Annotated in this window: 98 protein-coding genes (2 of these 98 cut by a window edge); 29 read left to right on the plus strand and 69 right to left on the minus strand. The window is 67.2% G+C overall.

Features of this window, described 5'->3' with window-relative positions; all coding sequences use genetic code 11:
- The 3 genes in view from JOF46_RS16075 to JOF46_RS16085 are tightly spaced (at most 31 nt apart) and all read right to left on the minus strand, a layout consistent with a single transcriptional unit that may run on beyond the window.
- A protein-coding gene (locus JOF46_RS16075; protein WP_209908756.1) for an alkaline phosphatase family protein crosses the window boundary here: on the minus strand, positions 1-248 show its 5' portion. It extends 934 nt beyond the left edge of the window; only the first 248 of its 1,182 coding nucleotides appear in the window; its start codon is at positions 246-248; its stop codon lies beyond the left edge, outside the window.
- A 23-nt stretch (positions 249-271) separates the two neighbouring features.
- On the minus strand, positions 272-946 hold the full coding sequence (locus JOF46_RS16080; protein ID WP_209908758.1) for a DUF5998 family protein: 675 nt from the start codon (positions 944-946) through the stop codon (positions 272-274).
- A 31-nt stretch (positions 947-977) separates the two neighbouring features.
- On the minus strand, positions 978-3,680 hold the full coding sequence (locus JOF46_RS16085; protein WP_209908761.1) for a bifunctional acetate--CoA ligase family protein/GNAT family N-acetyltransferase: 2,703 nt from the start codon (positions 3,678-3,680) through the stop codon (positions 978-980).
- A gap of 125 nt (positions 3,681-3,805) precedes the next feature.
- Between JOF46_RS16085 and JOF46_RS16090 the strand changes: the two genes are divergently transcribed.
- Together JOF46_RS16090 and JOF46_RS16095 are read left to right on the plus strand one after the other, a co-directional pair.
- Positions 3,806-6,463: a DNA gyrase/topoisomerase IV subunit A gene (locus JOF46_RS16090; RefSeq protein WP_209908764.1), complete on the plus strand. Its 2,658-nt coding sequence runs from the start codon at positions 3,806-3,808 to the stop codon at positions 6,461-6,463.
- Positions 6,464-6,586: 123 nt separating this feature from the next.
- Entirely contained in the window at positions 6,587-7,105 is a 519-nt protein-coding gene (locus JOF46_RS16095; RefSeq protein WP_209908767.1) for a hypothetical protein, read from the plus strand.
- Positions 7,106-7,161: 56 nt separating this feature from the next.
- Here the strand turns inward: JOF46_RS16095 and cydC are convergent, their stop codons facing one another.
- Genes cydC through JOF46_RS16110 form a run of 3 tightly spaced genes read right to left on the minus strand, consistent with a single transcriptional unit; the run spans position 7,162 to position 13,154 of the window.
- The gene (gene cydC / locus JOF46_RS16100) at positions 7,162-10,500 is read right to left on the minus strand and encodes a thiol reductant ABC exporter subunit CydC (protein ID WP_209908770.1); all 3,339 of its coding nucleotides are present in this window, start codon (positions 10,498-10,500) and stop codon (positions 7,162-7,164) included.
- Between the two features lie 25 nt (positions 10,501-10,525).
- A complete protein-coding gene (gene cydB / locus JOF46_RS16105) occupies positions 10,526-11,548 on the minus strand; it encodes a cytochrome d ubiquinol oxidase subunit II (protein ID WP_209908773.1) in 1,023 nt (340 codons plus the stop codon).
- A 31-nt stretch (positions 11,549-11,579) separates the two neighbouring features.
- Positions 11,580-13,154: a cytochrome ubiquinol oxidase subunit I gene (locus tag JOF46_RS16110; protein ID WP_209908775.1), complete on the minus strand. Its 1,575-nt coding sequence runs from the start codon at positions 13,152-13,154 to the stop codon at positions 11,580-11,582.
- Positions 13,155-13,358: 204 nt separating this feature from the next.
- Between JOF46_RS16110 and JOF46_RS16115 the strand changes: the two genes are divergently transcribed.
- Positions 13,359-13,733, plus strand: coding sequence for a BlaI/MecI/CopY family transcriptional regulator (locus tag JOF46_RS16115; RefSeq protein WP_113760959.1), 375 nt, complete (start codon positions 13,359-13,361; stop codon positions 13,731-13,733).
- A 24-nt stretch (positions 13,734-13,757) separates the two neighbouring features.
- Positions 13,758-14,720 carry a M56 family metallopeptidase gene (locus tag JOF46_RS16120; protein ID WP_209908778.1) on the plus strand — a complete coding sequence of 321 codons (963 nt, stop codon included), beginning with the start codon at positions 13,758-13,760 and terminating at the stop codon, positions 14,718-14,720.
- A 90-nt stretch (positions 14,721-14,810) separates the two neighbouring features.
- On the opposite strand, the gene JOF46_RS16125 is transcribed toward JOF46_RS16120, so the two are convergent.
- Positions 14,811-16,916, minus strand: coding sequence for a DNA gyrase/topoisomerase IV subunit B (locus tag JOF46_RS16125; protein WP_209908781.1), 2,106 nt, complete (start codon positions 16,914-16,916; stop codon positions 14,811-14,813).
- A gap of 198 nt (positions 16,917-17,114) precedes the next feature.
- On the opposite strand from JOF46_RS16125, the gene JOF46_RS16130 reads away from it, so the two are divergent.
- Positions 17,115-17,339 (plus strand): DUF7455 domain-containing protein, encoded by a 225-nt coding sequence (locus JOF46_RS16130; RefSeq protein ID WP_113760956.1) that lies wholly within the window; start codon positions 17,115-17,117, stop codon positions 17,337-17,339.
- A gap of 204 nt (positions 17,340-17,543) precedes the next feature.
- Here the strand turns inward: JOF46_RS16130 and JOF46_RS16135 are convergent, their stop codons facing one another.
- From JOF46_RS16135 to JOF46_RS16150, 4 genes are all read right to left on the minus strand, one after another.
- The gene (locus tag JOF46_RS16135) at positions 17,544-18,776 is read right to left on the minus strand and encodes an RNA polymerase sigma factor (protein WP_113760955.1); all 1,233 of its coding nucleotides are present in this window, start codon (positions 18,774-18,776) and stop codon (positions 17,544-17,546) included.
- A 296-nt stretch (positions 18,777-19,072) separates the two neighbouring features.
- Positions 19,073-20,230, minus strand: coding sequence for a DUF4192 domain-containing protein (locus JOF46_RS16140; protein ID WP_209908785.1), 1,158 nt, complete (start codon positions 20,228-20,230; stop codon positions 19,073-19,075).
- Positions 20,231-20,371: 141 nt separating this feature from the next.
- A complete protein-coding gene (locus tag JOF46_RS16145) occupies positions 20,372-21,691 on the minus strand; it encodes an MFS transporter (protein WP_209908788.1) in 1,320 nt (439 codons plus the stop codon).
- Complete coding sequence (locus tag JOF46_RS16150; protein WP_209908791.1) at positions 21,691-22,626, minus strand: proteasome assembly chaperone family protein; 936 nt, start codon at positions 22,624-22,626, stop codon at positions 21,691-21,693. Before JOF46_RS16150 ends, JOF46_RS16145 begins: the two co-directional genes overlap by 1 nt.
- Before the next feature lie 408 nt (positions 22,627-23,034).
- On the opposite strand from JOF46_RS16150, the gene JOF46_RS16155 reads away from it, so the two are divergent.
- From JOF46_RS16155 to JOF46_RS16175, 5 genes are all read left to right on the plus strand, one after another.
- A complete protein-coding gene (locus JOF46_RS16155) occupies positions 23,035-24,549 on the plus strand; it encodes a leucyl aminopeptidase (RefSeq protein ID WP_209908793.1) in 1,515 nt (504 codons plus the stop codon).
- Between the two features lie 303 nt (positions 24,550-24,852).
- Positions 24,853-26,232 (plus strand): dihydrolipoyl dehydrogenase, encoded by a 1,380-nt coding sequence (gene lpdA / locus JOF46_RS16160; RefSeq protein WP_209908795.1) that lies wholly within the window; start codon positions 24,853-24,855, stop codon positions 26,230-26,232.
- 146 nt (positions 26,233-26,378) lie between these two features.
- A complete protein-coding gene (sucB, locus tag JOF46_RS16165) occupies positions 26,379-28,115 on the plus strand; it encodes a 2-oxoglutarate dehydrogenase, E2 component, dihydrolipoamide succinyltransferase (protein WP_209908797.1) in 1,737 nt (578 codons plus the stop codon).
- 117 nt (positions 28,116-28,232) lie between these two features.
- Positions 28,233-28,583, plus strand: coding sequence for a hypothetical protein (locus JOF46_RS16170; protein ID WP_209908799.1), 351 nt, complete (start codon positions 28,233-28,235; stop codon positions 28,581-28,583).
- A 176-nt stretch (positions 28,584-28,759) separates the two neighbouring features.
- Positions 28,760-29,197 carry an OsmC family peroxiredoxin gene (locus tag JOF46_RS16175; protein ID WP_209908801.1) on the plus strand — a complete coding sequence of 146 codons (438 nt, stop codon included), beginning with the start codon at positions 28,760-28,762 and terminating at the stop codon, positions 29,195-29,197.
- 49 nt (positions 29,198-29,246) lie between these two features.
- Here the strand turns inward: JOF46_RS16175 and JOF46_RS16180 are convergent, their stop codons facing one another.
- Complete coding sequence (locus JOF46_RS16180; RefSeq protein ID WP_209908803.1) at positions 29,247-30,878, minus strand: serine/threonine protein kinase; 1,632 nt, start codon at positions 30,876-30,878, stop codon at positions 29,247-29,249.
- Positions 30,879-30,983: 105 nt separating this feature from the next.
- On the opposite strand from JOF46_RS16180, the gene lipB reads away from it, so the two are divergent.
- Genes lipB through JOF46_RS16195 form a run of 3 tightly spaced genes read left to right on the plus strand, consistent with a single transcriptional unit; the run spans position 30,984 to position 33,449 of the window.
- A complete protein-coding gene (gene lipB, locus JOF46_RS16185) occupies positions 30,984-31,664 on the plus strand; it encodes a lipoyl(octanoyl) transferase LipB (RefSeq protein WP_209908806.1) in 681 nt (226 codons plus the stop codon).
- Positions 31,661-32,662: a lipoyl synthase gene (gene lipA / locus JOF46_RS16190; RefSeq protein ID WP_209908809.1), complete on the plus strand. Its 1,002-nt coding sequence runs from the start codon at positions 31,661-31,663 to the stop codon at positions 32,660-32,662. The genes lipB and lipA overlap by 4 nt, the downstream gene beginning before the upstream one ends.
- A gap of 31 nt (positions 32,663-32,693) precedes the next feature.
- The gene (locus tag JOF46_RS16195; protein ID WP_209908811.1) at positions 32,694-33,449 is read left to right on the plus strand and encodes a DUF4191 domain-containing protein; all 756 of its coding nucleotides are present in this window, start codon (positions 32,694-32,696) and stop codon (positions 33,447-33,449) included.
- 142 nt (positions 33,450-33,591) lie between these two features.
- Here the strand turns inward: JOF46_RS16195 and JOF46_RS16200 are convergent, their stop codons facing one another.
- On the minus strand, positions 33,592-34,026 hold the full coding sequence (locus JOF46_RS16200; RefSeq protein WP_209908814.1) for an RDD family protein: 435 nt from the start codon (positions 34,024-34,026) through the stop codon (positions 33,592-33,594).
- A 279-nt stretch (positions 34,027-34,305) separates the two neighbouring features.
- On the opposite strand from JOF46_RS16200, the gene glnA (JOF46_RS16205) reads away from it, so the two are divergent.
- On the plus strand, positions 34,306-35,730 hold the full coding sequence (glnA, locus tag JOF46_RS16205; protein WP_209908817.1) for a type I glutamate--ammonia ligase: 1,425 nt from the start codon (positions 34,306-34,308) through the stop codon (positions 35,728-35,730).
- Positions 35,731-35,826: 96 nt separating this feature from the next.
- Here glnA (JOF46_RS16205) and JOF46_RS16210 read toward each other — a convergent pair whose 3' ends face one another.
- Positions 35,827-36,738 (minus strand): RNA polymerase sigma-70 factor, encoded by a 912-nt coding sequence (locus JOF46_RS16210; protein WP_209908819.1) that lies wholly within the window; start codon positions 36,736-36,738, stop codon positions 35,827-35,829.
- Positions 36,735-37,667: an NAD-dependent epimerase/dehydratase family protein gene (locus JOF46_RS16215; RefSeq protein WP_209908821.1), complete on the minus strand. Its 933-nt coding sequence runs from the start codon at positions 37,665-37,667 to the stop codon at positions 36,735-36,737. Before JOF46_RS16215 ends, JOF46_RS16210 begins: the two co-directional genes overlap by 4 nt.
- Here JOF46_RS16215 and JOF46_RS16220 point away from each other — a divergent pair.
- Positions 37,666-37,857, plus strand: coding sequence for a hypothetical protein (locus JOF46_RS16220; protein WP_209908823.1), 192 nt, complete (start codon positions 37,666-37,668; stop codon positions 37,855-37,857). The genes JOF46_RS16215 and JOF46_RS16220 overlap by 2 nt on opposite strands.
- Positions 37,858-37,909: 52 nt before the next feature.
- Here JOF46_RS16220 and JOF46_RS16225 read toward each other — a convergent pair whose 3' ends face one another.
- From JOF46_RS16225 to JOF46_RS16235, 3 genes are all read right to left on the minus strand, one after another.
- A complete protein-coding gene (locus tag JOF46_RS16225) occupies positions 37,910-38,113 on the minus strand; it encodes an AsnC family protein (protein ID WP_209908825.1) in 204 nt (67 codons plus the stop codon).
- 95 nt (positions 38,114-38,208) lie between these two features.
- Complete coding sequence (locus tag JOF46_RS16230) at positions 38,209-38,538, minus strand: cupin domain-containing protein (protein WP_209908827.1); 330 nt, start codon at positions 38,536-38,538, stop codon at positions 38,209-38,211.
- A gap of 77 nt (positions 38,539-38,615) precedes the next feature.
- Positions 38,616-38,978: a hypothetical protein gene (locus JOF46_RS16235; protein WP_209908829.1), complete on the minus strand. Its 363-nt coding sequence runs from the start codon at positions 38,976-38,978 to the stop codon at positions 38,616-38,618.
- A 96-nt stretch (positions 38,979-39,074) separates the two neighbouring features.
- Between JOF46_RS16235 and JOF46_RS16240 the strand changes: the two genes are divergently transcribed.
- Positions 39,075-39,944: an IS630 family transposase gene (locus JOF46_RS16240; RefSeq protein ID WP_209908831.1), complete on the plus strand. Its 870-nt coding sequence runs from the start codon at positions 39,075-39,077 to the stop codon at positions 39,942-39,944.
- Positions 39,941-40,210: a transposase gene (locus tag JOF46_RS16245; RefSeq protein ID WP_209908835.1), complete on the plus strand. Its 270-nt coding sequence runs from the start codon at positions 39,941-39,943 to the stop codon at positions 40,208-40,210. The genes JOF46_RS16240 and JOF46_RS16245 overlap by 4 nt, the downstream gene beginning before the upstream one ends.
- A 36-nt stretch (positions 40,211-40,246) precedes the next feature.
- On the opposite strand, the gene JOF46_RS16250 is transcribed toward JOF46_RS16245, so the two are convergent.
- Positions 40,247-43,267 carry a bifunctional [glutamine synthetase] adenylyltransferase/[glutamine synthetase]-adenylyl-L-tyrosine phosphorylase gene (locus tag JOF46_RS16250; protein WP_209908838.1) on the minus strand — a complete coding sequence of 1,007 codons (3,021 nt, stop codon included), beginning with the start codon at positions 43,265-43,267 and terminating at the stop codon, positions 40,247-40,249.
- Positions 43,268-43,288: 21 nt separating this feature from the next.
- Complete coding sequence (gene glnA, locus JOF46_RS16255; protein WP_209908841.1) at positions 43,289-44,629, minus strand: type I glutamate--ammonia ligase; 1,341 nt, start codon at positions 44,627-44,629, stop codon at positions 43,289-43,291.
- Positions 44,630-44,753: 124 nt separating this feature from the next.
- On the opposite strand from glnA (JOF46_RS16255), the gene panB reads away from it, so the two are divergent.
- Entirely contained in the window at positions 44,754-45,608 is an 855-nt protein-coding gene (gene panB / locus JOF46_RS16260) for a 3-methyl-2-oxobutanoate hydroxymethyltransferase (protein WP_245348160.1), read from the plus strand.
- 24 nt (positions 45,609-45,632) lie between these two features.
- On the opposite strand, the gene JOF46_RS16265 is transcribed toward panB, so the two are convergent.
- The gene (locus tag JOF46_RS16265; protein WP_209908847.1) at positions 45,633-45,827 is read right to left on the minus strand and encodes an SPOR domain-containing protein; all 195 of its coding nucleotides are present in this window, start codon (positions 45,825-45,827) and stop codon (positions 45,633-45,635) included.
- A 135-nt stretch (positions 45,828-45,962) separates the two neighbouring features.
- Between JOF46_RS16265 and map the strand changes: the two genes are divergently transcribed.
- Together map and ppgK are read left to right on the plus strand one after the other, a co-directional pair.
- Entirely contained in the window at positions 45,963-46,838 is an 876-nt protein-coding gene (gene map / locus JOF46_RS16270; RefSeq protein ID WP_209908851.1) for a type I methionyl aminopeptidase, read from the plus strand.
- A 54-nt stretch (positions 46,839-46,892) separates the two neighbouring features.
- Complete coding sequence (gene ppgK / locus JOF46_RS16275) at positions 46,893-47,675, plus strand: polyphosphate--glucose phosphotransferase (protein WP_209908854.1); 783 nt, start codon at positions 46,893-46,895, stop codon at positions 47,673-47,675.
- A 122-nt stretch (positions 47,676-47,797) separates the two neighbouring features.
- Here ppgK and nrdR read toward each other — a convergent pair whose 3' ends face one another.
- Together nrdR and hisD are read right to left on the minus strand one after the other, a co-directional pair.
- The gene (gene nrdR / locus JOF46_RS16280; protein ID WP_113760932.1) at positions 47,798-48,286 is read right to left on the minus strand and encodes a transcriptional regulator NrdR; all 489 of its coding nucleotides are present in this window, start codon (positions 48,284-48,286) and stop codon (positions 47,798-47,800) included.
- Positions 48,287-48,436: 150 nt separating this feature from the next.
- Positions 48,437-49,795 (minus strand): histidinol dehydrogenase, encoded by a 1,359-nt coding sequence (hisD, locus tag JOF46_RS16285; RefSeq protein ID WP_209908857.1) that lies wholly within the window; start codon positions 49,793-49,795, stop codon positions 48,437-48,439.
- Positions 49,796-49,963: 168 nt separating this feature from the next.
- On the opposite strand from hisD, the gene JOF46_RS16290 reads away from it, so the two are divergent.
- Complete coding sequence (locus JOF46_RS16290) at positions 49,964-50,467, plus strand: SRPBCC domain-containing protein (RefSeq protein ID WP_209908860.1); 504 nt, start codon at positions 49,964-49,966, stop codon at positions 50,465-50,467.
- 42 nt (positions 50,468-50,509) lie between these two features.
- Here JOF46_RS16290 and dnaE read toward each other — a convergent pair whose 3' ends face one another.
- The 22 genes from dnaE to dinB all read right to left on the minus strand — a co-directional run bounded on the left by dnaE (position 50,510) and on the right by dinB (position 76,884).
- Positions 50,510-54,076 (minus strand): DNA polymerase III subunit alpha, encoded by a 3,567-nt coding sequence (dnaE, locus tag JOF46_RS16295; RefSeq protein ID WP_209908863.1) that lies wholly within the window; start codon positions 54,074-54,076, stop codon positions 50,510-50,512.
- A gap of 97 nt (positions 54,077-54,173) precedes the next feature.
- On the minus strand, positions 54,174-55,112 hold the full coding sequence (locus tag JOF46_RS16300) for an RluA family pseudouridine synthase (RefSeq protein WP_209908866.1): 939 nt from the start codon (positions 55,110-55,112) through the stop codon (positions 54,174-54,176).
- On the minus strand, positions 55,109-55,714 hold the full coding sequence (gene lspA / locus JOF46_RS16305; protein ID WP_425355065.1) for a signal peptidase II: 606 nt from the start codon (positions 55,712-55,714) through the stop codon (positions 55,109-55,111). The genes JOF46_RS16300 and lspA overlap by 4 nt, the downstream gene beginning before the upstream one ends.
- Positions 55,715-55,798: 84 nt before the next feature.
- A complete protein-coding gene (locus tag JOF46_RS16310; RefSeq protein ID WP_209908869.1) occupies positions 55,799-56,488 on the minus strand; it encodes a DivIVA domain-containing protein in 690 nt (229 codons plus the stop codon).
- 214 nt (positions 56,489-56,702) lie between these two features.
- Positions 56,703-57,008 carry a YggT family protein gene (locus tag JOF46_RS16315; RefSeq protein WP_071213501.1) on the minus strand — a complete coding sequence of 102 codons (306 nt, stop codon included), beginning with the start codon at positions 57,006-57,008 and terminating at the stop codon, positions 56,703-56,705.
- Between the two features lie 21 nt (positions 57,009-57,029).
- Positions 57,030-57,563 (minus strand): cell division protein SepF, encoded by a 534-nt coding sequence (locus JOF46_RS16320; RefSeq protein ID WP_071213502.1) that lies wholly within the window; start codon positions 57,561-57,563, stop codon positions 57,030-57,032.
- Positions 57,564-57,747: 184 nt separating this feature from the next.
- Positions 57,748-58,491, minus strand: a complete 744-nt coding sequence (locus JOF46_RS16325; RefSeq protein WP_209908871.1) for a purine nucleoside phosphorylase YfiH/LACC1 family protein — start codon at positions 58,489-58,491, stop codon at positions 57,748-57,750.
- Between the two features lie 38 nt (positions 58,492-58,529).
- Complete coding sequence (gene ftsZ, locus JOF46_RS16330) at positions 58,530-59,699, minus strand: cell division protein FtsZ (protein WP_209908874.1); 1,170 nt, start codon at positions 59,697-59,699, stop codon at positions 58,530-58,532.
- A gap of 199 nt (positions 59,700-59,898) precedes the next feature.
- A complete protein-coding gene (locus tag JOF46_RS16335) occupies positions 59,899-60,654 on the minus strand; it encodes a cell division protein FtsQ/DivIB (RefSeq protein ID WP_209908877.1) in 756 nt (251 codons plus the stop codon).
- A complete protein-coding gene (gene murC, locus JOF46_RS16340) occupies positions 60,654-62,054 on the minus strand; it encodes a UDP-N-acetylmuramate--L-alanine ligase (protein WP_209908880.1) in 1,401 nt (466 codons plus the stop codon). The genes JOF46_RS16335 and murC overlap by 1 nt, the downstream gene beginning before the upstream one ends.
- A gap of 5 nt (positions 62,055-62,059) precedes the next feature.
- The gene (gene murG, locus JOF46_RS16345; RefSeq protein ID WP_209908883.1) at positions 62,060-63,187 is read right to left on the minus strand and encodes an undecaprenyldiphospho-muramoylpentapeptide beta-N-acetylglucosaminyltransferase; all 1,128 of its coding nucleotides are present in this window, start codon (positions 63,185-63,187) and stop codon (positions 62,060-62,062) included.
- Positions 63,188-63,226: 39 nt separating this feature from the next.
- Positions 63,227-64,516 (minus strand): putative lipid II flippase FtsW, encoded by a 1,290-nt coding sequence (gene ftsW, locus JOF46_RS16350; protein WP_209908886.1) that lies wholly within the window; start codon positions 64,514-64,516, stop codon positions 63,227-63,229.
- Between the two features lie 9 nt (positions 64,517-64,525).
- Complete coding sequence (murD, locus tag JOF46_RS16355; RefSeq protein ID WP_209908888.1) at positions 64,526-66,070, minus strand: UDP-N-acetylmuramoyl-L-alanine--D-glutamate ligase; 1,545 nt, start codon at positions 66,068-66,070, stop codon at positions 64,526-64,528.
- A complete protein-coding gene (gene mraY, locus JOF46_RS16360) occupies positions 66,052-67,155 on the minus strand; it encodes a phospho-N-acetylmuramoyl-pentapeptide-transferase (RefSeq protein ID WP_209908892.1) in 1,104 nt (367 codons plus the stop codon). Before mraY ends, murD begins: the two co-directional genes overlap by 19 nt.
- Positions 67,152-68,627, minus strand: coding sequence for a UDP-N-acetylmuramoyl-tripeptide--D-alanyl-D-alanine ligase (locus JOF46_RS16365; RefSeq protein WP_209908895.1), 1,476 nt, complete (start codon positions 68,625-68,627; stop codon positions 67,152-67,154). The genes mraY and JOF46_RS16365 overlap by 4 nt, the downstream gene beginning before the upstream one ends.
- A gap of 13 nt (positions 68,628-68,640) precedes the next feature.
- On the minus strand, positions 68,641-70,275 hold the full coding sequence (locus JOF46_RS16370) for a UDP-N-acetylmuramoyl-L-alanyl-D-glutamate--2,6-diaminopimelate ligase (RefSeq protein ID WP_209908898.1): 1,635 nt from the start codon (positions 70,273-70,275) through the stop codon (positions 68,641-68,643).
- Positions 70,275-72,104 (minus strand): peptidoglycan D,D-transpeptidase FtsI family protein, encoded by a 1,830-nt coding sequence (locus tag JOF46_RS16375; protein ID WP_209908901.1) that lies wholly within the window; start codon positions 72,102-72,104, stop codon positions 70,275-70,277. The genes JOF46_RS16370 and JOF46_RS16375 overlap by 1 nt, the downstream gene beginning before the upstream one ends.
- A gap of 75 nt (positions 72,105-72,179) precedes the next feature.
- Positions 72,180-72,923, minus strand: a complete 744-nt coding sequence (gene ftsL / locus JOF46_RS16380) for a cell division protein FtsL (protein WP_209908904.1) — start codon at positions 72,921-72,923, stop codon at positions 72,180-72,182.
- Between the two features lie 2 nt (positions 72,924-72,925).
- Complete coding sequence (gene rsmH / locus JOF46_RS16385; RefSeq protein ID WP_209908907.1) at positions 72,926-73,954, minus strand: 16S rRNA (cytosine(1402)-N(4))-methyltransferase RsmH; 1,029 nt, start codon at positions 73,952-73,954, stop codon at positions 72,926-72,928.
- Between the two features lie 140 nt (positions 73,955-74,094).
- Positions 74,095-74,523, minus strand: coding sequence for a division/cell wall cluster transcriptional repressor MraZ (gene mraZ / locus JOF46_RS16390; protein WP_113761226.1), 429 nt, complete (start codon positions 74,521-74,523; stop codon positions 74,095-74,097).
- 605 nt (positions 74,524-75,128) lie between these two features.
- Positions 75,129-75,506 carry a DUF3040 domain-containing protein gene (locus JOF46_RS16395; RefSeq protein ID WP_113760913.1) on the minus strand — a complete coding sequence of 126 codons (378 nt, stop codon included), beginning with the start codon at positions 75,504-75,506 and terminating at the stop codon, positions 75,129-75,131.
- A gap of 175 nt (positions 75,507-75,681) precedes the next feature.
- A complete protein-coding gene (gene dinB, locus JOF46_RS16400) occupies positions 75,682-76,884 on the minus strand; it encodes a DNA polymerase IV (RefSeq protein ID WP_209908910.1) in 1,203 nt (400 codons plus the stop codon).
- 99 nt (positions 76,885-76,983) lie between these two features.
- Here dinB and JOF46_RS16405 point away from each other — a divergent pair, with 99 nt between their 5' ends.
- The gene (locus tag JOF46_RS16405) at positions 76,984-78,090 is read left to right on the plus strand and encodes a polyprenyl synthetase family protein (protein ID WP_209908913.1); all 1,107 of its coding nucleotides are present in this window, start codon (positions 76,984-76,986) and stop codon (positions 78,088-78,090) included.
- Positions 78,091-78,205: 115 nt separating this feature from the next.
- Here JOF46_RS16405 and JOF46_RS16410 read toward each other — a convergent pair whose 3' ends face one another.
- Positions 78,206-78,562 (minus strand): Rv2175c family DNA-binding protein, encoded by a 357-nt coding sequence (locus JOF46_RS16410; RefSeq protein ID WP_209908916.1) that lies wholly within the window; start codon positions 78,560-78,562, stop codon positions 78,206-78,208.
- A 201-nt stretch (positions 78,563-78,763) separates the two neighbouring features.
- On the opposite strand from JOF46_RS16410, the gene JOF46_RS16415 reads away from it, so the two are divergent.
- A complete protein-coding gene (locus JOF46_RS16415) occupies positions 78,764-80,293 on the plus strand; it encodes a lytic transglycosylase domain-containing protein (RefSeq protein WP_209908918.1) in 1,530 nt (509 codons plus the stop codon).
- Positions 80,294-80,383: 90 nt separating this feature from the next.
- On the opposite strand, the gene JOF46_RS16420 is transcribed toward JOF46_RS16415, so the two are convergent.
- From JOF46_RS16420 to JOF46_RS16440, 5 genes are all read right to left on the minus strand, one after another.
- Positions 80,384-81,859 carry a sensor histidine kinase gene (locus tag JOF46_RS16420; protein WP_209908921.1) on the minus strand — a complete coding sequence of 492 codons (1,476 nt, stop codon included), beginning with the start codon at positions 81,857-81,859 and terminating at the stop codon, positions 80,384-80,386.
- A 5-nt stretch (positions 81,860-81,864) separates the two neighbouring features.
- Positions 81,865-86,679 carry an NAD-glutamate dehydrogenase gene (locus JOF46_RS16425; RefSeq protein ID WP_209908924.1) on the minus strand — a complete coding sequence of 1,605 codons (4,815 nt, stop codon included), beginning with the start codon at positions 86,677-86,679 and terminating at the stop codon, positions 81,865-81,867.
- A 106-nt stretch (positions 86,680-86,785) separates the two neighbouring features.
- Positions 86,786-88,036 (minus strand): CpaE/TadZ family protein, encoded by a 1,251-nt coding sequence (locus tag JOF46_RS16430; RefSeq protein WP_209908926.1) that lies wholly within the window; start codon positions 88,034-88,036, stop codon positions 86,786-86,788.
- On the minus strand, positions 88,033-88,689 hold the full coding sequence (locus JOF46_RS16435; RefSeq protein WP_209908929.1) for an SAF domain-containing protein: 657 nt from the start codon (positions 88,687-88,689) through the stop codon (positions 88,033-88,035). The genes JOF46_RS16430 and JOF46_RS16435 overlap by 4 nt, the downstream gene beginning before the upstream one ends.
- 192 nt (positions 88,690-88,881) lie before the next feature.
- Positions 88,882-89,427 (minus strand): hypothetical protein, encoded by a 546-nt coding sequence (locus JOF46_RS16440; protein ID WP_209908932.1) that lies wholly within the window; start codon positions 89,425-89,427, stop codon positions 88,882-88,884.
- Positions 89,428-89,548: 121 nt separating this feature from the next.
- On the opposite strand from JOF46_RS16440, the gene JOF46_RS16445 reads away from it, so the two are divergent.
- Entirely contained in the window at positions 89,549-90,394 is an 846-nt protein-coding gene (locus JOF46_RS16445) for a LysM peptidoglycan-binding domain-containing protein (RefSeq protein WP_209908934.1), read from the plus strand.
- A gap of 58 nt (positions 90,395-90,452) precedes the next feature.
- Complete coding sequence (locus JOF46_RS16450) at positions 90,453-91,136, plus strand: Rv3235 family protein (RefSeq protein WP_209908937.1); 684 nt, start codon at positions 90,453-90,455, stop codon at positions 91,134-91,136.
- Here the strand turns inward: JOF46_RS16450 and secA are convergent.
- The 7 genes from secA to mtrA all read right to left on the minus strand — a co-directional run bounded on the left by secA (position 91,133) and on the right by mtrA (position 101,213).
- The gene (gene secA / locus JOF46_RS16455; protein ID WP_209908940.1) at positions 91,133-93,856 is read right to left on the minus strand and encodes a preprotein translocase subunit SecA; all 2,724 of its coding nucleotides are present in this window, start codon (positions 93,854-93,856) and stop codon (positions 91,133-91,135) included. The genes JOF46_RS16450 and secA overlap by 4 nt on opposite strands.
- A 77-nt stretch (positions 93,857-93,933) precedes the next feature.
- On the minus strand, positions 93,934-95,148 hold the full coding sequence (locus JOF46_RS16460; protein ID WP_209908943.1) for a winged helix-turn-helix domain-containing protein: 1,215 nt from the start codon (positions 95,146-95,148) through the stop codon (positions 93,934-93,936).
- A gap of 24 nt (positions 95,149-95,172) precedes the next feature.
- Positions 95,173-95,889: a ribosome hibernation-promoting factor, HPF/YfiA family gene (hpf, locus tag JOF46_RS16465; RefSeq protein WP_209908946.1), complete on the minus strand. Its 717-nt coding sequence runs from the start codon at positions 95,887-95,889 to the stop codon at positions 95,173-95,175.
- Between the two features lie 151 nt (positions 95,890-96,040).
- Complete coding sequence (locus tag JOF46_RS16470; protein ID WP_209908949.1) at positions 96,041-96,922, minus strand: ComF family protein; 882 nt, start codon at positions 96,920-96,922, stop codon at positions 96,041-96,043.
- Between the two features lie 82 nt (positions 96,923-97,004).
- Entirely contained in the window at positions 97,005-98,720 is a 1,716-nt protein-coding gene (locus JOF46_RS16475; protein WP_209908952.1) for an LpqB family beta-propeller domain-containing protein, read from the minus strand.
- A complete protein-coding gene (gene mtrB, locus JOF46_RS16480) occupies positions 98,713-100,515 on the minus strand; it encodes an MtrAB system histidine kinase MtrB (RefSeq protein ID WP_209908955.1) in 1,803 nt (600 codons plus the stop codon). Before mtrB ends, JOF46_RS16475 begins: the two co-directional genes overlap by 8 nt.
- 20 nt (positions 100,516-100,535) lie before the next feature.
- Positions 100,536-101,213 (minus strand): MtrAB system response regulator MtrA, encoded by a 678-nt coding sequence (gene mtrA, locus JOF46_RS16485; protein WP_071213530.1) that lies wholly within the window; start codon positions 101,211-101,213, stop codon positions 100,536-100,538.
- A 221-nt stretch (positions 101,214-101,434) separates the two neighbouring features.
- On the opposite strand from mtrA, the gene JOF46_RS16490 reads away from it, so the two are divergent.
- Positions 101,435-102,562: a hypothetical protein gene (locus JOF46_RS16490; protein ID WP_209908958.1), complete on the plus strand. Its 1,128-nt coding sequence runs from the start codon at positions 101,435-101,437 to the stop codon at positions 102,560-102,562.
- Between the two features lie 34 nt (positions 102,563-102,596).
- Here the strand turns inward: JOF46_RS16490 and JOF46_RS16495 are convergent, their stop codons facing one another.
- The 6 genes from JOF46_RS16495 to JOF46_RS16520 all read right to left on the minus strand — a co-directional run bounded on the left by JOF46_RS16495 (position 102,597) and on the right by JOF46_RS16520 (position 109,806).
- Positions 102,597-103,688 carry a uroporphyrinogen decarboxylase/cobalamine-independent methonine synthase family protein gene (locus JOF46_RS16495; protein ID WP_342592483.1) on the minus strand — a complete coding sequence of 364 codons (1,092 nt, stop codon included), beginning with the start codon at positions 103,686-103,688 and terminating at the stop codon, positions 102,597-102,599.
- A 1-nt stretch (position 103,689) separates the two neighbouring features.
- Entirely contained in the window at positions 103,690-104,082 is a 393-nt protein-coding gene (locus JOF46_RS16500; RefSeq protein WP_209908961.1) for a chorismate mutase, read from the minus strand.
- Positions 104,083-104,263: 181 nt separating this feature from the next.
- Positions 104,264-105,946, minus strand: a complete 1,683-nt coding sequence (locus tag JOF46_RS16505) for a dipeptide ABC transporter ATP-binding protein (RefSeq protein WP_209908963.1) — start codon at positions 105,944-105,946, stop codon at positions 104,264-104,266.
- Positions 105,943-106,923 (minus strand): ABC transporter permease, encoded by a 981-nt coding sequence (locus tag JOF46_RS16510; RefSeq protein WP_209908965.1) that lies wholly within the window; start codon positions 106,921-106,923, stop codon positions 105,943-105,945. The genes JOF46_RS16505 and JOF46_RS16510 overlap by 4 nt, the downstream gene beginning before the upstream one ends.
- A gap of 3 nt (positions 106,924-106,926) precedes the next feature.
- Positions 106,927-108,021, minus strand: coding sequence for an ABC transporter permease (locus JOF46_RS16515; RefSeq protein WP_209908967.1), 1,095 nt, complete (start codon positions 108,019-108,021; stop codon positions 106,927-106,929).
- Positions 108,022-108,168: 147 nt separating this feature from the next.
- Positions 108,169-109,806, minus strand: coding sequence for an ABC transporter substrate-binding protein (locus JOF46_RS16520; protein ID WP_209908968.1), 1,638 nt, complete (start codon positions 109,804-109,806; stop codon positions 108,169-108,171).
- A gap of 216 nt (positions 109,807-110,022) precedes the next feature.
- Here JOF46_RS16520 and JOF46_RS16525 point away from each other — a divergent pair, with 216 nt between their 5' ends.
- Positions 110,023-110,388 carry a hypothetical protein gene (locus JOF46_RS16525; RefSeq protein ID WP_209908970.1) on the plus strand — a complete coding sequence of 122 codons (366 nt, stop codon included), beginning with the start codon at positions 110,023-110,025 and terminating at the stop codon, positions 110,386-110,388.
- Here the strand turns inward: JOF46_RS16525 and JOF46_RS16530 are convergent.
- Both JOF46_RS16530 and JOF46_RS16535 read right to left on the minus strand, forming a co-directional pair.
- On the minus strand, positions 110,385-110,696 hold the full coding sequence (locus JOF46_RS16530; protein ID WP_209908972.1) for a dihydrofolate reductase family protein: 312 nt from the start codon (positions 110,694-110,696) through the stop codon (positions 110,385-110,387). The two genes, JOF46_RS16525 and JOF46_RS16530, sit on opposite strands and share 4 nt — an antisense overlap.
- 188 nt (positions 110,697-110,884) lie before the next feature.
- Complete coding sequence (locus JOF46_RS16535; protein WP_209908975.1) at positions 110,885-112,090, minus strand: MFS transporter; 1,206 nt, start codon at positions 112,088-112,090, stop codon at positions 110,885-110,887.
- Between the two features lie 193 nt (positions 112,091-112,283).
- Between JOF46_RS16535 and JOF46_RS16540 the strand changes: the two genes are divergently transcribed.
- Both JOF46_RS16540 and JOF46_RS16545 read left to right on the plus strand, forming a co-directional pair.
- The gene (locus JOF46_RS16540; RefSeq protein ID WP_209908978.1) at positions 112,284-112,808 is read left to right on the plus strand and encodes a tetratricopeptide repeat protein; all 525 of its coding nucleotides are present in this window, start codon (positions 112,284-112,286) and stop codon (positions 112,806-112,808) included.
- A gap of 91 nt (positions 112,809-112,899) precedes the next feature.
- Complete coding sequence (locus JOF46_RS16545; RefSeq protein ID WP_245348164.1) at positions 112,900-113,403, plus strand: hypothetical protein; 504 nt, start codon at positions 112,900-112,902, stop codon at positions 113,401-113,403.
- A 30-nt stretch (positions 113,404-113,433) separates the two neighbouring features.
- Here the strand turns inward: JOF46_RS16545 and JOF46_RS16550 are convergent, their stop codons facing one another.
- The 3 genes from JOF46_RS16550 to JOF46_RS16560 form a co-directional block, all read right to left on the minus strand.
- Positions 113,434-113,814 carry a VOC family protein gene (locus JOF46_RS16550; RefSeq protein ID WP_209908980.1) on the minus strand — a complete coding sequence of 127 codons (381 nt, stop codon included), beginning with the start codon at positions 113,812-113,814 and terminating at the stop codon, positions 113,434-113,436.
- A gap of 157 nt (positions 113,815-113,971) precedes the next feature.
- Complete coding sequence (mnmA, locus tag JOF46_RS16555) at positions 113,972-115,108, minus strand: tRNA 2-thiouridine(34) synthase MnmA (protein WP_209908982.1); 1,137 nt, start codon at positions 115,106-115,108, stop codon at positions 113,972-113,974.
- Positions 115,105-115,343, minus strand: the 3' end of a protein-coding gene (locus JOF46_RS16560; protein ID WP_209908984.1) for a cysteine desulfurase family protein. Its footprint extends 997 nt past the window's final position; 239 of the gene's 1,236 nt are visible here — the last part of the coding sequence; the start codon falls outside the window, past its right edge; its stop codon occupies positions 115,105-115,107. Before JOF46_RS16560 ends, mnmA begins: the two co-directional genes overlap by 4 nt.

Below are 115,343 nucleotides of genomic sequence, written 5' to 3' on the forward strand. Positions count from 1 at the left end.
TGGGAATTCTCCATGAGCTTGCGCAGGAACGGGGCGTGTCCCCCGCGGGCGCGCAGCAGCGCCTTGCCCAGCCCGTCGACCATCACCACGGCAATGCGGTTGGCCGCCGGAAGCCCCAGGTGGTTTTCGAAGCCCGGCACCCCCAGCGCGGCGGCGGCGCTGGGAAGCAGTTCGGCAATGGTCTTGCTGCCGTAGGGCGGGGCCGCCGGAAGCGCGGAGGCCGGGGTCTTGCGGGTGCTGGTTGCCAAGATGCGTGTGCCTTTCCGGGGCCTTAGCCCTGGTGGGTGTTGCGGCCGAAGCGCGAGCCGACGCGGCCGCGGACCTCTGCCGCCGGTGCCGGAAGTACGGTGCGCACCTCGGCGCCGCGCGGGGCGGAGGCCCGGCGCATGGCCTTGGCGAAGGCGCGGGCGGCGGTCACGGCCTTGACGCCGTCGGCCTCGGCGCTGACGCGCAGCACCAGGTCCTCCTGCTGGGAGGTGCCGGTGTAGCCGTGGTCGGCATCGCAGTTCGGGTCCGCACAGCCGGCCGGGGCCAGGTCGATGCGCTGGGCGCCGGCCCAGGCGATGCCCAGGGTCAGTTCCTTGACCATGTCGCCGGTGCGGTAGTTCTGCGGCTGGTGGTAGACGTAGCTGGTGGCCACGGTGGCGACCTTGGAAAGCTGGACCAGCTCGGTGGAGATCTGGGCCATGACTTCCTTGCCCTTTTCGTCGAGCTGCTGGTCATCGACATGGGTGACCAGCAGGACGTCCTCGGCCAGCACCAGCACGGTGATGTGGCGGTGGACCTCGTGCTGGTCGAAGTGGGTCTCCAGGTGCACCAGGTGGCCACCGGGTTCCCGGCCGTCGAGAGCCTCGTCAATGACGTCCGCAACGATCTTGGGGTAGAAACCCGCACGGTTGAGGTCAGCTTGCAGGTCCGGGTCCGAGGCAGAAGAAAGGGGGGTCATGCCATCCAGTCTACCCAAGGGCGCCGACGGTTCAGTGGCTCATGGCCCGCCGGGCCGAATCGGTGCGCTGTTCCGCGTTGCCCAGCCAGGTGTCCACGCCGAGCACGACCGTGCCGCCGGCGGAGGCCATGACCGGGTTGATCTCCAGCAATGAGACCTCCGGGTGGTTGTCCTTCAGCGTCGCCACCCGATTGAGCAGGTCTTCCAACGCCGCGAGGTCCACGGCGGGAAGCCCCTGGTAGCCGCGCAGCCGGGCCGCGGCCCGCGGGGTGCCCACCAGGTCCGCGAGGTCGGTGTTGGTCAGCGGCGGGATCCCGTGCGCCCAGTCGTCAAGCAGGTTCACCGCGTCCCCGGCCAGCCCGAAGGAGACCACCGGGCCCAGCAGCGGATCCTCGACCGCGCGGATGACGCAGCCCTGGCCGGCCGGGGCCATGGACTGGACCTCCAGGTCGGTGGCCGCGTACGGGTCCAGGACCTCGCGCATATGCGCGATGTTTGAGCGCAACGAGGATTCGTCGGTGATGTTCAGCCTGACCCCGCCCAGGTCCAGGCGGTGGCGCAGGTTTTCGTCGCGGGCCTTGATGGCCACCGGCCAGCCCAGCCGCGCGGCGGCGGCAACGGCCTGGTCTGCGGTCTCGAATCCGGCGGACTCGAGCACCCGGATCCCGTAGTGGCCCAGCAGCACCGCGGCCTGCGCCTTGGACAGGTGCAGCAAATCCACCCCGTCCACCGCGCCGAGCGCGTCCTCGATGAAGTCCGCGGCCGCCGCCACGTCGATGCCCTCCGGGGCGATGACCTCCCCGTGTTCCCGGACGACCCAGCGCGCATAGCGGACAATGGCCGCCAGCGCATTGACCGCGACCCCGGGGCTGGAGTAGCAGGGCAGGCCGTAGCCGCGCCCTTGGGCATCCGTGCCGGCATCGAGCAGCCCGTCGGCGGTGGACACCGGGTCCAGCAGGCCCGTGAACACGGCAACCACGGGCTTGCCCGAGGGCGCGGCGGCCTCGCGGATGGCCCTGGCCAGCATGGCGTTGGTGAGCCCGGGTTCGGGCAGTAGCGTGATGATCGCGCAGTGCACCGCGGGGTGTTCCAGCGCCCGCACCAGGGCCGCGGCCAGCCGCGGCAGGGCGCGGGAGGCCCCTTCGTGCAGGGCGATGTCCGCATCGGAAACCGTGACATCGAGCCCGTTCTGCCCGGCGGCGTCGGCGACCACCGAGGCCAGGGCCGCGGAGTTGGCCAGCACCGCGATCCCGTTTCCGGCCGGAAGCGGCTGGGCGGCGACGACCTGGGCGACCTCCATCAATTCCTCGTTGGTGCGCACCCGGATCACCCCGGACTGGCGCAGCATCGCATCGACGGCGGCAGCGGGCGCCTGGGTGGTGCGCACCGCGTGGCCCGGGGGCAGGCGCAGGCCCATGACATCGGACTTGGCCACGATCACGGGCTTGGAGTGCGAGAGCCGGCGGGCGATGCGGGAGAACTTGCGCGGGTTGCCGAAGGATTCCAGGTACAGGCCCACCGCCCGGGTGCCGGGGTCGTCCTCCCAGAACTGCATGGCGTCGTTGCCCGAGACATCGGCCCGGTTGCCCGCCGAGACGATCGAGGAGACCCCGACACCACGGCGCACCGAGGCCGCATAGAGCAGCACGCCCACGGCGGCTGATTGGCTGAACAGCCCCATGGTGCCGGCCTTGGGCATGCCGGGGGCCACCGAGGCGTTCATGGAGGTGGCCGGATCGGTGTTCACCAGGCCCAGGGAGGCGGGGCCGATCACGCGCATGCCGTTGGCCCGGGCCAGGCGCACCAGTTCCCGCTGGCGCGCCAGCCCGGATTCGCCGTCCTTCTCGAAGCCGCCGGTGGCGATCAGCAGCCCCTTGGCTCCCACGGCCGCGCATTCGGTGATGACCTGGTGGATGGACTCCATGGGAACGGCAACCACGGCCAGGTCGATGGGGCCGGGGACCTCGGCCACCGAGGCGTAGCTGGCCAGCCCGCCGAGCTCGAAGGCCTGCGGGTTCACCGCATACACGGTTCCGGTGTAGCCGCCCTCGATGATGTTGTGCAGCAGCGTGTGCCCGATGGTGCCCCATTCGCGGCTGGCGCCGATCACCGCGATGGAGTCCGGGGCCAGCAGCCCGGCCAGGGACTTGGCCTCGGCGCGGTGCTCGCGCGATTCCATCACCGCCCGGGACTTCTCGGTGGGGTCGATGGGGAACTCGAGCATCACCACGCCCTCGTCGAAGTGCCGCTTGACCGCATAGCCGGCCTCGGCAAAGACCGTGAGCATTTTCCGGTTCTCCGGCAACACCTCGGCGGAGAAGCGCTCGATGTCGTTTTCGCGTGCCGCGGCGGCCAGGTGCTCAAGCAGGATCGAGCCCACGCCCATGCCCTGGTAGGCGTCGGAAATATTGAAGGCGACCTCGGCGTCAGTGGGGTCGTCGAGGCGGTCGTAGCGGCCCACCCCGATGATGTCCTCGCCGCGGATCACCACGAAAGCAACCCTGTCCACGTGGTTGACTTCGGTGAAGCGTTTGAGCTCTTTGGCCGTTAGCGCAGATTTGTACGTAAAATAGCGCATGTAGACGGAGGATTCCGACTGGCTCCGATGCATTTTTTGCAAATTGTCGGCGTCGGTTGGTTGAATCGGACGTAGATGTGCCGTCGAGCCATTGCGCAAGACAACGTCCGCTTCCCAATGGGACGGATATTCACCGGGTTTACGACCATCCACCATAGGCTTAGCCTAGCGGCCACCGCGACTCGGGCACTTGGATCGACGCGCCGGAACCGCAGCATGAACATGAACCTGGCCTTGCCGAAGGCCGGGCATCAGTACCGAATCGAGGATTCACACCCAATATGGCGCGCAAAAAGCCTGAACCACTGCCCGCGGACTTCGTGGAACACATCGTTGACATCGATGTGACCAAGGAAATGGAAGGCTCCTTCCTGGAGTACGCCTACTCGGTGATCTACTCCCGCGCCCTGCCCGATGCCCGCGACGGGCTCAAGCCCGTGCAGCGGCGCATCCTGTTCATGATGTCCGAGATGGGCCTGCGCCCGGACAAGGGCCACGTCAAGAGCGCCCGCGTGGTCGGCGAGGTCATGGGCAAGCTGCACCCGCACGGCGACACCGCCATCTACGACGCTATGGTGCGTATGAGCCAGGGCTTCGCGCTGCGCCTGCCGCTGATCGACGGGCACGGAAACTTCGGCTCGCTGGACGACGGCCCGGCCGCCCCGCGCTACACCGAGGCGCGCCTGGATGCCTCGGCTGTGGCGATGACCGCGAACCTGGACGAGGATGTCGTGGATTTCGTCCCGAACTACGACAACCAGTTCATGCAGCCGGCGGTGCTCCCGGCCGCCTTCCCGAACCTTTTGGTCAACGGCACCACCGGCATCGCCGTGGGCATGGCCACCAACATGGCCCCGCACAACCTCGGCGAGGTCATTGCCGCGGCCCGGCACCTGATCGCCCACCCGGACGCCGACCTGGCTGCCATCTCGAAGTTCATCCCGGGCCCGGACATGCCCACCGGCGGGAAGATCGTGGGACTGGACGGGATCCGCGACGCCTACCGCACCGGCCGTGGCACCTTCAAGACCCGGGCCAAGGTGGAGCTCGAGCAAATCACCGCGCGCCGCGCCGGGCTTGTGGTCACCGAGCTGCCCTACATGGTGGGCCCGGAAAAGGTGATCGAGAAGATCAAGGACGCCGTCAATGCCAAGAAGCTCACCGGCATCGCCGACGTGGTGGATCTGACCGACCGCAACCACGGGCTGCGCCTGGTCATCGAGCTGAAGAACGGCTTCAACCCCAACGCGGTACTGGCCCAGCTGTTCAAGTTCACCCCGATGGAGGATTCCTTCGGCATCAACAACGTTGCCCTGGTCGAGGGCCAGCCGCGCACCCTGGGGCTGCTGGAGCTGCTCACCGTGTATGTGGAGCACCGGCTGCTGGTGGTGCGCCGCCGCACCAGCCACCGTCTGCAGAAGAAGCTGGACCGGTTGCACCTGGTCGAGGGCCTGCTCATTGCGATCGTCGACATCGACGAGGTCATCGCGATCATCCGCTCCTCGGACGAGACCGCCCAGGCCCGCGAGCGCCTGATGACCATCTACGACCTGTCCGAGCTGCAGGCCAACCACATCCTGGAGCTGCGACTGCGCCAGCTGACCAAGTTCTCCAGGCTGGAACTTGAGAAGGAGGCCGAGGAACTGCGCGCGGCCATCGACGAGCTCAAGGCGATCCTGGACTCCGACACCATGCTGCGCGACCTGGTTTCCGGCGAGCTGGCGGAGATGAGCGAGAAGTTCGCCACCCCGCGCCGGACCGTGCTGCTGGAATCCGAATCCGGCACCCCGCTGAAGGGAACCGCCATGCCGGCGGTGGCCACAACGGGCAAGGCGGCGCCGCTGAGCCTGGAGATCGCCGACGACCCGTGCCGGGTGCTGCTCTCGGCCACCGGCCAGGTGGCCCGCATGTCCTCGGCCGATCCGCTGGACGGGGCCGGGGCGCGGGTGAAGCACGATGTGCTTTCCTCCGTGGTGGCAACCAGTGCCCGCGGGGAGATCGGCGGAATCACCTCCACCGGGCGGATGCTGCGCCTGCAGGTCGTTGACTTGCCGCTGCTGCCCCCGGCCCACGGATTCCCGCAGCTCACCGGCGGGGTGAAGGTCGACGAATTTGCCCAGCTTGCCAAGGGCGAGAAGATGGTCGCCCTGGTGCCGCTGAACAAGGTCGTTGCGCTGGGCACCGCCAACGGCGTGGTCAAGCGGCTGGCCCCGGACTACCCGCTGAACCGCGACGAGTGGGAAGCCATCACACTCAAGGACAACGACACCGTCATCGGCGCCGCGGTGGGAGAAGACGAGACGGAACTGGTCTTCGCCACCCGCGGCGCGCAGCTGCTGCGCTTTGCCGCCTCCGCGGTGCGCCCCCAGGGCCGCACCGCCGGGGGCATGGCGGGCATCAAGCTCGGTGCCGATGACACTGTGATCTTCTTCGGCGTGGTCGAATCCGACGCCCCGTCCCCGGTCTTCGTGTCCATCGCGACAGGGTCGAACACGCTGCCGGGCACCGCCTCGCACTCGGTGAAGGTCACCGACTTCGCCGAGTACCCGGCCAAGGGCCGGGCGACCGGCGGGGTGCGGGCGCACCGTTTCCTGAAGGGCGAGGACCAGCTGGAGCTGGCCTATGCCGGTGCCGGCCCGGCGCGGGCGTCCTCCGCCGCCGGCGTGGTGCGTGCCCTGCCGACCGAGTACGCCAAGCGCGACGGCTCGGGCGTTCCGCTGGCCCAGGGCATCGACCTGCTCGGCGGCACCCCGGTGGCCGAGGGGAACGATGTGCAAGGCGCCACGGCGCCGGAGGGGCAGTTGCCGCCTCCCGGCTCCTCGAAGCGTGCGCCGCTGGTCGCGCCCGACGAGGATTCCCTGCCCTTTGCCGATTCGGGTGTGGTCGAGGTCGAGCCCGCCCGCCGGGTCGCGATCCAGGACTCGCTGCTCGAGGAGTAGCACCGTCGAACCGCCAACCGCGTGGTCCGGGGCTTCCCCCGGACCACGCAGGCCTCCCCTGCCAGGTCGTGAAGGCCGCGAAACTCCCGGCGTTTGAGCCCCCGCAAGATAAGAGGTATCCCCATGGCCGAAGACCTCTGGATCCTCCTGGGGATCGTCATGTCCGTCGTGCTCCTGGCCACTGCCGTGGTCCGGTGGTCCAAGCGCCGGCCGAACCTGGACCCGCACAACGCCGAAGCGCTCCGCTTGCCGAAGATCACCGCCGTGGCGGGCTGGCTGGTTGCGCCGATCGGGCTGCTGCTCATCTTCTCCGCCGTCTCCGGTGCCATGGACCCGGAGGACAAGGCTCCGCTGCTCATCTGCGGCATCGCGCTTTTCCTGGTCGCGGCGCTGCTGGTGGCCAGCTACGCGAACTGCTACATCATCATCCGCGATGACCAGATCATCCAACGCACCGTCACGCGCCGGCTGCGCACCATCCGCTACGACAACATCGACAAATGCCGGAAGTCCAACAACGGTGCGGCGTCGATGCTCAAGCTGTGGGGATACGACGGGGTGGTCATCAAGTTCAATGCCGCCGCCTTCGACGCCTCCCCGGTCTTGGCCGCACTCGAGCGACGCCAGACCCCCGGCCGCTGAGAGCTGCTTCCCGCGCACCGGGCAGGGGCCGGGGCCCGGGATGCCGGCCTCGGCACCTAGACGCCCACCGGCACCCCGGCCTTCAGCTCTGCCAGGTCCACGACGTGGTCGGTGAGGGCCGCAATGCTGGCGTCGTGGGTCACAACGAGCACCGCATGGTCCCGCAATGCACCACGCAGGTCCGCCATGAGTTCCACCGCCTCGTCCGCACCGAGGTGGGCCGTCGGCTCGTCGAGCAGCAGCACCGCGGAGCGGGCGACCAGTGCGCGGGCCACGGCCAGGCGCTGGCGCTGCCCGCCCGAGAGGTGGTGCCCGCCGGAACCGATGCGCCCGCCGAGGCCGCCGGGCAGTGCCTCGAGCCACCGGCCCAGGCCCACCTGTTCCAGCACGGCCACCAGCTCGCCGTCGCCGGGCTGGTCCTCGAGGCCGCGGCCCAGGCACAGGTTGGAGCGGACCGAGGAATCGAAAAGATGCGCCTCCTGCGGGCACCAGGACACCGCGGCCAGGTCGGCGGGGGCTGCATCCATCCATTGGCCGCCGCGGTGCTTGACCTGCACCGTTCCCCCAAGTGGCGGAAGGGCCCCCAGGAACGTGGCAAGAATGGTTGATTTGCCGGATCCGGATTCTCCGGTCAGGCCCACCCACCGACCTGCCTCAACCTCGATATCCGCGTGTTCAATGACCGGCAGGTCATCATCCCAGCCCGCACTGACATTGGAAAGCCGGATGCCCATGCCGGTTTCCCCGGTTCCGTCCTGCCTCGGGGCCCGGTCGTCGGCCGGCGGGACGTGTGCCGGGGCAGCCTCGATGTTGGTCCACACGCGTTTGAGCACATCGTCGAGTTGCGGCAGCTGCTGCACCGAGGTGGCGGTGTTGGCGATCGGTTCGCCCAGGGCAAGGAGCAGCAGCCCGGCAACGGCGGCCGCCTCTCCCCCGCCGGTTGTCACGGCGACGGCCAGCACCGCGGCGACGGCACTGAGCAAAGCGGCGCCTCCCTGGGCCAGGCCCGCACCGCGGGCCGTGGCCCGGAGCGATGCCGTGGCCTTGGCGTCTTCGCCGGCGAACTGCGCAAGGGCGGTGCCTGCGGCATGGTTGGCGCGCAGGTCGGGCGCGGCCCGCAACAGCGTCGGGACCCTGAAGCCCAGCCAGATGCGGTGTTCGCTTACGGCAATGGTGGTGCGCTTTTCGGCGGCCAGCACTGCCAGCGGAAGCGCGACGAAGGCGAGCACGCCCAGCCCCAGCGACAGCCACAGGGCCTGCGGCGCCCAGAAACCGATGCCGATGCTGACCACGACCCAGGTGGCCACGCCGGCAACCGGCGGGACCAGCACCCGCGGAACCGCATCGCGGACCTCGTCGACCTCGGCCACCAGGTGTCCCAGCGCCGCACCGGAGCGGGTGAGCCCGCCCCACATCTTCGGTTGGGCGACAAGCGCATCCCAGAGTCGCTGGCGCAGGTTTCCGGAGAAGCGCAGCACCGCATCGTGGATCTTGAGCTGTTCGGCGTAACGGAGCACCGAGCGGCCGATGCCGAAGGTGCGCACCCCGACGATGGCGACCATCAGGTGGAGCATGGGCGGCTGGTGGCTGGCCGTGACGATCAGCCAGCCGGAAATCCCGGTCAGGCCCACGCCGAAGAGCGCGGCCAGCACCGCCAGCAGCAGCCCCAGGCCCAGGCCGCCCCGGAACCACGGCAGCGAACGCAGCAGGTTCCAGTGGGACAACGTGCGCTTGGCGGCCGGTGCCTGGTCCCGGCGGACCTCGGGTGCACCCGGTCGCGGGCTCTGCGAGCCGGTCCGGGGCCCCGGACGGCTGGCGGCGGCGGGTGCATCCTGGCCACGCAGCGATGCCGCCAGCGCACGGTCATGGGTTGCCACGAGCAGTGCACAGCCAATGGAGAGCCGGGCCAGTGCCGCCCTGATGCGGGCGGCGGAAACCTCGTCGAGGTGCGCCGTCGGCTCGTCGGCCAGCACCAGTTCGACGTCGGGATCCGTGGCAACGCGGGCCAGCACCCGGGCCACGGCGACGCGGCGCAATTCCCCCGGGCTGCAATCGACGAGCCTGCGTTCGGCCAGGTGGGCGATGTTCGCTTCTCCACACACCGTGGCGAGGCCCGCTTCATCCAGCATGCTCCCTGCGTGGAGCATGATTTCGCCGCGCACGGTTTCCTCGGTGAACCGCGGGTGCTGGGAGATCCAGGCGGTGCGTTCGGGTCGCACGGCGATGCTGCCCTCCACGCCGCTTGCGGCAAGCTGCCCGAGCACCGCATGCAACAGCGTGCTCTTGCCGGTGCCGCTGGCCCCATCCAGGACATGGACCCGGCCGCGCCCAAGCTCGAGGTCAAGGTTTTCCAGCACCGGTTCCGTGCGTCCGGGGTGGCGCACCGTCAGGTTGCGGATTTCAAGCACGTTCGTGGCGGACGGGCACCGTGTGGCACCGGACGCCGGTTCGGGGGTGCCGCCCGCAATGAACCTTTCGCTGCGTTCCAGCGCCTCGACCCCGTCCTCGGAGGCGTGGTAGGCGGCACCGAGTTCGCGCAGCGGAAGGTAGGCCTCCGGGGCCAGGACCAGCGCCAGCAGCCCGGCTTCGAGTCCCATGTGCCCGTAGACAAGCCGCACGCCGATGAACACCGCGACCACAGCCACCGAGATCGTGGCAATCAGTTCGAGGGCAAGGCCGGAAAGGAACGCTGTGCGCAGCGTTTTCATGCTGCTTTCCCGGTACCCCTCGGAGACCTGCGCCAGGGCGCGGCCCTTGCCCTTGGCCCGGCGCAAGCCGATCAGCGCCGGCAGGCCCTGGGCGAGTTCAAGCAACTGGTTCGACAGCCGATCCAGCCCGGCGGCGGCCGCCTTGACCCGTTCGACCGTGTGCAGGCCGATGAGGATCATGAACACCGGAACCAGCGGCAGGGTCAGCACGATGACCAGGGCCGAGACCCAGTCGGCCACCAGCACCCGCGCCACGACCATGACCGGGATGACCATTGCGGCTACAACGGCCGGCAGGTACTTGGTGTAGTAGTTGTCCAGTCCGTCGAGCCCGCGGCTGGCCAGGGCCGCAAGGGCCCCGTGGTCCTGGCCCGATCCGGTTTCCGCGCCGCTTCCGGACAGGCCCGCGTTCATGAGCTGCCCGCGCAGCTTCTCCTTGGACCCCAGCCCTGCATGCCGTGCCGCGAATTGGGTGCCCCAGACGGCGCCGGCGCGCAGCAGCGCCCCGGCAAGTCCCAGGACAAGCAGCCTTTGCACATCGGCGGTGCCGGTGCCGGCCAGCTGGGCGATTGCCGTGGCAAGGGCATCGGCGAGCAGGATCAGCCCGACCGCCTTGAGCGCTGCCAGCCCGGCGAGCAGCGCCAACACGATACGTGATCCGGTTCCTGCGGGCAGTACGGGTTTCATGGTGTGGGTCTTCTCCTGCCGGTGGTCAGACGATCGGGGTCACGGGGTGGGCCTCGGGGATGTGGGCCTCGCTGATGCGCTTGCGGAACACCCAGTAGGTCCAGCCCTGGTAGGCCAGCACCAGCGGCAGCCCGAACGCCGCCACGATGCTCATGAGCTTGAGCGTGTAGGGGCTGGAGGATGCGTTGGTGACGGTCAGGTTGTAGGCGGCGTCGATGGTGGAGGGCAGCACGTTGGGGTAGGCGGCCGTGAAGATCGCCGCCACCCCGGCCAGCAGGAAGATGCCCATCCCGATGAAGGCCAGGCCCTCGTTGGTCTTGCGGGCATGGATCCAGGCGAACACCAGTGCGCACACGGCCAGCCCCAGCGGGGCCAGGGCCGTGGCGCTGTGGTTCAGCAGCACCACGGCCACCGCCCACCCGGCCAGCGGCAACAACGCCACCGGCAGCCAGCGGGCCAGGATCCGGGCGGCGCGCGTGCGGATTTCCCCGTCGGTCTTCAACCCCAGGAACGCCAGGCCCTGGACCAGGCAGAAGGCGACGACCCCGATCCCGCCCAGGACCGCATACATGTTGAACCAGGCGAAGGGGCCGCCGACGCGGTCGCCGTTGGCGTTCAGCGGCAGCCCGGTGGTGCTCAGCGCGAGCATCGCCCCGACACCGAACGCCGCGGTGAAGGAGCCGAGGCAGATCGCCCAGTCCCAGGCGTTGCGCGCGATGCGGGTGTGGGCCTTGCCGCGGTATTCGAAGGCCACGGCACGGAAGATCAACGCCACGAGCACCAGCACCAGCGGGACGTAGAGGGCGGAGAAAAGCGAGGCATACCAGTACGGGAACGCGGCGAAGGTCGCGGCGCCGGCGGTGATCAGCCACACCTCGTTGCCGTCCCAGACCGGCCCGATGGTGTTGAGCAGCACGCGGCGTTGCTGCTCGTTCCGGGCGAAGGTCTTCATGAGCATGCCCACGCCCAGGTCGAAGCCCTCGAGGAAGAGGTAGCCGGCCCAGAGCACGGCTATCAGGATGAACCACAAGGTGGGAAGGAATTCCACGGAAAAGTGTCCTAACTCGTTGGTCGGCTGGTCAGTAGGCGAAGGACAGCACGTCGGTGTCCGTCTGGCCGTCGTCGGGGTGGTCGTGCAGTTCGGGCATGGCCGATCCGGTGCCGCCGCGCACGTACCGGGTGAGCAGGACGACCTCGACCACCAGCAGGACCGCGTAGATCAGCGTGAGGACGATCAGCGAGAAGAGCATCTCCCCGGCGCTGACTCCCGGGGAGACTGCGGCGGCGGTGAACATGAACACCTGGTCGATGCCCTCGAAGCTCGGGTTGGGTGCCACCACGAAGGGCTGGCGGCCCATCTCGGTGAAGATCCAGCCGGCGGAGTTTGCCCCGAAGGGTGCCAGCATCCCGAAGAGCGCAAGCCGGGAGATCCATTTGCTGTGCGGAACGGTTCCCTTGCGGGTCAGCCACAGGGCCACTGCGGCGGCTACCGCCGACAGTCCGCCGAGGGTGATCATCAGGCGGAAGCCCCAGTAGGTGACTTCCATGACCGGCAGGTAGTTGATTTCGGTTCCTGCGCGCTCGCCGTAGATCGGGTTGTCGGGCAGGTGGGTCCCGTATTTTTCCTGGTATTCGGGCAGCAGGGTGTTGACGCCCTTGACCTCGGTGGTGAAGTTGTCGTGCGCAAGGAAGGAGAGCAGCCCCGGGATCTCAAAGACCCCGACCACGTCGTCGCAGGTTGTTGCTCCGCCGCTGCGCAGGTCCCCGATGGACAGCAGGGAGAATCCGGTGCCGTCGTGGCATGCGGCCTCGGCCGCCGCCATCTTCATGGGCTGCTGCTGGATCATCAGCTGGGCCTGCGCGTGTCCGGAGAGGGCGACACCCGCAAAGGCCACCATGGCAACGACCGCGCCGATGCGCAGTGACTTGATCCAGACCGTGTAATCGGTCTTGTCGCGGTTCCTGCCCAGGGTTGCGGATTCCCCCACCACGACCCTTCCGTCGGCATCGACGGTGTCGATCCCTGATTGGCGGCGCTTGTACAGGTGGTACCAGGAGATGCCCAGCAGGAACCCGCCGGCCACCGCGAAGGCCCCGAAGATGGTGTGCGGGAAGGTGACCAGGGCGGTGTTGTTGGTGAACACGGCCCAGGCGTCGGTCATCACTGCCCGGCCGTTGACCATTTCGGTGCCCACCGGGTGCTGCATCCAGGAGTTGGCCACCAGGATGAAGTAGGCCGAGAAGATGCTGGCCAGCGAGGCGATCCAGATGGCGGCCAGGTGGATGCGCCTGGGCAACCTGTCCCAGCCGAAGATCCAGAGCCCGAGGAAGGTTGATTCGACGAAGAATGCCAGCAGGGCCTCCATGGCCAGCGGTGCGCCAAAGACGTCCCCGACGAAGCGGCTGTATTCGCTCCATGCCATGCCGAACTGGAATTCCTGGACGATGCCGGTGGCCACGCCCATGATGAAGTTGATGAGGAAGAGCTTTCCCCAGAACTTGGTCATGCGCAGGTACTCCTCCTTGCCGGTGCGGTGCCAAGCGGTCTGCAGCACCGCAACCACCAGGCCCAGGCCAATGGTGAGTGGAACCATCAGGAAGTGATAAACGGTGGTGATACCAAATTGCCATCTGGCAATTTCCAGTGCATCCATGCCAAACCCTTCAATGCAGAAATTCGCGGGCGCAGCGTCGGCCCGCCGCCACGAGTTCTACGCATCGTAGAACTCGTTTCTACCCACTGTAGAACATTTGGGCCGGACGCGGTAAACTGGTGCATAACGGGAAGCGCCGATGGCACCGACCGTCGGCCCCTGCGTTAGCTGCACGGGGCCTGGAATACTTTGTAAGGAATTAGATTGGCCACTCTTGGCGACCTTGAACGCGCAGTAATGGATCTACTTTGGGATGCCGAAACCCCGCTCACGGCCAATGAACTTCGCGACCTGCTTGCGGCGCCCGGCGGCGTCGACAGCAAGGAACTTGCCGTGACCACCGTCCTGACGGTTCTGGCCCGGCTGGAAAAGAAGGGCCTGGTGGCGCGCGAACGCGACATCCGCCCGCACCGCTACACCTCGGTGACAAGCCGCGAGGAACACACCGTGTCCCTGATGAACGAAGCACTGGGTACCGTGCTGGATCGCGAAGCCGTGCTGGCTCGCTTCATCGGCGGCATCTCCGCCGAGGAAGCCCAGTCCCTGCGCCTGCTCCTCGATACCCCGCGTAACGCCTAGCGACGATCGGCACGGTCACCGAACGTGCTGCTGACGTCCTATCTCCTGGCGGGATTGGCCCTGCTTCTTGCATGGCCGATACCCGTCGCGCTTTCGCGCGCCCATTGGACCGCCAGATCCCCCTTTGCCGCGATGGTCGTATGGCAGGCCATCGCCCTGGCCGGTGGACTGTCGATGATCGGCGCGCTTCTTTTCTGGGGCCTCGATCCGCTGGGCGACACCCTGATCGGAGCGCTCCGCGGCGGGCTCCGGCTCGTCCTGGGTGATCCGGAGGCCAACTCCCCCGGCACCATCCACATCTTTGCGCTGAGCACCGCGGCCCTACTGGGTTTCCACCTGGTCCTCACCCTGATCCGGGCGGCCTGGCGCATCACGCGCCAACGGGCCCGGCACCGGCACATCCTCTCGCTGCTCACCGAGGAATCCGCCGGCAATCCCGGCACGCTGGTCCTTGACCACGAGACCCCCATCGCCTATTGCCTGCCGGGCTTCACCGGCTCGGTCACGGTGCTCTCCCGCGGCCTGGTCAAGCGTCTGAGCCCCGATGAGCTTCGCGCGGTCCTCGCCCATGAAAAGGCGCATCTGGAACAACGCCACGACCTGCTCCTGCTGGCCTTCGCCTCGTGGAACGACGCCCTGCCCTGGCTCCCGACCTCGAAGCTGTCGCTTGCCGCCGTCCAGGAGCTGGTCGAGATGCTTGCCGACGACGCCGCACTGCGCGAGGTCACGGCCCCTGTGCTGTTGCGGGCCCTGCTCACGGTTGCCACAGGCGCCCTGGGCGAGCCATCCGGCAAGTCCCCGGCCCCCCTGCCGGCCGCCGGAACCGGCGGCGCCCCGACCGAGGAGCTATCCTCGCATCGCCTGCGCCGCCTGCTGACTCCCAAGCCCCCGCTGCCTGCGGCCATGCGCGCCACGATCCTTGCGGCGGCGCTGCTGCTCCTGGCCCTGCCGACCACCATGCTGGTGGCACCGGGTCTCTTCAGCTGACCGCTCGGACACCCGATTCCCCACCCCGGCCGTTAAGCAAAGGTCGGCGGGTTCCCCCGAAGGGAACCCGCCGACCTTTGCGTGTCGCCCTTAGGCGTCGATGCGATCGCGTTCGAGGCGTTCGGCACCGGAGATGATGAACTCCTTGCGCGGCGCAACATCCGAACCCATCAGCAGGTCAAAGACCCGCTCGGCCGATTCCGCATGCTCCAGCCCCACCCGGCGCAGCGTCCGGTGGCGTGGATCCATGGTCGTTTCCGCCAGCTGGTCCGCGTCCATCTCGCCCAGTCCCTTGTAGCGCTGGATCGGTTCCTTGTAGCGCTTGCCGGCCTTTTCCAGGGCGGCCAGAACCTCGTGCAGCTCGTTCTCCGAATAGGTGTACACCATCTCGTTGTCCTTGGCACCGTGGTTGATGACCTCGACCCGGTGCAGCGGCGGCACGGCCGCGTAGACCCGCCCGGCCTCGACCATGGGGCGCATGTAGCGGAAGAACAGGGTCAGCAGCAACGTGCGGATGTGCGCGCCGTCGACGTCGGCATCGGTCATCAACACGACCTTGCCGTAGCGAGCCGCGGATATGTCGAAGCTTCGTCCCGAGCCGGCCCCCACGACCTGGATCAGGGCCGCACATTCGGCATTGGATAGCATGTCTGCAACCGAGGCCTTTTGCACGTTGAGGATCTTGCCGCGGATCGGCAGCAGCGCCTGGAAGTCCGAGGAACGCGCCAGCCGGGCGGTGCCCAATGCGCTGTCACCCTCGACGATGAACAGTTCGGTCTTCTCGGTGTCGGTGCTGCGGCAATCGGCCAGCTTGGTGGGAAGCGAGGAGGTTTCCAGGGCGTTCTTGCGCCGCTGGGTTTCCTTGTGGACGCGCGCGGAGATGCGCGACTTCATTTCGCTGACGACCTTTTCCAGGAGCATCGCCGCCTGGGTCTTGTCGCCCTTGGCGGTAGAGTTCAGCTTTGCCGCAAGGCTCTTCTCCACGACCTTGGCCACGATCTGGCGCACCGCGGAGGTGCCAAGGATTTCCTTGGTCTGCCCCTCGAACTGCGGTTCGGCCAGGCGAACGGTCAGCACTGCGGTGAGCCCGGCACCGACGTCGTCCTTCTCGATCTTGTCGTTGCCGGCCTTGAGCTTGCGGGCGTTGGTTTCGATGACCTTGCGGAAGGTTTTCAGCAGGGCCTGCTCGAAGCCAGTCTGGTGGGTGCCGCCCTTGGGCGTGGAGATGATGTTCACAAAGGAGCGCAGGGAGGTCTCGTAGCCGATCCCCCAGCGCAGGGCGATGTCGACCTCGCAGGTGCGCTCGACCTCGGTGATCCGGCTGTGGCCGGACTCGTCAATGACGGGCACCGATTCCTTGAACGTCCCCGAACCGTGGAAACGCCAGATGTCGGTGACCGCCGCGTCGTTGGCCAGGTATTCAACGAACTCGGAAATCCCGCCGTCGTGCTGGAAGACCTCCTCGTAGGGGCCGTCCGCACCCAGGGTGTCGGCCAGGCCGCGCTCGTCGCGCAGCGTGATCTTCAGGCCCGGCACCAGGAAGGACGTCTGGCGGGCGCGGGCCTGCAGCTCGGTGTAGGAGAACTTGGCATCGGGCGTGAAGATTTGCCGGTCGGCCCAGTACCGTACGCGGGTTCCGGTGACCCCGCGCTTGGCCTTGCCCACCACGTCGAGGACCGAGGCCGTGGAAAACGGCTCGAAGATCGTATCGGGCTTGGGCTTGCCCGAGTCGGTGAAGCGGCCGGGCTCGCCGCGGCGGAACTGCATCCCGTAGGTCTTGCCGCCGCGGTCCACCTCGACGTCCAGACGCGCCGAAAGCGCGTTGACCACGGAGGCGCCCACGCCGTGCAGGCCGCCGGAAGCGGTGTAGGAGCCTCCGCCGAACTTGCCGCCGGCGTGGAGCTTGGTGAAGACGACCTCGACCCCGGAGAGCCCGGTCTTCGGTTCGATGTCCACGGGGATGCCGCGGCCGTCATCGTGGATCTCCACCGAACCGTCCGGGTGCAGGAGGACCTTGATGGACTGGCCGTGGCCGGCGAGGGCCTCATCGACGGAGTTGTCGATGATTTCCCACAGGCAGTGCATGAGTCCACGAGAGTCGGTGGATCCGATGTACATGCCCGGACGTTTGCGAACCGCCTCGAGACCTTCCAGGACGGATAGGTGTCGGGCGTTGTAGTCAGCGCTTTTGGCCACGGTTGTTAAAACTCCTCAAATCGTCGGAACGACGCTATCCACAATAGTCTCTGGCCCCGTCAATTCGCTGATGCGTGCCGCCAGTGAGCGGCAGCTCACCCCTCTCCGGGCTACGCGGTCAGCGAAAGCGCAATTATTCAAGAAGAAAACGGCCGGATTGCTGGTTGTATTGGATACACATCGAATAAGGAGGTCATCATGACAACGACGACGGTAACCCGAGAGCTGACTGCACTCGATCGTTGCGACCGGTGCGGTGCACAGGCTTTCGTGCGCGCGGTATTGGAGACCTCCGGTGGTGAACTATTCTTCTGCGGACACCACGCACGCGCCGTGGAAGAAAAGTTGCGCCCCTTGACCAATGAATGGCAAGACGAAACGGCTCGCCTCTACGAGAAGCCCGTTTACGACGACGAGGACTAGTCGGGTCGCCGGCCACCGGCCGCATCGACCCCTTCGGCGGGACCCCGGCATCGAGCCGGGGTCCCGCTGGCGTTAAGCCGGAAGTCCCGTGTGCCAAGGACCTCGTGATCGGTGGCATCATCCGGGGAAAACAAAAGGTGCCGGTGTCGACCCAGCAACGCTGGATGCAACACCGGCACCTTTCCTGGCCCTCGGGCCGGGTTCTTAATCCAGGTAGTCGCGAAGGACCTGCGACCGCGACGGGTGGCGCAGCTTCGACATCGTCTTCGATTCGATCTGGCGGATGCGTTCGCGGGTCACGCCGTAGACCTTGCCGATCTCGTCAAGGGTCTTCGGCTGGCCGTCGGTCAGGCCGAAGCGCATGGCCACGACTCCGGCCTCGCGCTCGGAGAGCGTGTCGAGAACCGAGTGCAGCTGTTCCTGCAGCAGGGTGAAGGACACGGCATCGGCGGGGACAACGGCCTCGGAGTCCTCGATGAGGTCGCCGAACTCGGAGTCGCCGTCTTCACCCAGCGGGGTGTGCAGGGAGATCGGCTCGCGGCCGTACTTCTGGACCTCGACGACCTTCTCGGGGGTCATGTCCAGTTCCTTGGCCAATTCCTCCGGGGTGGGTTCGCGACCCAGGTCCTGGAGCATCTGGCGCTGCACGCGTGCAAGCTTGTTGATGACCTCGACCATGTGCACCGGGATGCGGATGGTGCGGGCCTGGTCGGCCATGGCACGGGTGATGGCCTGGCGGATCCACCAGGTGGCGTAGGTCGAGAACTTGAAGCCCTTGGTGTAGTCGAACTTCTCGACCGCACGGATCAGGCCCAGGTTGCCTTCCTGGATCAGGTCAAGGAAGAGCATTCCGCGACCGGTGTAGCGCTTGGCCAGCGACACCACCAGGCGCAGGTTGGCCTCGAGCAGGTGGTTCTTGGCGATCTTGCCGTCATGCACGATCTGCTCGTAGTCCCAGCGCAGGCGCTTGTCCATCTTGTTGCCGGTGTCGGCAACGAGCTTCTCGTTGGCGAAGAGTCCCGCCTCGATGCGCAGCGCCAGGTCGACTTCCTGCTCGGCATTCAGCAAGGCAACCTTGCCGATCTGCTTCAGGTAGTCCTTGACCGGGTCGGCGGTGGCGCCGGCGACCATGACCTGCTGCTGCGGGGCATCGTCTTCGTCGGCGGTGAGGACAAATCCCCTGGAGTTTTCGTCAACTGCCGGGGCCTTGGGGGTTTCCTCGGCATCTTCGTCCGTCTCGACCTCGTCGGTCTCGACATCCTCGTCGGCCTTTGCGGCCTTGGCACGGGACTTTGCAGGAGCCCGCTTGACGGCAGGCTTCTTCGCGGTGGCGGCCTTTGCGACAGCCGGCTTTGCAGCTGCCTTATCCGTAGTTGCATCCTGCGGATCGGCGGCAGCGCTTGCTGCCTTGCCATTGGTGGTCGTCTCAGAAGACACGAAATACCTTTCTCACGGTTCGTCCGCGATGCCACCTACCGGTAACACCACTATGACCCTGTCAAGTCCGCGTCCCGCCGAATAGAGGCGAGTCGGGAATCAGGGTCCAGTAAATGGAACGCCTTTTTCCCGCCATTTGTTCCCATCGAGAACCTCGACGGTGTTGGCTTGAGAGCCATGGAGCACGAACCCAACCGGGTCTGTTGGTTAACAGTGTCTCACGTTTCGACCACCCGGGAATTCATTTGGCCCACGCGCCGGATGCAATTGCCCCGACGGGCACCGGTCCGAGCATCTCACGCACTGAGCCGGCCTTCCAGGCGCAACCGCCAGGCACGCTGCGGATCCGCCACCCACCCCGGCATCTCGCCGGTTTCCAGCAATTTCTTCATGAGCAGTGCCAGCCGGTATTCCGGGTCCTTCTCGAGAGCCGTGGCAAAGAGCTTCAGCGCGGAGCTACCCTTGCCCTTGGCCCAATTGATCCAGCCCAGCAGGCACAGCAGCGCCGAGGTTTCCGTGCCTTCGGCGATTCCCAGCAGGTCCCGGCAGTAGTACCAGAGCCGATCGATCCGTTCCCAGTCCGGGGTGCAGGACGAGGTGCCCAGCAGGAAATCGGAGAAGTCCTGGGAGGCCGGCCCGAAGTCTTCGGCCCGGCTCACCTCCTTGAACGCCTCTACGGCACGCACGGCGCCACGTCCGGCCAGGAAGGGAAGGATATCTCGGACCATCCGGTCGTTGAGCGACACCAGGAGCGAGGCGCAGAACGCCTCGTCGGTGCGCATCCTGCGTTCGGCGACCACGGGATCGGCCTCCAGCAGCTGGGCCCAGTCCCGGATCAGCGTTTCGCGCGGAACCTTTCCGTCGTACTCCTGGACCAGGATCCCCGCGTACTGCCGGATGGTTGCCTTGTTGGACCACGGGGCCACTCCGCTGCCGTCCCAAATGGTTTCTTCGGGCGCCGATCCGGCCACGACCATCCTCAGGTGGGTCTCGGTCAGTGCCAGGTCCGGCAGGTCAAAGCCCTCGGCCGGACAGCAGTTTTCACTGGCGCAGAAGTAGCTGTGCCAGCGCTTGGCGCCCACGTACCAGGCATCACGAACGCGGATTCCCGAGCGCACCAGGGCGGGGGCGAGCCATTGGACAAGATCGTGCCTGGGCAGCGAATCATGCCCGTCACCCGGGGTTTGCCCCGTGTAGAGGGCCATGAACACCGCCGAGGCATCCGGGACCTTGTGCACCAGCTGGACCAGCTGCTCTGCCCATTGGACGGCTTGGTCCTGCCCGTTTTCGGGCCGCGGCAAGTCCACGCGCAGTGTCGCGGCCAGGCCCTGCCCCTGCATGATCAACAGGACCACCGCGTTGCGCGGGTAGAACCCCAGTGCGTGGGGAATGTATGCCAAGACCTCTTCGGGGCTGGCCAAGGAAAAGCTGGAAGCTGAAGGTGTAGTAGTCATGCACACCATGCTTCCCTCGCGGTGCAGGGTTCGGCAGGGGGCATCCCGGCATCTGTGGATGCGGCCGTCCCGGGGCCCCTGCGGCATGTGCGGAACAGTCGGGGGACCGTCCGTTGGCGCCGGAGGGACCGCGTGGAGGTGCTACCTGTTCCCGGGGGTGTTGCCCTGGCGCCGTTGGCTGCGCGGGGTGTACTCGCCGCGCAGTGCCATGGCCCGGCGGGCCTTGTTGCGCGTGACCACCATGCCGATGATGCCGCCAAGCATCATCACGAACTGGAAGGACAGGGCCCACCTGAAGGCGTCGAGGCTGTAGAGCTCGGCACCGGCCCCGGCGGCCCGTTGCTGGATGTCCAGCAGCCAGCCCACCACGTAGACGGTGACAAGTGCCGCCAGGAACCCGCCGACGTTCACGATTCCGGTGGCCGTGCCAATGACGTGGGCGGGGTTGAAGGTGCGCACGAAGTCGAATCCGATCATCGATGCCGGCCCGCCCGAGGCGACGCAGACGATCAGGATGACCAGCATCCAAATCGGGGCCCGGCCGGGCCAGAGAATCACCACGAGCCAGGTCAGTGCGATCATCCCGATGATGTTGAACGCGATCGCCGAGCGGCGGTGGGGATATCGGGCCACTGCAGCCCCGAGCAGCGGGCCGGCCACCATCGCCACAACCACGAAGATGGAAAGCAGCCCGGAGGCGACCGCGGGGCTGATTCCCTGGCCCGAGACCAGGAAGGGGTATCCCCAGGTCAGCAAGAAGACGTTGGTGGTGAACTGGGTGGTGAAGTGGGTCCAGAAACCCAGCCGCGTCCCCGGTTCCCGCCAGGCCTCGGCCAGAAGCGTCCGGGCCTTGACCCGTGCCGGCGGTTCCTCGTCGGTGCGCGGGCCGTTGCTGACCAGCACCAGCGCCAGGGCGAAGCCCACCATGGACAGGGCGGCAAGGGAGAGGAATGCCGGGGTCCAGCTCCACAGGTGAAGCAGGGCCACGAACGGAATCAGCGAGAGCAGCTGGCCCAGCTGGCCGATCATGCCCGTCACCTGGGTGAGCATGGGGATCCGGTAGCCGGAGAACCAGATCGGCAGCAGCCGGATCACCGAGACGAACGTCATCGCGTCCCCGGCTCCGACGAAGAACCTGCCCACCAGGCCGGAGGCGACCGAATCGGCCATGGCCAGCAGGAACTGGCCGACCATCATCAATGCCGCTCCCCCGGTGATCATGGCCCGCGGGCCCCACCGGTCCACCAGGATGCCCACGGGGATCTGCAGCCCGGCATAGACCACCAGTTGCACCACCGAGAAGGTGGCCAGGATCGAGGCCGTGGCATCAAAGCGGTCGGTGGCCTCCAGCCCGGCCACGCCAAAGCTGGTGCGCTGCGTGACGGCAATGAGGTAGGCGCCGAGGCTGGCTGCCCACACCACCCATGATCGGACGGAGTCGAGGTGTTCGGCCTTGGTCACTAGGATTCCTTGGCAGCCGTGCCACCTTGTTCGGGGAAGCCGGAGAGGAATGCCTCCGCGGCCAGGGCAAGTTCTTCGCCGTCGGGGACCTCGGCATCGGCGGTCACCAGCAGCGAACGCCGCTCGATCTCCGGGACGTGCTGGTCAAAGCGTGTTTCGAAGTTCTCCACCATCCGCGCCACGTCCGGGGTTGCGGCAACCTGCTCGGCGATCTGTGGTTCGAGGTTGCGGCCGGCCTCGCGCAGTCGGTCCGTGGGCAGGCCAAGTTCCATGGCCGCGCCCACGTATTCCAGGATGCCTACGGCAACCTGCGGGTATTCGGCCTCGGAGAGGTAGTGCGGAACATGGATGGAATATCCCACCGCGTCGCGCCCGGCCTCGATCAGCCTGACCTCGATGAGGGCGGCAAGGCTCGCCGGCAGTTCAGCGGTGGGGGTCCAGGTGGAGATCCCCTCGATCAGGTCCTTGCGGTTGCCGTGGGCGGTGACGCCCAGCGGGCGGGTGTGCGGAACCGGCATCGGCACCGCGTCGAAGGAAACGGCCAATTGCACGTTGAAGGCCTTGACCAGGGCGACGACGGCGGCGGTGACCCGTTCCCAGGCCAGGTCCGGTTCGGGCCCGGTCAGGAAGAGGAAGTCCCGCTCCAGCCCGTCGGTCAGCCGATACAGTTCCAGGCGCGGCGCCTGGTAGGCGGCAAAGTGGTCGCCAAGGAAGGAAATCTGGGGGCGTCGTTCGCGGTAGTTGATCAGCTGGTCGATGTCGAAGGAGGCGATCAGCCGCGGTTCGAGCGAGTCCAGCAGTTCGGTGCGGACCTGGGACAGCGCGTGTCCGGCATCCGCATGGCCGCGAAGGCCAATGAGCAGGTCAAGGCCCTGAAGCTCGAGTGCATCCAGGTCCTGGTCTTCGAACCTGATCAGGGATTGGGGGTCAAGCATTGCCGCTGCTCCTTTCAGGTTGCGTCATGGGTTCCGCCGGCCGCACCGACGCCGAGGGCCAAGGCCTTCGGGCGGCCCCGGCTTCCTTGCCGCAGCAACCGAATCGGTGCGACGTGAACTACGGGAAAGCCGTGGGCAGGTGCGGGCCGGGTGAACCCAACGATGATTCGATCGGTTGCCTACTGAAGTGGTCAACCGCTTCGGAAGCTGTTTTCTTCCCGTGGCCCGGCTTCAATTCTAGGCCGGTTGCCCCGCCGATGCGCTGTGGGCTCGGTCTCAGCGATACGATCGATAAAGGCCAATCGGCGTTTGCGTCCCGGTAACCCCGGGAACACGCGGCCGTTTCGGCTCCTTCGATGCATGGGCATTCGACGTGCATGTACACATCCAACGAACAGGAATCGTTTCGTGATCAACTCCATGGATCTCAAGCTGACCGCTGTCTCCACCGACATCAAGCGCATCAGTGCCGGCGCACTGGTTCTTGGTGTCGCCAAGGGCACCGACGGTCCGGTTCTGGTGGCCTCGCCCTTCAGCGCCAAGGTCACCGAATCCCTCCAGGGTTCCCTGGCCGCCCTGAACATCACCGGTGCCGCCGATGAACTGGTCCGCCTGCCGGCCACCGCCGAGACCAAGGCCGAGACCCTGGCGTTCGCCGGCCTGGGTGCCTTCGAGGAATCCACGCTGACCGAGGAAGCCTTGCGCCGGGCCGCCGGCTCCGCCACGCGCCAACTCGCCGGCGTGCCCACCGTGCTCTTCGCACTGCCGGCGGCCACGGTGGGACAGGCAGCTGCCATCGCCGAGGGCGTGGCCCTTGGCGCCTACCAGTTCAACAACCACCGTTCCACCCCTGCCAAGAAGCTGCCGCTGGGCGAGGCAGTCATCGCCACCGCCGCCTCCGCGGACAAGGACCTGCCGGCCGCGCTGAAGCGTGCCGCGATCCTGGGCCGCACCGTGCGCGCCACCCGCGATCTGGTCAACACCGCACCAAACGTGCTCTTCCCGGAGTCCTTCGCCCAGGCGGTCAAGGACAACGCCAAGGGCCTGCCGCTGAAGGTCACCGTGCTCGATGACAAGAAGCTCGAAAAGGACGGCTACGGCGGCCTGATCGGCGTGGGCGGCGGATCCGAGCGTGGACCGCGCCTGGTCAAGATCGAATACTCCCCCGCCAAGGCCACCAAGCACCTGGCCCTGGTCGGAAAGGGCATCACCTTCGACACCGGCGGCATCTCCATCAAGCCGGCAGCCGGCATGCACCTGATGAAGAACGACATGGCCGGCGCCGCGACCATCAACCAGGCCATCGTTGCGATTGCCGAGCTGGGCCTGCCGATCAAGGTCACCGCATGGCTGTGCATGGCCGAGAACATGCCAGGCGGCGCCTCGACCCGTCCGGGCGATGTGATCACCATGTTCGGCGGCAAGACCGTCGAGGTGCTCAACACCGACGCCGAGGGCCGATTGGTCATGGCCGACGGCCTGGTGGCAGCGAGCAACGAAAAGCCCGATGCGATCATCGACGTCGCCACGCTGACCGGCGCGCAGGTCGTGGCCCTGGGCCACCGCACCACCGGTGTCATGGGCGATGACACGTTGCGCGATGCAGTGGTTGCCGCCGCGGACCTGGCCGGCGAAACCGCCTGGGCCATGCCGTTGCCCGAGGAACTGCGCCCGAGCATCGACTCGCAGGTGGCCGACCTGGCCAACATCGGCGAGCGGATGGGCGGGATGATGACCGCTGCGGTGTTCCTCAACGAGTTCGTCGGCGAGGTCGATGGCGTGAAGATCCCGTGGGCCCACATGGACATCGCCGGGCCGGCCTTCAACGAGCAGGCACCCTACGGATACACCCACAAGAACGCCACCGGATCCTCGGTGCGCACCCTGGTGACGCTGGCCGAGCAGATGTCGGCCGCCAAGTAGCACGTCCGGGCCACCCGGCCCACCCGCCAATTTCTACTTCTTGTAGTAGAAATCCGCGAATGCATGCGGCGGCGGCCCTTCAACCGCAACGAAGGGCCGCCGCCGCTGTGCAACCGGTCACAGGCATGGGCAATCTGCCTCACCGCATGTGGCCGACCGCGTTTCGGGGGGCTAAGGTAATCCTGATAGATCACTAGCATTACCGTACTTGTGCGAGCCCTGACCCGGGTTGGCAGGTACACCCCCAACAGACCCCTGGCCGACCACGACGTCGGCCACAACTCATAACGAGGGAGCGTTCACGTGGCCGAATCGGCAGCAACGCAAGAATTCGACATCCTCATTCTCGGTGGCGGTTCCGCCGGCTACTCGGCAGCATTGCGCGCCGTCCAGCTGGGTTTCACCGTCGGCTTGATTGAAAAGGCCAAGCTCGGTGGCACCTGCCTGCACACCGGTTGCATCCCCACCAAGGCGTACCTGCACTCCGCCGAATTGGCCGAGAACGCTCGCGAAGGCGCGAAGTACGGCATCAACACCACCCTCGATTCCATCGACCTCGGTGCCGTGCGCAGCTACAAGGACGGCATTGTCGCCGGCAAGCACAAGGGCCTGTCGGGCCTGCTGAAGATGAAGAAGGTGACCGTTATCGAAGGTAACGGCCGCCTGGTTTCCCAGGACACCATCGACGTTGACGGCGTTCCCTACAAGGGCAAGAACATCATCCTCGCCACCGGCTCCGAGTCCAAGACCTTTGGCCTGGAAATCGGCGGACGCATCCTCACCAGCACCGAGGCGCTGAACATGGACACCCTGCCCAAGAGCGCCATCGTGCTCGGCGGCGGCGTCATCGGCGTCGAGTTCGCTTCCGTGTGGAAGTCCTTCGGCGTCGAGGTCACCATCGTCGAGGGCCTGCCTTCCCTGGTTCCGAACGAGGATCCCTCGATCATCAAGAACCTGGAGCGTGCCTTCAAGAAGCGCGGCATCAAGTTCAACACCGGCGTCTTCTTCGAAAAGGTCGAGCAGGACGCCAACGGCGTCAAGGTCTCCCTGGCCGACGGCAAGGTCCTCGAAGCCGAGATCGTGCTGGTTGCAGTTGGCCGCGGCCCGGTCACCGCGAACCTGGGTTACGAAGAGCAGGGCATCCCGATGGACCGCGGCTTCGTGCTCGCCAACGAGCGCTGCCACACCGGCGTGGGCAACATCTACGCGATCGGCGACATCGTCCCGGGCGTCCAGCTTGCGCACCGCGGCTACCAGCACGGCATCTTCGTCGCCGAGGAAATCGGCGGCCTGAACCCGGTGGTCGTCGAGGACATCAACATCCCGAAGGTCACCTTCTGCGAACCGGAGATCGCTTCGGTTGGCTACTCCGAGCCGGCCGCCAAGGCCAAGTTCGGCGACGACCAGATCGAGGTCACCGAGTACAACCTGGCCGGCAACGGCAAGTCCTCGATCCTGGGCACTTCCGGCCTGATCAAGATGGTGCGCGTCAAGAACGGCCCGATCGTGGGCGTTCACGGCATCGGCGGCCGCATCGGCGAGCAGATCGGCGAGGCACAGTTGATCGTGAACTGGGAAGCCTACCCGGAGGATGTGGCACAGCTCATCCACGCACACCCGACGCAGAACGAATCGCTTGGCGAGGCCGCAATGGCCCTGGCCGGCAAGCCGTTGCACGGTTAGTCACAAACGCTTAACCGGGCACGCGCGCCACGAGGTGCGCGTGCCCGGTGCACTAAGCTCGGAGGCACTGACCTCCAACGGGATGTGCGGGAAACCGCGGATCTCTCGCACACAAATTTTTTTAGTTTTAGGAGAACGGGAACAAGATGTCTGAAACCGTGAACTTGCCCGCTTTGGGTGAAAGCGTCACCGAAGGCACCGTTACGCGCTGGCTCAAGCAGGTCGGCGACCGCGTCGAGGTCGACGAGCCGTTGCTGGAGGTTTCGACCGACAAGGTTGACACCGAAATCCCTTCGCCGGTAGCCGGCGTCATCGAGGAAATCCTCGTCGCCGAAGACGAGACCGCCGAAGTTGGAGCCGCACTGGTTCGCATCGGCGACGGCTCGGGTTCGGCCGCTGCCGCACCGGCCGCAGAGGCACCCGCAGCAGTCGAGGCCCCGGCCGCCGCACCGGCACCGGTTGCCGAAGCCGCTCCGGCAGCTCCGGCCGCCGCTGCAGCACCGGCATCCGGCACCGAGATCACCCTCCCGGCGCTGGGCGAATCCGTGACCGAAGGCACAGTCACCCGCTGGCTCAAGGCCGTGGGCGAAGAAGTTGCCGTTGACGAGCCGCTGCTCGAGGTTTCCACCGACAAGGTCGACACCGAGGTTCCGTCCCCGGTCGCCGGAGTCCTGCTGGAAATCCGCGTTCCGGAAGACGAGACCGCCGAGGTCGGCGCCGTCCTGGCCGTCATCGGTGCTGCAGGCGCAGCCGCCCCGGCAGCACCCGCCGCCCCCGCCGCACCGGTTGAGGCTCCCGCTCCGGCCGCCGCTCCGGCACCTGCCGCTGCTCCGGCCCCGGTGACTGCTCCGGCTCCCGTTGCCGCGCCGGCCCCTGTCGCCGCTCCGGCTCCGGTCGCTGCTCCGGCCGCACCGGCTGCCCCGGTGGCAGCCGCAGCACCTGCAGCAGGCAACGACGGCTACGTCACCCCGCTGGTTCGCCGCCTGGCCAACCAGAACAACGTCGACCTGTCCACCGTGACCGGCACCGGCGTTGGCGGTCGTATCCGCAAGCAGGACGTCATCGATGCCGCAGCCGCGACAAAGACCGCCCCTGCAGCAGTTTCGGCCCCCGCGGCCGCACCTGCAGCGAAGGCCGCAGCCCCGGTTGTTGCCTCCTCGCTGCGTGGCACCGTGGAGAAGGCACCGCGCATCCGCCAGGTCATCGCCCGCCGCATGCGCGAGTCGCTGGAAATCTCCACCCAGCTGACCCAGGTGCACGAGGTCGACATGACGCGCATCGCCAAGCTGCGCAATGCCGCCAAGAACGACTTCGCTGCCGTCAACGGCTCCAAGCTCACCTTCCTGCCGTTCATCCTCAAGGCCGTGGCCGAGGCGCTGAAGCAGCACCCGAAGCTGAACGCCGAGTACGACGAGTCCAAGCAGGAGATCACCTACCACAACGCCGAGCACCTGGCGATTGCGGTGGACACCGACAAGGGCCTGCTGGTTCCTGTCATCTCCAACGCCGGAGACCTGAACCTTGCCGGCCTGGCCGCCAAGATCACCGACGTGGCCTCGCGCACGCGCAACAACAAGATCGGCCCGGACGAGCTGTCCGGCGGAACGTTCTCGATCACGAACATCGGTTCGGTCGGCGCACTCTTCGACACCCCGATCATCAACCAGCCGCAGGTTGCCATCCTGGGCACCGGCGCCATCGTGAAGCGTGCGGTCGTCGTGACCGGCGCCGACGGGGACGACACCATCGCCATCCGCCACATGATGTACCTGTCGCTGACCTACGACCACCGCCTGGTCGACGGCGCCGATGCAGGTCGCTTCCTGCAGACGCTGAAGGCACGCCTTGAAGAAGGTGCCTTCCAGGCAGACCTGGGTCTCTAGGACTTGGTTGGAGGGGGCGCTCACCGCTTTTGGCGGTGGGCGCCCCTTTGCTATGTCCTGCGCCACCTTTGGCCGGGCAAATTCTTGATGGTGTGCAGTTTCCACTAGGCTTGCGGCATGACCTTTTTGACTGCAATCCTGGTATTCCTGCACGTTTTAGGTGCAGCGGCAATCTTTGGCGGCTGGCTCGCCAACTTCAAGACCCCGACCGTCAACATCTGGCAGTGGTATGGCGCCATCGCCCAGCTGGTGACCGGGCTGCTTCTTGTCGGTGTGCTCGAGATGCGTGATCTTGAAGTGAACAACATCAAGATCGGCGTCAAGCTCCTGCTGGCCATCGGCGTCTTCGTCGCGGCCCTGCTGGGCCGCAAGAAGATCAAGAACGGACTTGAGGTTCCCACCGGGCTGGCCCACGGAACCGGCGGCACCGCCCTGATCGCCATCGCCGTGGCAACCCTCTGGGTCTAACCCCCAGCGGGCACCCGCCGGTTTCTTGCCGGTGCGCAGGCGGCCTGCCACCAGGATTACTGGTGGCAGGCCGCTTCGTCGTTCAACGGGTCCCTTTGGTTCGCCACGCGGTGCCCCTAGGATGGGCCTTGAAGGCGCTCGCCTTCGTCTCGTTGCAGATTCAAGGAGTCATCACCATGGCATTCACAAGAAGCGCAAGCACCGTTTGGAGCGGCGACCTGGCCTCCGGCACCGGGGAAACCACCTTCGAGACCTCGGGCATCGGCACGTTCCCGGTTACCTGGCGTGCCCGCACCGAGGCAGCCGAGGGCAAGACCAGCCCGGAGGAATTGATTGCCGCGGCCCATGCCTCGTGCTTCTCGATGGCGCTGAGCAACATCTTGAAGGGTGCCGGCCACGTTGCCGAGAAGCTGGAAACCACCGCGGAGGTGGACTTCGACACCAGCGACGGCGCCAAGATCAGCGAAATCCGGCTGACACTCAAGGCCACCATTCCGGGCCTGACCGATGAAGAATTCCAGACCCATGCGCAAGCAGCCAAGGTGGGTTGCCCGGTGTCCGCCGCCCTGGCAGCCGTTCCATCCATCACCCTGGATGCCAGCCTGACCCAGTAGCCGCCTTGCCGGTGTGCCACGCAGAAAGGCACACCGGCACGCTGTGGGGTCAGCCCGCGGCGGTCACCTGCCAGATCCGCCATGATCCCTCGGCGAACCGCAATGCAATGCGCACCCGTTGGCTGTCGGTCTTCTTGGCATCCACCACCGTCTTCCCCTTGGCATCGACGTAGCGGTAGCCGCTTTGCACGCTGAGGGCTTCGAGAACCGCTTCTCCCGGCTTGTTCCCCGGCAGCACCTCGACATCGCTTAGCCGCGTTTCCAAGGCCTCCAGGTGCAGGCCGAGCCCACGCATCCGGGCCACGACCTTTCCGTCCACCTCCAGCGCCGGCGAGCCGGCAGCGTGGACGTCCCTGAGCTGCTCCATTTTCCCGCTCATCAGTCCCTTGTCGCGGCGCACAGCCAGGTCGGCCACCACCAGCATGAGTTCCCGGGACGATTCGGCTTTCCCCCGCGGGGCAGGATCGCCTGCGGGGGAGGACGTCGTGGCAGGCGCCGAGCTTTGCGGCGGCTCTGCGGCCGCCGGGTTGCCACTTGCCTTGAGCAGGCCCGCTCCCCCGGCGGCCCCGGCCACCAGCAGCACCCCGATGGCAACGGTCGCCGCGATCCGTCGGTTCCCGCGCTTCAAGCCGTGGATCCGGTGGTCCTGGGCCCATTGCCGTTCCCCGTCGCCCGTTGCCGCATCGGCCGCCGCAGCCCCATCGAGGCCGAATGTTGCCCGAAGCCGGCGCGGAACAGGCTTTTGCTGCGCCTTGATCTGTGCCTTGCGTTCCCTCAGCAGTTCCCTGTCCGCGGCCGTCGGGTTCCCCCTGTTCCGGCGCCCGCCCAGAATCCCGCCGGACGCCGGTCCTTGCCGCGTGGTGAGCATGTGCTTGAGGGCCTCCGGCTCGATCGCCTCGCTCAGCTCCACGGGAAGCGGTTCGCCGGCGACGAAGATCCGTTGCCCGAACTGGTCAGCACTGGGTCGCTTCGCCGGGTCCTGGTCAAGGCACAGCTCCAGCAACTTCGCGAACTCGTCGTTGACTTCCGGAACCATGGACCCCAACGGCACCCTGTTGGCTGTCGCATTGGGTGGCCGCCCGGTGAGCAGGTACCAGGTGCAGGCGGCCAGTGCGTAGACGTCGCGCGCAGGTTCGAGCTGTCCGGATTCGGGGTCCCTGGAGGTTTCCGGGGCACAGAAGCCCTGGGTGCCAAGGTCTCCCGGCGACTGGCCCACCACGCGGTGCGTCCCGAAGTCGCCCAGCTTTGGCTTGCCCTCGGCCGTGAACAGGATATTGCGTGGAGACAGGTCCCCATGGGTCAGTCCCCGCGCATGCAGGTACGCCAGTGCCGCGGCGATGGGAGCGACCACGGTGATGGTCTCTCCCACGCCCAGCGGGCCGCGCACCGCCACGACCTGTGCCGCGGAACCTGCGGGGCAGTACTCCATCAGGATCCCGGGGCCCAGGGAGGTCTGGAGGACCCCGAGCGCTTCGACGAGGAACTCGTGGCACAAGTCCACGGCTTCCATGGCCACGGCATTCCCGGGAGCATCCTTGCCGAGGATCTTCACGGCCAGTTCGCCATGTGTCGCGTCGTCCTCAACGACCCAGACGCTGCTGCCCGAGCCCTCATCCAGGTGGCGCAGCGTGCGGTACCCCTCGATCCGCGGGAACGCCAACGGCTCTTCATTGAATTCCATGATTCATTTCTACGCCGGAGAGAAAATCCACGCTTAAGTTATCCACAAGAAACAAACGGTTAGACGATTCGGGGGCCTCCCGGTGGACGGCGTACTGTTGTCGCCATGACCATCAAATTCGAGCGAATTGGCCATGCCCCCGAGCTGGTCGATTACCGCATCGCGTGGGACATGCAGCGCCGCGTTCACCATGACGTGACCGAAGGTGTGGCAGGCCCCGTTGTATTTCTCCTGGAACATGCGGCCGTTTACACGGCCGGACGCCGTACCGAACCGGAAGACCTGCCGGTCGACGGCACCCCCGTGATCGATGTCGATCGCGGCGGCAAGCTCACCTGGCATGGCCCGGGGCAGCTGGTCGGCTACCCGATCGTGCGGTTGCTGGACATGAAGGGCATCCGCGAATACGTCACGACCCTCGAAGAAGCCCTGATCAATGTTGCGTTGGATTACGGCATCGACGCCGTGCGCATCAAGGGACGCAGCGGCGTCTGGGTTGCCGGAACCAACGGCGGGCAGGACCGCAAGCTCGCCGCGATCGGCATCCGCGTCGACCACGGGGTGACCATGCATGGCTTCGCCCTGAACTGTTCCAACGACCTTGCACCATATTCACAAATCATCCCCTGCGGGATCACCGACGCCGGTGTCACAAGCATCAGCGAAGAAACTGGAACCACCATCACTCCAGCCGATGTCCTCGACCGGATCGAGCAGGAGCTACAAGCCCTGCTCAGCCCGATTGTGTCGTTGACGGCCACCACCCCAGAAGGAGCCCGATCATGAGTGCCGCACCCGAAGGTCGCCGCCTGCTGCGCATCGAGCAGCGAAATTCCGAAACACCTGTCGAGCGCAAGCCCGAGTGGATCAAGGCAAAGATCAACATCGGCCCCGAGTACGTGGGGCTGAAGAAGCTGGTCAAGTCCGAGGGCCTGAATACCGTCTGCGAAGAAGCGGGCTGCCCGAACATCTTTGAATGCTGGGAGGACAAGGAAGCAACCTTCCTCATCGGCGGCTCCGAATGCACGCGCCGCTGCGACTTCTGCCAGATCGACACCGGCAAGCCCCAGGCCGTCGACCGCGCCGAACCCTTCAAGGTCGCCATGAGCGTGAAGAAGATGGGCCTGCGCTACGCCACCGTGACCGGTGTCGCCCGCGACGACCTCGCGGACGAGGGAACCTGGCTCTACGCCGAAACCGTGCGCCGTATCCACCAGCTGAACCCGGGCACCGGCGTGGAGCTGCTGATCCCGGACTTCTCCGGCAAGCCCGAGTACCTGGACGAGATCGCAGCGTCAGCCCCCGAGGTCTACGCGCACAACCTCGAGACGGTTCCCCGCCTGTTCAAGTCCATCCGCCCGGCGTTCCGCTACGACCGCTCCCTGGATGTCATCTCGCAGGGCCGAGCCAACGGCATGATCACCAAGTCGAACCTGATCCTGGGCATGGGCGAGACCCGCGAGGAGATCTCCGAGGCCATCAAGGACCTGGTCTCGGCGGGCTGCGACCTGTTGACCATCACCCAGTACCTGCGCCCCACCGAGCGTCACCACCCGGTCGAGCGCTGGGTCAAGCCGCAGGAATTCGTGGAGCTGCAGCAGGAAGCCGAAGAGCTGGGCATCATCGGCGTCATGAGCGGTCCGCTGGTGCGTTCCTCGTACCGTGCGGGCCGGTTGTGGGCAGGGGCCATGCGCAAGAAGGGCCTGCCGATCCCGGAGGCGCTCGAACACATCGCCAGCTCCGGCGACACCCGCCAGGAGGCTTCCTCGCTGGTCGGCTCCTAGCCGGTGCCCGATCGCGTAGAATTGAATCACTATGGCCAAAAACACCGATAACGCCTCGTCCGAGGCTGCAAGTCCTAAGCGCGGACTGTTCTCGCGCAAGCCGAAGGCCGAAAAGGCCAACAAGGAACCGGGCCGGCTGAAACAGCTGGGCCAGGTCTTCCAGATGACCCGCAAGAACGACCCGATGGTCGTCTGGCTGATGCTTCTGGCTGCCCTGGGCATCCTTGTTGTGGGCCTGATTGTTGGCCTGCTGATCAACAACTGGATCACGGCGGTGCTGATCTCGCTTCCGCTGGCCCTGTTGGCGGCGACCATGATCCTTTCGCGTCGAGCCGAGAAGGCCGCCTTCAAGCAGCTTGAAGGTCGCCCCGGCGCTGCCGGCGCCGCCATGAGCGTGTTGCGCCGCGGCTGGATCCTGAAGGACGAGCCGGTGGCGGTGAACCCGCGCACCAAGGACCTGGTGTTCCTGGGCATTGGCCGCGCAGGCGTCGTGCTGGTCACCGAGGGCCCCAACGCCCGTGTTCGCACGCTGGTTGACGCCGAGCGCAAGCGCATGGGCCGCGTCCTTCCGAACGTCCCGATCCATGTGATCAACGCCGGAAACGACGAGGGCCAGACCCCGCTTGCCGAGGTCGGCAAGAAGATGAAGAAGCTTCCGAAGTCGATCACCAAGCTGGAGATCGGCGCCGTCGACAAGCGCCTGAGCACCCTGGGCAGCGCCAAGCTGCCGATCCCGAAGGGCATCGACCCGAACCGGGCACGACCCAACCGCAAGCAGATGCGCTAACGCCAACGCACTCCTTAACAAGCAAGGTGGGTGTTGGAACCATATTGGTTCCAACACCCACCTTCCTTGCTTAACGCGGTAGATGCGGTGCGGGGTGCCGGGACCTCGGCCTGCCACACATGCGCAATGTCCGGAGGAAGCGCTAGATGCGCACCAGGATCGTCTTGCCGAAGCGGTCGTGGTAGCCGCGCTGGTCGGAGTCGCTGAACAGGACCGGAATCACCAGGCAGATCAACAAGGTCCGGACGATGCCGGTCAGCGGCTTCACCGCGCTGCCATCCAGCCCCTGGACCTGCATGCCAAAGACGCGGTGTCCGATGGAGTGCCCGGTGACGCCGACAAACAGCATCTGGGTGACCGCGAAGATGATCAAGTTGGCGGTGGGGTCGGACTTGAAGAAGAACATCGAGATCAGCATCGCGATCCCCCAGTCCAACAACAACGCCGCGACACGCCGGCCAATGCGTGCGACCGATCCGGGTCCCTTTTCGGGGCGCCCCAACCGCTTGCCGGGCCATTCCTGGTTGCTTAGCTGCGGCGGGCCCTCGAGCCACGAGCCAAAATCTTTTCTTTCCACACCCCCAGCCTACCGGGGCAACCGCCGGGCGTCCGCGCCCAAAGTCCCCCTTTCGCACCCGGCGAGCACCCACCGACACACTTGGGGACAACAGTGTGATTTAGCTAACGCGCCTTTGGCCGGATTCCGCGTCCGTGTAACGTAACCGAAACAATCGAGACACAGGAGAGTAATCGCCGGGGGCTAGTGTTGATAACACAGGAAGAAAACGTTGGTAAACGTTTCACGGCACAGCACGCTAGTCGTCACAGCAGAAACCCCACACAGGAGTCCCTGACCATGTTCAAGAGTCCCGAAGAAGTCATCGCATACATTGCCGAAGAAGACGTCAAATTCGTTGACATCCGCTTCACCGACCTTCCCGGCATCCAGCAGCACTTCAACGTCCCGGCACGCACCGTCGACGCGGATTTCTTCATCAACGGACAGCTGTTCGATGCGTCCTCGATCCGCGGTTTCGCCGGCATCTCCGACTCCGACATGCAGCTGATCCCCGATGTCACCTCCGGCTACATCGATCCGTTCCGCCTCGAGAAGACCCTCGCGTTCAACTTCTCCATCGTGAACCCGCGCACCGGAGAGCCGTACCACCGCGATCCGCGCGGCGTGGCCGAGCGCGCCGAGTCCTACCTCTCCTCGACCGGCATCGCCGACACCGCATTCTTTGCACCCGAGGCCGAGTTCTTCATCTTCGACAACGTGCAGTACGAGTCCAAGCCGCAGGGCTCCTTCTACAAGGTCGACTCGATCGAGGCACCGTGGAACACCGGCAAGAAGGAAGAGGGTGGCAACCAGGGCTACAAGACCCCCTTCAAGGGCGGTTACTTCCCGGTTTCCCCGACCGACAAGCAGGCCGACCTGCGCGACGCCATCTGCCTGGAACTCGAAGCTGCCGGCCTTGAGGTCGAGCGCTCCCACCACGAGGTCGGCGCAGCCGGCCAGGCGGAAATCAACTACAAGTTCAACACGCTGACCCACTCGGCCGACGACATCCTGAAGTTCAAGTACATCGTCAAGAACGTTGCCGATGCCTGGGGCAAGTCCGCAACCTTCATGCCGAAGCCGATCTTCGGTGACAACGGCTCGGGCATGCACTGCCACCAGTCGCTGTGGGCCAACGGCATCCCGTTGTTCTACGACGAGAAGGGCTACGCCGGCCTGTCCGACACCGCCCGCTGGTACATCGGCGGCCTGCTGAAGCACGCCTCCGCAGTGCTGGCCTTCACCAACCCGACCGTGAACTCCTACCGCCGCCTGGTCAAGGGCTACGAGGCCCCGGTCAACATGGTGTACTCGCAGGGCAACCGCTCCGCAGGCATCCGCATCCCGGTCACCGGCTCGAACCCGAAGGCCAAGCGCATCGAGTTCCGCGCACCGGATGCCGCGTGCAACCCGTACCTGGCCTTCGCCGCACAGTTGATGGCCGGCCTCGACGGCATCAAGAACCGCATCGAGCCGGCGGATCCGATCGACAAGGACCTCTACGAGCTGCCCGCCGAGGAAGCCAAGGACATCCAGAAGGCCCCGGCTTCGCTGGACGAGGCCCTCGAGGCCCTGGAGAACGACTTCGACTTCCTGCTCGAGGGCGATGTGTTCACCGAGGACCTGATTCGCACCTGGATCGACTACAAGCGCGAATACGAAATCAAGCCGCTGTCGCTGCGCCCGAACCCGTACGAGTTCGAGCTGTACTACGGCTGCTAGCAGAACCACTCGGCTGAACGTGGTTTAGCCGGCGGGGAAACCGCACCCGAACGGGAGCCATGCACGAATCGTCCATGGCTCCCGTTTGTCATATGCCTACCGGGCCAGCTTCGCTTCCCGCACCACCGCCCAGGCATCCGCCACCGGCCCCAGGTGCCCGAGCTTCTCCGGGTTCAGCACCGTGTCAATGGCCCGGACCCTGCCGCCAAGGATTTCGATGGCCCAGGTGTTCACCACTGCTCCGTTGCGGTCCTTGAAGATCGCACCGGGCTGCCCGTTGATCTGCCTCGCCTCGACCTGTCCGCCGATGGCGCCGAAGCCCGTGGATATCGCCGCGAGCAGCCGGGCCACGTTCCGGGCACCGACGATGGTCTTTCCCCACTGCGGGGCCCTGCCGCCGCTGTCGCTGGCTATCCGGACATCCTCGGCCAGCAACGCCTGCAGGTTCCCGACGTCGCCATCCCGGAACGCGGCAAGGAAGCGGGCCGCCAGCTTGTCCCTCGCCTGCCCGTCGGTCTCGAATCGGGGCCTGCCCTCGTCCATGTGGCCCCTGGCCCGCACCGCGAGCTGGCGGCAGGCAGCGGCGGAGCGGCCCACCGCCGAGGCGATCTCGGGGAAATCAAAGGCGAACACCTCGCGAAGCACGAACACCGCGCGCTCCAACGGGCTCAGCCGCTCCAGCAGGAGCAACGCCGCCACGGAAATCGAGTCGTTCAGCTCCGCCGCACGTTCCGGATCCTGGTAGGGATCCTTGACCAGCGGTTCGGGGAACCACGTCCCGACATACTGCTCGCGTCGGACCCGGGCCGACTTCAAGACATCCAGGCAGAGCCTGGTGACCACGGCCGCGAGGAACGCCTTGGTCGACGCCGGTTCCGTGGGTGAAGCGTCGTAGCGCAGCCAGGACTCCTGGACCGCATCCTCCGCCTCGCCCACGCTGCCCAGCATCCGATAGGCGATGGAGAAGAGCAGCGGGCGCAGCTCCTGGAACTCCTCGGCCTTGCTCATCCGAATTCCTCCGCGAACCCCTGCCTCCAAGACGGGTGGATCAGCGTCCAGCCGAGCTCACGCTTGGCCTTCGCATTGGAGAAGCCCCGACCCTCGGTCATGATCCGCACGGCCAGCTCACCACCCAGGGGTCGGGCAAGCCAAGCCGGCACCCTCATCGGCGGCTTCGCGCCGGCGCACGCGGCCAGGTGGGGCAACCATTCCCTGGCGGGAGCCGGGTCGTCATCGACAATGTTGAAGATCCCTTGCGCCCGCTGCTCCATGGCCAAGACGGTAGCACTCGCGGCGTCGCCGAGGAACAGCCATGAGGTGTGGCCGGCACCGCCGCCCACCAGCGGGAACCGCCGCTTGCGCACGGGTTCCGCAAGGGCCTCGTTGGCTCCGGGCCCGTAGAGCCAGCCGTAGCGAAGCGCGGCACCGCCCGCCGCGACGACCGCTTCTTCCAGGTGCGCGATGGCCCTCATCCCCGATTCCGCCGCGGTTCCCTGGTGCCCATCCAGCGGGTCGTCCTCGGTCTTGACCCAGCCGTCTTCGCGCAGTCCGTTCCAGCTCGAGTAACTCTGCGTCATGACGTTTGTGACTCCGAGGGCGGCGGCCGCGGCCAGGAGGTGGTCGACCCCCTCGGTGCGCAGCCGGTTGGTGGTGGCGAACCACCTGTCGAAGTGCTTCATGTCCGGCTTGCCACCGTGGGCGACGGAGATGCCGGTCATCTGGTTGATGATCGCCTCGGGCCGTGCCGCGGCCACGGTTTGCCCCACCGATGCCGCGTCCAGCCCGTCCATGGCCACCGGCCGGGCACCCATGGAATGCAGCATCCCGAATTTTCCAGGGTCGGTGGTCGTTGCCGTCACGTGGTGGCCCCGAGCCACCAACAACGGCACCAGCGCCCGCCCCACCGCACCCGTTCCTCCTGCCACGAACACCCGCATGGCCATCACCTTCCCGTTCCAGGAGCCCTTCTCCTGCAACCAAGGACGAGATGGCGCCGCCGTTTGTGACACCGCGGGGGCGCGGCAGCGCGGCGAGCCCCGCGAAAAGTTCATTGCCTGGGTGTATCTCCAAGTGGTTCGACCGGCAGGCACGGAAAAGGCCCGCACGAATTCCGCCGCCTCGTGGTGACGCGGCGAGGTTCGTACGGACCGGTTCGTGTTGGTTTGGCGCCGGTAGCCGGCTACGACTTCTTGCCGTAGCGCTGGTGCACGGCCTGGCGGCTCACTCCCAGGCCCAGCGCAATGGCCTCCCAGGAGAAGCCTTCGGCACGTGCGCGGCGCACCAGGACGGATTCCTGCCGCCGGGCGTCGCGCTGGAGTTCGGCCACTGCCCGCAGGGCGTCAATCGGTCCGCCCTCGGCTTGTTCGAGCTTGGTCTTGGTCATCGGACACCTCGCCTTCCATTAATCAAGGTATCTTGACACCCGAAAGTCGTCAAGATACCTTGACGGGGAAATTGCGGCCCCGAGCCGAAAGGCGGTCAGCCCGCCAACGAGGTGAGCAGGAAGGCACAGTCCTCGTTGGCCACGACGTTGTGCACGGCATCGGGCAGCACGAACAGCCCGCCATGCTCGATCGTCTTTGACTCGCCTTCCCAGTTGACCACGATGGACCCGCGCAACACCTGAAGGGTCGCGGACTCCGGTTTTTCATGGTCGTTCAACATGGACCCGGCCAGCAGCGTGACCAGGGTGTGGCGCAGGCGCCCGTCCTTGAGCACCGCGATGGCGCTGCGCCCATTGTTCGACGCCGCTGCCTTCTCCCATTCCTTCGTGACAAGTTGGTCAAGTTCAGCGCTGGTGACGTGCATGGTTCTTTCCCTGCCCTTTCAAAGACAACAACAAACACCTGGCCTGGGCCGGTTCCCCCAGCCTAGTGGTCTTTATCCTAAGTTCGTCGGGGGTCCATGTCCGCCCAGGCGGTGGGGTCGTTGAAGTAGAAGCCGCAGGCGGTGTCGAGGGCTTCCTCGGCACTGCCCACCGGCAGCCCCGTGGGCAGCACCGAATCGTCGTAGTCGTCGTGGCTGGCGCGGTAGATGGCAAATCCCCAGATGTGTGCCGAGCCGCCGTAGCGCAGCCGGCATAGCTTCTGCACCATGGACTCCCCGTCCTCCTGGACCAGCGCGTCGACATAGGCGAACCTGGCCCGGAACCGCATCCGGATGTCGGCGACCTGGGGCCAGCGTTCGCGCGCCCGGATGGCCAGGCGCTGTTCCAGGGAGGACTTGGTCGAGTCGGGGATGGTGGCCATGGTTCGTATTCTTCCCCATTTTCCGCCGTTTGCACCCGCCTCCCGGCGGCCTGGTTGACGACGGGGCGGTGCGGGGTGGATAACGGAAACATGGCCGTGAAATCCCCGTTTCTGATCCATTTGAATCCCGCCGAGCAGGGGGTGCTGGGATACCGCGCCCGCGGCTCCAAGAGGCCCCACCGCGAGGTGGAGCGTGCCCGGATCATCCTCGCGGCGGCCCGCGGGGAACCGCTGGCACGGATCGCCGCCGCCCTGGGCGTGCACGTGGACACGGTCCGCAAGTGGTGCAAGCGCTTCGCCACCGAGGGGATGGCCGGGCTCAAGGACCGGCACCGATCCGGGCGGCCGCGGGTGTTCACCGCCGTGCAGGTCGCCGGGATCAAGGCCCTGGCGTGCACCCCTCCGACCGACAGGGGCCTGCCGTTGTCGCGGTTTTCCACCGGCGAGATCGTTTCCCTGGCCCGCGCCGAGCATCTGGTCCAGAGCATCAGCCCGACCACCGTCTGGCGGTGGCTGGACACCGATGCGATCAAGCCCTGGCAGCACCGCTCCTGGATCTTCCCCCGGGACCCCGACTTCGCGCTCAAGGCCGGACGCGTCCTTGACCTCTACGCACGCACCTGGAATGGGCAGCCGCTGGGGCCGGATGACTATGTGGTCAGCGCGGATGAGAAATCCCAGCTCCAGGCCCTGCACCGCCGGCACCTGTCCCTGCCGCCCGGACCGGGACGTGCCGAACGCATCGAGTTCGAATACTCCCGCGGCGGGACCCTGGCCTACCTCGCCGCCTATGACGTGCACCGGGCCCGGGTCGCGGGTTCCATCGCCCCGAGCACCGGCATCGCGCCGTTCATGGCGCTGGCCGGCCAAGTCATGGCCACCGAACCCTATGCCTCGGCCCGCCGGGTGTTCTGGGTGGTGGACAACGGGTCCTCGCACAACCGGGCCCCTCCGTCGCCCGGATGAGCGCGGCGTGGCCGAACGCCACTCTGGTGCACCTGCCGGTGCACGCCTCCTGGCTGAACCAGGTGGAAATCTACTTCTCCATCCTGCAGCGCAAGGCCATCGCCGGCGCCGACTTCCCGGACCTGGACGCCCTGGCCGAACGGATCATGGCATTCCAGGAGCGCTACAACGCGACGGCGGACCCCTTCGACTGGAGATACACCCGGCGCGACCTCAACGACTACCTCCACCGGCTGGCCGCGCACGAACCCGCGTTTGCCGCCTGACCCCCGACGAATTTAGGAAAAAGACCACTAGGGCTTTCAGTCCTCGAACCCATAGAAGTAGCGCTCAAAGACCTGCCGTGCCCGCCGGGTGGCCTTGAGGTAATCATCCTCCATCACCGAGGCCTCCCCCGGCGCATAGCCGCACCAACGGGCCACCGCTTCCATGTCACGCCAGGAATTGGGCAGGACATCGCTGACCCGTCCGGTGCAAATCAAACCGGCGCTCCTGATCCTGGTCGCCAGGGACCAGGCATGGTCCAGCAGCGCCACGTCCTCGGCCGGGATGATCCCGGCCTCGGCGATGGCTGCCAGCGCAGGGCGGGTCGAGGTGGTGCGCAGTGCCGGATGGTCCTTGGCGTGGCTCATCTGCATCAGCTGGACCAGCCATTCGACATCGCTGAGGGAGCCGCGGCCCAGCTTCAGGTGCCGCTCGGGCTCCGCGCCGCGGGGCAGGCGTTCGGCCTCCACGCGCGCCTTGATCCGACGGATCTCCCGGACCTGCTCCACACCCATCGCCTGCTCGTAGCGCAGGGGCCCGACCATTTCCATGAAATCGGCGGCCAGCTCCTCCGAGCCCGCCATGGGCGTGGCCCGCAGCAGCGCCTGCTGCTCCCAGATCTGGGACCAACGCCGGTAGTACTCCTCGTAGGCCGCCAGGGACCGCACCAGCGGCCCGCTCTTGCCCTCCGGGCGCAGCGCGGCATCGATCTCGAGCCGCGGTTCGGCCTGGATGGCCGGGACCATGGGCTTGCCCAGCAGGGAGCCCAGCGCGGTGGCGATGCGCAATGCCTGCTCCTGGGCGGCCTGGGTGTCGGAGCCCGCGAAGGCGCGCTGCACGAACATCACGTCGGCGTCGGAGCAGTAGCCGATCTCGTGCCCGCCCTGCCTGCCCATGGCGACCACCAGGAACTCGCCCAGCTGCGCGGTGGTCTCGAACTCGGTCCGCTGTGCCACTTCCAGGGCACCGCGCACCGCGGCGCGGTCGTTGTCGGTCAGCGCCTTGCCCACTTCATCCTGGTCGATGACGGCGGCGCCATCGGCCAGGGCGATGCGCAGGATCTCGCGCCGCCGGATCACCCTGATCAGCCGGATCGCCTGGTCCGGACCGAGATTGCGCTTGAGCTTCGAGGAAATCTCGCCCCACAGGGCCTCGTAGCCCAGGGGCTGAAGCAGTTTCTTGGACCCCAGCCAGGCGGTCGATTCCGGGGAGACCTCCAAGAGGTCGGTGATGAAGCGGGAGTTCGACAGCATCTTGCACAATCGCTCGGCCGCCGCGTTGGAGTCCCGCAGCATGCCCAGGTACCAGTGCGATTCGCCCAGGGACTCGCTCAGCCGCCGGAACCCCAGCAGCCCCGCATCCGGGTCAACGCCCTCGGCGATCCATCCCAGCAGCACCGGCAGCAGCTGCCGCTGCAGCGCGGCGCGGCGGCGCACTCCCCCGGTCAGCGCCTCGATGTGGCGCATGGCGGCCTTCGGGTCCACGTAGCCCAGGGCCCGCAGGCGCGACTGCGCGGCCTCCGGCGAGAGCCGCACCTCGTCCGCGGACAGGTTGGCGGCATTGGACAGCAGCGGGCGGTAGAAGATCCGCTCGTGCAGAAGCCGCACCAGCTTCTTGGTCTCGCCCCAGCGTTCCAGCAGCGCCGCGGCGGTGGACAGCTCGATGCCCAGGGTGGAGCGCAGCGCCCGGGCCAGCACGCGCTGGCCCGACTCCTTGTGCGGCATCAGGTGGGTCCGACGCAGGTTCACGAGCTGGATGCGGTGCTCGAGCACGCGCAGGAAACGGTAGGAGCTGTCGAATTTCCTGGCGTCGTCGCGCCCGATGTACCCGGCCAGGGAAAGCGCGGCGATGGCCCCGGTGGTGGAGCGCACGCGCAGCGTCTCGTCGACCCTGCCATGGACCAGTTGGAGCAGCTGGACGGTGAATTCGACATCCCGCAACCCGCCGGGGCCCAGCTTGATCTGGTGCGCCAGCTCGGCCGGCTTGATGTTTGCGGTGACCCGCCGGCGCATGCGCTGCACCGACTCGACGAATCCGTCGCGTTCCGAGGCACCCCAAACCAGCGGGGCGACCATGGCCTCGTAGGCGGCACCCAGCTCGGCGTCCCCGGCGATCGCCCGGGCCTTGAGCAGCGCCTGGAACTCCCAGGACGCGGCCCAGCGCCCGTAGTAGGCGGCGTGGGATTCCAGGGTCCGGCTCAGGGCGCCGTCCTTGCCCTCCGGGCGCAGGTTGGCATCGACTTCCCAGAGTCCCGGCTCGGTTCCGGAGGCGTCGATGGCCCGGGAGATTCCGGAGGCCAGTTCCGTGGCCACGGTGTGGGCCAGCTCCTCGTCGAGGCGTTCGGACGAGTGGACGTAGATGACATCGACGTCCGAGACGTAGTTCAGTTCGTGGGCGCCGCACTTGCCCATGCCGATCACCGCCAGGCGCACATCGGCTACGTCCTCGACGGAAAAGCGTGCGGCGGCCTCGGCCCTGCTGATGGCCAGGGCCCCCTCGATGGCGGCGGCGGCAAGGTCGGCCAGTTCCCGGCCGACCTCCGGCATCGCCTCGAGCGCATCGGCGGCACCGAGGTCGCGGTGGACCAGGGAAAGCAGCGCCCTGCGGTAGGCCACGCGCAGCACCCGGTAGCCCTCTTCGCCCGACACCCCTGCCACCGGCGGGATCGCGGAGGCCGGATCGGCGCCCACGGCGCGCAGCAACTGGGCACGCAGTTCCATCGCTTCGCGGCCCGCCATGCGTTCGGGGGCCGGGGTCCGAAAGACCTCCAGGCACCCGGGTTCGCGGATCATGAAGTTCGCCATCGCCCCGGAGGCGCCCAGCAGGCGCAGGAACCCCGGGGCGGTGCGCGGGTCGGCGACCAGTTCCAGCGCCGCAGGAGCATGCGGAACCAGGCGGATCAGCGACAGCAGCGCCTGGTCCGGGTCGGCGGCGTGGGCCAGGTGCCCCACGAGCGCCGCGTGGTCGACGCCCGCCAGTTCCTTGTCGCCCAGAAAACGCTTGGCCCGCTCCAGGTCGTCGAACCCGGCGGAAATCAACTGCCGCGTGGAGATCTGCACGAAATTCGCTCCCCCGTCGACCTAGAGGATCCCCAGGTAGCGGCGCAGCTCGAACGGGCTGACGTTCTGCCGGTAGGCCTCCCACTCGTCACGCTTGTTGCGCAGGAACGAGGTGAAGACCTGTTCGCCCAGGATCTCGGCGACCAGTTCGGATTCCTCCATGGCGCGGATCGCGTCGTGCAGGGAGCCGGGCAGCGGGTCGTGCCCGGAGGCGCGGCGTTCGGCGCTGCTCAGACCCCAGACGTCCTCCTCGGCCTGCGGCTCGAGCTCGTAGCCTTCCTGGATGCCCTTCAGCCCGGCACCCAGCAGGCAGGCGTAGGCCAGGTAGGGGTTGGTGGCCGAGTCGATGCCGCGGTACTCCACGCGGGCGCTCTGGCCCTTGCCGGGCTTGTACAGCGGCACGCGGACCAGGGCCGAGCGGTTGTTGTGCCCCCAGGACCTGTGGCTCGGGGCCTCCCCGCCGCCCCAGAGGCGCTTGTAGGAGTTCACGAACTGGTTGGTCACGGCCGTGAATTCCGGGGCGTGGTGCAGGATCCCGGCAATGAACTGGCGCGCCGTGTCAGAGAGCTGGAATTCCCGCCCGGCCTCGAAGAACGCATTGGTGTCGCCCTCGAAGAGGGAGAAGTGGGTGTGCATGCCCGAACCCGGCTCGTCCGAGAACGGCTTGGGCATGAACGTGGCGTAGATGCCCTGCTGGATCGCGACTTCCTTGATCACGGTGCGGAAGGTCATCACGTTGTCGGCGGTTTGCAGTGCATCGGCGTAGCGCAGGTCGATCTCGTTCTGCCCCGGGCCATTCTCGTGGTGGCTGAACTCCACGGAGATTCCCACGGCCTCGAGCATCGTGACCGCGGTGCGGCGGAAGTCCTGCGCGACGCCTCCGGTGACGTGGTCGAAGTATCCGCCCCGGTCAACGGGAACCGGGTAGCCGTCGGGGCCCAGCTCGGCGGAGCGTAACAAATAGAATTCGATTTCCGGGTGCGTGTAGCAGGTGAAGCCCATCTCGGAGGCAACTGCCAGCTGGCGCTTGAGCACGTGGCGGGGGTCGGCGGCAGCCGGCAGCCCGTCGGGGGTCAGGATGTCACAGAACATCCGTGAGGTCGGTTCGACCTCGCCGCGCCACGGCAGGATCTGGAAGGTGGAGGGGTCCGGCTGCAGCAGCATGTCCGATTCGTAGATGCGCGACAATCCCTCGATGGAGGAGCCGTCGAATCCCAGGCCCTCCTCGAAGGCGCCCTCGACCTCGGCGGGGGCCAGGGCCACGGATTTCATGGAACCAACCACGTCCGTGAACCACAGGCGCACAAAACGCACGTCTCGTTCTTCAATGGTTCTAAGGACGAATTCCTGCTGGCGATCCACGGCGGGTTCCTTCCACAAGGGGTTCTTTGGCGGCGGTTCCCGCCCCCACTGACTCACTTTATACGTTTTTGGGTTCATGACACGGAACGACCGCTTCACCTAGATGTGCATTAGTCTCTTGCCCATGAGTGCTCATCCTTCCACACCAGCAAGTCCGGCCTCCCCAGGCACCGCATCCGCCGCCCGCATCCGGCTGCACCACCTGCAATCGGCCAAGGACCAGGGTGCGAAGTTCGCGATGCTGACCGCCTACGACACCATGATGGCTTCCATCTTCGATTCCGCCGGCATCGAGGTGCTGCTGGTGGGTGATTCTGCGGCAAACACCGTGATGGGATACTCCTCCACGCTGCCGATCACCCTTGATGACATGGTCGTCTTCGCCAAGTCGGTGGTTTCCGGGGCCAAGCGCGCACTGGTGGTGTGCGACCTTCCCTTCGGTTCCTACGAGGTGTCGCCCGAACAAGCCGTGGCCTCGGCGGTGAAGCTGATGAAGGAGGGCGGGGTGCAGGCGGTCAAGCTCGAGGGCGGGGAGTACTTTGTCCCGCATGTGCGGGCGCTGGTCGCCGCCGGCGTGCCGGTGATGGCGCACATCGGCTTCACCCCGCAGTCCGAACATGCCCTGGGCGGCTACCGGGTGCAGGGCCGCGGCGATGCGGCCGACGCAATGGTTGCCGATGCCCAGGCACTGGAGGCCGCCGGCGCGTTTGCCGTGCTGATGGAAATGGTTCCCACCGAAACCGCAGCCCGGGTCGATGCCTCCCTGCACGTTCCCACCGTGGGCATCGGTGCCGGCGGCGCCACCACCGGGCAGGTGCTGGTGTGGCAGGACATGCTCGGGCTCGGCGCGGGCAAGGGTGCCCGCTTCGTGAAGAAGTACGCGGACCTGCGCTCGGTGGTGGCCGGTGCCGCCGCCGCGTACCACGACGAGGTCCTTGGCGGCGTCTTCCCGGGCCCGGAACACGAGTTCGGGCAGTAGCGGGCCCTCGCCCGCTCCCTTCCCTTAGTCCTCGTCTTCCTCGTCCGCCTCGTCCCACTGTTCGTTGCGTTCGCGCACCTTGCTCATGGCAAGTTCGGCCTCGGCCCGCGACCTGTAGGGGCCCAGGAGCTTTGACCAATCCGCCTGCGGACCGGACTCCACCTGGCCGGTGGTGATGTTGAACCAGAATTCGCCCTCGCCGGGCAATGCTCCACTCATCGGGACTGACCCACCTTTCATTCCTGCACCGTGACTCGGTATGCCCCCACCCTACCGCCGGGAGGCCGCGGGATGCCTTGCGAAACGGGAATGCCCCGTGGCTTGGGGTCCCGTCACACCGCTAGAATGGAAACCATGCCTTTAGCTTCAACCGCGCCCATTGGTTCCCTGGTTCCAGGGACCCCCACTCCGCAACGAACCGTCCCCGCCTCGATCCCCCGCCCCGAGTATGTCGGGCGCCCCGCACCGCGCAAGTCCGATGCCCCGGAGGTCCGCTCCCCCGAGATCATCGCGAAGATGCGCGTGGCCTCGAAGATCGCGGCCCAGGCACTGGCGGAGGTCGGCCGTGCCGTCGTCCCGGGTGTCACCACCGACGAGCTTGACAAGATCGGGCACGAGTTCCTGCTGGACCACAAGGCCTACCCCTCGACCCTGGGCTACCGCGGCTTCAGCAAGTCGCTGTGCGCCTCGATCAACGAGGTCATCTGCCACGGCATCCCCGACACCACCGTGGTGCAGGACGGGGACATCGTGAACATCGACATCACCGCGTTCATCGGCGGGGTCCACGGCGACACCAACGCCACCTTCCTGGCCGGGGACGTGGACGAGGAATCCCGGCTGCTGGTCGAGCGGACCGAGGAATCCCTGCGCCGGGCCATCAAGTCGGTCATGCCGGGCCGGGAGATCAACGTCATCGGCCGCACCATCTCCGCCTACGCAAAACGCTTCGGCTATGGCGTGGTGCGGGACTTCACCGGTCACGGCGTGGCAGAATCCTTCCATACCGGCTTGATCATCCCGCACTACGATGCCGCACCGGCCTACAGCCAGCTCATCGAAGAGGGCATGACGTTCACCATCGAACCCATGCTCACCCTGGGCACCATCGAGTGGGACATGTGGGACGACGGCTGGACCGCCACCACCAAGGACCGCAAGCGGACCGCACAATTTGAACACACCTTGCTCGTCAACGAGGACGGCGCCGAGATCCTGACCCTGCCCTAGCGCAGGGCACCACCCGCCCCGTCAAGTACCCGTTCGAGAAGGAATCCCAACCGCATGACACATAGCGCATCCACCCCGACTCCCCTGGCCATCGGCATCGATATCGGCGGCACCGGCATCAAGGGCGGCATCGTCGACCTCTCGATCGGGAAGCTGATCGGCGAACGCGTCCGCATCGACACCCCGCAGCCGGCGACCCCGGCCGCGGTGGCCGAGGTCGTGGCCAAGATCGTGGCCGAGCTCGATGCCCGCGGGGACGCCCCCGGCGCGGGGACCCCGGTGGGGGTCACCTTCCCGGCGATCATCCACCGCGGAGTGGCACGCTCGGCGGCCAACGTGGACAAGTCGTGGATCGGCACGGACGTCGATGCGTTGTTCACCGGGCAGCTGGGGCGCCCGGTCCATGTCATGAACGACGCCGACGCCGCGGGACTGGCCGAGGTGCACTTCGGTGCGGGCGTCGGTGTCGACGGGACGGTGCTGGTCATCACCCTGGGCACGGGCATCGGCTCGGCCCTGATCCACAACGGCGTGCTGGTTCCCAACTTGGAGCTCGGCCACCTGGAAATCGACTCGGCCATCGCCGAGGCCCGCGCCTCCGCGTCGGCCCGCGAACGCGACGACCTGTCCTGGGACGAGTACGCGGTGCGCCTGCAGCGGTTCTTCTCCCACGTGGAGTTCCTCTTCTCCCCAACCCTGTTCATCATTGGCGGCGGCATCTCCAAGCGCGCCGACGACTACCTGCCGCAGCTTTCTATCGCCACCCCGATCACCACGGCGAAGTCCAAGAACAACGCCGGCATCGTCGGCGCGGCACTGCAGTCGGCGCTTTCCTAGACCTTACGGGCACAAAAACAACGGCGGGCCGCCTGCCATCCCCAATCACGTTTCGGTGAAGGGAATGGCCGGGCGGCCCGCCGTTTGCGGTTGATGCCACGGGCCCCTGCGGGCGTTCCGGCCTAGCGGGCGCCCAGCGGGCGCTGGTGCCCCACCGGCCGGGTCTCGCGTTCGGCCCGCAGCTTGGCGATGGCCAGCTCGAAGTCCTCGAGCGACTTGAAGTCCTGGTACACGCTGGCAAAGCGCAGGTAGGCCACCTCGTCGAGGCGCTGCAGCGGGGCAAGGATCGCCAGCCCGACCTCGCGGGCGTTGATTTCCGCCGCTCCGCTGGAGCGCACCGCTTCCTCGACTTCCTGGGCCAGCACGGCCAGGTCGTCGTCCGTGACGGGCCGGCCCTGGCAGGCCTTGCGCACGCCGTTGATGACCTTCGCGCGGCTGAATGGCTCGGCCACCCCGGAACGCTTGAGCACATTCAGGCTGGTGGTCTCGGCGGTGCTGAACCGGCGTCCGCAGGCGGCGCACTGCCGGCGACGGCGGATCGCGGTGCCGTCATCGGTCAACCGGCTGTCCACGACGCGCGAATCGGTGTGCCTGCAATAGGGACAGTACATGGCACCCCTTCCTCGGGTCTTTTTGCCGGGCACATACGTGCCCGGGATCAGTTTAGGGCCATATATAGCCTAATCACAACAATGTGATTACCACATGTTGTGGTTGTACTCACAATCTGGCACCATGGCCGCCGGCTTGACCCGGTCGCCCTACGGGAAGCGGATGGCCACCGCATCCCCGTGGGCCGGCAGGTCCTCGGCGTTGGCCAGCGCGATCACGTGCGGTGCCACCGCGGCCAGGGCGGAACGGTCGTAGTCGATGACCTGGATGGCCTTCAGGAAGGTGTTTACGTTCAGCCCGGAGGCGAAGGCCGCGGTCCCGCTGGTCGGCAGGACGTGGTTGGAGCCGGCGCAGTAGTCCCCCAGGCTCACCGGGGCGTCGGGCCCGACGAACACGGCACCCGCCGCGGTGATCCTTGCGGCGTCGGCTGCGGCGTTGGCCGTGTGGATTTCCAGGTGCTCGGCGGCGTACACGTTGCACACCGCGATCCCGGCGGCGACGTCGTCGACCAGGATGATCGCCGACTGGTTCCCGCCCAGCGCGATGCGCACCCGCTCGGAGTGCTTGGTGGTGGCGCACTGGTTTTCCAGCGCCTCGCGCACCGCCTCGGCAAGCTCGGGGGAATCGGTGACAAGCACCGCGGCGGCGTTGGGGTCGTGTTCGGCCTGGGAGACCATGTCGGCGGCGATGAAGGCGGGGTTCGCCGTGGCGTCGGCAAGGATCGCGATCTCGGTGGGCCCGGCCTCGGCGTCGATGCCGACCACGCCCTTGACCAGACGCTTGGCGGTGGCCACGAAGAGGTTGCCGGGTCCGGTGACCACGTCGACGGGCTCGATGGCCAGCCCCGGGTCCATTCCCGCACCGGCCGGAACGCCGTAGGCGAAGGCGGCAATGGCCTGGGCCCCGCCGATGGCGTGGACCTCTCTGACGCCCAGCAATTGGGCGGCGGCCAGGATCGCGGGGTGGGGCAGCCCGCCGAATTCCTTCTGCGGGGGCGAGGCGATGGCCAGGGAGCCGACGCCCGCGGCCAGGGCGGGCACGGCGTTCATGATCACCGAGCTGGGGTACACGGCCAGCCCGCCCGGGACGTACAGGCCCACCCGGCGCACCGGGACCCAGCGCTGGGTGACGGTGGCACCGGCACCGTATTCGACCCGGGTCTCGCCGGGCACCTGGGCCGCGGCAAAGACGCGGGCCCGGGCAATGGATTCCTCCAGGCCCGCCCGCACCGTGGGGTCGAGCTCCTCCAGGGCCCGTTCCATGGCCTCTGCCGGAACCCGGGTGTGGTCCTGCTGCACGCCGTCGAACTGCTCGGCGAGCTCGGACAGGGCGGAAAATCCGTCGGTGCGCACGCGGCGGATGATCGATTCGACCGCTTCCGCCGCGGTGGCGAAGTTCAGTTCCGGGCGCGGCAGCACCGCCTTGAGGCTTGCATGGTCAAGGGCGGCACCTCGCAGGTCGAGGTCCTGGAGGGCGGAGAAGGTCTGGGGGCGTACGTTGGAAGTCACCACGCCAGTTTATCGCGCGCCGGGGCCCGGCGCGTCAGCCCTGGCCACAGATGACTTGGTCGTCGTAATCCCGGTGCCCCCGGCCCCATGTCCCTGTCCGCCGCCGGGCCCGGTGGCCTAGGCTTCTTCCAAGACCAAACCATCGACGGGCAAAGGAATCACTTCACCATGCGCGAGGCACACGGATCGACACAAATGCACGAGGGCAAGTCCCGGATCGTCATCACCCGCTTCGTGGAGGTGACCCCGCAGCGGCTTTGGGAAACCTTCACCGACGCCACGGCCCTGGCCGGGTGGATCGGGGTGTTGCGCACCGACGAGGCCACCGGCAAGCGCACCTTCTCGATGCTCGAGGGCGGGGCGGAATCGGATCCCGAGGAACTGGATATCACCCGGTGCCGGGCGCCGCACGAACTCGAGTACACCACGACAAGCAAGTTCGGCGGCTGGGGCATGGGCCTGGTGATCAGGCCGGCCGCCGGCGGGTGCGAGCTGGAATTCCACCAGGTGCTCGGTGATGCGGACGACCCGCGGAACATGGGGCCGGGCTGGGAGTACTACATGCAACGGGCCATCGCCCACACGCTGGGGGAAAACCCCGACGAGGTGGCGTGGGACGAGTTCTATCCCGCGCTGGCCGACGCCTACGCCGCGGCGCCCGGGCAGCAGTAGCCGTGCCGGTGCCGCAGCCGCGGCGCAGCCGGGACCCGTACCCTAGCCGTCCAGGCAGGTGGGGCCCAGCAGCACCTTCAGGTCCCCGAAGAGCGCCGAGTTCGGGTTGACCCGGTACTCCAAGCCCAGGCGCACCAGCGAGGTCCCGCGGGTGCTGTGCAGCTTAACGCGCACCTCGGTGGTGCCCTGGTGCACGCGCAGCACGTCGCCGAGCGCGGAGATGACTTCCTCGGTGGCCTTGTGGTTGGCCATGGAGATGACCACCGGCCCGCCCTCGCCGTCCTCGCTGATCTCCGGGACCGTGAGTTCCTGGGCGTTGAGCGTGATGGAGCCGTCGTCGCGTTTCTGCACCCGGCCCTTGACCACCACGATCAGGTCCTCGGCCAAAACGTTGGCAATGGGCGCGTAGGCGTTGCCGAAGAACATGGTTTCCATGGACCCGGAAAGGTCCTCGATCTCGCAACGCGCATACGGGTTGCCGGATTTCTTGGCGATGCGGCGCTGCAGCGAGGTGATCATGCCGCAGATGGTGACGGTGTGACCGTCCTGCGGCCCATCCTCGGAGAGCACCTGGGTGACGGACATGTCGGCGTTCTGGGCCAGCAACCCGCCCAGGCCCTTGAGCGGGTGGTCCGAGACGTACAGGCCCAGCATGTCGCGTTCGAAGGCGAGCTTGTCCTTCTTTTCCCAGTCCGGGAGATCCGGCACAGCCACCGTCATGCCCGCCGCGGCGGTGGGGTCGTCGAACGCGCTGAACAGGTCGAACTGGTTGGCCGCCTCGTTGCGCTTGACCGCAATGACCGAATCCACGGCCTCCTCGTGGATGGCCACCAGGGCGCGGCGCGCGTGGCCCATGGAGTCGAAGGCTCCGGCCTTGATCAGGGATTCGATGGTGCGCTTGTTGCAGACCACCGCCGGGACCTTCTGCAGGAAATCGGCAAAGTTCTCGAACTTGCCCTTTTCGTTGCGGGCCTCGACCAGGGCGTTGACGACGTTGGCGCCGACGTTGCGGATCGCGCCCATGCCGAAGCGGATGTCGGTGCCGACCGGGGTGAAGTTCAGCGCCGATTCGCTCACGTCCGGGGCCAGCACGGTGATGCCCATGTGCCGGCATTCGTTGAGGTACATGGCCGTCTTGTCCTTGTCGTCAGCGACGGACGTCAGCAGGGCTGCCATGTATTCGGAGGGGTAGTGGGCCTTGAGGTATGCGGTCCAGTAGGAGATGACCCCGTAGGCGGCCGAGTGCGCCTTGTTGAAGGCGTAGTCGGAGAAGGGAAGCAGGATGTCCCACAGGGCCTTGACGGCCTCCATGGTGTACCCGTTGTCCAGCATGCCCTGGGAGAAGCCGGCAAACTGCTTGTCCAGTTCCGATTTCTTCTTCTTGCCCATGGCGCGGCGCAGGATGTCTGCCTGGCCCAGCGAGAAGCCGGCCAGCTTCTGCGCGATGGACATGACCTGCTCCTGGTACACGATCAGGCCGTAGGTTCCGCCCAGGATCTCCCGCAGCGGCTCCAGGAGTGTCGGGTGGATCGGGGTTTCTTCCTGGAGCTTGTTCTTGCGCAACGCGTAGTTGTTGTGCGAGTTGGCGCCCATCGGGCCCGGGCGGTAGAGCGCGAGCACCGCGGAGATGTCTTCGAAGTTGTCCGGGCGCATGAGCTTGAGCAGCGAGCGCATGGGCCCGCCGTCGAGCTGGAAGACGCCCAGGGTGTCGCCGCGGGCCATCAGCTCGTAGGCGCCGGCGTCGTCCAGCTCCAGGCGCTCGAGGTCCAGGTCCACGCCCTGGTTCGCCTTCATGTTTTCCAGGGCGTCGGAAATGATGGTGAGGTTTCTCAGGCCCAGGAAGTCCATCTTGATCAGCCCCAGGCCTTCACAGGTCGGGTAGTCGAACTGCGTGATGACCTGGCCGTCCTGGATGCGGCGCATGATCGGGATGACGTCGATGATGGGGTCCGAGCTCATGATGACACCCGCGGCGTGCACGCCCCACTGGCGCTTGAGCCCCTCCAGGCCCTTGGCGGTCTCGAAGACGCGCGCGGCTTCCGGGTCGGTGGCCACCAGCTGGCGGAAGTCCCCGGCCTCGGAGTAGCGCTTGGACTTGGGGTCCTCGATGTCGTTGAGCGGGATGTCCTTGGCCATGACGGCCGGGGGCAGCGCCTTGGTCAGCTGCTCGCCCATGGAGAAGGGGTAGCCCAGCACGCGCGAGGAGTCCTTCAGCGCCTGCTTGGTCTTGATCGACCCGTAGGTCACGATCATCGACACGCGTTCGTCGCCGTACTTCTCGGTGACGTACCTGATCACTTCCGAGCGGCGCCTATCATCGAAGTCGACGTCGAAGTCGGGCATGGAGACGCGCTCGGGGTTCAGGAAGCGTTCGAAGATCAGCCCGTGGAGCAACGGGTCCAGGTCGGTGATGCGCATGGCGTACGCGACCATGGAACCGGCACCGGAACCACGTCCCGGTCCCACGCGGATGCCGTTGTCCTTGGACCAGTTGATGAAGTCGGCCACGACCAGGAAGTAGCCGGGGAAACCCATCTTGATGATGACGTCGAGCTCGTAGTCCGCCTGGCGGCGTACGTCGTCCGGGATGCCGTTGGGATAGCGGTAGTGCAGCCCGGTGTCGACTTCCTTGATCAGCCAGCTGGTCTCGTCCTCCCCGGGCGGGCAGGGGAAGCGCGGCATGTAGTTGGCGCTGGTGTCGAAGGAGACCTCGGCGCGCTCGGCGATCAGCAGCGTGTTGTCGCAGGCGTCGGGCATTTCCCTGAACAGGTGGCGCATTTCGGCCGGGGACTTGAGGTAGTAGCCGGAACCGGAGAAGGCGAAGCGCGAACCGCCCTGGTCGTACGTCGGCTCGTCCAGCGTGGACCCGGAGTTGATGGCCAGCAGGGCCTCGTGGGCCGGGGCGTCGTGCTCGTGGGTGTAGTGCAGGTCGTTGGTGGCGAGCCGCGGGATGTCCAGTTCCTTGGCCAGGCGCAGCAGGTCCTGGGTGACCCGGCGTTCGATGTCCAGGCCATGGTCCATGAACTCGCAGAAGTAGTTTTCCTTGCCGAACAGGTCCTGGAATTCGGCCGCGGCCGCCTTGGCCTCGTTGTACTGGCCCAGGCGCAGCTTGGTCTGCACCTCTCCGGAAGGGCAGCCGGTGGTGGCGATGATGCCCTCGTGGTACGTGTTCAGCAGGTCGCGGTCAAGGCGCGGGTACTTGCCGAAGACCGAGTCGAGCGAGGCGATGGAGGAGGCCTTGAACAGGTTCTTCATGCCGGTGTTGTTGTAGCTCAGCAGCGTCATGTGGGTGTAGAGGCCGCCGCCGGAGACGTCGTCGCGGCGCTGGGACTCGTCGGTGCGCCATTTCACGCGGGTCTTGTCGTCGCGCGCGGTGCCCGGGGTGACGTAGGCCTCGATGCCGATGATCGGCTTGACGCCGGCGGCGGTTGCCTTGGACCAGAAGTCGAAGGCACCGAACAAATAGCCGTGGTCGGTGGTGGCCAGGGCGGTCATCCCGAGCCGGTTGGTCTCTTCAAAGAGTTCTGTCAGGCGCGCAGCACCGTCAAGCATTGAGTATTCGGTGTGCGTGTGAAGGTGTACGAATCCATCGCGATTTGAGCTAGCCACCGATCCAGTCTAGGCCGTTGCGTCAAGCAATGCTGGCCAATCGAACCGGATGTGAATAGCGGCACCCGAAGCCGTGCCTCGGGTGCCGCCGATGGTCCTAGAAGCTGCCGTCGCGCAGCATTTCCAGGGCGTTGTTCAGGTCCAGCGGGTATTCGCTGGTGTATTCGACCCATTCGCCGCTCACCGGGTGGAAGAAGCCCAGGCGCTGGGCGTGCAGCCATTGCCGGGTCAGTCCCAGGGCGGCGGCCAGCTTCGGGTCCGCCCCGTAGGTCTGGTCCCCGGCGCACGGGTGGCGCAGTGCGGAGAAGTGCACGCGGATCTGGTGGGTGCGCCCGGTTTCCAGGTTGACCTCCACCAGCGAGGCCCGGCCGAAGGCCTCGATGACCTTGTAGTGGGTCACCGAGTCGCGGCCGTCCTCGACGACGGCGAACTTCCAGTCGTGGCCCGGGTGCCGTCCCAGCGGGGCGTTGATGGTGCCCTCCAGCGGATCGGGCAGGCCCTGGACCACCGCGTGGTAGATCTTCTTCGGGGTGCGTTCCTTGAAAGCCCGCTTAAGTGCCGTGTAGGCGCGTTCGGTCTTGGCAACGACCATCAGCCCGCTGGTGCCCACATCGAGCCGGTGCACGATGCCTTGGCGTTCGGAGGCGCCGGAGGTGGAAATCCGGTAGCCGGCGGCCATCAGGGCCCCGACAACGGTGGGCCCGACCCAGCCCGGCGAGGGGTGTGCGGCGACGCCCACGGGCTTGTCGATGACGACGTAGTCATCGTCGTCGGCAATGATCTTGAGGTCTTCCACGAGTTCTACCCTGATTTCTAGTGGGTCCGGACGAAGCGGGATGAAGACTTCGATGGTTGCCCCCGCAGGGGCCTTGCGGGACTTTCCCAGGGCCTTGCCGTCAATGGTGACGTTGCCTTCGGTGCACAGCAGTGCCGCCTGGCCTCGGGAGATCTCCAGCCGCTGGGCCAGGAAGGCATCCATGCGTGTGCCGGCATCTTCCTCGGAGACCTGGAGTGTTTCGGTGCGTTCGCCGCTCACGGCATCTCCTGGGTATCGGTGCCGGGCTCGGTCCCGGGCTTGTTCTTGGAGCCGGACCTGCTGCCATCGAATTCCCGGCCCGTGAACAGCAACAGGCAGATGACGACCATCGAACAGACGATGAACATGTCCGCGACATTGAAGATGGCAAAGTTCGGCAGGGCGATGAAGTCGACCACGTGCCCGTGCCCGAAGGACGGCGGACGGAACAGCCGGTCGGTGAGGTTTCCCGCCACCCCGCCCATCAGCCCGCCCAGGGCCAGTGCCCAGGACCAGACGCGGACCTTGCGCACCAGGAAGATCGCGACATAGAGCAGCACCGCGGCCTGGATGATGGTGAAAATCCAGGTGACGCCCTCACCCATGGAGAAGGCTGCACCGGAGTTCTTGATGAAGTACCAGCGCAGCAGCGGCGGGAAGACATCGATCACCTGGCCCTCGTACATGCTGGTTTCAACGATGCGCTTGGTGAACTGGTCGAGGACCAGTGCCAGGACGGCCAGGGTGCTCGTGGCGAGCACCAGGTGGCGCCGGGTGGCACTGCCTGCCGCGGGCTTGGCGGCACCCTGTGGTGCCGGTGGTACGGAGCTGTTTTCCATCATGTCCTTTAACGCATTGTTGGCGGTCGGTAACCCGACCGCCAACAATCTTAAGCCATCAATATGCGAGGCAAGTGGTGAAGCAGATTAGCCGTTGTCCTTGGCGTCTGCCGTGTCCATGGAGCCCTTGGCTTCGAGGTCGCGAAGCTGGCCCTCGATGTAGGTCTTCAGGCGTGCACGGTAGTCGCGTTCGAAACCACGCAGCTGCTCGACCTTGCGCTCCAGGACAGTCTTCTGCTGTTCCAGGGCGGAGAGGGTCTTGCGGCTCTTTTCCTCGGCTTCGGAAACAAGGCTGTTGGCCTCGACCTGGGCTTCGGCGATGATCTTGTCACGCTGTTCAACACCCGCGGAGACGTATTCGTCGTGCAGGCGCTGGGCCATGGCGAGAACGCCTGCCGCCGATTCGGCGGTGGAAGCCTGGGCTGGAGCTGCGGCCGGGGCTGCTGCAACAACCTTGGCCGGCTCTGCGGCCTTGGGTGCTTCGGCTGCCTTGGGCTCTGCCTTCTTGACCTCGGGAGCCTTGGCTTCCTTGGGCTTGTCGGCCTCGGCGGGCTTGGCTGCCGGTGCGGCCGCCACAGGGGCAGGAACGGACTGTTCGCCTTCGCTGATGCCGGCTTCCGACAGGCGGCGACGCAGTTCGTCATTCTCCTGCGTCAGACGACGTAGCTCGACAACGATCTCGTCTAGGAAATCGTCAACTTCATCCTGATCGTAGCCTTCACGAAACTTCGTCGGCTGAAATCGCTTGTTGACTACATCTTCTGGCGTGAGAGCCATCTGGTCACCTCGATACTTGGTTCTCTCCTCGAACCGCTGAAGTGCGGCCCGAGTACACTTACCGTTTATTGGTGCGCAACCCGGTGCAGTCGTTGCGCCTAATGTGACAACACTATAACGACTGGACCGGTAAAGGCTAAAGGCAACGCACTTTCTTTCCAAAAGTCTCTTGCCTTGGGCCTTGTCGCACCGTAATTCATGCCTCTCTCAAGGCCTATCCCTGCACCGTAGCCATGCCCAAGTTGTTCACAATAATCTTGAGCACGATGACAGCGAAGAACAAAATGATGAACGCCAGATCCAGGCGGATTCCCCCGAGATCAAGCGGTTTTATGCGCGAGCGCAACCAGCGCATCGGCGGGTCGGTGGTCTTGGCGATCAGCGAGACCGCCACCAACGCCATGCCGCGCGGACGCCACGAGCGCGCAAAAGACTCCGTGACATCAAGCACTATGCGCAAGAGCAACATGACTTGCAGCACCGTCAGCACCACATACAGCAGTGCGAAAATTAGCTCCACTATTCCTTCGAACCCTTGGACTTAGCTCTGGTTGAAAAACGTGGCCTGGTCTTCGGACTGCTTCTTGTCCTCACCCAGGACCTCGACCGTGGAGGGTGAAAGCAGGAACACCTTGTTGGTGACGCGCTCGATGCTGCCATGCAGGGCAAAGACCAGTCCCGCGGAGAAATCAACCAGGCGCTTGGCGTCTGCTTCACCCATGTCCGTGACGTTCATGATGACGGGGATGCCATCACGGAAGTTCTCACCAATGATTTTTGCATCATTGTAAGAACGTGGATGAACGGTGGTGATCTGACGCAATGAAGAGTCCTCGTCCCGTGCAGAAGGTGCGCGCTTGATGGGTGTTACCGGAGCCCGGTATTCGTTTTCGATGACAGGGCGGGGTGCCACTGGTGCTACCGGAGCAGGCTGTGCGGCAACCGGCTCTTCGCGGACCGGCTCGACAACGCGCACTTCTTCACGCGCTTCAATGTCGTGCTTCTCGGCCTCGAAGTTCTCGTCACCCTCGGCGAGTCCCAGGTAGATCATTGTCTTGCGCAATGCGCCAGCCATGGTCTTCTCCTTTTGATCGTGCGCGGTCGGCGGTTTACCGAACCGCAAGTCTCTCCGCTAACTAGACGCTACAGCACCATTTGGCGGTGCCGGAGGACATTGGGGCGATTAGCGCGGTGTGTCGCCCCGCGGGGGGTTCGCCACGGCGGCCCCGCAAGGTGGTGCCCGGGGGTTGGCCCTCGGCCTAGCGCTGGGAGCCCGGTTCGATTCCCGGAGAGCCCAGGCCGGCGGCGTCCCACACCAGTCCGGCCAGCCGTCCGGTGCGCGGATCCCTGCGGTAGGAGAAGTAGTCCGCGTTCTCCAGGGTGCAGATCCCCGATTCGGTGACCCTGATGCCAAGGTCTCGCAATTCGGTTGCCGCGGCGTGCGGCAGGTCCAGCCCGGTGGTTCCCTGGCGGGTTCTCGATCCGATCCCGGGGCGTTGCCCGCAAGCCTCGGCGGCCATGGCCTCGGGAACCTCGTAGCAGGCGCCACAGATGGCCGGCCCGATCCAGGCCTCGATCTGCCGGGCACCGGCTGCACGCAAGCGTTCGGCGGTGGCGCCCAGGATGCCGTCGAGCAGTCCGCGGCGTCCGGCGTGTGCGACGGCGCTGAGGGCGCCGTGCTCCCCGGTTCCGACGAAGACCACCGGAACGCAGTCGGCGACCATCACGGCCAGCGGCGCCGCGGCGTTCCCGCTGAGCAGGGCGTCGCAGGTGGGGATCCCGGTGTCCCGGGAATCCTCGGCCACTTCGAGCACCGTGGCCGAGTGGATCTGGTCCATGTAGCTGAACCGCTTCGGGCCCAGGCCCAGGTCCCGTTCCAGATCGCGACGCCGCAGCAGCACGGCGTCGCGATCATCCGGAACGTGGAAGGCAAGGTTTCCTTCGGCCACGGAAGTGAATGCAATGTGCACGCTCGGGGCGAGCGTCGATTGGTATCGCAACATGGTGGGCCTTGAAGGATCCCTCTCCGGCGGTTTCCCGCCTACTTCAGGAAGTCGGGGACATCCAGGTCGTCGTTGGTGGCCGAGAGATCCGGCTCAACGATGGCAGGGAGTTCCTCGAAGCCCGGCTCGGCCGTGGCAACCGCCGAGCGTACTTCCTCGCGCGCCGCCGCCGGTGCCGCCACGGGGGCGGCGGGTGCCGCTGCCGGGGCCGCGGGGGCGTTGCGGACCGCAGGCTGCAGGGTCTGCGGGGCGCTGGTGGCGTCGACCTGGTCGAAACCGGCGGCGATCACTGTCACGCGTGCCTCATCTCCCAGGGCGTCGTCGATGACGGCGCCGAAGATGATGTTGGCTTCCGGGTGTGCGACTTCCTGGACGAGGCGTGCGGCCTCGTTGATCTCGAACAGGCCGAGGTCCGAGCCGCCCTGGATGGACAGCAGGACGCCGTGGGCGCCGTCGATGGAGGCCTCGAGCAGCGGGGAGGCGATGGCGAGCTCGGCGGCCTTGACCGCGCGATCCTCGCCGCGGGCCGAGCCGATGCCCATGAGTGCCGAGCCGGCTCCCTGCATGACCGACTTGACGTCGGCGAAGTCGAGGTTGATCAGGCCCGGGGTGGTGATCAGGTCGGTGATGCCCTGGACGCCGGAAAGCAGCACCTGGTCGGCCTGGCGGAATGCGTCCAGGACCGAGACGTTGCGGTCGGAGATCGAGAGCAGTCGGTCGTTGGGGATGACGATGAGGGTGTCGACCTCGTCGCGCAGCGCCTCGATGCCGTTGTCGGCGCTGGTGGCGCGGCGGCGGCCCTCGAAGGTGAACGGACGGGTGACCACGCCAATGGTCAACGCGCCGAGTCCGCGGGCGATTCGGGCGATGACGGGTGCGCCACCGGTGCCGGTGCCGCCGCCTTCGCCTGCGGTCACGAAGACCATGTCGGCCCCGCGCAGCACTTCCTCGATCTCCTCCGCGTGGTCCTCGGCTGCCTGGCGTCCCACGTCGGGGTTGGCGCCGGCGCCCAGGCCGCGGGTGAGTTCGCGGCCCACATCGAGCTTGACGTCGGCATCGCTCATGAGCAATGCCTGCGCATCCGTGTTGATTGCAATAAATTCGACGCCTCGCAGGCCAACTTCGATCATGCGGTTGACGGCGTTGACGCCGCCACCGCCGATGCCGACGACCTTGATGACGGCGAGGTAGTTCTGTGGAGCTGCCACGTCCTGATTCCCTTGTTCGATGTGCTGCTGACCGAGGAAGCTCAACCGGACCAACGTTAACCCTCAACTCGAAGGTTATAGTTATGTCAAGCAACCGCTGTTAAAACGCTATGTTTCGTGGTTCGTACATGCAACGACCAAGGCAGCGTGTCGCCCCTAAGTCGTTGTTTTTTCTTGTAATTATGCCTTTGGCGGACCGTTAACGGGCCACCGGGTGCTGTGGGCTGGAAATGTCGTACACCTTGATCGGTGCCTTCTTGTCCTTCGGGGCCCCCAAAAGTGCTTCAAGAACCTTTGTCTTGAGCGCCGATTCCTGGTCGTTGCCCCAAATCACCAGTGTCCCGTCGTTGAGCTTGAGCTCGACAAAGTCCTTGCTGGTGGCCGTTGCATGATCCACGGTCGCCAACAGCTTATCGGGTAGTTCTGAGAGAACCCGGGTGAGCATCGAAAACACCTTGGGATCCTTGGTCACTTTCGAGGACCGGATGGTGGGAAGCTTCGGCTTCTTCTTGGCCCCCAGCTTTGCCAAAAGCTGCCCGTCCGGGCCCACCAGCGAACGTTGTTTGCCCTCGAGCAGCACCGCCACCGGAACGAATTCCACGATCTGGACCTGCAGCGTGTTGTTCGCCTCGGCCTGCACGATCGCGTCCTTCACCGCCGGCTCCCCCGCCAGCAAGTCCATGACGGTGCCGGTCCCGACCCGCGAGAGCGGGACCCCGTGCAGCGGCTCCAGGGCCTGCTGGATCTTCTTCTCGCTGACCAGCTCATTGCCCGAGACAGTGATCGACTTGATGGCCAGGATCGGGGAAAACGTCAGCACCAGCACCAACGCCACGACCAGCGCGGCAACCACAGCGCCGCCGATGAGCCAGCGTTTCCTGGCACGCACCGCGGGGTCCTGCGGCAGGTCCAGGACGTTCGAATCCCCCGGCCCCGACCCGGTGTTGCCCCGCATCAGCTGCCCGGGCGTTCTTCCAGGGCGGCCAGGATGGCGCTGCCCTGCTCGGTGACGTCCCCGGCACCGATGGTCATCACGACGTCCCCGGCCTTCGCGGCCGCGGCCAGCACCCCTGCGGCCCGGCCCATGGACACCAGCCCTCCGGCGGTGTTCAGCTCGCGGGTCACCAATTCGCTGGTCACCCCGGGGATCGGGCTTTCGCGCGCCGGGTAGATCTCCAGCACGTACGCCGAATCGGCCAGCGAGAGCGCCGCGGCGAACTCGCGGTGGAATTCCTTGGTGCGGGAGAACAGGTGCGGCTGGAACAACACGTGGACCGCCCCGTCGCCGGCCACGGCACGGGCGGCACGCAGCGCCGCCAGCACCTCGGTGGGGTGGTGGGCATAGTCGTCATAGACCCGCACCCCGGCGGCCTCGCCGCGGAAGTCGAAGCGGCGCGCCGCGCCGGTGAAGGCACCGAGCCCGGCCACCGCGACCTCGGGATCCAACCCGCAGTCCAGGCCCACGGCGAAGCCCGCGGCGGCATTGAGCAGGTTGTGGTTCCCCGGCAGGGCGAGTTCCAGCTCGGCGGATTCCCCGGCGCCCCATTCCAGGGTGCAGGCGAAGCGCTGTCCGCGCGGGTGGGCATCGGCCAGGCGGCGGTCGGCGTCCTCGGAGAAGCCGTAGGTCTGCACCCGCAGGTCCGGGCGCTCGCGGCGCATCCGCACGGCCAGGGCCAGCGAGCCGGGGTCGTCGGCGCAGCAGATCAGCAGCCCGTCCTCGGGCAGCAGCGACGCGAAATCGTAAAACGCCTGGTGCACGGCCTCCACGGAGCCGTAGTGGTCCAGGTGGTCGGCCTCGATGTTGGTGATCACCGCGACGTCCGGGGAGTAGTTCAGGAACGAGGCATCGGATTCGTCGGCCTCGGCCACGAACACCCGGCCCTGCCCGTACTCGGCGTTGAACCCCAGCGAGCCGATGTTCGCCCCTACGGCGAAGGTCGGGGAGATCCCGGCCTCGCGCAGCATGTAGGCGATCAGCGAGGTCGTGGTGGTCTTGCCGTGGGTGCCGGCCACGGTGATGACCCGGTGCCCCTCCATGGTGGCGGCCAGGCCCTGGGAGCGGTGCAGGATGCGCAGCCCGCGGGCCACCGCCTCGTCGTACTCGGGGTTCCCGGCCTTGATGATCGAGGAGATGACCACGGTGTCGGCGTCGCCAAGGTTCTCGGCGGCGTAGCCCACGCAGATCCGCGCCCCGGCTTCGCGCAGGTCGTCCAGGACCGGCAGCTCCTTGGCGTCGGTTCCCGAGACGTTCAGGCCGCGGGCCAGCATCAACCTGGCCACCGCGGAGACCCCGACCCCGCCGATGCCCATCAGGTGGACGTTGCCCAGGTTCTCAAGTGTGTGTAGTTCCTGCATGTCCCTTAGCTTCCCGTGGTGGTTGGTTGCGGCGTCGTGCGGCCCAGGCCCTGGCGGATCATCGCCGCCATGACGGCGGCCGCATCGGCCCTGCCCTGCGTCTTGGCGGCAGCCCCCATGGAGGCCAGCGCGTCCTTGTCGGCCAGCAGCGGCAGCAGCGTGTTGGCCAGGTACGAGGTGGTGAACTGCGCGTCCTCCACCAGCAGCGCTCCCCCGGCGGCGACCAGGTCCGCGGCGTTCAGGCGCTGCTCCCCGTTGCCGATGGGCAGCGGGACCAGCACCGAGGGGGTCCCGGCCACCGCGAGCTCGCACACCGTGCCGGCGCCCGAGCGGGCGACGATCAAATCGGCTGCGGCGTAGGCCTGGTCCATGGAGTCCACGTACTCGACCTGCCGGTACCCCGCGGCGGCCAGCGGCTGGCCGGCGGCATCGAGCATCGCCTTGCCGCGGCCGGTGATGTGCAGCACCTGCACCCCGGCGCGCGCCAGCAGCGGCAGCGACGCGGCGATGGTGGAGTTGATCGAGGCGGCCCCGGAGGAGCCCCCGGTGACCACCAATGCCGGTGCGTCCCCGGTGAAGCCCAGGGCCGCGCGGGCCGCATCGCGCTGCGCGTCGCGGTCCATGGTTGCCACGAAGCCGCGCATCGGCATGCCGACGACCTTGGCCCCGGGCAGCCCGGTGCCGCTGAAGGCGGCCCCGACGCCGGCGGCGTAGCGGGCACCGACCCTGTTGGCCAGCCCGGCCCGGGCGTTGGCCTCGTGGATGAAGATCGGCAGCTTGCGCTTCCTTGCCGCGAGGTACACCGGGGTGCACACGTAGCCGCCGACCCCGAGCACGGCCCGGGCGTGCGTGTCGTCCAGGATCTTCCCGGCGGCCTTGATCGCTGCCACGAAGCGGAAGGGCAGCTTGAGCAGGTCCACGGAGGGGCGGCGCGGCATCGGCACCTTGGCGATGGTGCGCAGCTCGTAGCCGGCCTCGGGGACCAGCCTGGTTTCCAGGCCGTCGGCGGTTCCCACCGCGGTGACGGCGGTGTGGGGGTCCGCCTGGCGCAGGGCGTCGGCGATCGCGATCATGGGGGTGATGTGTCCGGCCGTGCCGCCGCCGGCGACCACCACGGCAAATGCGTCAGTCATGGGCAAGGTGTGCTGCTTTCGAAGGTGTGGGAAGTGGTTTCAGCGTTCGGCCCGCGCCCTGGCCAGCAGGGCCGCCAGTCCGCGCGGGGTTCCGGCAGGCTGCAGCCGGACGCGTTGTTCCCGGGCAAAGGACAGTACCACCCCGACGCCCAGGAACGCGGCAAGCAGGGCCGAGCCGCCGGAAGAGATGAAGGGAAGCGGGACGCCGATCACCGGGAGCAGGCCGGTGACCATCCCGATGTTGATGAACGCCTGCCCGATGAGCCAGGCCATGATGCCGCTGATGGCCACCCGCCCGAAGATGGTCCCGGTGCGCACCGCAATCCGGTACATGGCCACCGCCAGCATCGCGTAGAGCACGATCACGAAGATGGTGCCCAGCAGGCCCAGTTCCTCGCCGAGCACCGCGAAGATGAAGTCGTTCTGCGCCTCGGGGATGTGTGACCACTTCTGCCGGGACTGGCCGAGCCCGACGCCGAACCAGCCTCCGGAGGCCAGGGCGAACAGCCCCTGCTGGGCCTGGTAGCAGTAGTCGTTCAGGTCCCCGCAGGCAATGCCCAGCCAGGCCAGGATGCGGCCCATGCGGTTGGGCGCCACCAGCACCATGACCAGGATCCCCACCACGCCCAGCAGCCCGGCCAGCACAAAGAGCCTGGCCTTGGCGCCGCCGACGAACATCACCACGGCCAGGATCAGCAGCAGGATCAGCGCGGTGCCCAGGTCGTGGCCCAGCAGCACCAGCCCGACCACCAGCAGCCCGAAGGGCACCAGCAGCGGGATGACGGCGTGCTTCCACTGGTCCATCAGGTTCGCCTTGCGTTCGACCACCCACGCGCCCCACAGGGCCAGGGCGACCTTCGCGAACTCCGAGGGCTGGATGGAGAAGGACCCGATGTAGATCCAGTTCTTGTTGCCGTAGATCTCCGTGCCGAAGGCCAGCACGGCCAGCAGCAGCGCCGCGGCGACGCCCAGCGCAGGCCAGGCCAGCTTCTTGAGGGTCCGCAGCGGCAGCATCTGCATGCCGACCATTGCCGCGATCCCGAGGATCGCCCACATCGACTGGCGGGAGAAGTCGCCGAAGGCCGACTTGTTCCGGGCGATGGCCTCCACCGACGAGGAGGAAAGCACCATGATCAGGCCCATGAAGGTCAGCGCCAACGTGGTGCCCAGCACGACGTAGTAGTTGATCTGGGCGCCACGCAGCGAGGGGTCCTCGAGGCGGGTGAACCAGGCGGCGGGCCCGCGTGGTTCCCGTCCCCGGCCGCGCGCCGGGCCCGGGGTGCCCGACTTGGCGCCCTTGCCGCGTGGGGTCCGGGAAGTGCCGCTCACGGTGGCTCCTTACTTGCTTGTCTCCCCCATGAGCGCACGGACCGCGTCGATGAAGGCATTGCCGCGTTGTGCGTATGAGGTGAATTGGTCCATTGAGGCGGCTGCCGGTGCCATGAGCACGGTGTCCCCGGGCTCGGCGATCCCGGCCGCCTCCTTGACGGCCTGGGCCATCACGGCCCAGCCGGCTGCCGAGCCGGTTGTTCCTGCTGCGGTGTCCCGTTCAGTTTCGCGCACCCCGGGCCCAATCACCGGCACCAGTGGCGCGTGTCGTTCAAGGGCTTCGCGCAGCTTGGCGGTGTCGGTGCCGATCAGCACCACCGCCTTGAGCCGCGCGGCGTGCGCCGAGACCAATTCGTCGTATTCCACGCCCTTGGACAGGCCCCCGGCGATCCAGATGACCGAGGAGAAGGCGCCCAGCGAGGCGTTGGCGGCGTGCGGGTTGGTGGCCTTGGAATCGTTGATCCACAGCACGTCGTCGCGGCGGGCCACGGCCTGGATGCGGTGGTCCCCCGCGTCGAAGCCGGCCAGGCCCCTGGCGACCGCGGCGGGTTCGACGCCGTAGGCGCGGGCCAGCGCGGCGGCGGCCGCGGCGTTGGCGGCGGTGTGCCGGGGCACGACCTCGCCGATGTCCTTCAGGGCGATGAGTTCGGCCGCCGAGTTCCTGCGGTCCTCCAGGAAGGCGCGGTCCACCAAGAGGTCCTCGACCACCCCGACCATGCTCACCGACGGGACCCCGGTGGTGAAGCCGATGGCGCGGCAGCCCTCGATGACGTCGGCGTTCTCGACCATGGCCTCCACGACGGATTCCTCGGCGTTGTAGATCGCCGCGACGCGCGTGCGCTCGTAGATCTTGGCCTTGTCGGCCTTGTAGTTCTCGAACCCGCCGTGCCAGTCCACGTGGTCCTCGGCGATGTTCAGCACCACGGAGGCCAGCGGGGAGATGGTGTGGGTGAAGTGCAGCTGGAAGCTGGAGAGCTCCACGGCGATCACGTCGAAGCCCTCCGGGTCCCGGATCGCGTCCAGGATCGGGGTGCCGACGTTGCCGGCGGCAATCGCGCGCAGCCCGGCGGCCTTGAAGATCGCCTCGGCCATCCCCACCGTGGTGGTCTTGCCGTTGGTCCCGGTGATGACCACCCATTCGGCGAGCTTGCGGCCCTCCTTTTCGCGCACGCGCCAGGCCAGTTCCACGTCCCCCCAGATCTCGATCCCGGCCTCGGCGGCCGCGGCGAGCATGGGTTGGCGCGGGTTCCAGCCCGGGGAGGCGATGAGCAGCTGCGGGGCTTCCCCGTCGATGAGCGGCAGCGCGTCGGTGTGCGCGGCGCCCAGCAGCACATCTGTGGCCCCGACGATCTTCAGGGTCTCGGCGCGCGAGCGGTTCACCTCGGTGTCGGCACCGTCGATGACAACGACCTTGGCGCCGAGTTCGATCAGCGTGTCGGCGGCGGAGAAGCCGGAAAGGCCCAGGCCCGCCACGACGACGCGCAGCCCCGCCCAGTCCGATTCCCAGCGGACCAGGTGCCCAAGATTGACAGGTGTCACAGTCCAACGACCCATTCGGAGTAGAAGATGCCCAGCCCGGCGGCCACGAAGAGCCCGCCGAGGATCCAGAAGCGGACCACCACGTTCTCCTCGGCCCAGCCGGAGAGCTCGAAGTGGTGCTGCAGCGGGGCCATCTTGAACACGCGCTTGCCACCGCTTAGCTTGAAGAACCCGACCTGGATGATCACCGAGAGGGTGACCATCACGAACAGCCCGGCCAGCACGACCAGCAGGACCTGGGTGCGGGAGAGGATGGCGAAGGCCGCCACGGCGCCGCCGATGGCCAGCGACCCGGTGTCGCCCATGAAGATCTTTGCCGGCTTCGCGTTCCACCAGAGGAACCCGATCAACGCGCCGCAGAGGATCGCGCCGAGCAGGGCCAGATCCATGGGGTCGCGCACGGTGTAGCAGACGTTGGCTGCCTCGTGCAGGGCACAGGCCTGGTTCTGCTGCCAGATCCCGATGATGGTGTACGCGCCGAAGACCATGATGGACACGCCGGTGGCCAGCCCGTCCAGGCCGTCGGTGAGGTTCACGCCGTTGGTGGCGGCGGTGACGATCAGGTTGGACCAGATCACGAACAGCACCAGGCCCAGGGCCGGGCCGGCGAAGGCCAGGTCGATGTTGGTGTCGCGCAGGAAGGAGATCGCGGTCGAGGCCGGGGTCAGGCCCTTCTCGTTGGGGAAGTTCAGCGCCAGCACGGCGAAGCCGATGCCCACCGCCGCCTGGAGCACGATCTTTTCCCAGGCGCGCAGGCCCAACGAGCGTTTCTTGGCGATCTTGATGAAGTCGTCCAGGAACCCGACCACGCCCATCCCGCCGAAGAGCAGCAGCAGCAGCAGCCCGCTGGAGGTCACCCCGGCGGAAGGCCGGCCCATCAGGGACAGCAGGCCGTGGGTGGCGAAGTAGCTGAGGATCACCGCGGCGATGATCACGACCCCGCCCATGGTGGGGGTGCCGGACTTGGTGGCGTGCGAGGTCGGTCCGTCGTCGCGGACCACCTGGCCGTACTGCCGGCGCTTGAGCATGCGGATGAACAATGGCATGGTGACCATCGTGAAGATCAAGGCGATGCCTGATCCCATGATTAGAGCAATCACAGTGCGGTGCCCTCCTTTGCGGCGGGTGCGCCGTTGTTGGTTCCGGCAATCTGGTCGCCCAGGTGCCGCAGGCCCGCGCCGTTGGAGGACTTGAACAGCACGATGTCCCCCGGGAGCAGGTTGTCGTTCAGGATGCGGGTGGCGGCCTTGGCGTCCTCGGCGTAATACGCCTCGTCGCCCCAACTGCCCTCGAGCACCGCGGAGTTGTAGGCCGCCTTGGCGCCGATTCCCACGACCAGGAGTTTCTTGATGTTCATGCGCACCGCGGCACGGCCCAGCAGGTCGTGTTCGTGGATGGAGTCGGAGCCCAGTTCGAGCATCTCCCCCAGCACCGCCCAGGTGCGGCGGGCCTGGCCGGCCGCGTTGGGCAGGCCGAGTTCGGCCAGGGTGACCAGGGCAGCGCGCATGGAGTCCGGGTTGGCGTTGTAGGCGTCGTTGATGATGCTCACCCCGTCGGGGCGTTCGATGCGTTCCATGCGCCAGCGGCTGGTCGGGCCCAGGCCCTGGAGCACCGCGGCGATCCTCGCCGGGGCCAGGCCCAGGTACTCGGCAACGGCCGCGGCGGCAAGCAGGTTGGCCACGTGGTGGCGCCCGATGAGCCCGGAGGCGATCTGGTGCTCGGTGGCGTCGGCGGCCACGAGGGTGAAGACGGGGTGGCCGTGTTCGTCGACCTCGAGGTCCCGGGCCCAGACGCCGGCTGCGTCCTGCGCGGTGCGCTGGACCCCGAAGCGCAGCACCGGCGCGGTGGTGCGGGTGTGCATGGCCGCGACCAGGTTGTCGTCGTGGTTCAGCACCGCGAGCCCGGTGGCGGGCAGCGCCTCGACCATTTCGCCCTTGGCCTTGGCGATGTTCTCGACTCCGCCGAATTCCCCGGCGTGGGCCGAGCCGACGCCCAGGACGACCCCGACCTCGGGGTGGACCATGTCGGTGAGGTAGCTGATGTGGCCGATGCCGGTGGCACCCATCTCCACGATCAGGTACCTGGTTTCGGCGGTGGCCCGGAAGACGGTCAGCGGGACGCCGACCTCGCCGTTGTAGGAGCCCACCGGGGCGATGGTCGGGCCGAGTTCGCCCAGCAGCGCGGCGAGCAGGTCCTTGGTGGTGGTCTTGCCGGCGGAGCCGGTGATGCCCACCACGCGCAGCCCGTTGGCGGCCTTGAGGCGTGCCACGATGGCCGCGGCGATCTGTCCCATGGCCAGCACGGCGTCGGGGACGATGATCGCCGGGTGGACGGTGCCGTCCTGCGCCAGGGTTTCGCGCTCGGCCAGGGCCAGCACTGCCCCCTGCTTGAAGGCGGCGTCGATGAAGTGGTGTCCGTCGGAGGACTCCCCGGGCTTGGCCACGAAGAGCCATCCGGTTTCACAGGCACGCGAGTCGGTGTCGACCCCGAGGACGGGTGTGTCGGCGCTGGCCGAGGAGGTGAGTCGCCCGCCGGTGATTTCGGCGATTTCGGCGGAAAGTAGTTCAATCATGGCAACTAGGACTTTACCCTTCATCCGCGGGATCGAAGGAATCGGAAGCCGGTTCCAGGGTGTGGAAGCCGTTGGCGAGCAATGCCCGGCGCAGCTCCCGCCGGTCGTCAAGTTCCAGGTTCACGCCCATGACCTCCTGGAAGACTTCGTGTCCGCGTCCGGCGACCAGGATGGTGTCGTGTTCCCCCGCCATCGCCGCCGCGGCGGCAATCGCGGCCGCCCGCGGATGGATCTCGTGGACCTCGGCCCCAAGCCCGTTGGCGAGGATCTCGGCCCGTGCGCCGGCGGCCACCGCTTCGCGGATCCGGGCCGGGTCCTCGGAGTGCGGGTCGTCGTCAGTGACAATGACCACGTCCGCGTGTCTGGCGGCCACGGCGCCCATGATCGGGCGCTTGGTCGCGTCGCGTTCGCCGGTGGCCCCGAAGACCACGATGACCTTGGAACCGGGTTCGGTGGGGCGCACCGAGCCCAGGGCGCGGGTCAGGGCGTCGGGGTTGTGGGCGAAGTCGACGATGGCGGCCGGGGATTCGGCGATGACCTGCATCCGGCCGGGCACCTGGACGGTCAGCGGGTTGGCGGCGTCCAGGGCTGCCTGCAGTTGCCGCAATTCGACCCCGGAGGCCAGGACCATCACCACGGCCAGTGCGGCGTTGGAGACGTTGAAGTCCCCCGGCAGGCCGGTGACCGCCGTGATCACCTGTTCCTCCGGGCCGTGCAGCTCGAAGCGGTGTCCGAGGCCGGCCGGGTGCACGTTGGCCACGACCCAGTCCGCGTCGGCGTGGGTGGCGGTGGCGGTGGTGGCCAGCGTCCAGACCTCGGCCGTGGCCTGGGCGGCCATGGCACGTCCCCAGTCGTCGTCCACGGTCAGAACGGCCAGGTCGCTGCGTTCCAGGTCGAAGAGCGCGGCCTTGGTCGCAAAATATTCCTGCATGCTGCCGTGCAGGTCCAGGTGGTCCTGGGTGAGGTTGGTGAAGCCGGAGACCGCGAAGCGCAGGCCGTCGACCCGCCGGTAGGACAGGGAGTGGGAGGAAACCTCCATGGTGGCGGAGGTGACGCCCAGTTCCCGCATGCGGGCCATCAGTCCGTGCAGCTGCGGGGCCTCGGGGGTGGTGAGGATGCTGGGGATCGGGGTCTGCCCGGCGGAGATCTCGATGGTGCCCACCAGGCCGGTTTCCCGCCCCAGTGCGCGCAGCACCGAGCGGATCATGTAGCTGGTGGTGGTCTTCCCGTTGGTTCCGGTCAGCCCGAACAGCTCGGGGCAGTCCTCGTCGGTCCCGTAGACGAGGGCGGCCAGTTCCCCGACGACCTCGCGCACATCCCCGGCCAGCAGCACCGGCAGGCCCAGCGCCGAGGCGGCGGCCTCGCCCTCGATGTCGGTGAGGATCGCGGCTGCTCCGGCCTGCGCGGCGGCGGCGGCAAATTGCGCCCCGTGGAAGCGGGCCCCGGGCGCGGCGACGTAGAGGTCCCCGGGCAGCACGGCGCGGGAGTCCAGGCAGATGCCGGTGACCTTCGCCTCATCGTTTCCGATGATGTTCGCACCCCGCCCGGTTTCATGCAGGTATTCGAGCATGGCTCGCAGGGTGGTGGTGCGTTTTTTCAGCGGACGCAGCAGCGCTTCCGCCGCGCGGGGTGTGAGGGCTTCAGGCATTACCAGGATTTCTTTTGTTCGGATCCGATGAACACGTCGTACCCGTTGGGCTTCGAATTGCTCGGCGGAACGTTGTAGGCGTTCAGGGTCTTGCCCATGACTTCGCTGAAGGTGTCACCCACGGACCAGGACTTCCAGTCTCCCTTGGGGCGGTACATGGTGACCACGACGGCGATCTGGGGGTCGTCCAGCGGGGCCACCCCGGCGAACGAGTTGGTGTAGCCGTCGTAGCCGCCGTTTGGTCCGGCGGCCTGGCCGGTGCCCGACTTGCCGCCGACGCGGTAACCGGACACAGCCATCTTAGTGCCGGTTCCCTCCAAAACCACAGTCTCCATCATGCGCAGCATCTCCTTGGAGGTCTTCGCGGAAACGACGCGTTCGGACTTGGGCGCCGCGGGCTTCTCGATGGTGCCGTCGGGGTTGATGTATGAATCGATCAACGTGGGATCGATGCGCACCCCGCCGTTGGCGATGGCCTGGGTGATCTGGGCGGTGTGCAGCGCGGTCTGGGTGTAGGCCTGGCCGAACATGGTCGCGTACTGCTGGCGCCGCTCCCAGTCCTGCGGCTTGGCCAGGATGCCCTGGCTGGCCCCGGACAGGCCGATGTTGATGGCCTTGCCGAGCCCGAACTTCTTCATGTACTTGTAGCGGGTCTCGTTGCTCATCTTGTTGCCGATCATGACCGTGCCGGTGTTGTAGGAGCGGGCGAAGATGCCCGCGGCGGTCATGTCGTAGGTGGAGTGCTTCAACGAGTCGTTGATGGTTTCCTTGTTGATGGTGTACGCGTTGGGGACCTTGAAGGCGTCGGTGGGCTTGACCACGCCCTCCTCGATGGCCGCGGCGAAGGTCGGCACCTTGCCGGTGGATCCCGGTTCGAAGGCCTGGGTGATGGAGGCCGAGCGGCGGAACGTGGCCTCGGTGGCGCTGGGGTCGTTGGGGTCAAGCTGGTTGGAGTCGCCGATGGCGATCACCCGTCCGGTCTTGACTTCCTCGACGATCACCGAGACCCATTCGGCGTTGAACTGCTTTTGCTTCTTCAGCGCCTCTTCCTGGGCGATGAAGTTGATGTCCGCATCCAGGGTCAGTTTCACGTCCTGCCCGTCGACCGCGGGGACCTCGGTGGTCTCGGCGACGGGGATCCGCACGCCGTCGGCGCCGACCTCGTAGGTCCGCGTTCCAGCGGTTCCGGTCAGGCGCTTGTCCTGGCTCATTTCCAGGCCCTCGGCGCCCTTGAGCGATTGCTGGTCGTCGGTGTTCATCACGAAGCCGAGCAGGGGGCCGGCCACCACCCCGTTGGGGTACTGCCGTTCGCTGCGCAGCTGCCCGGTCAGCGTGGGGATGCGCAGTTCCATGACCGAGTTGCGGACCTCGGGGGTCACGCCCTTGGCCACCACGGAGTAGGCGTTCTTCTTCGCCCCCGGATCGCCCACGATCGCGGTGCGCACGGTGTCGACGTCCTGGTCGAGGATCTTCGCCAGCTCGCCCACGGCCTGCTCGATGCTCACCGATTCCCGGGTGGTGCCCCCGGAGAGATTCTTGCGCACGATGGGCTTGTCGGCTTCGACCTTCCGCTGGTCGATGACCAGGTCGTATCGATCGACGCTGGTGGCCAGGATCGTGCCCTTGGAATCCAGGATTTGCCCGCGCCTGGGTTGGGTTTCCTGGAAGCGGGTGCGGTTGTCCACAGCTTCGGCGGCCACGGCCTTGGCGTTGAGCGACTGGACAAAGAACAGCCGTCCACCGGTGAGCAGCAACAGCACCAGGGAGAGCACCACCACCATGCGCAGGCGCAGGTGGGTCGTTCCGGTGGTTGGGGATTTTTGTGGCATTTGGTCCTCAGCTCATACCGGGTGGGCGTGGTGGTGCGTATCGGGGCCAGGTGCGGCCCCGGTTCCGGGGGGGTGTTACTGTCCCGGGGTCTTCAGGCTTGGTGCGGGGATCGTCCCGCCATTGAGTTGGGCCGGGGAGAAGTCGGGGCGCGAGCCGTCTGCCGGCACCGGGGTCCGGTCGACGGTGGACTTCGGCGGCGTCTCGACGGCCACCGGGGGTTCGATCGAGGTGTCCTTCGCCGCCGGTTCGGCGGCCTTGTCCTTGACCGCGTTCTTGCCCTTGGCCTCCGTGGTGGTTCCGGGCTTGGCCGGGGTCTGCAGGATCCCGCTCTTGGCCTTGTTCTCGGCACTGGGCTTTTCGGCCGCCGTGGCGGTCCCGGCAACCTTGCCGGTGTCCAGGTTGATGGCCGCGGGCGCTCCGGGCTTGACCATGCCCAGGTCGGCAGCCTTCTTGGCAACCACCTGGGGGGATCCCAGGTAGAGCGCCTCCTGGCGCAATGCCTCGTTTTCCTGGGAAAGCGCACGCTCCTGTCCACGCAGGTCCACCGCGGTGTACTGGCCGTTGGCGATGTACACGTTGATCAGCAGCACCGCCACGACCGAGGCGATGACCAGGACGAAAATGGAGACGATGAAGGGAACCCGTCGCTTGGCCCCGAGCGCGGGCACGACCGAGAGGGTGGTGCGGCGCTTGGCGGAGGATTCCTCCGGGCGCGAGGCCGGTATGGGCTGCGGGGCATGGCTGAGCGCGTTGGCACCCTGTGTTGCGGGTAGCTCGATGACGCGAGAACGTACGCGGTTGGGTGTCCGGTTGCTCATACTCAGTTCCTCTTCAGGATGCGTTCCACGGCTCGCAGCTTCGCTGAGGCTGCTCGTGAGTTTTCGGCGATTTCTTGGTCGGTTGGCTTCTCGGTTCCTCGGGTGAGGACCTTGAATTGCGCCTTGTGTTCTTCAAGCTCCACGGGAAAACCGGCCGGGGCCGATGACTTGGATCCCGCGGCAAAGTGCCGCTTGGTGATCTTGTCTTCCAGCGAGTGGTAGCTCATCACCACAACCCGTCCCCCGACATGCAGGGCGCCCATGGCCGCGGGAATGGCCCGGTCAAGCACGTCCAGTTCCTCGTTGACCTCGATGCGAAGCGCCTGGAAGGTCCGCTTGGCCGGGTGGCCGCCGGTGCGTGCTGCTGCGGCCGGGACGACCGACCGGATGGCGGTCACCAGTTCCTCGGTGGTGCTGAAGGGCTTGGCCTTGCGCGCCTCGACGATTGCCGAGGCGATGCGTCCGGCGAACTTCTCTTCGCCCCAGGCACGGATGATGCGCACGAGTTCGGTTTCGCTGTACTGGTTGACGATGTCTGCCGCCGTGGGGCCGCGCGAGGTGTCCATGCGCATGTCAAGCGGGGCGTCATAGGAATAGGCAAAGCCGCGATCTCGCTCATCGAGCTGCAGGGAGGAAACCCCGAGGTCGAAGAGCACCCCGTCGATTCCGTCGAACCCAAGGTCCTCGACGACATCGGCGATTTCGTCGTAGATCGCATGGACAAGGTCCGTGCGGTTCGCGAAGGGCTCCAACCGGGCACCGGCGAGGGCCAAGGCCTGCTCGTCACGGTCAAGGCCGATCAGGTGGACATCCGGGAAGCGCTGGAGCAAGGCTTCGGAGTGGCCACCCATCCCCAGGGTGCAGTCAACGACCACGGCACGGCCCCGTGCGGCGATTCCGGCTTCGATGCCAGGTGCCAAAAGCCCTACGCATCGATCGAGCAGTACTGGAACGTGGCGTTCCGAGGCGGGTCGCTCTGCGTTGCCGTCGATATTCACCGCTCCCCCTTTCGCGTGGGCAATGTGCCTCATCTGTTGGCTGAGACCAGATCCCCCTCCGACCCGCTGCTGCCCAGCCTGGCTCCGGGGAAGTGGAGCCAGGATGTGCGTGGCACGGGCGGCTGGAGATCTCGTCCAAGCCATTGGCCGGTTTTCAGTCACCGTAGTGGTGCCTAGAAACCCGGAAGTACTTCGTCATCCGTTTCGGAGAACGCATTCTCCTGTTCTTCGAGGTAGGCATTCCACGCTGTGGAATCCCAAATCTCGACCCGGTTTCCCGCGCCGATCACTGTGACCTCACGGTCCAGCCCCGCATATGAACGAAGCATGGACGGAATCGTGACCCGCCCCTGCTTGTCCGGCAATTCGTCCGAAGCGCCGGAGAGGAAAACACGTGCATAGTCCCTGGCTTGGCGTGAGGAGATCGGAGCTTGGCTCATTTGCTCATGCTGCTTCTCGAATTCACGTTGGCTAAAGACGTAGATGCAGCGCTCCTGGCCACGAGTCAGAACCAAACCATTGGCTAATTCGTCACGATATTTGGCCGGGAGGATTAATCGCCCTTTCTCATCCAGACGCGGTGTATACGTTCCTAGGAACACACAGACCGCCTCCCGGTTGAAAGAAGCAACTTGCCCCATTCCCCTCTATTTCGCTCCACTTTACTCCACAAGCCTCCACTGTCAACGACCATTTCGGCATTTTGAGATGAAAAGAGAACGAAAAGTGTTGATTTTCCGCGGCATTCCGGCGTGGGGTCGAAGTGGAGGGATTTGGATTCAGACCAAACTCCCAGAAAGCGCGGTGTGACGGGACGCACATTGCGTGTTGCGGGAATTCCCGGATTCACAAGGGACTTAAGACCGCGGTTGGGGGAAGGGAGGGAAAGGTGCCGGCTGCGGTGGGGGCAAGTGGAGGGAATCGGGCAGCACACGCCCGCGGCCGGCTTCCCCGGCCCGAATAAAAATTACGGCGATTGGGCATACTCGGCGCGTCGCCGTGTCGCGCGCCAGATGCGGTGCCGGGGTTGCCTGCCGGGGACCGACCGGGTGCGAGCGCCAGCGGGCCATCCCGATTGCAGGGGCCACCTGCCCGCAAGCGGAGCGCCCCGAACTTAAAAGGCAAAGGCCCCGCACATGTTGCGGAGCCTAGGCTGGAGTGTGCGGCGGCGGAGTGTCAGGCCTCCGGGCCGCCGGTCAGAAGTGTCTTACGAGGAACCGTGCTCGTCACGCTTGCGCTGTTCCCACCTGTTTTCGAGGTCGCTCATGAATCCAGATTTCTGGGGATTCTTGCCCGCGCCGGGCACGCTGCCCTTCTTGGAGCCGCCCTTGCGCGAAAGGGCCAGGTACACGCCGCCAAACATGATGATGAATCCCAACACGCCCACGATGATCAGTTGGCTTGAAACGCCATAGATCAGCACCCCAAGCCCCACGATGCCTATCAAAGCACCCAATGCAAGATTGCGCGTTGAGTAGTTCCCCGCCGTCGACGCGGATTTCATCGTCGATGCGAAGCGATGGTCTTCATGTAGCTGCTTTTCCAGCTGCTCCAGAAGACGTTGCTCATGCTCGGAAAGTGGCATCGTCTCTTCCCCTTCACTTCACGGTCCCGGCTCTCGCCTTTACCTACTTGAACGTAATACGCCTTGGCAATGTTCCCGGCCGATACGGCTAGCTAACTTCTACTTCCAGAATAGTCCCGAATCTTGCTAATAAGGTAGTCAGGATTCAACTCGCAGCAGACTCACGGCGAATGTGTCAAGAAGATTGGTCCGATTTTTTCTCTTTTTGCCCACGTTCGAGCAGTGAGGCCGGGCGAAGCGCCCCGGCAGGGAACCTGGAACGGATCAAATCCATCGTTGCTTCGGTTTGCCGCCAGTTGTCATCTCGCGGATCGATACTCAATTGCATCCCGCCTCCGGCGTCAGCCAGCTTCTCCGCCCGGATACCCACAAGTCGCACGGCTTGGGGCCGCTGGCCAAGCTTCTCAAAAAGTCCCTCCGCGGCCGAGACCAGGTCGCCGGCCGCGTTGCTGGGAAAGGGCAGGGTCCGGCTTCGCGAGAGCGTTGAAAAATCGCTGTAGCGCAGCTTCAGGGCCACGACGCCCGCCACTTTTTCGGCTTCGCGCAGCCGCGTGGCCACGCGATGGCCGAGGTGAAGTATTTCGCGGCGCAATGCTTCGTCATCCCAGATGTCGATGGCGAAGGTCTCCTCGGCGCCGATGCTTTTTTCCTCGCGCTCGGTCTCCACGGACCGGTCGTCTCGCCCCCAGGCCAGGTTGTACAGGTGGATTCCGGTGGCTCCCAGTCGGCGGCTGAGTGTGTTCTGCGGTGTCTGGGCCAGCTGGGCCACCGTGGTGATCCCCATCTCCCGCAGCACCAACGCGGTCTTCGCCCCCACGCCCCACAGCGCACCCACCGGCAGGGTGTGCAGGTAGGCCAACGTCTGCTCCGGGCGGATCACCAACATGCCATCGGGCTTGGCGCGGGTGGAGGCCACCTTGGCCACGAACTTCGAGGCGGCAATGCCCACGCTTGCGGGCAACCCCAGCTCGGTGCGCAGCCGTGCGCGAATCATCTCGCCGATCTCCTCCGGAGGTCCCAGTCGCCGGATGCTTCCGGTCACGTCCAGGAAGGCCTCATCCACGCTGAGCTGCTCCACCAGCGGCGTGACCTGGTGGAAAATCTCCATGATCCTGGCCGAATAGGCGGAATACAGCCCGTGCGTCGGCGGGATCACCACCGCATGCGGGGCCATCCTCATGGCCACGGCCATCGGCATGGCCGATTTCACTCCCAGTGCCCTGCATTCATAGGACGCCGAGAGCACCACGGAGCGCTCCCCCGGATGACCGACAATCACTTGTTTCCCCGCCAGCTCGGGGCGCGTGAGCAACTCGACGGACACGAAAAAGGCATCCATGTCGACATGCAATATCGCGCGCACCTTGCCTTGGGCCATGCAGTGAAGTCTAGCCAACGACTCCGACAATCCAGCGGGCGGCAACCGCACGGCTAGAGTTAAGGAAACACGACGTTGCGCAACCTATGGACGGGAATCATGACACTTTATGCTGCGGACACCTCCGACCCCGAAAAGGCACGGGACCTTTCCGCAGACTTCTCGGAACGGCTCGAGGCCTTGCTCTCGGAATTCCTTGCAGAACAACATGAAGCCATCTCGGACATCGCCCCGGCGGCGGCGGAAATCGTCACCGCGATCGACGAGCTGACACGCGGCGGAAAGCGCCTGCGTCCGCTGTTCGCCTTCTGGGGGTACCTGGGGGCCGGAGGCGATGCCCAGGCCACAGACATCGTGCAGGCCGGTGCCGCACTGGAACTATTCCAGGCCGCGGCCCTGATCCATGACGACCTCATCGACCGCTCCGACACCCGCCGCGGACAGCCCAGCATGCACCGGCGCTTCGAGTCCCTGCACCGCGCCTCGGGCTGGCACAGGGACGCCCCGCGCTTTGGCGAGGCCGCCTCGATCCTCGCCGGGGACCTGTGCCTTTCGCTGAGCGAACAGCTCTTCGCCACCATCCAGCCGCTGGTGCCCGAGGCCCGTACCATCTTTGACCGCATGCGCGCGCAGGTCATGGCCGGCCAATACCTTGATGTCCTGGAGGAGTCTGCCGGGCCCGCCTACGGGCCCGCCGAAGCGGTCAAGCGCGCCCGCACCATCGTGCGCTACAAGTCCGCCAAGTACTCCGTGGAAAATCCCACGCTGCTCGGCGGCGCGCTGGCGGGGGCTTCGTCCGACCTGCTGGAGCAGTATTCCCGGTTTGCCCTGCCGCTGGGCGAGGCCTTCCAGTTGCGCGACGACGTCCTGGGCGTCTTTGGCGATCCGGCGATCACCGGCAAGCCGGCCGGCGACGACCTGCGCGAAGGCAAGCGCACCGAGATCATCGCGCACGCGCTGACCCTTGCCTCGCCGGCGGACCAGGAGTTCATCCAATCGCGGCTGGGTGCCGACGACCTGCGCGAGGACGAGGTCACCCGCATGAGTGCGTTGCTTGAGTCGTGCGGCGCGCTGGCGGCCACCGAGGCCTCCATCGCCGAGCTCTCCGAGCAGGGCCTGGCCGCCCTGGACCGGCTCACCGTCACCCCGCTGGCACGCCACGGGCTGCGCACCCTGGGCCTGGCGGCAATTCGCCGGACCTCGTAGGAGCAGGCAGGCACGAGAAAAGCGACGGCCCCCATCCCCGGATCATCCGGGTGGGGGCCGTCGCTTCTTGGTCGAGTTCGGGGCTATGCACCGGGCAGGTGCACCGCGGTGACTGCTACCAGCTCAACGCCTGGGCGCGGCGGCGGATCTCGGTCTTGCGTCCGGCGCGCAGTGCGTCCATGGGCGTGCCGTTCAGGGATTCGTCGGGGGTGAAGAGCCACACCAGCAGCTCCTCGTCCTCGTAGCCGGAGTCAACGAGCACCGAGATCGTGCCCTTGAGGCTCTCGACAATGCCCCCGTCGATCACGAAGGCGGCGGGTACGCTGCGGATGTTTCGCTTGCCCACGCGCACGGCAATGATGGCGCGCTCGTCGATCAGGCTATGGACCCTTTTGATGGAAACGTCCAGCGCTTCGGCAAGGTCGGGCAGGGGCAGCCAGTCGGCCACTAGGTTCTCAAGATTGCTCACCATTCCAGCGTGCCACATCCTTGGGTGGTTCAGGAGCCATATGAATGATTTCTTCGTGGGATCTTTCACAAATTCCACTCTGTGGTGTAAATTCACATTAGTCACACCTGCACCATGAGTCACAACACGCACATGGGCCACAACCCATGTGCGTTCTTTTGCGACCGAACGATTCGTCCTTGCCCCAACCTAAAGGATCGCTCCATGTCCCTTGCACACAACAATCGCGTCAGAGCCATTGGCAGCGCCGTAGCCACGGTCGCAATCCCTGCAGTTGTCCTTGGTTCCCTGGCACTCCCGGCCGAGGCAGCACCGCTGCCCACCCGTGATGCCCTGGCACCCAAGGCCGCCACCCCGGCCATGGTCAAGGCAGCCGAGGCACGAATCAGCGCCCACCTGGTCGCCTCCCACGTTCCCGGTTCGGTGATCCCGCTGACCAAGAAGAGCGGCACCGTCACCGTCAAGCAGAACGACACTCTTTCGCACATCTCCGTGCGCACCGGGGTCTCGGTTTCCGAGCTCAAGAAGATCAACAAGCTTTCCTCCGACCTGATCAAGCCCGGAGACGTGCTGCGCCTGGGCGGCAGCGACGCACGCGCCGCATCCCCCAAGGCCTCCACGAACAATGCACGCACCTCCGCCAAGCCGGCACAGACCTACAAGGTCGCCGACGGCGACGTCATGGGCGCGATCGCCACGAAGCTTGGCGTATCCCTGGACGAGGTCCGCGACTCCGCGGGCAACCCCGCCAAGGACACCATCTATGTCGGCCAGGTGCTGCACTTCGGTTCCAAGGGCTCATCGTCCCCGTCCAAGTCCGCGCCCAAGGGCAACGGCGCCTCCGCGCACGGAACCTACACCGTGAAGTCGGGCGACACCCCCTCGATGATCGCCATCCGGCACAATATGTCGGTCTCCGCCTTCATGAAGCTGAACGACCTGTCCAACGGCGACATCATCCGCCCGGGCGACAAGCTGAAGATCAGCGGCGCGCCGGCCGCACAGTCGTCACCCAAGGCATCGGCCGCACCCAAGGCCCCATCCGGCGGCTCCAGCTACACCGTGGTATCCGGCGACACCCTGGGCCACATTGCGTTGAAGACCGGGACCCCGCTGAACACCATCCTGCGCCTGAACCCGTCGGTGACCTACTCCACCGTCCTGCAGATCGGGCGGACGCTGAAGGTCAACGGCAACGGCGCCTCCTCACCGAAGTCCTCCTCGGACGTGAACCCGACCAGCTCGAAGCCGCTGGTGGGCAACACGTTCCTGGGACGCACCTACAAGTCGGACGTGGTCGGTTCGGCAAACGACAACAAGCGCGAGCTGCTCTCCCGCAACCTGCCCTCCCCCGCGGCCATGCAGGCCATGGTGGCCAGCACCGCCCGCCAGATGGGCGTCGATCCCTCCCTGGCCCAGGCCCATGCCTTCCAGGAGTCCGGCTTCAGGATGAACGCCGTCTCCCCGGCGAACGCCGTGGGCGTCATGCAGGTCATCCCCGCGGCCGGGGAATGGGCCTCGGGACTGGTGGGGCGCAAGCTGGACCTGCTGGACCCGCAGGACAACGTCACCGCCGGTGTCGCGATCATCCGCGCGCACCAGCGCTCGGCACCGTCGATCGAGCTGGGCATCGCCTACTACTACCAGGGCGCGGCCGGAGTGAAGCGCAACGGCATGTACGCGGACACCAAGAACTACGTCGCCAGCATCCTGGCACACCGGAAGAAGTTCTAGGCACTCCTTCGCACCACGCAGACAGGTGGGGCCCGGTTCCTTTCCAGGAACCGGGCCCCACCTGCTTGTCGTTGGCTTGCGTGCCTGGCCTTAGCGCCTGGCGGCGACCGGCAACTCGATCACGACCCGGGTCCCGGGTCCCGAGCGGTCCTCCCAGTGGATGTTCCCGCTCAGTTCGCTGGTGACCAGGGTGCGCACGATCTGCAGCCCCAGGCCCTCGGTGCGCGGGCCTGCGGGCAGCCCCACCCCGTCGTCGGAAATGGCCACGCGCAGGATGTCCTCCCCCACGGCGTTGCGCTTGCGTTCGGCGGCCAGCTGGACGGTGCCGTCGCGCTCGGCCAGCCCGTGCTCCACGGCGTTGGTGACCAGCTCGTTGATAACCAGCGAGAGCGGTGTTGCCAGCTCCGCCGGCAGGTGCCCGAAGGCCCCGGTCTTCTCGGTCATCACCTTCTGCCCGGGCGAGGCGATTTCCACGATCATCCGGAACTGGCGGTCGATCAGCTCGTCGAAGTCCACGTTCTCGCTCAGGCCCTGCGAGAGGGTCTCGTGCACCGCCGCAATCGTGGCGACCCGGCGCATGGCCTGGTCCAGGCCCGCCCGGCCCTCCTCGGACTTCATCCGGCGCGACTGCATGCGCAGCAGCGCCGCTACGGTCTGCAGGTTGTTTTTCACCCGGTGGTGGATCTCCCGGATGGTGGCGTCCTTGGACACCAGTTCCTTCTCGCGGCGGCGCAGCTCGCTCACGTCGCGGCACAGCACCAGGGCGCCGTAGCGCCCCTTGGCGTTGCGCAGCGGGATCGCGCGCAGCGACAGCGTTACGCCCATCGACTCGATCTCGGTGCGCCAGGGCATCTTGCCCGAGACCACCAGGGGCAGCGCCTCGTCGGTCAGCCGGCGGTCCTTGACCAGGGACATCGTCGCCTCGGAGAGCGAGACGCCCTCCAGGGTCGCCGCGGCCCCCAGCCGGCGGTAGGCCGAGACCGCGTTGGGGCTGGCGTACTGCACCACCGCATCGGCATCCAGCCGGATGAATCCGTCACCCACGCGCGGGGCGCCGCGCCGCGAACCGGTGGGCGTGGCGAAGTCGGGCCACAGCCCGCGGGTGCACATGCGCAGCAGGTCCTCGGCGCATTGCCGGTAGGTCAGCTCCAGCCGCGAGGGCAGGCGCGAGCCGGAAAGGTCGAAGTGCACCGAGAGCACCGCCAGGGTGCGCCCGTTGCGCACCAGCGGCACGGCCTCGATGAGCATCGAGTGCTCACCGGGCCGCACCGTGCCGGCGTCCGAACGCACGATGTCCTGGGTCTGCCAGGCCTGCTCGACCAGCGGCTTGAGGTCCTTGCGGATCCGCTCCCCGACGAAGTCCGTGTGGAACACGGTGTGCGAGGTGGAGGGACGCACATGGGCCAGGGCCTTGTACGTCCCCTCCGGGACCGGGAACCACAACACCAAATCGGCGAAAGCCAGGTCGGCGATGAGTTGCCAGTCCCCCACCAAAAGGTGGATCCAATCCTCATCCCCCGGACCAAAGTCGGCGCTCTGGCGTAGCTGGTCCGTGAAGATGGCCATGGATATTACCTCCGTACGATGGAACGCAACAGCCGCAGCGCGACCGACAGGGACGCCATGTCATCGCGTTCCAGCCGGTTCACTTCCGCGAACATGTTCTGTGCACGATCAAGGTTAGCCGCGTTCGCCTCCAACCACGCAGCCACACGCACGGCCGGGTCGCTTTCCCCCGGATCCGTGAAGGCAACGACGTCGCGGGTGAAGTCGATGATGGTCGAGTACAGGTCATCGCGCAGCGCGGCGCGGGCCAGTGCCTTCCACCTGTCGTCGCGCGGCAGCGAAGTGATCCGCTCCAGCAGCGAGTCGACGCCGAAGCGGTCGTAGAGCACGTAGTAGACCTTGGCCAGCTCGGTCGCATCGGCCCCGGTGCGGGCCGCGGCCGTGGCGATGTCCAGCAGCGCGAAGGACTCGAACTGGACGGCCCAGCGGGTCGCCAGCGCCTCGTCCAGGCCCCAGCCCTTGCCCTCGGTCGTCCAGGTCGCGACGCGCTCGGCATCGACCCCGCGCAGCAGCGATCCGACCTCCGGGCGCAGCGCCCGCACGGTCGGGGCCAGTGCGGCCACGGCGTCGTCGACGTCCTGTTCGCGGTCCACGTGGTGGACGTACCAGCGCGTGGCCCGGTCCAGCAGCCGGCGCATGTCCAGGTGCAGGCGGCACCAGTGCGTGGAGTCGAAGGAGGCCGGCAGCGCGTTGATCGCGTCGATCTCGGTGTCCAGCGAGTAGATCTCCCGCAGCGCCACGAACGCCTTGGCGACCTGCGCCTCGTCGGCCCCGGTCTCCTCCATCACGCGGAACGCGTAGGTGGTGCCGCCGACGTTGACCATGTCGTTGGCCACCACGGTGGCGATGATCTCGCGGCGCAGCGGGTGGGAGTCGAGCTCCGCCCCGAACTGCTCGGCCAGCTGCACCGGGAAGTAGTTGCGCAGCGTCTTGGCGAAGTGCGGGTCGTCGGGCAGGTCGGACGCCGCCAGGGCGCCGGCCAGCTGGATCTTCGCGTAGGCCACGAGCACCGCCAGTTCCGGTGCGGTCAGCGTTCCCCCGGCGGCCAGGCGCGCCTCGAGTACCGCGGTGGAGGGCAGGAACTCCAGCTTCCGGTCAAGGTCGGCATGCTCCTCGAGCCAGTCCATGAGGCGTTCGAACGCCGGGGACCAGCTGGTGAGCTCCTGCTTGTCGTTGAGCAGCAGCACGTTCTGGTCGAAGTTGGTCTTCAGCACCAGGCGGGCGACCTCGTCGGTCATCGAGTGCAGGAAGGCGGCGCGCTCGGAAGCCTCCAGCTTCCCCGCCACGACCATGCGGTCCACGAAGATCTTGATGTTGACCTCGTGGTCCGAGCAGTCGACGCCCGCGGAGTTGTCGATGGCGTCGGTGTTCAGGATGACCCCGTGCAGCGCCGCCTCGATGCGGCCGCGCTGGGTCATGCCCAGGTTGCCGCCCTCGCCGATGACCCGGGCGCGGATCTGCTCGCCGTTGACGCGGATCGCGTCGTTGGCGCGGTCCCCGACCTCGGCGTGGGACTCGTCGGCGGCCTTGACATAGGTGCCGATGCCGCCGTTGTACAGCAGGTCGACAGGTGCGCCCAGGATGGCCTTGAGCAGTTCGTTGGGGGCCATGGAGCTGACCGTGGCGCCCAGGCCCAGGGCCTGGCGCACCTCGGGGGAAATCGGGATGGACTTCAGGGAACGGGAGTGCACCCCGCCGCCGGCCGAGATCAGGTCCTTGTTGTAGTCGGCCCAGGAGGAACGGGGCAGCTCGAACAGGCGCGCGCGCTCGTCGAACGCGGCCCCCGGCTCCGGGTTCGGGTCCAGGAAGATGTCGCGGTGGTCGAAGGCGGCCAGCAGCTTGACGGTGCGGGTGCGCAGCATGCCGTTGCCGAACACGTCCCCGGACATGTCGCCCACGCCGGCGGCGGTGAACTCCTGGGTCTGGGTGTCCACGCCGAACTCGAAGAAGTGGCGCTTGACCGACTCCCAGGCACCGCGGGCGGTGATGCCCATGGCCTTGTGGTCGTAGCCCACCGAACCGCCCGAGGCGAAGGCGTCGCCCAGCCAGTGGCCGCGCTCCTCGGAGATGGCGTTGGCGGTGTCGGAGAACGATGCGGTGCCCTTGTCGGCGGCGACCACCAGGTAGGTGTCGTCCCCGTCCAGGCGCACCACGTTGGCCGGCGGCACGACCTTCTCGCCGTTCTCGTCGACCACCAGGTTGTCGGTGATTTCCAGCAGCGAGCGGATGAAGATGCGGTAGGAGGCCTTGCCCTCTTCCATCCAGCCGGAGCGGTCCACGGCCGGGTTGGGAAGCTGCTTGGCGTAGAAGCCGCCCTTGGCGCCGGTGGGCACGATCACGGCGTTCTTGACCATCTGTGCCTTGACCAGGCCCAGGACCTCGGTGCGGAAGTCCTCGCGGCGGTCACTCCAGCGCAACCCGCCGCGGGCGACCTCGCCGAAGCGCAGGTGCACGCCCTCGATGCGCGGGGAGCAGACCCAGATCTCGTACTTGGGGCGAGGGAAGGGCGCGTCGGTGATCTTGCCGGGCAGCAGCTTGAAGGCCAGCGCCGCCGGATCGATGTAGTAGTTGGTGCGCAGCGTGGCCTCGATGACGTTCACGAAGCGGCGCAGCAGCTTGTCGGCATCCAGCGTCGGGACCTTGTCCAGGGCCTCGTTGAGCACCTCGTGGGCGGCCTCGATGGCGGCGGCGGATTCCTCGGGGGTCAGGGCCGGGTCGAAGGTGCCCTCGAAGAGCGCGATGATCCCGTGGGTGACCTCCGGGTTGGCGACCAGGGTGTCGGAGATGAACGTGTAGGAGGTGGAGACACCCAGCTGGTGCAGGTAGCGGGAGTAGGCGCGCAACAGCCCGACCTGCTTCCAGGAAACCGATTCGAGCAGCACCAGGCGGTTCATGTGGTCGGATTCGGCCGCGCCGGTGACCACCGCGGAGTAGGCGTCGGCCAGCAGGGCCTCGGCGTCCATCGGGTCGATCCCGGCCGGGAACTTCAGGCCCAGGTCGTAGAGGTAGCGCGGCTCGGCGCGCGAGGGGGTCACGGCGAAGGGCCGTTCCTCGATGACTTCCAGGCCCAGGTTCTGCAGCACCGGCAGGATCTTGGACAGCGACAGCGGCGCGGTGAGGTAGAGCTTCATCCGGGCGTTGACCTCGGAGTCCTCGTCCTCCTCGGGGACGTAGAACTTCACCACGGGGCCGACGTGGTCGGCTTCCTCGTACTTGCCGAAGCGCTCGATGTCGGCCAGCGCGTCCTCGACCTCGAACTCGACGCGGTAGGCGGCCGGGAAGGCCTCGGACCAGCCGGCTGACAGCACGGTGCCGACCTCGTCGCCGTAGCGCTCGTTGGCGGCCACGGCGATGCCCTCGGACCAGGAACGCACGGCGGCGACCAGGCGGGTTTCCAGGCCGGCGCGGTCAACCACGGGGGTCAGCCCGTGGCGCTGCAGGCGGATCCGGTAGAACAGGCGCACCAGCGAGGACTCGGACATGCGGACCTCGAAGTCCATCGACTCGGCGTTGAACGCCTCGGTCAATTCCTTCTCGATGCGCAGGCGCACCCCGGTGGTGTAGCGGTCGCGCGGCAGGTAGACCAGCGCGGACATGAAGCGCCCGTAGACGTCGGGGCGCAGGAAGAGCGAGGTGCGGCGGCGTTCCTGCAGGCGCAGGATCCCCAGCACGGTGTCGGTGAGGTCCTCGACGGAAATCTGGAACAGCTCGTCGCGCGGGTAGGTCTCCAGGATCGTGACGATGTCCTTGCCGGAGTGCGAGTCCGGGGCGAAGCCGGCGAGCTTGAGCACGGCCTCGACCTTCTCGCGCACGACCGGGACGCTGCGCACCGAGGAGGTGTAGACGCTGGAGGCGAACAGGCCGATGAAGCGGCGTTCGCCGTTGACGTTGCCGGCCGCGTCGAAGCGCTTGACGCCCACGTAGTCCAGGTAGACCCCGCGGTGCACGGTGGAGCGGGAGTTGGCCTTGGTGATGACCAGGGCGCGCTTGTCGCGGGCCATGGCCCGGCCGCGCTTGGTCAGGTGCTGGGTGTCGCGCGCCGGGATGGCGTTGCGCATCAGGCCCAGGCCCGATTCGGCCTGGATCCGCAGCACGTCTTCGTTGTTCTCGGTGATCAGGTCGTACTCGCGGTAGCCCAGGAAGGTGAAGTTCCCGTCGTCGAGCCAGTGCAGCAGGTCGATGGCGGCATCCAGGTCGGGGATCTGCTCGGCACCGGTGACCGTGACCAGGGAGTCGGCGATCTCGTGGGCCTTGTTGCGCATCGGCGCCCAGTCCTCCACGGCGGCGCGCACGTCCCCCAGGATGCGTTCGAGGCCGGCGACCAGTTTGGTCAGTGCCTCGTCGCTCGGGTCCCCGCCGAGTTCCACGGAGATCCAGGATTCGATGGCGGTGTCGCGGTTCCCGGCGACCAGCGCGGAGATCTGCGGCAGGGCGGCGGTGTCGCCGCTGGCCAGGTGCTCGTTGGCCGGGACGGTGTCCAGTGCGGTGACGTGTCCGTCCTCGGCGTCGCGGCCGACCACGAAGGTGGGGTGGACCACGACGTTGATGGCGTGGTTCTGCCGCACGATCTCGGCGGTGACCGAGTCGACCAGGAACGGCATGTCGTCGGTGACCACGTAAACCATGGTCATGGCGGCGTGGCGGGTGATGGCCACGCGGGGCGTCTTGGGCTCCCGTATCCAGCCAACGGCCAAGTGGGCTCCCACCCTGGATTCAAGTTGCTGCGGCGAGTATGCCGCGGCATCCTCTGCTGCCAACTGCCCGTAGTAGGTTGCCACCAATTCGGGTGTGAGTGTCTCAGCGATGAAAGTTTCGGACATGCTGGACTCCGACGAGTTCAAAAGAACGCCTCCGTGGATCGAGTGTGCGTGGCGCTCCGTTGCGCAACGCTGGTGCTACAACACTATCCCGCCGGACTTGTGGACGTCACTTCGACGGGGCCAATCGGCGCAGAAACGAGGCCTTGCCCTTGATCCTTTGCCCGGCGAGGGCAGCGAGGGCCACCCGAAGGGCCGAATGCGGGGCGATTTCCGCCAGCGCGCTTCCGGCCAGCAGCGCGGCATCCACGGCGGCGGGGTCGTGGGGCAGGTAGCCGGCGATCGGCAGCCCGGGCCCGAATCGGGCCCAGGTCTCGGCCAGCGCCTGGCGCGGGGAGGCGCCGGCGTTGGCCGCGGAGACCTTGTTGAAGAGCACCGTGACCGGCAGCTCCCCGAGCACCTCGTGCATTTCCTCCAGGCCCCTGATCAGCCGCGGGACCCCGATGCTGTCTGCCGCCCCGACGGCATGGATCTCGTCGGCGATGCGCAGCATCGCGGCGGTCACCCCGTTGCGCTGCGGGGCGGCGGTGTCAAAGGAGAGCTCCTCGTCGAGTTCCAGCGGCGCGGCGACGTCGATCACGATGGTGTCGCAGACCTCCTGCAGGGCCAGGACCGCGCGGCGCAGCGCGGTGGGGCGCAGTTCGGGCCAGCGGCTTGCCCGCGGCAGACCGGTGGCCACGCGCATCCTGGCCCCGGCAATCAGCACCGGTGCACAGATCCGTTCGAGCTTCGCCGCGTCGAACCGCCCGGAGTCCACGGTGCGGCAGATCTGCGCGATGCCCGCGGCCTCGTCGAGCAGGCCCAGCTGCACCGCCTGGGAGGCCCCGTAGGTGTCGGCATCCAGCAGCACCACCTCCTGGGCTCCCAGGGCGCATTCCACGGCGTAGTTCAGCGCGAGCAGGGAGCGGCCCGGGGAACCCACCGGGCCCCAGAAGACCACCACGCGGGCGCGCTTCCGGGCCGCCGTCCGCGGCTCGTCGCCCGCCGCGGCCGGTTCGGCGCCGCGCTCCCGGTGTCCCAGCTCGGCCCGGGCCCGGGCGACCAGGATGCCCAGCTCCGGGGCGGTGCTTCCGGTTCCCGCCACATAGGCGCCGGCCGCGGCGAGCCGCTTGCCCTGGGCGGCGTCGTCGCAGAGCACCAGCACCGGGACGCCGCGCTCGATCATCGCGTCGATGTCGCGGGTTTCAACTTCCTCAGGCAGCCCGGCCAGGATCGCCGCGTCGGCCAGTCCGGTCTCGCAAAGGGCGATGACCTCGGACATCTCGGTGCAATTGCGGGCCACCGTGAGCACCCCGCGGTGGCTCTCGAGCCTGTCAACCACTGTGCCGTCGTCCCCGTGCACCACGACCGAGATGTTCATGAGGCACTGGCCCCGGGGTTGAAGACCACGGTGATCCGCGCGTCGTTGGCCATGGCTTCGAGCAGGTCCGCCAGCCCGCTGTCCACCACCAGGATCTCGACCAGGGTTCCGGCCGTTCCGCCAAAGCCGGTGGCCCGTTCGGTGCGGCCGGTGACCTCGGCCGAGGGCAGCAGCAGGGTCGGCGGGGCGTAGGCATTGGCGGTCCGGTCCTTCAGCGAGACCCAGACATCGACACGGGCCCCGGAGGTGATCGCCGCCGGCAGTGCATCGGGCAGGTCGATGGACACCGGGCGGCGGTTGGTTCCGTCGTCCAGCCCCAGGGAGCTGCGCGGGAGCAGCTGTCCGGCGCGGACCAGCGAGTTGGCCCGGGTGCCCTCCAGCAGTGAGGGGTCCGCGGGCACGTAGCGCTCCTCGAGGGCGTCGAGCTTCACGTTCACCACGTTGAGCTTCTCCGCGGTGATTTCCTCGCCCAGGGAGATGTCGGCCTTGGCCGAGTACATGGGCGTGGTGCGGTCCAGGGAACTGGTCAGCGCCACGACCCCGACGCAGGAGGCCAGCACGATCAGGATGCCCAGCAGCAGCCGCGGGTCCTTCCAGCTGGGTCTTCCCAGCCTGCCTGCCGTTGCCGCCACCGCGTCGTGGGCCTTGTCCATGTCGAATTTCCCCCTTCGCCATGACCCCGCGGGTGCGCGGCCAGGGAATCTTCCGCTTGGCTGCGCAGAAACGCGGGATGCTTCATCGGCGGAGGCACGAGCCCCGCCGTTGTCCTTGGGGGCCACCATACGCCGTGGCGGCGGTGCGTGAAAAGGGGGTGTGCCCGGCTGTGGACGGCGCGGGCGGGGACCTCATTCCTCGCGGCGCACCCTGGCCACGGCCGAAAACGGGATCACGCACCGTCCGTGGACGGCGGGTGCGCGGCGGAATTCGTCGCGCTCGTGCAGCGCCACCTCCACGAAGTCCTGGCCCACCTGGTCCAGGGTTCCGCTGGCCAGCTGCTGCCCGTCGGTTCCGCCGATGCCCACCCTGGCCCGGTCCCGCACCAGCACGCGCAGGGCCTGGGAGAACGCTACCCGCCGCTCCCCCGGCTCCAGGTTCCGGCCCGCCTCCCGTCCGGACCACCAGGCCAGCGCACGGAAGGGAACGAGTTCCTCGGTGCCGCCGTGGCGCAGCATCAGCCAGTCCTTGCCGAGGGAGGAAAGCTGTCCGCCGAGGCGTTCGGCGCCGAGCAGCTGCACATCGATTCGTGTGCCCAGGTGCCGTGCCAGGCGCTGGACCAGCGTCTGGCGGGCCCGTTCGATCCGCACGAACTCCTGGATCTCGCTGGACTGGTCGCGGGCGGACTCGGCCTCGAATTGTGCCTCCAGGTCTGCGAAGAGCGATTCCCATCTCATGGGCCAACCCTAGATGCCCAAAAGTTTCCCGCCTACCCCTCTGGATTCCTCGCGCATGAAGTGTCATCATACTGTTACAAACACATGCAAATAACATCAAATGTCATCAAAGAAGGTCAAGATGCGTTCACAGACAGCCCGCGACGCCCTGGTGCTCGGGGCCGTGGCCGTCCTGTCGCTGGGCATGCTCGGGGCCAGCATCGTGCTTTGGCGCTCCCTGCAGGGGCGCGCCGCCACCGGAGCCCGGCTCGATGCGTGGTCCCTGGAACGACTCACCGGCCTGGCCATGGGATTACTCGGTGCCGCGGCCATCGCCTGGCTGTTGCTGTGCCTGGCCATGGCCCTGGCAGCCCGTCTCCTCGCCGCCTGCGGGCACCGGCATCGCGGTGCGGCCCTGGCGGCACTTGTCCCCGGATTCGTCGCCCGGGTGGTGCTGGCGGGGATCGGCGGTTCCCTTGTGCTGGCAGGATGCACCGCGGCCACGGCGGCCGTGGCCGCGCCGCTCGCACCGGCGGCCGTGGCCGCGCCGCTCGCACCGGCGGCCGTGGCCGCGCCGCTCGCACCGGCGGCCGTGGCCGCGCCCCTGGCACCGGCCCGGCACCTCCAGTCCGCAGCGATCCACCAGCACGAGCGCAAGGCCGGCCCGCGACCACCGGAGGCCACCGCGCCGAAGGGCCCCGAAACCGAACTGCTCAGTCCCGGATTCATCCCGCACCGGGTGCCGCTCCCGTTGCCACGGCTGGCCGGCGGAACCACCCGCCCGCTTGAGGAGGTCGTGGTCCGGCCCGGAGACAGCCTCTGGGCCATTGCAGCCCGCCACCTGCCCTCGAACGCCGGCCCCGAAGAAATCGCCGCAGCCTGGCCACTGTGGTTCGCGGCGAACCGCCAACTGATCGGCCCCGACCCCGACAGGCTCGAGGTGGGCGTGGTGCTTCAGGCACCGCGGCCCGCTTCGCTGAAGTCCTGAATCCGACTGCACCCACCGTCCTCCATCGTCGAAGCCATCCGCCCACCAGGAGTCCACCATGTCCATCACCGCCCTCGAGCCGGCCCCTGCCGACACCGCGCCGCAGCTCGTCCACGAAAGCTTCCTCACCGCCGCGGACCCCGCCACGGTGCAGCCGACCCCCATACGGCGGTTTCCCCAGGCCTTCGGTCCCGGCTCGGACCGGCACGGGAAGCGCTGCCCGGGCCGGGAACCGGGTGCCGGGGCACCAGCGCGCGGCCTTCCGGAGCCGGTTCGACTCGAAGAGGATTTTCGCGCGGACAACGGACGCGATTTCGTTGACGGGCTGCGGCCAAAGCCGCCCACCGCCGCGGCCCAGGCGGTTGCAGACCGGCTCTTTCCGCCCATGGATGGGCTGCTGGGCCCGGCAGAATCCGTGGCAGCGGTCGTGCATGCGGCCGCACCGGCGGTGCTGGAGGTCTTGGCCGGGGCACGCCCTGCACGCCAGCTGCTGCGGGCCCTGAGCCCGGAGTGCATGCTGAAGCTCGACCACCACATGCGCCTCGGAGCGATCCAGCGGCCCGACCCCACGTCCTGCTGTTATTCCAACCCCAGGGTGCTGCGGATGCGCATCACGCAGATCCTGCCCCTGGTCTTCGAGGCGGCGGTGATCATCCGGGACATGCAAAACGTCCGTGCCGCCGCCCTGAGGATAGAACGGTGGCACGGACGTTGGCAGGTCACTGCGCTGGAGATCGGCTAGCGGCGCTTGCCCTTTTTCTTCTTGTTGTTGCCGGCGTCCTTCGGAGCCGCGGTACCGGGGGTGCGCTCGATGTGCGTCGAGGCCTCGCCGCTTTCCTCGGGTGCCGTGTAGCGAAGCGTTGCCGGACGGGCAGGGGCTTCGAGGCCCGGGGTGTTCAGCGTCGGCTCGGTGGTCACCGAACGACCGTCGATAACACCGGGCAGGGACATTTGCGGGGCCTGACGGGTCTCCACCTCGATGTTGAAAAGCATGCCGATGCTTTCCTCGCGGATGGACTCCATCATGGTCTGGAACATCAAGAAGCCCTCGCGCTGGTACTCGACCAACGGGTCGCGCTGGGCCATGGCACGCAGGCCGATGCCCTCCTTGAGGTAGTCCATTTCGTAGAGGTGTTCCTGCCACTTGCGGCCGATCACCGAGAGCACCACGCGGCGCTCGAGCTCGCGCATGTTTTCCTCGCCGACAGCTTCCTCGCGTGCCGCGTACTGCAGGCGCGCGTCGGAGAGGATTTCGCGCTCCAGGAGTTCCGGGGTGATCGCGTCGCGGTGGCCGGCTTCCTCGGCAACCTCGTCGAGGGTGATGGAGATCGGGTAGAGCTGCTTGAGGTTGCCCCAGAGCCGCTTCAGGTCCCAGTCCTCGGCATGTCCCTCGCCGGTGGCCTCGGTGACCATGGCCTTGACCACGTCCTCGAGGAAGTGCCCGACCTTTTCTTCCAGGTCCCCGCCTTCGAGGATGCGTCGGCGGTCGCCGTAGATGGCCTCGCGCTGGCGGTTCATCACGTCGTCGTACTTCAGCACGTTCTTGCGCTGCTCGGCGTTGGTGCCCTCGACCTGCGCCTGCGCGGTTTCGATGGCCTTGGAAACGATCTTCGATTCCAGGGCCACGTCGTCGGGCATCGAGGGGTTGTTCATGATCCGTTGGGCGGCACCGGCGTTGAAGCGGCGCATCAGCTCATCGGTCATCGAGAGGTAGAAACGGGACTCGCCCGGGTCTCCCTGGCGTCCGGAACGGCCGCGCAGCTGGTTGTCGATGCGGCGGGACTCGTGGCGTTCGGTGCCCAGCACGTAGAGGCCGCCGGCGTCGGTGACTTCCTTCGCCTCGTTCTCGACCTGCTTCTTGGCCGTCTCGAAGACGGAGTCCCAGACGCGCTCGTATTCCTCGGAGTTCGTTTCCGGGTCAAGCCCGCGGCGTTCCATCTCTGCGACGGCCAGGAACTCGGCGTTGCCGCCGAGCATGATGTCGGTGCCGCGGCCGGCCATGTTGGTGGCCACGGTGACCGAGCCCTTCTTGCCGGCCTGGGCGACGATGGCGGCCTCGCGGGCGTGCTGCTTGGCGTTGAGGACCTCGTGGCGGATGCCCTGCTTGGCCAGCAGGCGGGCCAGGTATTCGCTCTTTTCCACGCTGGTGGTGCCCACGAGCACCGGCTGGCCGGTGGCGTGGCGCTCGGCGATGTCCTGGACCACGGCGTCGAACTTGGCGATCTCGTTCTTGTAGATCAAATCGGCCTGGTCCCTGCGCAGCAGCGGCTTGTTGGTGGGGATCTCCACCACGCCGAGCTTGTAGGTGCCCATGAACTCGCCGGCCTCGGTCTGCGCCGTGCCGGTCATGCCGGCAAGCTTCTTGTAGAGGCGGAAGTAGTTCTGCAGGGTCACGGTCGCCATGGTCTGGTTCTCGGCCTTGATCTCCACCCCTTCCTTCGCCTCGATGGCCTGGTGCATGCCCTCGGAGTAGCGCCGCCCGGCCAGCGAACGGCCGGTGTGCTCGTCGACGATCATGACCTCGCCGTTGATCACGACGTAGTCCTTGTCGTTCTTGAACAGTTCCTTGGCCTTGATCGCGTTGTTCAGGAACCCGATCAGCGGGGTGTTGGACGCCTCGTAGAGGTTGTGGATGCCCAGGTAGTCCTCGACCTTTTCGATGCCGGGTTCCAGCACGCCGATGGTGCGCTTCTTCTCGTCGACCTCGTAGTCGGTGTCGAGGCTCAACCGGGTGACCAGCTTGGCGAATTCGGTGTACCAGCGGTTGACGTCGCCGGAAGCCTGCCCGGAAATGATCAGCGGGGTGCGGGCCTCGTCAATGAGGATCGAGTCGACCTCATCGACGATGGCGAAGTTGTGGACACGCTGGACGAGCTCGTCGGAGCTCCAGGCCATGTTGTCGCGCAGGTAGTCGAACCCGAACTCGTTGTTTGTGCCGTAGGTGATATCTGCTTCATATTGCTTGCGGCGTTCGGCAGGGTCCTGGTTGGACAGGATGCAGCCGTTGGTCAGGCCCAGGAAGCGGTAGACGCGGCCCATCAGGTCCGACTGGTACTCGGCCAGGAAGTCGTTGACGGTGACCACGTGGACGCCCTTGCCCGTGAGGGCGTTGAGGTAGGCGGGCGCGGTGGCGACCAGGGTCTTGCCTTCGCCGGTCTTCATCTCGGCGATGTTGCCCAGGTGCAGGGCGGCGCCGCCCATGAGCTGGACGTCGAAGTGGCGCATGCCCAGGGTACGGTCCGCAGCCTCGCGGACGGCGGCAAAGGCCTCGGGCAGCAGAAGATCCAGGGACTCGCCGTCGGCAATGCGCGCCTTGAACTTGTCTGTTTCACCACGCAGTTCCGCATCGGACAGGGCCCGGAATTCGCCATCAAGCACGTTGATGGCGTCGGCGTATCCACGCAACCTCTTCAGCGTTTTCTTGTCGCCGGTACGCAGGATACGTTCAAGCAGTGATGCCACGAGGCAGCTCCCAAATCTCTAGCACAGGATTTCTGGCGTGTTCAGTCTACGTGAGAGATTGCTTTCACTTGTGGCTTTTAGCTGGATTCGGGCGAGCTTAGTGAAAACTCCAAGGCTGCTGCCAGATTCCCGTGTGCCGAAACCACGACTTCGTCGAGTCCCAGCCAGCGCGCCATGAGCCGCAATTCGGCCGCCAGCTCCGCCGCGGTGTTCCCGGGCGCGCCGGGTTCGGCGAAGGCGCCACGGACCAACAGCCTGCCGGTTGCCCGCTCCGCCTTCAGGTCCACGCGGGCCACCAGCGACTCGCCCAGGAGGAACGGCAGCACGTAGTACCCGTAGACGCGCTTGGCCGCCGGCGTGTAGATCTCTAGCCGGTAGGTGAAGCCGAAGAGCTTCTCGAGACGGCGGCGATTGAAGACCATCGAGTCGAAGGGGCCCAATAGGGACCTGGCGTGCGAGCTACGGGGAATGACGGTTCCGGGAAGCAGGTAGAACGTGTCCTTCAGGCCCGCCACGCGCACCGTTTCGAGGGCTCCGCCAGCGGCCAGTTCCTGCAGCACCGCGGTGCTTTCGCGCAACGGGAGCCGGAAGTAGTCGGCCAGGCAATGCACGCTGCCGATTCCGTGCGCCCCGGCGGCGGCCAGCAGCAGCCGCTCCATGCCCTGGCGCCGGTCGTGCCCGGCCGCGGGCGCTTCGGGGAAAACCTGCTGCAGGGCGGTGTAGCGGCGCTCAAACGCGCCGTTGCGTCCCTCGGTGCTGATCAGTCCCTCGGCAAACAATGCCTCAAGTGCGCGCTTGACCGCTGACCAGTTCCAGCCCCACTCGTTGCTGTCCTTGATGTGTTCGTGGCCCAGTTCTGCGGCGGCTTCCCGGGAGGTGCGGGCCCTGCCATCGGCAAGCAGCTGAAGGATCCGGTGGGCCAGGACGCGCCCGTCGTCGTCGATGGTCTTCATGCTGCCGGGCCAGGAGCGCTGCTGCCACGGGACCAGGTCCTTGAAGTGGTCGCTGCGCACCAGCGAGGCCTCGTGCGCCCAGTACTCAACCACCCTGCGCGGTTTTTGCACCGCGAGCGCGTCCAGCAATTCCGGGGCGTATGGGCCCAGGCGCGAGAAGATCGGTAGGTACTGGGCCCTGGTGACGATGTTGACCGAGTCGATCTGGATCAGTTCCAGCCGGGCAAAGGCCCGGCCCACCGCACCAAGATTCACTGGTGCGGCGGGCCGGGGACGATGCAGCCCCTGGGCTGCGATGGCGATGCGACGGGCCTGTGGTGCGGAAAGAATCCTGCTCATGGTCCCATCGTATGCGCCGGTGGGTCAGGCGTTGACTGGTTGCGATTCCGGGTCGCGGTAGCGACGGGTCTCCAGGGTGGATTCGTCGGTGGCCTCCGGATCCAGGGTGATGGTGCCGTAGGAGTACTGCTGGTTGCCCTTGGACTTCCGGGCGTAGACCACCGAGTGTGCCCCGGTTGCCGCGTCCACGAAGAGGTAGAAGGGGTGGCCGATCATTTCCATGCGGTCAACGGCATCGTCAACGCTCATGGACTCCGCCGGGAAGACCTTGCGGCGGATCTCGATCGGCGGTGCACCGTTCTCGGAGGCCTCGGCGGCCAGCCGGGTCTCCTCTTCCTGCTGTGCCAGACGCGTTGCCTCGTGCAGCGGAACCGAGCTCTTGGCCGGCTCCAGTCCGCTGGTTGCTTGGTGGACGGCCTGGGGCGTCCGGGTGCCGTGGTGGACCTTGCGGCGGTCCCGGGCCTTGCGCAGACGCTCAAGAAGCTTGGCGAATGCGGTGTCGAAGGCAGCGAACTTGTCCGCGGCCTTGGCCTCGGCACGGATCGCCGGTCCCCGTCCCAGAACCGTCAGCTCGACGGTCAGGGCAGTCTCCGCATTGCGTGCGTGCTGCTCCTTGGTGACCTTGATGTCCAAGCGCTGGATCTTCGTTGCAAGCTGATCGACCTTGTCGATCTTCTCGTCCACGTACTCGCGGAAGCGATCCGTAACACTGACATTGCGCCCGTTGATCGTCATCTCCATGGTGTCCTCCATCATTGCTCAGGTGACACATCAGCGACCGAAGAAGTCACTCCTTCCGGCCGCTGAAGATGGGTTCCTTTCCCCTTGCGGGGTGCCCATACCTCACCCTATGACAGATGCAACGATAATCAAGGATGTTGGGATTATTACTTCATCGCGTTGCGCGAACGTGGTGTTTTTCATCCGGTGCGGGCGTTGCCGCGAGCACCGCCGCCCCGCACACCCTCAGTCCGGAACCTGCCAGCGCGCGGTGCGCCTCGGCCAGTGTCGCCCCGGTGGTGAGCACGTCGTCGACGAACAGCACCTGGGTGCCGGCCGCCGCAAGCCGAGCCAGCAGCGGCGTCACCGGTGCGTGCATCGTGCCGCGCACCGCGCCCCGGGCGCGCCTGCCCTTGCCCTTTTGCGCGGAGGTGAACTGCCGCGCCACCCGGTACCTGACCAGGTCCGCCACCTGCACCCCCGCGGGCAGCACCCGGGCCCGTCGCAACCGGGACAGCAGCAAGCCCACCGGAAAATACCCGCGCCGGGTCCTGGCCCTCAGCCGCGTGGGCACCGGGACCAGCACCACCGGGCGGCCCCGGTCCACCAGGGTCTCCAGTGAGGCCAGCACCGCGCGGGCCAACGGCGGCACCAGGTACCTGCCCAGGGCCGGCATCTGGTGGTTCTTGAAGGCCAGGACCACGGCGGCCAGTTCGTGCTCGTAGGCACCGGCGGCAACCACCGGCATCGGTTCGAGGCGCCCATCCAGCGGCAGTGCCTCTGCCCGTTGTTCGACCCTCCTCGGGTGCAGGCAGGATGCACGCAGCGACCTGGCGCAGGGTCCGCACACCGCGGCGTCCGGACGCCGGCAACACACGCAGTCCACCGGGAACAGCAGTGCCGCGGTGCCGTGCAGGCCCGCTCGCGCGGCCCGGGCCGCGCGGTGCCCCCAGAGCGCATCAAGGAGCCGGGCCCAGGAACGTGCCGGGTCGCTCCGGGGAGCGGGCGACCCGTGGTAGACGGCATCCGGGTCCGGCCGGATCCTGGGTTTCATGCACTCCAGCATGCTCCCCGTGCCGTCCCCGCACGATGCCCGGTGGCCGGGCTGTGGAGAACCGCGACCGGCGACCGGGCAATCAGCCCGGGTAGGTCAGGTCCCGGACCAAGATTTCCATTTCGTGCCAGGAGCTGCCCACGCGCGTGTAGATCTTGTCCTTGGTCTCGGCGTACACGGGGCGGCGTTCCCCGGGACCGGCCGAGAGATCGAGCATGCCCAGCAGCGGCAGGTACGTCACGCGGGTGCCGGTCAGGCCGATTTCCTCCGCCGCCACCTTTTCGGTGGTGCTGGTTGCCGAGACGATGACCGAGACATCGGAGTTCCAGACCGCCTGGGTCACCGGAACCTCCGGATACAGCCTCTTGGGCGGGGCGAAGCCGCGCGGCGCGCCGTCGGCATCGCGCAGGATCCCGCTGATCGTCACGCTGGTTTCCCCGTCCTTCGAGGAGACGATCAGGGCCCGGGCCCCGTCCCGCGACACGCGCAGCGAGGAGACCTTGGCCCGCTCCAGCCAGCCGGCGGTGATCGGGCGGACCTTGCCGTTGAGCACGGTGTCTTCCGGCACGGCCAGGACGCTGGTGGTCGAGGAGTTGTCGACGGTCCAGGTCCAGCCATGGGCATCCATGGAGGGTCGGACCAGGTCCTTCCCGGTGGCGACCACCGAGCTGCGGCCTTCCTCGTCGATGGCGACGAGCTTGGTCAGCGACCCGTTCAGGAACGCGTAGCGGTTCCCCTGCGGGCTCATCGCCGGCAGGTGCGGGTCGTATCCGGAGATGTCCCCGATGCCGCCGACCAGCCGCAGCGACTTGCCCTTGAGGTAGTACAGCGCCTTGTCCAGGACCCCGATCTGGGTGTCGGGGACCGGGGCGTTGACCTCGGCGACCTGGAAGTCGGGGTCCTTGGGGCCGATCTTGACCTCGGACTGCTCATCGGTCATCACCACCGAGCGCACGGTGCCCAGCCCGCCGAGGCTCAGGTCCAGTTGCTGCTGCATCTGCTGGCGGGAAAGCTCCGTCGAGTCCAGGAAGGTGGCGGACTTCAAATCGACGGTGGCCCGCTGCGATTCGATCGGCACCGAGGACCGCACCAGCGAACTGCCCGGCGGGAACGCCGAAACCACCGCGTTTTCCAGGTACGGCGCCGGGCCGGCCAGCAACGCCTCGACCATCACCGCGGCCACGCCCGTGCGGGTGGGGAACCAGCGCACGTCGGGCACCGCGTAGGCATAGCTGACATCGTAGAAGTACAGGGTCTGCGGGGCGAAGACGTGGCTGAAGCTGGCCTTGTCCAGCATGATGCCGTCGGGCAGCTGGGAAATGCGCCATTGTCCATCGACCTTCTCCAGCGCCACGTCGACCGCCCGGGTGGTGTGCGCGGGCAACTCGGTCATGATGCCCGCGGCGTCGACCTCGGAGACCACTTCCATCTGGATGGTGAAGGTGTTGGGGTTGGTGCCGGGGATCACCGAGGGGCGGGCGTCGTAGACCAGGGTCCGCACCGAGCCCTTCCAGACCCCGCCCTGCTTGGGGTCCAGGAATTGGCGGGCGGTCTTGTAGTCGTCCTGGGCGGCGATGCCGGCCTCGATGAACCCCTCGACGATCTCCCGGGGGGTGGCGTCGGGGGTCGGGCCGGGCAGGTTGAACTGCACGTTGCCGTCGGCATCGGTGCCGGAGCCGTCGAGCGCTATGGACTGGACCGGGGAGTTGCGCGGGATCTGCGAGCACCCGGTGAGCACCAGCACGAAGCCCAGGAGCACGGCCAGCAGCATCCGGGGCGTGGGGCGGTTCCTAGTCATGCGGGTGGTGCCTTCCTGGGGTGTGGCCGCCGGTGCCCGGCGCCGCGGCATCCGGGTGCTCCTCGGGGATCAGCGGCGGGGCGGGCTTGAAGCCGATCGCGGGGATTTCCCCGGTCAGCGGGAAGGAGACGATCATGCCGCGGTCGAACACCGCGTCGGCCAGCACGATGGGCTCCAGCGGAAGCGGGGAGGCGATGATGGTGTCGCCCAGGATCCGCGGCAGGGTCAGCCGGAAGCACGAACCCACGCCGCGCTCCCCCCAGGCCTCCAGCCTGCCGGAGTGCAGCCGGGTGTCTTCCATGGCGATGGACAGCCCCAGCCCGGAGCCGCCGGTGGTCCGGGCCCGGGCCGGGTCGGCGCGCCAGAACCTGTCGAAGACGCGGGTGCTGGCCTCGGGGCTCATGCCGATGCCGCGGTCGCGCACGGTGATCGCCACCGCGTTCCGGTTGCCTGCCACGGTGATGTCGATGGGGTTGCCCTCACCGTGTTCCACCGCGTTGAGCACCAGGTTGCGCACCACCCGCTCGATGCGCCGCGCATCCATCTCGGCCACCGCGCCGCCCGCGGGGGTGCCCAGGCGCAGCACCGAGCCCATGGCCTCGGCGTGCGGGGTGGCGGTGTCGATCACGCGCCGGGCCACGGAGACCAGGTCGGTGGGCTCGGCGTCGAGCACCGCGACCCCGGCGTCGAAGCGGGAGACCTCCAGCAGGTCGTTGAGCAGGATCTGGAAGCGTTCGACCTGGTTGTAGAGCAGCTCGGCGCTTCTCTTGTTGATCGGGTCGAAGTCCTCGCGGGCGTCGTGCAGCACCTCGGCTGCCATCCGCACGGTGGTCAGCGGGGTGCGCAGCTCGTGGGACACGTCCGAGACGAAGCGCTGCTGCATCTGCGAAAGCATGGCCAGCTGGTTGATCTGGTCCTGCAGCGAGGCGGCCATGTGGTTGAAGGAGTTGCCCAGCCGCGCGATCTCGTCCTCGCCGGAAACGACCATGCGTTCCTCCAGCTGCCCGGCGGCAAGCTTCTCGGAAACCTGCGCGGCGGCGGCCACGGGGCGCACCACCAGGCGGGTGACGTACCAGGTGATGCCGCCGACGACCAGCAGCAGCAGCCCGCCGACCAGGCCCATGGCCCGGTTGATGAAGTCGAGGGTCTTTTGCACGCTGGACAGGTCGTAGACCAGGTACAGGCCGTATTCGCGGCCCGGCGGCAGCGTCACCTTGGTGCCGAAGATCAAGCCCGGGCCGGCGCTGGCCCCGGCATTGACCTCGATGGACTGCCAGTAGGTGGCGTTGGACTCCTGGACCTGGGCGGACAGGGCCTCCGGCACGATCCGCGAGGTCAGGTTGCCGCTGGCGGTGGGGCCCACGTAGAGGTTGTCGTCCCCGGAGAGCGGGACCAGCACGAAGTCGCGGGGCACCAGGGCGGTGTCGCCCTCGAGGATCTTCAGCGTGCTGGTCACCAGCGAGCGGGTGCTGGTGCGGTCGGTGGTGGCCGCGGAGTCGAAGATGGCGCGCACCTGGTTCAGCCCGCGCAGGGACTCGGACTCGACCTGGTTGAAGCGCTCCTGGAACAGGCCCGTGGCGATCTGGTTGGACAGGAACGCGCCGGCGCCCAGCAAGGCCAGGGCGGTGAGCAGCACCGCGGAGGTCACGGTGCGGAAGAGCAGCGAGCGGGTCCAGCGCGAGCGCACGGTGTTGCGCGCGCGCACCACCGCGGCCAGGGCGCGGCGGTGCCAGGGCTGCTGGTTCCCCGGCGCCGGGACCCGGGTATCGTCCGGGGCCGGTTCGACGGTGTTCATGCTGCCCGTCATCTCCAGGCTCAGGCCTGGCCCGCCTTGTATCCCACGCCGCGCACGGTCAGCACGACTTCGGGGCTTTCCGGATCCATCTCGACCTTGGAGCGCAGGCGCTGGACGTGGACGTTGACCAGCCGGGTGTCGGCGGCATGGCGGTAGCCCCAGACCTGCTCGAGCAGCTGCTCACGGGTGAAGACCTGCCACGGCTTGCGGGCCAGGGCAACCAGGAGGTCGAATTCCAGCGGGGTCAGGCCGATGGGCTCGCCCTCGCGGGTCACCCGGTGGCCGGCGACATCGATGCTCAGGTCCCCGATCTTCAGGGTTTCGGGGGCGTGCTGTTCGCCGGGGCGCAGCCGGGCGCGCACGCGCGCCACCAGTTCCGCGGGCTTGAAGGGCTTCGGGACGTAGTCGTCGGCACCGGATTCCAGGCCGCGGACCACGTCGGCGGTGTCGGACTTGGCGGTGAGCATGACGATCGGGACATCGTCCTCGGCGCGGATGAGCTTGCAGACCTCGATGCCGTCCAGTCCCGGAAGCATCAGGTCAAGCAGCACCAGATCGGGCTTGACCTCGCGAAAAACACCCAATGCCTTGGCACCGTCGTAGCAGAACACGGCCTCGAAGCCGTCGTTCTGCAACACGATGCCGATCATTTCGGCCAGCGCCTCGTCGTCGTCGACAACCAGGATGCGTGCCTTCATAATCTGCCCTTCCGTAGCCTTGCGCTGGGCGCCGCGATAAGCATGCGCCCGGATACCTCAAGAGTACATGAGCACACCGGGCAAATCGCCGCGGAAACGGCAATCCACCACATCGTTTGTCTCGCATTCCGGCGCGGCTAGACTGGCCGCAAGAGGAGGAACGGCCCGCCCGGCATCCTTCCCCGCCCCGGAGCCCCGCCAAGGATTGAGGTCGTTTCCCGATGCCAGCCGATTCCCAGGTCCCCGAACCGGGGCAGCCCGATCCGCACCCGTCCTGGGGCCCGCCCCCGTCCGGGTGGGACGGGCAGCCGGATGTCCCATCCGGCGCCGGACCGGATCCCGCGCACCGCTTCCAGCAACCGTTCCGGCAACCGGCGAAGCCCGGGGTGATCGAACTGCGGCCGCTGGGGTTCGGGGACCTGCTCGATGCGACATTCGCCGTCATCCGGCTCGCGCCGATCCCCACGTTGCTCAACGCGGTGCTGGTCCAGCTGCTGCCGGCCCTGCTCGCACTGTGGCTGTTGCTTCCCTGGTTCACCGGCTTCGAGGTGTCCTTGGACCCGGGCCTGTCCTCCCCCGCCGAGGTGCTGCAGGGGCTCGAACGGTCCTGGCCGTCACTGGCCGCGGGGTTCGGCGGCTACCTGGTGGTGCAGCTGCTGGCCGGGGTGCTGGTCGTTGGGCCGAGCACCGTCGCCGCGATGCGCGCCACCCTGGGCCTGCGCACCGGGTGGGGCGCATCGCTGGCGTTGAGCTCGCGGGCGATGATCCGGTTGGCGGCCTGGAACCTGTTGGCCGGAGCCGCGGTGCTGCTGGTGCTGGCGCTCTCGGTGGCAGGCGCCGTCGCCCTGGCTCGCCCGCTGGGGCTGGCCGCCGCGGGCATCCTTTTGGTCCTCTGGCTCCTGGCGCTGTTGCCGCTGTATGTGTGGCTGGCCATCAAGCTCTGCTTCGGACCGGTCGAGCTGGTGGCCAGGTCCATGGGCATCGGCGCGGCCATCGCCTCCTCGTGGAGGCTGGTGCGCGGATCCTGGTGGCGGATCCTGGGGATCCTGCTGGTGGTCGGCATCGTCCTGGGGCTGCTCTCGGGGCTCGTGATCCAGATCCTGGATGTGGCCACGGGCCAGTTCGTCTCCGGCTCCAACGCGGCCCTCGGCGTGTGGGTCGGCGTTGCCGCCCAGGCGGTCGTGGGCGCCTTGTCCACGGTGCTGGGGCAGGTCATGGTCACGCTGCTGCATGTCGATGCCCGGATCAGGCACGAGCGCCTGGACCTGGTGCTGGAGGCGGAATCCCGCACCGGTCCCCCGCACCCGATTCCCGGGCACGGGGCACGCACCATCCGGCCGCCCCGGTAGGCCCGGCGGCGGCTTTGGCCCTGGCCATTTGGCCCTAGCCGTCGACGCGAACCTGGTTCAGCGCCTCGGCGTAGCCTGCCAGGCGCCCGAGCACTGCGGTCGCCTGCGCCGGGGAGAGCTCGGCCAGACCCGACGAAGGGGTCAGCACCAGGGCGCCGAGCGCCGCATCGGGCAGCCCAAGCTGGCGCCACGGACGGCGGATGGCATTAACGGCCTCCACGACGCCGGGCAGCTTCGAGCCGGCATCCACGGTACCGAGCCACAGTCGCGTGCCGGATTCCACCGCCCCGGCAATCAGCTCCCACCCGGGCACGGTCAGCGAGGCGGCATTGGCGCCCAGCGCATCGGCGCCCGCCTCCAGCGCGGTGGCGGCAAGGCTCGTCCAGGTTCCGGGTTCGGCCTCGGCACCGATGACGACCTCCGCGGCGCCGGCGCCCCGCAGCGCCTGCACCAGTTCGCTCCACCAGCCGCGCAGTTCGGCGGCGGGCACCGAGCGCAGCGTGCGGTAGCCGCTGGAGGTCGGCAGCGTCCCGTTGAGCACCGCCCCGGCGTCGGGCTCGTCGATGTACACGGTGATCTTCTGCCCGCCGGTCATCCGGGAGACCGCCTCGAGGTGCCGGGCGGCGCCCAGCGCCAGGGACTGGGCCAGGTCGCGGCGGGCACCGTGGTCGGAGACGGCGCGTTCGCCGTGGTGCAGGTGCAGGTTTGCGGCCAGCGTGGCGGGGCCCGGGAACTGGATCTTCAGCTCGGTGCCGCCGGATTCCTCGGCGCCGATGGCATCGGCCAGCACATTCAGGTCGGTGCGAAACGCCGAGGCGGCCCGCCGGGCATCGATGCCCGGGGCCGCGGCCAGGCGCCAGCCGTAGGGCTGCAGGTCCACGACCATCTCCTCCAGCAGCTGCGCGCCGCGGCCGATCGCGTCGGAGCCGACGCCGCGGTCCGGAAGCTGGTGCAGGTGCGGCAGGTTCGGCGCGCCGATCTCGCCGCGGATCACCAGCACCGATTCCATCGGGTCGGTGCCGGGCATGGGACCGTGCGCGCTGGCCTGGACCTGGCGCACCGCTGCCCGCGTGCCGGATTCGGGTTCCGGCTCGGGGTGGGTGCCGGGGCGGGTGTCGGGTTGCACGCTAGTTGCCGTTCTCCGCGTGCGTCGCCGAAATCGTCTGGTGGTGCCTGATGACCTCGGAAATGATGAAGTTCATGAACTTCTCGGCGAATTCCGGGTCCAGGTGCGCCTCCTGGGCGAGGCGGCGCAGGCGCTCTATCTGCGCTTTTTCCCTGCCCGGGTCGCTCGGCGGCAGCGCGTGCACGGCCTTGAGGTGGCCGACCCGCTGGGTCGCCTTGAAACGTTCGGCCAGGAGGTAGACCAGCGTCGCGTCGAAGTTGTCGATGCTGCCGCGGATGGACAGCAGCTCCTCCATGACCTCTTTCTGGACGGTGTCGGCCAGGGAACTGGCGGCGGGGTCGTAGGCGCCGGTTTCGGCGTTGTCTGGCACCTGTGCGTTGTTCTGTTGGCTCATGAACCCAAGTCTAGGGTTGCGCGCTTGAATGCGCCCAACCGTGACACGCGAACCGCGGACGGCAACGGATGCGCGGCCGGGGACGTCGCGCGGGCACGGCAAAGGGGGCGGCCCGCCGTGGTGGACCGCCCCCGGCCGCGCACCCGCCGGAGCGGGAACCCGTGGTGCCAAACCGCCTGGCCTAGACGGCCTTGAGGAATGCCTCGCGGCGGATGGCCTGCTCCGCCGGGTCGGGAACCGGCAGCGAGGCGATGAGCCGCCGGGTATACGGGTGCTGCGGGTCGCCCATGACCTGGTTGCCGATGCCCTCCTCGACGAGCTTGCCTCGGTAGAGCACCCCCACCCAGGTGGAGAGCATGTCCACGACGGCCAGGTCGTGGGAGATGAACAGGGCCGCGAAGCCCAGCTCGGCCTGCAGTTCCTTGAACAGCTCCAGCACCTTGGCCTGCACCGAGACATCCAGCGCGCTGGTCGGCTCGTCGGCGATCAGCAGCTTCGGATCCAGCGCCAGCGCCCGGGCCAGCGAGGCACGCTGGCGCTGGCCGCCGGAGAGCTCGTGCGGGAAACGCGCGGCAAATGCCTTGGGCAGCTGCACCGCCTCGAGCAGCTCCTCGACGCGCTTGCGCGCGGCGCGGGCATCGAGCGAGCGGTGCACGATCAGCGGCTCGGCAACGCACTCGGCGATGGACAGCTGCGGGTTGAAGCTGGCGGCGGGGTCCTGGAACACGAACCCGATGTCCTGGCGGACCTTCTTGAAGCTGCGCTCCTTGAACCCGAGCATCTCGTGCCCCAGCACCTTCAGCGATCCCCCGCTGACCTTGTTCAACCCGGCGATGGCCCGCCCGATGGTGGTCTTCCCGGAACCTGACTCCCCCACCAGCCCGTAGACCTCCCCGGCGCAGATCTGCAGCGACACGTCGTCCACCGCGGTGAACGACGGGGAACCCAGGCGCCCGGGGTAGGTGATGTTCAGGTTGGCGGCCTGCACCAGCACCTCTTTCTCCTGCCCGAAGCGCGAGACCATGCCCGCGGAGGCGGAATTTCGGCCCAGGTGCGGCACCGCGGCCAGCAGCGCCTTGGTGTAGTCCTCGCGCGGGGCCGAAAAGAGCTCGACACTCGGCGCGGTCTCCACGACCTGCCCCTGGTACATCACCACGACCCGGTCCGCCAGGTCCGCGACCACTCCCATGTTGTGGGTGATCAGCACGATCCCGGTGTTGAAGTCGTCGCGCACCTCGCGCAGCAGCTCCAGGATCTCGGCCTGCACCGTGACATCCAGCGCCGTGGTCGGCTCGTCGGCGACGATCAGTGCCGGGTTCAGCGCCAGCGCGGCGGCAATGATGACGCGCTGCTTCTGCCCGCCGGAGAACTGGTGCGGGTAGTGGTTGACCCGCTTCTCCGGCTCCGGGATGCCGACCTTGCGCAGCACCTCGATGGCGTGTGCCTTGGCCTCCTTCCTGGAGACCTTGCCGTGTGCGCGGATGCCCTCGGCGATCTGCCAGCCCACGGTGTACACGGGGTTCAGCGCGGTGGAGGGCTCCTGGAAGACCATCGCCACGTCGTCCCCGCGCACCGCGCGCAACTGGTGCGCGGAGAGGGTGAGCATGTTGTTGCCCTTGAGCACCACCGCGCCGCGGGCCACGGCGGTCTCGGCCAGCAGCCCCAGGATGGTGCGTGCGGTGACCGACTTGCCGGATCCGGATTCGCCGACCACCGCCACGACCTCCCCGGCGGCAACCTCGAAGCTGACGTTCCGCACCGCGGGGACCTCGCCGGCGTCGGTGGTGAAGGTGACCTCGAGGTTCTTGATGTCCAGGACCGTGCCATCGGCCCGGCCGATCACGTCCTTGTGGTGCGCGTTCATGCTGTGGCCTTTCCGCCGCGGCGCTTTGCCTTGCGGCGCAACCGCAAGCGCGGGTCCGCCAGGTCGTTCATGGATTCGCCGACCAGGGTCAGTCCCAGCACCGTCAGCACGATGGCCAGGCCCGGGAAGACACCGGTCCACCAGATGCCGCTGGTCGCGTCGCTCAGCGCGCGGTTCAGGTCAAAGCCCCATTCGGAGGCGGCGGTCGGTTCGATGCCGAAGCCCAGGAAGCCCAGGCCGGCCAGCGTCAGCAGCGCCTCGGAGGCGTTGAGCGTGAAGATCAGCGGCAGCGTGCGGGTGGCATTGCGGAAGATGTGCTTGGACATGATCCGGAGGTTGGAGGCGCCCACGACCTTCGCCGATTCGACGAAGGGCTCGGCCTTCAGCCGCACGGTTTCGGCACGGATCACCCGGAAGTACTGCGGGATGAAGACCACGGTGATGGAGATCGCCGCGGCCATGACCCCGCCCCAGAGGCTGGATTGGCCTTGCGAGATCACGATGGACATCACGATGGCCAGCAGCAGCGACGGGAAGGCGTAGATGGCGTCGGCCAGCACGACCAGCACCCTGTCCAGCCAGCCGCCGATGTACCCGGAGAGCAGGCCCAGTGCCACGCCGAGGAAGATGGAGAATGCCACCGCGGTGACGATCACCGCGAACGCGGTCTGCGCTCCCCACAGGGTACGGGAGTACACGTCGAAGCCGCCCACGGTGGTGCCCCAGATGAACTTGCCCCCGGGCGGGGCCTGGGTCGGGAAGTTGCCCGAGGTATCGGAGATCTGCGAGAAGCCGAAGGGTGCCAGCACCGGGGCCAGGGCCGCGGCCAGCACGAAGACGATGGTCAGGACCAGTCCGGCCACGAGCATCCCGCGCTGCAGCCCGGCGCTCATCCGGTAGTGGGAGACGATCGGCAGCCGGGCCCACCAGGGGCCCTTGGCGTCCTTGCGGGGTTTGAGCGTTGTGGTTGTTGCCATGTCCTAGAACCTCACTCGGGGGTCGATGAGTGCGGCAACGATGTCCACAATGAAGTTGGTCAGCGCGACGATGACCGCCAGCAGCACCACGATGCCCTGCACCGCCACGAAGTCGCGGGCGGTGAGGTACTGGGCCAGCTGGAAGCCCAGGCCCTTCCACTCGAAGGTGGTCTCGGTCAGCACCGCGCCGCCGAGCAGCAGCGCGATCTGCAGGCCCATCACGGTGATGATGGGGATCAGCGCCGGGCGGTAGGCGTGCTTGGTCAGCAAACGGTACTCGGAAACCCCGCGCGAGCGGCCGGCCTCCACGTACTCGCGGCCCAGGGTGCCGATGACGTTGGTGCGCACCAGGCGCAGGAACACCCCGGCGGTGAGCAGGCCCAGGGCCACGGCGGGCAGGATCGCGTGTTCGATGACATCGCCCGCGGCGGCCATGTTGCCCGAACGCAGCGCATCGAGCAGGTAGATGCCGGTGGGGTTCTGCAGCGAGGTCAGTTGCAGCTCGGCACTGATGCCCGCGCGCCCGGCGATCGGCAGCCAGCCGAGCCAGACCCCGAAGACCAGCTTGAGCAGCAGCCCGGCGAAGAACACCGGGGTGGCGTAGCACAGGATCGCGAAGACGCGCAGGATCGCGTCGGGCCAGCGGTCGCGCAGCTTGGCCGAGAGCAGGCCGAAGGGGATGCCGATGAGCAGCGCAATGACCAGGGAGTTGAACGCGAGTTCGGCGGTGGCGGCGCCGTAGGTCATCAGGACCTCGGTGACCGCGCGGTTGTCGGAGATGGTGCGTCCGAAGTTGCCGGTGAAGATCTGCCCGAGGTACTCGAGGTACTGGACCATGACCGGTCGGTCGTAACCGGCCGCGGCGATGCGCTCGGCCAGCTGGTCGGGGGTCAGGCGGCCGCCGAGGGCCGCGGTGATCGGGTCGCCGGTGACGCGCATCAGGAAGAAGACGAGCGTGACCAGGATGAAGATGGTGGGGAAGATCAGCAGGAAGCGAGTGACGAGGTATCGCGCAAAACTTCCCCCTGCCTTGGCGGGCGCCGGGGTGGGCGCCGGTGCTGCCGATGGTTCATCGGCGATTTCGGTGGTGATTGCCATGGGGTGGTGGAGTCCTAGCTCAAGAAATTAGGTCGTGCGTGCGCCGGCCCCGCGACACGGCCGCGCACGCCGCCGTGGATGGCGGTGTGCGCGGCCGTGTCGCCGGAGCTGTGCGCGTGCTGTTGCAAGGCTGTCCCGGAGGGGAACCTACTTGGCCAAGACGCCCAAGCGGAACTTGAACGAGGCGTCGAGGGTCTTTTCGACCCCGGTGACGTCCGCTCCGGCCACGGCCACCTGGGAACCCTGCAGGATCGGCAGGGTGGACAGGTCGCCGGCGACCTTGGTCTGGATTTCCTCGATCAGCGCGGTGCGCTTGGCGCGGTCCGGCTCGACGCGCTGTTCGTTGATCAGCTTGTCGACCTCGGGGTTGTCGTAGCCGTTGCCCAGGAAGTTGGCCTTGGCGAAGAACGGCGAGAGGAAGTTGTCGGCATCCGAGTAGTCCGGGTACCAGCCCAGCTGGTAGGCCGGGTAGTCGGTGACGCGGGACTTCTGGTAAGTGACCCATTCGGTGGACTGCAGGTCGACCTTGAACAGGCCGCCTTCCTCCAGCTGGTTCTTCACCATCGCGTATTCGTCGCCCGAGCTCGGGCCGTAGTGGTCCGGGTTGTACTGCAGCTTCAAATCGACAGGGCCCTTGACGCCTGCGGCCTCAAGCACAGCCTTGGCCTTGTCCAGCGATGGTCCGCCGTCCTGGCCGTAGAGGTCCTTGAGCGGCTCGATGGCTCCGGTGAATCCCTGCGGGACGTAGGAGTACACCGGGATGTAGGTGTCCTTGTAGACCTGGGTGGCGATGGCCTGGCGGTCCAGCAGGTTGGCTGCGGCCTGGCGGACGGCCAGCGACTTCTTGGCATCGGCGCCATCGGTCTTCGCACCGAAGGGCATGATGTCGAAGTTGAACACGATGTAGCGCAGCTCGCCGCCGGCCCCCTTGTGCACCTTGACCTTGGAGTCCTTGGTGAGGTCCTCGACGTCGGTGGGCGAGAGTGCGCGCCAGGCCACGTCGATGTTGCCCTGCTGCACGTCAAGCTTCAGGTTGTTGGAGTCGGCGTAGTACTTGATGTTGGCCACGGAGTTCGCCGGGGCGCCAAGCAGGCCCTGGTAGCCGTCGAAGGCCTTGAAGGAGATCAGCGAGTTCTTGGCGTAGGACTCGATGGTGTACTGGCCGGCGAAGGCCTTGCCGGAGATGATTGCGTCGTCGGCCAGGACCTTGTCGGCCGGGAAGACCTCGTCGTCAACGATGGGGCCGACGGGGCTGGTGAGCACCTGCGGGAAGGTCTGGTCGTTGCCGCTCTTGAGCTTGAACACCACGGTGGTGGCATCCGGGGCCGTGACACTGTCCAGGTTCCCCAGCAGGGAGGCCGGGCCGTTGGGGTCGTTGATCTTCACCTGGCGGTCGAAGGTGTGCTTGACGTCCTTGGAATCCAGGTCGTGGCCGTTGGCCCACTTCAGTCCCGGCTTCAACTTCACGGTGTACTCGGTCGGCGAGGTGAACTCGGCGGAAACGACGATGTCGTTTTCCGGGTCGGCCGATCCGGGCTTGGAGTTCAGCAGGAAGGGGTAGATCTGGTTCATGACCATGAACGAGCCATTGTCATACGAGCCTGCCGGGTCAAGGGAAGTGACCTTGTCGGTGGTTCCCAGGGTGATCGGAGCACTTGTGGTGCCTCCGTCGCCCCCTTCACTGCCCCCGGGGGTGGCGGCCGGACCGGTGCAACCGGTCAGGACCAGGGCGGAGATGCCGATAACGGCAGCGGCGAGGCGCATCCCGTTCTTCTTGCGGGCCATGAGCAATCCTTAATCTGTCTGCGAGCACATGATGTGTGAGTGAACCCACACGCCATACAGCCTAGGTGATCCCCGTCACCGAATGCCACTATCGAGTGTTTCGGCACACATTGGAATGCAAATGTGATCCTTGGCCTGCGTCATTGCCGCAGCCCGACCCGGCGCCGCCGACCCTGCGTCGGCACCGCAAGCACAAGTGGCCTAGGGTTAAGCACGATGATGACACGTAGAGACGCAGCGATTGCGTTGGATATCCCCATGGAAATGGCCAAGCGCCACGGCATCCCGGCGCGGATGAGCGAAGCCGAATTTGCCGAACTGAACGCCAATCCCCCGGCCTGGCTGATCCAATCGCGCGCCAACCGGACCGGCAAGCGCCCCGTATGGGTCCAACTGACCTGCGCCGTATGCGGATTCACCGAGGCCGAGCGGCCCAAGAAGTGGTGGCCGGAATTCGACTTCGTGCATTGCGTGGAGCACGGACCGGCGCAGCTGCCGCCGCTCGATGCGGGCAAGACCCGTCTCGAGTACCCCGACATTTCCACGCGCATGTACGGCATCGTCGACGAAGACAAGGCCTAGCGAACCGGCCTGAACGGCCAAGGGTCCCGCCTGCCGGACGCTCCCCGCGGCCGGCAGGCGGGATTTTTGCGTGTGCGCGGCCCGAACGCCACCGGGCAGTGGCCGCGAAAGTTGTCGTAGGTGGTGTGCCCCAACAACAACGCGTCGGATCCCTGGATCTCGACGACCAGCCTCTCGTTGGATTCCTGGTCGCCGTACGGTGCCTCCCACCCGGCGTATTCGACGTCCCCGTCGTGTGCGCTGGGGCCCCCGTTTGCCTGGAACACGCCATCGAGCGTGATGTTCATGTTGACGTGCGGCTCTCCCATGTCGCCATCTCCTCGTCGTTCCTCTCGCACCCGTCGGCACTCGTCGGCGCCCAAACACTGCCGGTATCCGAGTGGCCTGCCCGGTCCGCCATGTCCGGGCCCCCGCTTGGGGTGGCCCCCTTCGCTCCGGTGCCGAGGTGCACGCCACCAATGAACCCGGGTGCCTCGCGGGCATCGGTCCCGGGTCTTCAATGGACCGCGGACGAGACCTCCCATCCCCGAAGGTTCGGCCACGCAATGGCCGCGCAGATGATGAACACCAAGGATCCCGCCAGGAATGGCACCGCCAGATCGAACACCGTAGCGAGCAGGCCGCCGAGGCCGGCTCCGATGGCGAGCCCGGCAAGGCCGAACAACTTCGAAACCGCATTGACCCGTCCGCGCAGCCGATCCGGCACCAGGCGTTGGCGCAGGGAGCCGACGCAGACGCTGAAGACCACGGCATGCAGGATGTAGGTGGCCAAGAACAATCCGGCCACCCACGGGACATCGGTCAGGAAGATCGCCAGGAGGCTGGCCGCGCCCACCAGCAGGCTGCCGGCGGTGGTGGCGGCATACCCGATCCTGCGCCGCAGCGGCGCCACCACCACCGCTCCGGCCAGCCCGCCGAGTGCCGACGCCGAAAGCAGGATCCCGTAGCCGGCGGACCCCAGGTCCAGGACGTCGCGCGCGAAAAGGACAAGGATCGAGAACTGCATCATGTACGCGACGCTCGCCAACCCGCCGATGACCGCCAACGTGCGCAGCAGCGGGTGCCTGGCCAGCCATGTTGCGCCCTCGACGACTTCCCGGTGCAGCGCCATCCGGGGCCCGGACTGCCGTGCGGGACGGAAGGTGCCCGCCAGGCCAAGGAAGAGCAGCGCGGCCGACGCGTACGCCCCGGCGGTGGCGGCGAGGGGCAATGCCATGGCCGCGGCGAACATCAACCCGCCAAACGGCGGACCGATGAACTCGTCGGCGACCAGCTGGGTGGCGGAAATCCGGCTGTTGGCCCGATCCAGGTCCTTGCTGCCCACCAGCGACGGGAGGATGGTCAGGGCCGAGTTGTCCGCGGCCGTTTCCAGGAGCCCGATCAGGGCAAAGGCCACGTATAGTGCGGGCACCGACTCCGTTCCGGTGGCCACCAGCGCGGCCAGCGCCGCCAGCAGGACGCTTCGGCCCAGGTTGGAGATCCAGAGGATGGTTTTTCGGTCCATCCGGTCGACGATGGCGCCAACGGGCAGGACCACCAGGAACTTGGCCACCGAGTACACCATGGACAGTCCCGCGACCAGCAACGGGTTCGTCGTCAGCGCCGTCGCCAACAGCGGAATCGCGATGTAGCTGATGCCGTCGCCGAAGTTCGAGGCGGCAGTGCCTGCCCACAATCTTCCGTATCCCCTCCCCAGCGACATGCTGCCAAATCCTACAGGCGCTTCCGCCGCCCGCTGGACCGGGCCACGCGGGGGCCGGCCGGTTTCGCGTCCGCACGGGAAGCGAGCCCCATGCCCCGGGCCCCGCCCAGGCAAGACGTGGATCCATCGTCCCGCGGGCGGTTCCATACCCGGCACAGGTCCCGTTTGACGTTGGTTGCTGGATACTGGGGCGATGACACTGGACGATCAGCTCGAGGGGATCTTCGAGGCCCGCGACCGGAACAACATGCAGCCCACCATCGAAGCACTCTTGCCGATCCTGGAGAAGCACCCCGGCAACCCGCGGGTCCTCTACGAAGTGGGCGGTGCCTACGACACGGCGGGAGAGGAAAGCGCCGCGGCGTCGTTTTACGAGCGCGCCCTTGACGCGGGGCTGTCGGGCGACCTGCTGCGCCGATGCCATCTGCAGTACGGATCCACTTTGCGGAACCTCGGCGAATTCGCCCGCTCGGCGGAGGTCTTCGAGCGCGCCCGGGCGCAGTTCCCGGATTCTCCGTCGCTGGCCGTCTTCGAGGCGATCTCCCTCCATGCGTGCGGTCGGCTCGACGAGGCCGTCGCGGCATTGCTCGACGTGGTCGCCGCCGGCATGCATTCCCCGGACCTGGAGCGGTACAAGCCCGCCATCCTCGGCAACGCCGCCCACATCCGCTCCCTGGCCGACGGGCCGAACCCCGCCCACCGTCCTGACGGCCGATAGCCGCCCGGCGGCGCCGGGCGGGGACGGGCGGCGCCGGGCGGGGACGGGACGCGCCAGCCGGCCCCGCGGGGAGAACAGCTAGGCTGGCGGCATGATGACGGAACCGGCGCTTGCTCGTTCCCGCACGGTGCGGGCCGCCCTGGCGGGATTCGGGCTGGTGGCCGGTTACGCGGTCGTCGGTGCGCTGCAGATCCTGGTCTGGAACCCCTTGGCAGCGGTTCCGGGTGCCACGTTGGCCGAGATCCGCGCCCAGATGGCCGGTGCCCACGAGTATGCGGGGACGCCCCTGGTGGTGGCGTGGGCGCTCACCGGAATCCTGCTTGGTGCAGGGGTGCTGGTCGCGGCGCTGCGGCGGAAGATCTCGGCCGCCGGCGCCACGACGCTGTCCCTGCTGTTCATCGTGCTCGGTGCCCCGTCGCTGATGGTCGCGTCGTTCCCATCGGGGATCGGCCTTGCCGACACCTTCGGCATCTCCGGCCGCGACCATGCCCCGTGGGGCGGTGTTCTTTACCTGGCCAGCGCCGCGGCGTTGCTTCTCCTGGTGCTCTTTCGGGTGCGCAATCACCCAAGGCCGACACCGATGTCGCTCGAGTGATTCCGGAGCGCAATTCTCCCGGCCCGGGGGTCATCCCTGGTTCTTCTGGTCCTGGACGGTTCGAGAGAGCAGGCAGAACTCGTTGCCCTCGGGGTCGGCCAGGACCACCCAGCTGACGTCCGGCCCCTGCCCCACGTCGGTGCGCCGCGCACCCAGGGCGAGCAGGCGCTCCAGCTCCTGCGCGGTCGAGACCCCGTCGGCACGCAGGTCGAAGTGCAACCGGTTTTTCACGCTCTTGGGCTCGGGCACCGCGAACACATCGATGGAAGGCCTGCTCCCGTCCGGCGGTCCGATGCCGATGCCCTCGTCGTCTTCCTCGAGCACGCGCCAGTGAAGGACGGCGCACCAGAAATCCGCCACCACCCGTGGATTTCTCGCATCGATGGCAATGGCAGCTAGTCGACTGGTCATGGCCACACGATAGCCGTTCGGGCCCGGCCACGGAACAGCCCCGGCGCGGGCGGGGCTGTCGGGGCATCGCACCTGGGGCGGCCGGTGCGTCGTGGACGGCGAAGGCCCCGCCCGGTCGCAGCGGGCAACCGGCGGGGCCCTCATCGAGCGTGGTGGATCAGGAAACGAGCGTCGGGTCCCAGGCGGTGGAGCGGGCCGAGTCGATGGTCGCCTGGCCCAGCACGCGGGTGCCCTGGTAGATGACCATGGTCTGGCCCGGGGCCACCCCGCGCATCGGCTCGATGAGCGTGGCGACCAGGACGTTGGTGCCGTCCTCCTGCGCTTCGACGCGGGCGCGGGCGTCGACAGGGTCCCCGTGCGCGCGCACCTGGACCATGCAGTCGAACTCGATGCCGGCGGACGCATCGGCGATCGGCAGGCCCGCCCAGGAGATGCGGATGCCGCGCAGCTCGTCGACAGCCAGCAGGGCCTCGGGGCCGACGATGACCTTGTTTTCCTTCGGGCGGATCTCCAGCACGAAGCGCGGCTTGCCGTCGGCTGCAGGGGTGCCCAGCTTCAGGCCCTTGCGCTGTCCCACGGTGAAGGCGTGGGCGCCCTCGTGCTCGCCCAGCGGCTTGCCTTCCTGGTCCACGATCGCACCGGGGGTCATGTCGATGCGTTCGGCCAGCCAGCCGCGGGTGTCCCCGTCGGGGATGAAGCAGATGTCGTGGCTGTCGGGTTTGTTGGCCACCGAGAGCCCGCGGGCCTCGGCCTCGGCGCGGACCTCCGCCTTGGAGGGGGTGTCGGCCAGCGGGAAGATGCAGTGGTCCAGCTGTTCGTGCGTGAGCACGCCCAGCACGTAGGACTGGTCCTTGGCCCAGTCGGCGGCGCGGTGCAGCTCCGGGTTCCCTTCGGTATCGCGGATGACCTTGGCGTAGTGGCCGGTGCAGACCGCGTCGAAGCCCAGCGCGATGGCCTTTTCGAGCAGCGCGGCGAACTTGATGCGTTCGTTGCAGCGCATGCAGGGGTTCGGGGTGCGCCCGGCCTCGTACTCGGAGATGAAGTCGTCGACCACGTCCTCCTTGAAGCGCTCGGAGAAGTCCCACACGTAGTACGGGATCCCGAGCTTGTCGCAGGCGCGCCAGGCGTCGTTGGAGTCCTCGACGGTGCAGCAGCCGCGCGAGCCGGTGCGCAGGGTGCCGGGCATGCGGGACAGGGCCAGGTGCACGCCGACGACCTCGTGGCCGGCATCGACCGCTCGCGCCGCCGCAACGGCCGAGTCGACCCCGCCGCTCATTGCTGCCAAAACCTTCATCGTGTGAACCCTGTCCCTGCTGTTTGGATGCTGCTGACTTGTGCGGCCATGCCGGCCTTTTTTGCGCGCGCGTATGCCTCGGGCAACGCGGCCACCAAGGTCTCAACGTCGGCGGCGCTCGATGTATGCCCGAGCGTGAAGCGCTGGGCGCCGCGGGCGGTTTCCTCGTCCCGGCCCATGGCCAGCAACACGTGGGAGGGCCGCGGCACCCCGGCGGTGCAGGCCGAGCCCGTGG

It is taken from the genome of Paeniglutamicibacter psychrophenolicus, assembly GCF_017876575.1.
GTDB classification, from domain to species: Bacteria; Actinomycetota; Actinomycetes; order Actinomycetales; family Micrococcaceae; genus Paeniglutamicibacter; species Paeniglutamicibacter psychrophenolicus.

Bases quoted from the DNA above. Each gene is read 5' to 3' on its own strand.
- JOF46_RS16370 (WP_209908898.1), bottom strand. From the start codon at position 70,275: ATGCCTGAAGCCCTCACACCCCGCGCGGCGGAAGCGCTGCTGCGTCCG.
- JOF46_RS16535 (WP_209908975.1), bottom strand. From the start codon at position 112,090: ATGTCGCTGGGGAGGGGATACGGAAGATTGTGGGCAGGCACTGCCGCC.
- JOF46_RS16090 (WP_209908764.1), top strand. From the start codon at position 3,806: ATGGCGCGCAAAAAGCCTGAACCACTGCCCGCGGACTTCGTGGAACAC.
- JOF46_RS16530 (WP_209908972.1), bottom strand. From the start codon at position 110,696: ATGGGAGAGCCGCACGTCAACATGAACATCACGCTCGATGGCGTGTTC.
- JOF46_RS16175 (WP_209908801.1), top strand. From the start codon at position 28,760: ATGGCATTCACAAGAAGCGCAAGCACCGTTTGGAGCGGCGACCTGGCC.
- JOF46_RS16230 (WP_209908827.1), bottom strand. From the start codon at position 38,538: ATGCACGTCACCAGCGCTGAACTTGACCAACTTGTCACGAAGGAATGG.
- lipA (WP_209908809.1), top strand. From the start codon at position 31,661: ATGAGTGCCGCACCCGAAGGTCGCCGCCTGCTGCGCATCGAGCAGCGA.
- JOF46_RS16460 (WP_209908943.1), bottom strand. From the start codon at position 95,148: ATGAGCAGGATTCTTTCCGCACCACAGGCCCGTCGCATCGCCATCGCA.
- hpf (WP_209908946.1), bottom strand. From the start codon at position 95,889: ATGGAGATGACGATCAACGGGCGCAATGTCAGTGTTACGGATCGCTTC.
- JOF46_RS16235 (WP_209908829.1), bottom strand. From the start codon at position 38,978: ATGGCCACCATCCCCGACTCGACCAAGTCCTCCCTGGAACAGCGCCTG.
- murC (WP_209908880.1), bottom strand. From the start codon at position 62,054: ATGCAGGAACTACACACACTTGAGAACCTGGGCAACGTCCACCTGATG.
- lspA (WP_425355065.1), bottom strand. From the start codon at position 55,714: ATGATGGAAAACAGCTCCGTACCACCGGCACCACAGGGTGCCGCCAAG.
- JOF46_RS16245 (WP_209908835.1), top strand. From the start codon at position 39,941: ATGAGCGCGGCGTGGCCGAACGCCACTCTGGTGCACCTGCCGGTGCAC.
- sucB (WP_209908797.1), top strand. From the start codon at position 26,379: ATGTCTGAAACCGTGAACTTGCCCGCTTTGGGTGAAAGCGTCACCGAA.
- JOF46_RS16375 (WP_209908901.1), bottom strand. From the start codon at position 72,104: ATGCCACAAAAATCCCCAACCACCGGAACGACCCACCTGCGCCTGCGC.
- JOF46_RS16505 (WP_209908963.1), bottom strand. From the start codon at position 105,946: ATGAACGCGCACCACAAGGACGTGATCGGCCGGGCCGATGGCACGGTC.
- JOF46_RS16440 (WP_209908932.1), bottom strand. From the start codon at position 89,427: ATGAGATGGGAATCGCTCTTCGCAGACCTGGAGGCACAATTCGAGGCC.
- glnA (WP_209908817.1), top strand. From the start codon at position 34,306: ATGTTCAAGAGTCCCGAAGAAGTCATCGCATACATTGCCGAAGAAGAC.
- JOF46_RS16510 (WP_209908965.1), bottom strand. From the start codon at position 106,923: ATGGCAACAACCACAACGCTCAAACCCCGCAAGGACGCCAAGGGCCCC.
- nrdR (WP_113760932.1), bottom strand. From the start codon at position 48,286: ATGTACTGTCCCTATTGCAGGCACACCGATTCGCGCGTCGTGGACAGC.
- JOF46_RS16470 (WP_209908949.1), bottom strand. From the start codon at position 96,922: ATGAAACCCAGGATCCGGCCGGACCCGGATGCCGTCTACCACGGGTCG.
- JOF46_RS16180 (WP_209908803.1), bottom strand. From the start codon at position 30,878: ATGGAATTCAATGAAGAGCCGTTGGCGTTCCCGCGGATCGAGGGGTAC.
- JOF46_RS16525 (WP_209908970.1), top strand. From the start codon at position 110,023: ATGATGACACGTAGAGACGCAGCGATTGCGTTGGATATCCCCATGGAA.
- JOF46_RS16415 (WP_209908918.1), top strand. From the start codon at position 78,764: ATGTCCCTTGCACACAACAATCGCGTCAGAGCCATTGGCAGCGCCGTA.
- JOF46_RS16475 (WP_209908952.1), bottom strand. From the start codon at position 98,720: ATGACTAGGAACCGCCCCACGCCCCGGATGCTGCTGGCCGTGCTCCTG.
- JOF46_RS16095 (WP_209908767.1), top strand. From the start codon at position 6,587: ATGGCCGAAGACCTCTGGATCCTCCTGGGGATCGTCATGTCCGTCGTG.
- panB (WP_245348160.1), top strand. From the start codon at position 44,754: ATGAGTGCTCATCCTTCCACACCAGCAAGTCCGGCCTCCCCAGGCACC.
- JOF46_RS16450 (WP_209908937.1), top strand. From the start codon at position 90,453: ATGTCCATCACCGCCCTCGAGCCGGCCCCTGCCGACACCGCGCCGCAG.
- JOF46_RS16080 (WP_209908758.1), bottom strand. From the start codon at position 946: ATGACCCCCCTTTCTTCTGCCTCGGACCCGGACCTGCAAGCTGACCTC.
- JOF46_RS16150 (WP_209908791.1), bottom strand. From the start codon at position 22,626: ATGCTTGACCCCCAATCCCTGATCAGGTTCGAAGACCAGGACCTGGAT.
- JOF46_RS16550 (WP_209908980.1), bottom strand. From the start codon at position 113,814: ATGACCAGTCGACTAGCTGCCATTGCCATCGATGCGAGAAATCCACGG.
- JOF46_RS16140 (WP_209908785.1), bottom strand. From the start codon at position 20,230: ATGACTACTACACCTTCAGCTTCCAGCTTTTCCTTGGCCAGCCCCGAA.
- JOF46_RS16520 (WP_209908968.1), bottom strand. From the start codon at position 109,806: ATGGCCCGCAAGAAGAACGGGATGCGCCTCGCCGCTGCCGTTATCGGC.
- JOF46_RS16210 (WP_209908819.1), bottom strand. From the start codon at position 36,738: ATGAGCAAGGCCGAGGAGTTCCAGGAGCTGCGCCCGCTGCTCTTCTCC.
- dinB (WP_209908910.1), bottom strand. From the start codon at position 76,884: ATGGCCCAAGGCAAGGTGCGCGCGATATTGCATGTCGACATGGATGCC.
- mtrA (WP_071213530.1), bottom strand. From the start codon at position 101,213: ATGAAGGCACGCATCCTGGTTGTCGACGACGACGAGGCGCTGGCCGAA.
- JOF46_RS16085 (WP_209908761.1), bottom strand. From the start codon at position 3,680: ATGGTGGATGGTCGTAAACCCGGTGAATATCCGTCCCATTGGGAAGCG.
- JOF46_RS16195 (WP_209908811.1), top strand. From the start codon at position 32,694: ATGGCCAAAAACACCGATAACGCCTCGTCCGAGGCTGCAAGTCCTAAG.
- JOF46_RS16545 (WP_245348164.1), top strand. From the start codon at position 112,900: ATGATGACGGAACCGGCGCTTGCTCGTTCCCGCACGGTGCGGGCCGCC.
- JOF46_RS16500 (WP_209908961.1), bottom strand. From the start codon at position 104,082: ATGAGCCAACAGAACAACGCACAGGTGCCAGACAACGCCGAAACCGGC.
- mtrB (WP_209908955.1), bottom strand. From the start codon at position 100,515: ATGAACACCGTCGAACCGGCCCCGGACGATACCCGGGTCCCGGCGCCG.
- mnmA (WP_209908982.1), bottom strand. From the start codon at position 115,108: ATGAAGGTTTTGGCAGCAATGAGCGGCGGGGTCGACTCGGCCGTTGCG.
- murD (WP_209908888.1), bottom strand. From the start codon at position 66,070: ATGGGTCGTTGGACTGTGACACCTGTCAATCTTGGGCACCTGGTCCGC.
- JOF46_RS16435 (WP_209908929.1), bottom strand. From the start codon at position 88,689: ATGGACAAGGCCCACGACGCGGTGGCGGCAACGGCAGGCAGGCTGGGA.
- JOF46_RS16395 (WP_113760913.1), bottom strand. From the start codon at position 75,506: ATGCCACTTTCCGAGCATGAGCAACGTCTTCTGGAGCAGCTGGAAAAG.
- lipB (WP_209908806.1), top strand. From the start codon at position 30,984: ATGACCATCAAATTCGAGCGAATTGGCCATGCCCCCGAGCTGGTCGAT.
- JOF46_RS16110 (WP_209908775.1), bottom strand. From the start codon at position 13,154: ATGGATGCACTGGAAATTGCCAGATGGCAATTTGGTATCACCACCGTT.
- JOF46_RS16290 (WP_209908860.1), top strand. From the start codon at position 49,964: ATGCGCGAGGCACACGGATCGACACAAATGCACGAGGGCAAGTCCCGG.
- JOF46_RS16515 (WP_209908967.1), bottom strand. From the start codon at position 108,021: ATGGCAATCACCACCGAAATCGCCGATGAACCATCGGCAGCACCGGCG.
- JOF46_RS16425 (WP_209908924.1), bottom strand. From the start codon at position 86,679: ATGTCCGAAACTTTCATCGCTGAGACACTCACACCCGAATTGGTGGCA.
- JOF46_RS16310 (WP_209908869.1), bottom strand. From the start codon at position 56,488: ATGGCTCTCACGCCAGAAGATGTAGTCAACAAGCGATTTCAGCCGACG.
- JOF46_RS16540 (WP_209908978.1), top strand. From the start codon at position 112,284: ATGACACTGGACGATCAGCTCGAGGGGATCTTCGAGGCCCGCGACCGG.
- JOF46_RS16170 (WP_209908799.1), top strand. From the start codon at position 28,233: ATGACCTTTTTGACTGCAATCCTGGTATTCCTGCACGTTTTAGGTGCA.
- map (WP_209908851.1), top strand. From the start codon at position 45,963: ATGCCTTTAGCTTCAACCGCGCCCATTGGTTCCCTGGTTCCAGGGACC.
- JOF46_RS16320 (WP_071213502.1), bottom strand. From the start codon at position 57,563: ATGGCTGGCGCATTGCGCAAGACAATGATCTACCTGGGACTCGCCGAG.
- JOF46_RS16430 (WP_209908926.1), bottom strand. From the start codon at position 88,036: ATGAACATCTCGGTCGTGGTGCACGGGGACGACGGCACAGTGGTTGAC.
- JOF46_RS16220 (WP_209908823.1), top strand. From the start codon at position 37,666: ATGGCCATCACCTTCCCGTTCCAGGAGCCCTTCTCCTGCAACCAAGGA.
- JOF46_RS16420 (WP_209908921.1), bottom strand. From the start codon at position 81,859: ATGGCCATCTTCACGGACCAGCTACGCCAGAGCGCCGACTTTGGTCCG.
- rsmH (WP_209908907.1), bottom strand. From the start codon at position 73,954: ATGAGGCACATTGCCCACGCGAAAGGGGGAGCGGTGAATATCGACGGC.
- JOF46_RS16490 (WP_209908958.1), top strand. From the start codon at position 101,435: ATGCCAGCCGATTCCCAGGTCCCCGAACCGGGGCAGCCCGATCCGCAC.
- cydC (WP_209908770.1), bottom strand. From the start codon at position 10,500: ATGAAACCCGTACTGCCCGCAGGAACCGGATCACGTATCGTGTTGGCG.
- JOF46_RS16265 (WP_209908847.1), bottom strand. From the start codon at position 45,827: ATGAGTGGAGCATTGCCCGGCGAGGGCGAATTCTGGTTCAACATCACC.
- JOF46_RS16365 (WP_209908895.1), bottom strand. From the start codon at position 68,627: ATGATTGAACTACTTTCCGCCGAAATCGCCGAAATCACCGGCGGGCGA.
- JOF46_RS16410 (WP_209908916.1), bottom strand. From the start codon at position 78,562: ATGGTGAGCAATCTTGAGAACCTAGTGGCCGACTGGCTGCCCCTGCCC.
- JOF46_RS16445 (WP_209908934.1), top strand. From the start codon at position 89,549: ATGCGTTCACAGACAGCCCGCGACGCCCTGGTGCTCGGGGCCGTGGCC.
- JOF46_RS16225 (WP_209908825.1), bottom strand. From the start codon at position 38,113: ATGACCAAGACCAAGCTCGAACAAGCCGAGGGCGGACCGATTGACGCC.
- ppgK (WP_209908854.1), top strand. From the start codon at position 46,893: ATGACACATAGCGCATCCACCCCGACTCCCCTGGCCATCGGCATCGAT.
- JOF46_RS16215 (WP_209908821.1), bottom strand. From the start codon at position 37,667: ATGCGGGTGTTCGTGGCAGGAGGAACGGGTGCGGTGGGGCGGGCGCTG.
- ftsL (WP_209908904.1), bottom strand. From the start codon at position 72,923: ATGAGCAACCGGACACCCAACCGCGTACGTTCTCGCGTCATCGAGCTA.
- JOF46_RS16325 (WP_209908871.1), bottom strand. From the start codon at position 58,491: ATGTTGCGATACCAATCGACGCTCGCCCCGAGCGTGCACATTGCATTC.
- JOF46_RS16335 (WP_209908877.1), bottom strand. From the start codon at position 60,654: ATGCGGGGCAACACCGGGTCGGGGCCGGGGGATTCGAACGTCCTGGAC.
- JOF46_RS16405 (WP_209908913.1), top strand. From the start codon at position 76,984: ATGACACTTTATGCTGCGGACACCTCCGACCCCGAAAAGGCACGGGAC.
- JOF46_RS16130 (WP_113760956.1), top strand. From the start codon at position 17,115: ATGACAACGACGACGGTAACCCGAGAGCTGACTGCACTCGATCGTTGC.
- murG (WP_209908883.1), bottom strand. From the start codon at position 63,187: ATGACTGACGCATTTGCCGTGGTGGTCGCCGGCGGCGGCACGGCCGGA.